Here is a 115,343-nt window from a genome sequence, read left to right as displayed (position 1 = left end):
AGAATAAGACCTATATTGAAGCGTTCGGCAACCCGGTAACCTTCTACCAGATGCAGGACAGCGGCAAACCGGTCAAAGGCCACGCGCAGAAAGTGCGTTACGACGTGGCGACCCAGCTGGTGACCCTGACGGGCAACGCCTATCTGGAGCAGCTCGACAGCAACGTGAAAGGCGATCGCATCACCTATCTGGTGCAACAGCAGCAAATGCAGGCGTTTAGCGACAAAGGCAAACGCGTGACAACGGTTCTGGTACCGTCGCAGTTGCAAGACAAAAACGGGCAAAAAAAGAGTAACTAATCACTTATGGCAACACTCATCGCAGAAAACCTGGCGAAAGCCTACAAGGGCCGTAAAGTTGTCGAAGACGTCAGCCTGAAAGTGAAATCCGGCGAGATCGTCGGCCTGCTCGGGCCGAACGGCGCCGGTAAAACCACCACCTTCTACATGGTGGTCGGCATCGTGCCGCGCGACGCCGGGCGCATCGTGATCGACGAAGAAGACATCAGCCTGCTGCCGCTGCACGCCCGCGCGCGCCGCGGCATCGGCTATCTGCCGCAGGAAGCGTCGATCTTCCGCCGTCTGAGCGTGTACGACAACCTGATGGCGGTGTTGGAGATCCGTCCCGATCTCACCAGCGAGCAGCGCGAGGACCGCGCCAAGGAGCTGATGGAAGAGTTCCATATCTCCCATCTGCGCGACAGCCTCGGCCAGGCGTTGTCCGGCGGTGAACGCCGCCGCGTCGAAATCGCCCGCGCGCTGGCGGCCAACCCGAAATTCATTCTGCTGGACGAACCCTTCGCCGGGGTGGATCCGATTTCCGTTATCGATATCAAGAAAATCATCGAGCACCTGCGTGACAGCGGCCTGGGCGTGCTGATCACCGACCACAACGTGCGCGAAACGCTGGACGTGTGTGAACGCGCCTATATCGTCAGCCAGGGCAAACTGATTGCCCACGGCACGCCGGATGCTATTCTGGCCGACGAGCAGGTAAAACGCGTTTATCTGGGCGAAGAATTCCGCCTCTGAGCGCCGGCGCGCCCTGCGGAGCGACACCGTTAACGGAAGTAGACAGAAGACTATGAAGCAAGGTTTGCAACTCAGGCTCAGCCAACAGCTGGCCATGACTCCTCAGCTCCAGCAGGCGATCCGCCTGCTGCAGTTGTCCACGCTTGAGCTTCAGCAAGAGATCCAGCTGGCGCTAGAGAGCAATCCGTTGCTTGAACAGACCGATCTGCACGACGAAATCGACGCCAAAGAAACCCAGGATACCGAGGGGCTCGATACCCGCGAGGCGTTGGAACAGAAAGACATGCCGGAAGAGCTGCCGCTGGACGCCACCTGGGATGAAATCTACACCGCCGGCACCCCGTCCGGCACCGGCACCGACTACAGCGACGACGAGCTGCCGGTCTATCAGGGCGAGACCACCCAAACGCTGCAGGATTACCTTATGTGGCAGGTGGATCTGACGCCGTTTTCCGATACCGACGCCGCCATCGCCACCTCCATCGTCGACGCGGTGGACGACACCGGCTACCTCACCGTCCCGCTGGAAGACATTCTGGAAAGCCTGGGCGACGAGAACGTGACCCTCGAGGAAGTCGAAGCGGTGTTGAAGCGCGTGCAGCGTTTCGATCCGATCGGCGTCGCCGCGCGCGATCTGCGCGATTGCCTGCTGGTGCAGCTCTCCCAATACGCCAAAGACACCCCTTATCTGGCCGAAGCCCGGCTCATCATCAGCGAGCATCTGGATCTGTTGGCCAACCACGACTTTCGCAGCCTGATGCGATCAACCCGGCTAAAAGAAGATACACTGAAAGAAGCGATGCTGCTGATTCAGTCGCTCGATCCGCGCCCGGGGCAGTCTATCAATACCGGCGAATCGGAATACGTGATTCCGGACGTGCTGGTGCGCAAGACGCAGAACAAGTGGACGGTGGAGCTCAACGGCGACAGCGTGCCACGTTTAAAGATCAATCAGCAGTACGCCGCGCTGGGCAACAGCGCGCGCAGCGAAGCCGACGGCCAGTTTATCCGCAGCAACCTGCAGGAAGCCAAGTGGCTGATTAAAAGCCTGGAGAGCCGCAACGAAACCTTGCTGAAGGTCACCCGCTGCATCGTCAGCCAGCAGCAGGCGTTCTTCGAGCAGGGCGAAGAGTTTATGAAACCCATGGTGCTGGCGGATATCGCCCAGGCCGTGGAGATGCATGAATCGACGATCTCGCGCGTCACCACGCAGAAGTTTCTGCACAGCCCGCGCGGCATTTTCGAATTGAAATATTTCTTCTCCAGCCACGTGAATACCGACAGCGGCGGCGAAGCCTCCTCGACGGCGATCCGCGCGTTGGTGAAGAAATTGATTGCGGCGGAAAACCCCGCCAAACCACTCAGCGACAGCAAGCTGGCCACCCTGCTCTCCGATCAGGGGATTATCGTGGCGCGGCGCACCGTCGCCAAGTACCGAGAGTCTTTGTCCATCCCGCCGTCGAACCAACGCAAACAGTTGGTTTGACCTCTATTGAGAAGGAAGACACTATGCAGCTCAACATTACCGGACACCACATCGAAATCACCGATCCGTTGCGCGAGTTCGTGAACAACAAGTTCGCCAAACTCGAACAGTATTTTGATCGCATCAATCAGGTGTATGTTGTATTAAGTGTGGAAAAAGTGCAGCAAATTGCGGAAGCAACGGTGCACGTGAATGGAGGCGAGTTGCACGCCACCTCGGAAGACGAGAATATGTATGCCGCAATTGATACGCTGATCGACAAATTGGCACGTCAATTGAACAAACATAAAGACAAATTGAAGCAACACTGACACCCTAACCCATTCCATGAGGTTGCATACGTCGCAGCCTCGCCGTTCGGCGCGTGACCCGCATGGGTGACGCGCCGAACGGTAATCAGGGTTAAAACCGACGAAAAACCGCCTTGCCGGGTCCGCCCAGCGGCGCGGTTTTAAGTGAAGATGAGATGAACAACGAATATATGCAATTAAGCTCGGTGTTAAACATCGAGTGCACCAAAAGCTCGGTACACTGCACCAGCAAGAAGCGGGCTTTGGAAATTATCAGCGAACTGGCCGCCAAACAGCTCAATCTGCCTTCGCAGGTGGTGTTTGACGCGGTTCTCACCCGGGAGCGCATGGGCAGCACCGGTATCGGCAACGGTATCGCCATTCCCCACGGCAAACTGGAAGAGGACACACTGCGGGCCGTTGGCGTGTTTATCCGTCTCGACCAACCCATCGCTTTCGACGCCATCGACAATCAGCCGGTCGATCTGCTGTTCGCGCTGCTGGTGCCTGCCGATCAGTGCAAAACCCATTTGCATACCCTGTCGCTGGTCGCCAAACGCCTGGCCGACAAAACCGTATGCCGCCGCCTGCGCGCCGCGCAGAGCGACGAAGAACTTTACCAAATCATCACCGAGTGATGCCCGGCCGGCGTGACTTCCAGCCCGGATAACGATACTGTTTCACGATGATGGATCCGGCTGTGGCCGGAATAACAAAGTTTCCAACGGTGGCGATGAACGCCGCCGCGATGCCAGGGGAGTTGCCACATGGTGCTGATGATTGTCAGCGGCCGTTCCGGTTCCGGAAAATCCGTCGCCTTGCGGGCGCTGGAAGACATGGGTTTTTACTGCGTTGACAACCTGCCGGTGGTCCTGCTGCCGCAGCTCGCCAATACGCTGGCGGAACGCAATATCTCCGCGGCGGTCAGCATCGACGTGCGCAACATGCCGGAATCGCCGGAAGTGTTTGAATACGCGATGACTCAGCTGCCGGACAGCTTCTCGCCGCAGCTGCTGTTCCTCGACGCCGATCGCAACACGCTGATCCGCCGTTACAGCGACACCCGCCGCCTGCACCCGCTCTCCAGCAAAAACCTGTCGCTGGAAAGCGCGATAGACGAAGAGAGCGACCTGCTCGAACCGCTGCGCTCGCGGGCCGATCTGATTATCGACACCTCGGAAATGTCGGTGCACGAGCTGGCCGAAATGCTGCGCACCCGCCTGCTGGGCAAGCGCGAGCGCGAGCTGACCATGGTGTTCGAATCCTTCGGCTTCAAGCACGGCATTCCGATCGACGCCGACTACGTGTTCGACGTGCGCTTCCTGCCCAACCCGCACTGGGATCCGAAGCTGCGGCCGATGACCGGTCTGGACAAGCCGGTCGCGTCGTTCCTCGATCGCCATACCGAAGTGCACAACTTCATCTACCAGACCCGCAGCTACCTGGAGCAATGGCTGCCAATGCTGGAAACCAACAACCGCAGCTACCTGACGGTCGCCATCGGCTGTACCGGCGGTAAACACCGCTCGGTGTACGTGGCGGAACAGCTGGCCGATTACTTCCGCTCGCGCGGCAAGAACGTGCAGTCGCGCCACCGCACGCTGGAAAAGCGCAAACAATGACGGTCAAACAGACGGTTGAAATCAAAAACAAGCTGGGCATGCACGCACGCCCGGCGATGAAACTGTTCGAACTGGTGCAAAGTTTCGACGCCGAAGTGATGCTGCGCAACGAAAGCGGCACCGAGGCCGAAGCCAGCAGCGTCATCGCGCTGCTGATGCTGGATTCCGCCCAGGGCCGGCACATCGAAGTCGAGGCGACCGGCCCCGACGAAGTCAACGCGCTGGCGGCGGTGGTCGAGCTGTTCAACTCCGGGTTTGATGAAGATTAGCCGCTGAGGGCGCACCTTTGCGCCCAATCCCCCCATATTATCTCCCACTCAGCTCCGGCTCAGGCAGTCCAGCGCCACCGCTTTGAAGCTGTCGAAGCTGTCGCTGCCCAGCAGGCGGCTCATTGAGCGCTCACGCACGAAGGTGACGAACAGCTCGTAGATCGCCATCGCCTCTTCGTAGTCGCTCTTGCTGATCGCCAGCAGGAAAATCACGTGCGCGACCTCGCCTTCGCCCCAGGCGACGCCCTGCGGCGCCAGCAGCGTCACCACCACGGTCTTCTTCGCCAGCAGCCCCAGCGAATGCGGCAGCGCGATGCCCTCGCCCAGCAGCGTGGAGACGATCGCCTCGCGCTCGACCACCGACGGATAAAAGTCCGCGCCGACGTACCCTTCTCGCTCCAACTGGCCGCACACCCGGCTGAACAGTTCCGCCTGCGTCAGCGGCTCGTTGAGCACCATGAAATGCTCGGCGTCGAAGAACTTCTCCAGCATGTACGGCCGGGTGCGATCCACCAGCACCAGCTTGCCCAGTTGCTCCAGCTGATAATCGGTCGGGAACGGCGACATCACCACCACCGGCTTGTTCTTCTCGCCGATGCGGGCGTTGGAAATCACGAAGTCGTCGTCGATATGCGCCAGCATCTCGTAATCGCGCAGCGAAACGATGCGCGTCATCACCAGCTGCGGATACTTGCGCGCAATCTGCGCCTGGATCATGCGCACCGTCGAGTTGCCGGTATCGCACACCAGCATCACCTGCGGGTGGCGTTCATAACCGATGTTGTAATGTCGCTCCAGCCCCACGCCGATATGCAGCACCAGATAGCCGATCTCGTTCTCGCTCAGGGTATAGGGGGTGTATTTGCCCCAGCTGGAGACCGCCGCCAGCGTCACGTCGTAAGCCATCGGATAGTGCTGCTTGATGTTGGCCAGCAGCGGATTGGGGATATTGATCTGGTACTTCACCCGCGTAATCATGGTTTTGATATGGGTGAGCAGATCGGCCCGCAGCTGCTCGTCGCCCTGCAGGTTGTAGTTATAGTGCGCGTTGATGTAGGACAGGATGTAGTCCACCAGCGCTTCTTCATCGTCGGCGTTGATCTCGGTCGGCTGCACGTCCTGCACGCGCCGCGCGGCGATGTTGACCCGCAAATAGGCCTCTTCGGCCATCGAGATCTCTTTGCCGGAGGCCGAACGCAGCTCTGCCGCCAGGCGGGTCGACACCTGGCGCACCGCCTCGTCGCCGTCCTCCACTTCGAAGTCCGGCAGCGGATAGCCGTCGCTGATGCGCCGCAGCGCCACCGCGCAGTAGAAGATCAGATACTGCTCGCCCTCGTCGGTCAGGCGAATGGCGTATTGCGACAGCAGCGGGTGCAACAACCCGGCGAACGCCGCCACCTGCGGCTGCAGCAGGATCTCGTTGTTGAGCAACGGGTTCTCGGCGTCAGCCAGCTGCAGCTGGAACAGCAGATCGGTCAGGCAGGCGCGGATCGCCATTTCCGCGCCGAACAGCTTCATGCCGTAGCGCGGCTTGGTTTCGATCGTCAATTGATAATGCGCCAGACGCTCTCTCACCTCAGCCATGTCGTTTTGCAGCGTGCCGCGGCTGACGAACCACTCGTCGGCCAGATCTTCCAGTTTGAGAGAGAAGGCTGAGGTCAAAAAACGCACCAGCAGATAATGCACCCGCTCCTGCGCGCTGCGCGGGGTAGCCTGCTTGCGGCGCTCCTGCTGCTGCAGGGCGCTGAACAGCGCAGCGTTATCGACCTGCAGACGATAGCCGGCCCCGCGATTATGCACGAAGCGCGCGCCGTATTTGTCCAGGATCTCGTTCAGCGCGGTGATATCCGCCCGCACCGTGCGGGTGGACACGGCGAAACGCTTCGCCAGCTCATCCTGCGGCAAAGTCTCGGTTTGCAAAGCATCGAACAAGTAAGCCAAACGCGGGTAAGGAAATCGCACCATTCTGTGTCCGTCAATCAGGCGGCCCGCCCGGCGAACCGGGCGGGCCACGGGTTACTTCGGCGGCGGCAGGAACGCCATTTGCGAAGGGCTGCCGATCGGCAGATAGCCGCCCGCAAAGCTGAGTTTGCCGTCCGTCGGGTTGACGCTGAAGCGGGTGACGTTATCGCTGCGCTGGTTAAGCGCATACAGATAGCGGCCATCCGGGCTCAGCGCCAGCGAACGCGGGTAATCACCGCGGGTCCAGGTTTCCGCCACCGGTTTCAACTCACCGCCGGCGCCCACGCTGAACTGGGCAATGCTGTTATGCAGCCGGTTGGCGACGTACAGCGTGCCGCCATTCTTGCTGAGCGCCAACCCCGAAGCGAAGCTGGTACCCTGATAGTCGGCGGGCAGCGCGGAAACCGCATGCAGTTGTTTCAGAGTACCTTTTTGGCGATCAAAACGGTAGCTGGTCAATGTCGAAGCCTCTTCGTTCACCAGCAGCACGGTGCCGCCGTCCGGATGGAACACAAAGTGGCGCGGACCGGCACCGGCGGACGAGGCGGCGATCCACGGCGGATCGTTCGGCGTCAGCCGGCCGCTCGCGGCGTCAAAGCGCCATTGGTAGATGCGATCCAAGCCCAGATCGGTGGAGAACACGAACTTGCCGCTCGGATCGCTGGCGATCATATGGGCATGCGGGCCGTTGTGATCGCTGATGGCGAAGCTGCCGTTCACTGCCGCCGCCGGTTTGTCCGCCCCCGCCGGGCCCTGCTGTTGCTGCACCGAGCTGGCGGCACCCAGGCTGCCGTCCGCTTCGATCGGGAAAGCCGCCACGCTGCCGCTGACGTAGTTGGCCACCAGCAGATGGCGCCCGTCTGGCGTCGATGAGAGATACACCGGCCCCGCTCCCTGCGAATCCACCTGGTTGAGCTGGGTCAGGCCGCCGTCGGCCGGATTGACCCGGTAAGCGGTGATACCGCCGTGTTTGCCGCCGTTGAAGTCGGCCACTTCACTGGCGACATACAGCGTCTTGCCGTCAACGCTCAGCGTCAGCTGCGCCGGATTCGGCACTTTGCTGACCAGCGTGGCGTGGCTCAGCGCGCCGCTGGCCGGATCGACCTGCACCCGGTAAACGCCTTCGCCGTTGGGATTGTAGGTGCCGATATAGGCGAAATGAGATGACGTGGAGTTCATTGCATCCTCAGCATGCAGCGCCGGGCCGGTCACGGCCAGCAGCGCCAGGAACAACGCGGTGCGTCGGGTTGGAGCCTGCCAGTTTCGCATAGTAATCCTCAGTATATATCCGTCATCTTTCAAGCCGCAGCGTTGTTGGCTGCCCGCACTCACCCCAGTCACTTACTTAAGTAAGCTCCTGGGGCTCCTGCGCTTGCCGCCTAGCTGCAACTTGAAAGCTATAGGCTATAGCTAACGGCGGCGCGGCATGCCGCGCCACGGGAAAACCTTCGCCTCCCAGCGTTTACCTCATCCCATTACGCGTTCAACCCACCAGCTTTTTGGTCATCGCCAGCAGGGTTTTCACGTCCTGCGGACGCGTGTCGCCGCTGGCGGCGTCGATGATCGAGCTGTAGATATGCGGGATCACGCGTTTCACACCGGCCGCCAGCGCGATCTCGACGATCGGCTCGTAGTTTTCCAGATCGATGCCGCCGGTCGGCTCCAGCATAAAGTCATGCTCGGCACAGGCCTTGGCTACGTACTGGTATTCGTCCTTGCACTTCAGGCCGCCCATCGGGAAATACTTGATGGAGCTGCCGCCCATGTCCTTCAGCAAGGCGATGGCGGTTTCCACCGGCACGATGCCGTCCGGAGCCTCGGCGCTCAATGGGCCGGTAGAGATCTTCACCCAGCCGACGCGGCCGGTCGGCGATACCAGGCCATTGACCACGCTGTCGTTCTGGCCCAGCAGCGCGCGGCTGGCGCCGACGCCGGTAAACACCTGGTTAACGTGCTGCGGCTGCACCTGCTGAGCGATCAGGCTGACCATCGCCGACTGCTTCGGATCGCCGGCGCCCAGGCCGACCGAGAGCGCGTTTTCAATCAGGCGCGCATAGCGCAGCATGTCGGTCACCGCGCTGTCGACGTCCGGGTAGTTCTTGGAGAGCACGCCCACCAGCACATGGCCTTCCGCCGCGGCATAGATGTCCTGCGCGTTGGCTTTGGAACCGGCCAGCACGTTCAGGCAGACGCGGTCGCGATAGTAGTTAGGCTGCAGCTTCATGCTTGTTTCTCCGTAAACAGGTTCTTGATACAGCTAAAGACGGTCATCAGCTGTTGCTCGTCGACGCTGCGCACGTCGACCTCAATCTTGCCCTCGTTGGCCTTGTAGCCGCGGAAGTAGATGGCAATATCGCCGGTTTTCAGCGCCTGGACGATGTCATAGGTCGACCGCCCCAGCACCGCTTCGTCGAAAGTGATCTCGGCGCGGGCGATATCGCGGCCGGCGCTGTCCCAGACGGTTTTGGCGCTGACGCCGGTCAGGGTGTTGAGGCTATCGAGGAACGGCGTCATCCGCTCCACCATCTGTTGCCCGGTGGTTTTCTCAAGCGTCAGATAGCTTTCAATTGCCTGCGTCAGGCCGAGGATGCCCTCTTTGCCGACCTTCATCGCCCGGCCGATGCCGCCGGACTGCAGCTTCACCCACTCGACGTACTGTTTCTTGCCGATAACCAGGCCGCTGGTCGGCCCCTCGATGGCTTTGGCGCCGCTGTAGATCACCAGATCGGCCCCCATCTGGTAGTAACACATCAGATCTTCTTCCGCCGCGGCGTCGACAATCAGCGGCAGGTTATGCTTGCGCGCCACCACCGCCGCCTGTTCGACGGACAGAATGCTTTTCTGCACGCAGTGGTGCGATTTGACGTACAGGATCGCCGCCGTCTGCGGCGTGATGCAGGCTTCAATCTGCTCCGGCGAACATTCGTTGGCGTAGCCCGCCTCCACCACCTTGCCGCCGCCCAGCGCCACCATGGTGTCCACCGGCGCGCCGAAGTTGACGTTGTGGCCGCGCGGCAACACGATCTCGCGCGGCACGGTGATCGGCGCCGAGTGCAAGTTCACCAGCAGATTGGCGTTATCTTTAACGATCGCTGCCGCCACCGACTGGGCGATGCCCGCCGAGGCGCAGGAAACGATCACCGCGTCCTCCACGTTGAGCAGGTCAGCGATGTAGGCGCCGGTCTTGTTGACCAGATCCTTGATTTCGAAGTAGTGATTCAGGCCGTAATCAACGGCGTCGATCACGTCCTGGCGCGGCGTGGAAACGCCGAGAATGGTCATGCGGCCGGAGGTGTTGATCACCTGCTTCAAACCGTATTTTTCATAAATCGAAGACATGGCTTGCCTCCCCTTGTTCGGTTAATAGGATTTCCCCGGCCACCACCGCGGCCAGTGGCACCAGCAGCTGTTCGCCTTCGGCGGTTTGCCCTTCGGCGTCGGCGAAGACCTGCGGTTCGCGGCGCAGTTCAAACAGCGTGAAATCGGCGTCATAGCCCGGCTCCAGCCGGCCCTTGCCGCTCAGCTGCAGCGCCGATGCGGCGTTCTCCGTGACGCAGGCGATCACCTGCGGCAGCGTCAGGCCGACGCTGAAGAATTTGGACATCACCGTCGCCAGGCTATGCACCGGCCCATTCATGCGGTTGCGGCAGTAAATATCGGAGCTGATGGTGTGCGGCAAAATCCCCAATTTGATCGCCTGGCGCGCCACCTCGAAACTGAAGCTGGCGGTGCCGTGCCCCACGTCGAGCAACACGCCGCGCCGCAGCGCGCGCTGGATAGACTCGCGCAATGTGCCCGCCGGCGTCAGAATGCGGTTTGGTTTGCCGTTGTAGCAGTGGGTGATGATGTCGCCGCGGGTCAGCAGATCGGCGATCTCGTCCAGATCCGGCGGGTTGTTGCCGATATGCACCATCAGCGGCAGCTGGCGGTTTTCCTGCTGGATCTCTTTGGCCAACACCAGCGGCCGGGTGCCGTTTTTCCCCACCACACTGCTGCTCATGCGCGCCTTGATGCCGATGATGAAACCGGGGTGGTTGGCGATGGCCTGGCCGGCCTCGCGCTTGTCGATGTCCGCCATATCCGCCAGCTCGTTCTGCCGCAGCAGGCCGATGCGCGAGATGTTGAGGAAGGCGAAAACGTTGGTTTTGGCGCTGCGCGTCAGCTGATAAAAAGCGTCGATATCGTCGGCACCGGTGCTGCCGGCGTCGACCACGCTGGTGACGCCGCTGGCGACGCCGACCCGATCCGGTTCGTCATGGTAAATCGGCGATTCGGGATAGCAGTGCACGTGCGCATCGATCCAACCGGCGCTCAGGCGGCAGTTACCCGCCAGATCCAGTTGGCGAACGGCGCTGACGTCCGCCGCCAGCCGCCCCACCGAGGCTATTTTGCCGTCCTTTACCGCCAGATCGATCAGCGTATCGTCCGCCAGTCTGGCGCCTCTAATTACTAAGTCATACATACCGCATTGCTCCTGTTAGCCCGGGCGCCGCCGCAGCATCGGGCGGCGCCTGGCGCAGGCCTCTTAAGAAATGGCTACCGGGAAGATCGCTCCCAGGATCATCGCGCCGAGGATCGCTCCGCCGGTGATCGGTTTGCCCCAGATATAGAACAGCAGCGCGCCGAGCAGCGAACCGATGCCGATCGGGATCGAAGCGGTCATCGCCGACAGGATGATCAACGGCCCGAGGAAACGGCCCGACGAGTTGCCCGCGCCCATCATCACGTCCGCGCCGTAGGTGGAGTTGCTCTGATTGATGGTGAATTTGCGCGCCAGGATGATCACGTAACCGATCGCCAGGCCGATGATCAGACCGGTGGCCAGCGACGCGGCGAAGTTGGCGACCGGGAACACGATGCCGGCCCCCAGCAGCAGCGCCGGTACGCCCAGCCCGACGCCGGTCTGGATCGCGCCGCCGATGTCCAGGATGCCCACCAGCGAGCCTTCGATGATGCGCGCGAACAGGAAGCTGGCGCCGAACGCCGCCACCGCGCCGTACACGCCGGTATCCATCCCTGCCCGCAGCATGGAGACGAACGCCACTTCGTTAAAGGCACCGATGCCGTACAGGTAGTACATGTGCGTCCCGGCGAACACGCCGGAGGACAGCAGGCCAACAAAAATCGGGAATGACCAGTCGGCGTACCAGAAGCCTTTTTGGGTTTGCTCTTCCATCATCCCGCTCCTTATTTACCGCTCAGGGTGTTGTGAATGGCGTCCAGCCAGCCCGGCACGCCGAGGCTGAAGGACTCGAGAACTTTCATGTCGAAGCCGCGGAAGAAGCCGCTCAGCACGAACAGCAGCACGATCACCGCCATCATGATCTTGGTGATCTTGTTCCAGCCGCTCTCTTCCACGCCTTTGCCGATCAGAATGCCCAGCACCAGGCCCGGTACGGCGTTGCCCATGATCAGCTGCGCCAGGCCGCCGAAGATGGTGCCCCAGAAGCCGGAACGGCGCCCGGCGTCGATCGCCGCCAGCCAGAAGATCACCGGCATCACGGTATTCACCAGCAGGTTGGCCGCCGGCACCAGCACCTTGATCGCGGTGACCTGCAGCGCGGCGGGCACGGCGGAAGCGGTGGTGTTGAGGAAGGCCACCACCAGCATGCCGATGATGCCGCAGGCGATAGCCATTTTTTTCGGATCGTGCAGCGTTTGCGCCAGGTTGCGGTTCTTGACCATCAAGGCCGCCGCGCCCCAGTGCGGAATGATGCGGTGGTCGACGTCCTGCGTGAAGGAACCCGCCGCCACGGAAGACGCCCAGGCGTTGAAGAAGAAGCCCAGACCGAATGAGAAATGGGAAGCCGGATCGCCCTCGCAGGAGTTCAGCTCGCCCAGGGTGCGAAACGCCCCCATGCCCTGTGTGGTCGGTGCGTGGAACATGCGCGCGGCGCCGGCCCCTACGCCGACCCCCACCAGTCCACCGATAATAATCGATTTAAATAAGATGATTAAAAACATCAGTATACCCTTTCATTTATGCTAACGTTTTTATTTCGTGACGAAGACAACCTTCTCGGTGTTGATAATGGTTACGTTCACGGTTATTTCCAGAGAAACGGCATAGCTTTTTCTTTCGCGCGGCAAAAAGAAGAAAAGAAATTTCTCTTTAGTTATTTTCTCTTCCGCTTTCAAGACGCTGACGTCCTGCGGCTCGATGCGCAGCAGAATATTATTGGTGGACTTTAATACCGCGCCCTGCACATTAGCCAAGGCGGAAGCAAAAGCTTTCGCCTTGCTGTCGCCTTTACCCTCCACCTTTACCGATGTGGTATATTGCTCTTTCATTATGGATTGCCATGTTTTTTGACGTAGGCTTCCACCAGTTTCTGGCCCAGCTCTTCTTTATCCATAAAGCCGAAGCCCAGCACGTTGTAGCCTTCGTTAATTGCCGTCACGCCCTCTTCCACCGAGCGCATGCCGTATTTTGCCTTGTAGCCGTGTTTGGTTTGCGCGGTAATCGCGCCGGCGCCGCCGCTGCCGCAAAAAGAGATGCCCAGCTGCGCGTTTTCCGCTTTCATCACGTCGCCCAGCTTCATATCCGCCGCCACGCCGGGGATGACTACCGCTTTTCCGCCTGCGCTTTCAACGCCTTGTCCGACTTTTTGCCCTTTACCCAAACGATCGCCGATCACTACGGTAATTTGACCCATGGTATATTCTCCTGATTGAAATCGATGCGTTAACCGCTATGCGTTATTATCTTTCGCCACTTCGAAGTGCACGGACAGCAAATAGGCTTCTTCGATAGGCAATGTGCCAAACTGATTCACCACGCGCTCCGCCATTTGCATGGATTCGGCAGAAATTTCGTCGAATAACGATTTATCCACCTCCGGCAATGGCTCACCTGTTATTGAACGCAGCACCATGGCGCGAATATGCGACTCCAGCATCTGTTGCTGCACCGCATTGGTATAAATATTGTCAGCATTCAGCATCGCGGTAATATCCGCCAATACCCGAGCGGTGATCGCCCCGGCTTCGCTGACATCGGATTGTTCAATTTCTTTTATCGAAGCAGATCCATCATTCACTTTTCAGTACCCCTAGATCCCACATTAATCAGTAAGCCGTAAAGCGCATCACCTGAATAACCCGCTTTCTGTGATGTCTTTACCCTACCCCCGCCAGGATTTTCTGTGTAGACCGGTTTTTTCCAGTTCGAAGTGGAAATCGAATGACGCGCGGAGATCCATTTCGCAAAACGGCGCGGCGGCGAAAAAGTAAATGAGATAACAAATACATAACCCGGCTAACCGTTTCTTTTGCCACGATTGACGATAAAAGCCTTCGTGATCGGGATCTCTTTCTTTTCTCGCCTCAACCGCCTACTATCAATAGGACAAACCGACATTACCCACACCCCCGCTCCTCTGGCGCGGGGGTGTTGCTTTGTGTTGTTTTTCCGAATTTATGGGTGCACAGACTGGCACCCTTTGATTTGACTGGAGAGTGGAATGACCAAACCCATCATTACTATTAATGAGCTGGATGCGGAACGCCTGGATGCGCTATTGGAACAACCGGCCTTTGCCAACACCGACGTCGCCGCCGCGCTGAACGACGAATTGGATCGCGCGGAGATCCTGCCGCCTGAGAAGATGCCGGCCAACGTGGTGACCATGAACAGCCGCGTGCGTTTTCGCGATCTGCACACCGATGAAGAGCACGTGCGCACGCTGGTCTATCCGGCATCGCTGAAAGACAGCCACGATCAGCTGTCGGTGATGGCGCCACTGGGCGCAGCGCTGCTCGGCATGCACGTCGGCAAGCAGATCTCCTGGCAATTGCCGAACGGTGAAGAAGCGCGGATTGAAGTGCTGGAATTGCTGTACCAGCCGGAAGCGGCGGGCGAATACCACCGTTAAGCGGTTATCAGGGCGGCATCTGGCCGCCCTTTCTGTCTCAGAGGCAGATGGCGATCAGCACGGCGATCAGCAGCAGTACGTAGATTTTGGCATGTAGCGCATCGCTCACCTTCGGCAAACAGCGCCTGGCAAACACGATCCCCGCAATCCCCGCCGCCACCAGCAGCCCCAGAATGTTCAGATTGACGTAGCCCAGATACTGCGGCCCGCTCATCTCGCGCCACCCCAACACGACATACATCAGCGCGCCGATCACCGCCACCGGGATCGACAACGGGTTGGCGGCGCTGACGCAATACTTCATGTCATAACCATGGCGGCGCAGCAGCGGCACGGTCATCACGCTGCCGCCCACCCCCAGCAGAGTGGCGATGCCACCGATCAGCGGCCCGCCGCCCCACAGCGTGGCGGTGGACAGTTCGGCGCGCGCCGGTTTGATCAGGAAGCCCCGGCGGAACAGACAGTCAGCGATGGTCACCGCCATATAGACCACGAACAGCCCGCGTATCACGCCGTCCGCCAACAGCGAGGAGGCGAACGCGCCCAGCGCCGCCCCGATGCCGATGAAAAAGATCAGCGGCACGATGGTTTCGCGCAGCAGGTTGCCGCTGCGCCAGTTGGTCAGGGTGGCGTAACTGGCGTTGAGGATCATCACCGCCGTCGAGGTCGCCACCGCAATATGCATCGCCTGACCGGGCTGCTCGCCCGACGCGGAGATCAAATGATAGACAAAGGGCACCACCACAAAACCGCCGCCGAAGCCGAACAGAATAGTGGTGATGCCGGTCAGAAAACCGGCACCCAGCACGATGAGCGTTTCAATCATGGCCGTGCGCCCGAACGAAGTCGTCGAACCCGGCGCAGAACTGCCCCGCCAGCGGGTGGAAACGATCGCCGACGAACAGCCCCAGATACTGCTCGCGCACGGCGTCATGGTCCACCAGCTCAATGCCCGCCTGTTCCGCCAGCGCCAGCGTCTGCGCGTCCGGGAAGCCCCAATAGCGCGAATCGCCCTGCTTCTCCGCCGCTATCGCTTCGCTGTGCTCCGCCCGCATCAGCTGGCGCGCCAGGAAGCCGCCGCTCTGCACGCCCAGCAGCATCATATTTTCCAGGAACGACAGGTCGTGACGCAGCTCGGCAGGCAAGCGGGCGAGCACCGGCCCCGCGTCCCAGTGCTCATCCATTTCATGCAGCGTCACCGCACAATCCTTGTCACCGTTCATCATCGCCCGGAACAGCGTCATCACCCCGCGATAGCGCGGCAAATCCCCCGGATGCAGGTTCCACAGCAGCTTGCCGCGTCGGCTGAAGGCTCGCACATAGTCAGCGGAAAATTTCTGATAACAACGCAGGGAGATCACCCCGTCCATATGCCCGAGGCTGCTGATAAACGTGGCGTCGTTGATGTCGAGAACGCGATGCGCTTTTACCCCGGCGGCGGCCAGGAACAGGGCCGGCGGCTGATAGGCGCCCTCGCAGGCGCCGGCGTTGCGGCCAACGAACGGAAACACGAAATCATTCAGCACTTCGCGCTCATACAACCCCAGTCGGCGAACCGCCGGCTCCTGTGTGCGTCCGGCGCTTTTCGCCAGGGGGAAATACACCGTAAAAGCACAGTCGTCCTTCAGGGCGGCGATCAGATCCTGGCACACCAGCCAGGAGAAAATGTCGTTGCCGACAAAGAGCGCTACGTTTTTCATACTTCAGCCTTCTTTGCATTGAAAATAGGGTTATTGAACACGATCTTGCTGATATCCCGCGTGATGGATTCCATCGCCGAGGTGTAGAAAAGGTCGCCCTTGGCGGGCGCGCCGAGCGAGTAAAGATGCTGCTCGCGACCGCGGCGGTCCGCGATTTTCAGCGTATGCGGGTCGCACTTCACGCCGCCGAACAGGTTCTCCTGCACCAGCCCATCCTCCAGCAGCTGATGGCTCAGGCGATTGGGCGGCAGTTGATAAGAGGGTGTGGTGCAGTTGAACAGGTATTGCGTATGCACCCGAGCATCATGGCAACGCAGGATAAACCCGTCCGCTCCCTTGCTGATATCCGCCAGGCCGCCACAGACGCGCAGACGCTGGCTCTCCAGGGCCGCCGCGATCTTGTTGGCGTTTTTGATCGGCATGGCGTGCCGATTGCGCATCCAGGAGGAGTTGTAAAAACGCATGAAGACCTGCCGGTTATGAGCATCCATCTTGACCCAGGCAGCGCAGACTGTCGGATGGATCGCCGCCAGATAGCTGCAGATATGTTCCCGGGCAAAGCGCGCCCGATCGAGGCTGTCCGCCAGATCGCGATAACAGTCGCGCCTTTCCCCCAGCGCCGAAAGCACCACCAACCGCTCCGGCCCCGGATAGTGACGCGCCAGCGCGGCGTTGATCGCATGCACCAGCTGATGCGCATCAATAAAATCATTGCCGGCGACAAAGCGCCGCAGCTCCGTCACAAACGCTTCCGGCGGCGGACGCATCAGCGCCGGCTGCACACTGGGGAACAGACCGGAACGCGACAGGGCACAGATATCGGTCGCCCCCAAACGCTCCATAAGTTCAACGATGGCGTCGATCGCCGTCAGGCTGCAGCCGATGACACCGATGGCCGAGTAAGGGTTGATCGGCGGCAGCTCCTGATGCGCCTGATAAGCGATCACCCCGTCCACCGGATAGAGACATTCCGGCGGGTTGTGCCCCGAACACAGCACCAGCGCGTTCATCTGTTCGACGGCGCCGCAGGCGGTGGTCAGCCGATAGCCCGCCTCGTGCGGCGCGATGGCGTTCACTTCGGCGGTCACGAAATTCAATGTCACGTTACTGTCCGCCGCCATATACATTGTCATGTCGCGAATAAAATCGAGATATTCCCGATATAGCCAGCGCGGCGGATAACGATCCTGACAAAATTGCGGAAAATGCATGGCGATCCAATCGACGAAATGCGCTTCGTCGAAAATATCCGCCGACATATTTTCCGGCGTCATATTTAATATATGGCTGTCAAAATCGCTGCTGTATGCCATCCCGCCCTTGAAGCCCTGCTTGTCGAAAACCGTCAGGGAAAGCGGTCTTTTGCAATGATTAACCGACTTATTTTTTATAAAGTTATAGGCAAAAGAGATCCCGGCGGCTCCGCCGCCAATCACACCGAACTTATACATGAAATATCACCTTATAGTCATTGAACTGCGCTAAGAACTATTGCTTCAGGTGTTGGAATAAAAAGACGCCTTATTCCTTATTAACTTCTTGTATTGCGAGAACGAGAACGCTCGTCCCACCCCGGTGTGAAAACTTGCACGGGCTTCCTGGCCGATAAAATAACGGCGCCCCGGACAAGCATTATTTTTCTGCCCCGATAGTAGAACCCGGGGAGCTGGCTTGCTTTATATGAAGGGCCAACTATCATTGCGTTTCGGCCAATCTGCTCGCCAAAGGGGATACATGCGCAATGTTCGCATTGATGACTTCGACCATGTAGCGCGCGCGGTGATCGCCATCGGGACCGACTATCCGCCGGGGCACCTGTTGCCGATGCACAGCCACCGGCGCGCGCAGTTGCTGTACGGCGCCACCGGCGTGATGCACGTTTTCACGCAGCAAGGCAATTGGGTGGTCCCGCCACAGCACGCGGTGTGGCTGCCGCCGCAGATGCCGCACGCGGCGAGGATGGTCGGCGTCACCACTCGCAGCCTGTACCTCGAACCCGGCGCCTTGTCCGCCGCACAGCCTCAGGTATGCCAGGTGGTCAGCGTCACCCCGCTGATGCGCCAGCTGTTGATGGCGGCGGTGGATATGCCGCTGGAGTATGAGCAAGCGGGACGCGACGGGGCATTGGCGACCCTGCTGCTGCACGAGCTGGCCCGGCTGCAGCCCTTGCCGCTGCATATCCCGCTGCCCGCCGATCCGCGGCTCGGCGAGCTGTGCCACGCCTTTTTGCAGCATCCCGACGCCCACGACTCCGCGCAGCAGTGGGCCCCGCGTCTGTACATGAGCATTCGCACCTTCAGCCGCTTCTTTCGCGCGCAGACCGGTATGCCGTTTTCGCAATGGCGCCAGCGCGCCTGCGTGGTGCTGGCGCTGGCGCTGCTGGCGGAAGGGTGCAGCGTGACGCAGGTGGCGATGGAGATGGGGTATGACAGCAGCGCGGCGTTTTCAACCATGTTTCGCCGCGTGCTGGGGCAGGCGCCCTCTGCCTATCTGACGGAGGACGGGCGCGAGGGTTGACGGATTAGCGGAATTTCTTGTGGTTGGCGTCGCGGGTCTGCTTGAAGCCCTGCGCCACTTGCTTCGCTTCGGCGACTTTGCCTTGATTGGCCAGCGCCAATGCCTGATCGATCTGGCCGATCAAGGTATCCAATCCGCGATGAAAATCTTGCATTTCCGGGCTGTCGGCGGCTTTGTCCTCCAGCTTCGGCGGGGTGCCTAGTTTGGCGTCCTGCGCCGCCGCGCGCATGTTCTGCAGGCTTTGCTTGAGGGTGGCGGCGGAGTCGGTATTCAGCACCGTTTTGTAGTTTTCCGCCAGGGTGTCCATATCGTCGCCGAGATCGGCGGCGACCGCCAGCGAACTGGCCGCTAGCAGCGCCAACGCCGCCAGCGCTTTCAGGGTATTCTGCATGTTTGCTCACCTTCCAGTTATTGTTTTAATTAACCCACCGTTACCATAGGCAAGGCCGGGCGAAATCGAAACCGGAGATTTGTAAGCAAGGTTGAGACAGGATAATGCGCAGCCGGCAGGCACCGGCTGCGCTGGGGATCACTGGCCGGCGATCTTCATTTCCGGCAACAGCACCGAACCGCACTGGATATTGCTGCGGGTTTCGATATCGCTGCCGACGCTGACGATGTTGCGCAGCATGTCTTTCAGGTTGCCGGCGATGGTGATCTCGCTGACCGGATATTGGATCTCGCCGTTTTCCACCCAGAAACCGGCGGCGCCGCGCGAGTAATCGCCGGTGACGCCGCTGACGCCCTGCCCCATCAACTCGGTGACCACCAGGCCGGTGCCAAGCTGTTTCAGCATGCCGGCAAAGTCGGCGCCCTGCCCGGCAATGCGCCAGTTATGGATGCCGCCGGCATGGCCGGTACTGTGCAGGCCCAGCTTGCGCGCCGAATAGCTGGTCATCAGCCAGGTCTGCAGCACGCCGTCCTTGACGATATCACGCCGTTGGGTGCGCACGCCTTCGCTGTCGAACGGCGTCGACGCCAGCCCTTTCAACAGATGCGGATGCTCCTCGACGGTCAGCCACGCCGGCAGGATCTGCTTGCCCAGCGAGTCCAGCAGGAAGGTGGATTTGCGATAAACGCTGCTGCCGCTGATGGCGCCCACCAGATGGCCGAACAGCCCGGTGGCTACCTCGGAAGCGAACAGCACCGGCGCCTTCATGGTCGACAGTTTGCGCGGCGCGAGACGCGCCAGCGTGCGGCGGGCGCACTCCTGCCCCACCCACTCAGGGCTTTGCAGATCGCCCATCGCCCGGCCGATGGTGTAAGCGTAATCCCGCTCCATGTCGCCGTCCTGCTCCGCGATGACGCAGCTGGACAGCGAGTGGCGGCTGGAACAGTAGCTTTGCAGCATGCCGTGGCTGTTGCCGAACACCTTGATGCCGTAGTGGCTATTGAAGCTGCCGCCTTCGGTGTTGGTGATGCGTTTGTCCGCCGCCAGCGAAGCCTGCTCGGCGCGCGCCGCCAGCTCGATGCCGCGTTCGGCGTCCAGCTCGATAGGGTGGAACAGATCGAGATCCGGCGCCTCAAACGCCAGCAACTCTTTCTCCGCCGGGCCGGCGCAAGGATCTTCCGAGGTGTAGCGCGCGATGTCCAACGCCGCCTGCACGGTGCGGGCGATGGCGTCCGGGCTGAGATCGGTGGATGAGGCGCTGCCTTTGCGTTGGCGGTGATACACGGTAATGCCCAGCGCGCCATCGCTGTTGAACTCGACGTTTTCCACTTCGCCGAAGCGAGTGCTGACGCTGATGCCGGTCGATTTGGTGACCGCGACTTCCGCCGCGTCGGAACCGGCGCGGGCCAGCTCCAGCGCCTGAGAAACGGCCTGTTCCAGCGCCTTGCGCTGTTCTGCAACTTGAGTGACTACTTTCATCAATCTGCCATAATTAATCAGAAAATCGTTGAGAAAAGTGCCGGAGCGGCGTAGTTGTGCACGCGAGGCGGCGCGCAAAAATCCTGAGATCTCTGCCGTTGAGTCTAACAGGAACCGCGTTGAATTTCGCATAAAGCCGAAAGGCAAAACCGGGATAACATGCAAAACTCCCCCGTCACTCGACGATCAGTTTTACCGACTTGCCGATATTCGCCATCATGTTGACCAACGCATCCAGCGTGAACTTCTCGGTTTTCTGATTCACTACGTCGGACACACGCGGCCGGGAAGTGTGCAGATAACGTGCCGCCTCCTCCTGACGATAACCTTCTTCCTCAATCCACGCGCTGATCTCTCCCATCAGCTGCTTTTTCAGTGCGATAAGCTGCGCAATTTCCGCATTGGACTGCGCTTGTAATTGCCGAGCCTCGTCGGCGGAAAACCCCAAGTCCGCAAACACATTGCCGCCTGTTGGCGTAACGTGGCGCGAACCGGTATCAATCGGCTTGGTCATGACCTTTACTCCGCTCATTAATGACCGCGTCATAACGCGCTTTGATTATCTGAATATCGTGGCGGCTGGTTTTCTCCGCCTTCTTTTGAAAGCTGTGCAGAACGTAGATCGCTTCGCTGAACTTTGCCATATAGACCACCCTGAACGCACCGCCGATGGCATATAAACGGATTTCGATAACGCCACTTCCGCAACTGGCCATCGGTTTCCAATTACCGGGCTCCAGACCTCTTTGCACTTTACTCAGTTCAAATCCTGCGGCTTTTCGCGCATCGATTGGGAAGGCCAACAAATCCTCTAACGATGAACCGCGCCAATCAATGGCTTTCTCGATGCCGTCATCCATGAATACCTCCTCCTTTTGTATAAAATTTTATACAAGCATGATGATAAAAACAACAGCATGAATTCAGAGGACAGGCGGCCAGGCATGATAATGCCCCAGTGTGGCAGCTATACTCAGTTTGCTCAGGGCACGCAATTGGCGGGTTGCCGGACAACCTGTTAGGATTAGCCTCTTTTTAACGGAGCCTACCATGAACAAACAGCCTGAAGACTGGCTCGACGATGTCCCGGAGAATGAAAACGAGGACGATGACGAGATTATCTGGGTCAGTAAAAGTGAAATTAAACGTGATGCCGAAGCGCTGAAAGACCTAGGGGCCGAAATGGTCGATCTGGGCAAAAACGCGCTGGACCGCATTCCGTTGGACGAAGATTTGCGTGCCGCCATCGAGCTGGCGCAAAAGATCAAGAAAGAAGGCCGTCGCCGTCAGCTGCAGCTGATCGGCAAGATGCTGCGCGCCCGCGATATCGAGCCGATCCAGACCGCTCTCGACAAGCTGAAAAACCGCCACAACCAGCAGGTTTCGCTGTTCCATAAGCTGGAAGCGCTGCGCGACCGCCTGGTGGAAGAAGGCGATGACGCTATCCCGTCGATCCTGGATCTGTACCCGGCCGCCGATCGCCAACAGCTGCGTTCACTGGTGCGCAACGCGCAGAAAGAGAAGGCCGCCAACAAGCCGCCTAAGGCTTACCGCCAGATCTTCCAATACCTGCGCGAACTGGCCGAAGCGGCCGACTAAGCGCCGCCGCCATCCCGGGATGAACCCGTTTCATCCCCGGTGATGCGCCGGTTCGCCGCTGCTTTCGCGGATATTGAAACGCAGGCTGCCTTCCAGCTCTTCTTCCGCCTCTTCAAACAGCAGAATGATCGCGCCGAAACGACGCTTGCTGCGGGCATTCAGGTGGGTGAACTCGATTTCCACCGGCAAACCGATATCGCCGGTCACCACGTCCCACAGCGCGTCGAGGTTGGCGCCAAACTCCTCGTTCAGCGCAAACTTGTGCGCGAAATCGCGGTAGAAGGCCGGCACATCCTGGATCTGCTCAAAATCAAACTCTACTTTTGCCATCAAACTCACTCCACACGAATGAAGTTTTTGTAATGGTCGCGCGTGACGAAGATCAGACCGTCGCTCGAATACAGCAGGCGATCGGCGCCGCGCCGGCCACACTGGTAATTGATGTCCGCTTCGCGCCAAACCCGGCCGCCGGCGGTCGGCAACTGCCCCTCACGGTTAGAGAATCGATCGCCGCCAATCGCCTTGCCCGGCAATACCGAACAGAGGTTGCCTGAACGCGGATCCCAACCCTGCTCGCGCGCCTGCTTCTTGGTGACGTAATAGTCCGGCAGGCGCTGATGCTGCTGCAGGTAACTCACCACCGTTTGCTGCTGCGTGAGTCGATCGATGCTCTGCGGCTGCCCCGCCGATGCCGGTGCCTGCGTTACCGCCGGGTTGCCGCCGATCGCTCGGTGCTCGTTGCCGCGCAAGGCGCTGAAAACGGCGATAACGACGGCGATGACGATCGCCAACAGAATCCGCTTGTTCATGACATTCCCTGAAATTATGCCGCGGGAGGCGCCGCAGCTCCCCCAGGCTAGTTAGGTATATAGCCGTTCTGGATGAAACTAAGATGACCGCCGCGTAACGTTTTCGCGGCGGCGAAGGTTTCATCCATTCATGGCAATGATGCCACTTTCCAGCCGTTCTGGCACTCGGAGTCTCTCTGAAAACGGGCCGTCTCACATGAGACGACCCGCCGTGCCAGGCATTGCTTTCAGTATAGTCAGGGAAGGCGCCGCATCGCGCGGCGCAACAGGTGGGAACGCATCAATCGATCAATGCGTGACGATAGCGATGCAGCATGTCGGCCAGGCGTTTCACCGGCCCGGTGACGCTGAGCGGTGCCTGATTGTCTACCAGCTTTTGCTGGTACTCGTTCATTTCACCCAGCAAGCGATCGTAGTAATAAGCGCGCTTGACGTCGTTCTTGGCGGAGACCACCCGATCGGCGGTGCTGCGGATCTGGCGGTGGAAGGCCGACAGCTCTTCGCTGATCGGGATTTCCGCCCGCTGCATGCGCTGATGGGCGATGATCAGGTTCAGCGCCAGACGATACTTGGCGATATCGTTCGGGAACATCATCAGCAGCTGGTTAAGCTGCTGATACAGCGCCGGCAGGTGGTTCTGCCGGCGGCGCGCCGCCTTGGTGGTCAGCGCCGACACCGCGCTGCTGACGAATTGGTTGAGCAACGTGCGGCCGGTGCGTTCGCGCGAATTGTCGCGGATCAGCAGCAGCACCATCAGCCCGACGCAGCTGCCGAGGAACTGGCCTAGCGCCCCGTCGAGAAACTGGGTCACGTTAAACTCCATCGGGTTGCTCAGCACCAGAATGTTGATGGTCCCCGCTAACAGCCCCAGCGAACCGAGCCGCCGCTTTTGCACCTCGATACCGATGAAAAACGCCAGCAGACCGAGGCTGAGACACAACAGCAGAATGCTCTGCTGCGTCGCCGGCAGGATCACCATGAAGAACAGGGAACCGACCGGGATCGCCGCCAGCATCCCCAGCACGAAATCCATCGCCACCATGCGTGGCGCCGGGGTACGCATCGCCAGCGAAGTGATCACCGCGATGATCACCATAAAACCGCTGCCGGATGTCCAACCGGTCCACAGCCACAGCAGGCTGCCGAAGGCCGTCGCCACGAAGGTGCGCAGGCCGTTGATCATCGCGTGGTGCCCTTCCGCCGAGGTCGGTTTGACCACGGTTTCTTTGCTCAACACGTCCTCTTCCACCGCGCTGATGCTGCCGTTGGTATGCACGCCCTTCGACAGCAGCAGGTAGCGCGTCGCCGCGCCGACCCAGCCGGTGATGGTCGGCAGCGTTTCATCGGAGCGATGGGTGGTCAGCACCTGGCGTAGCAGCTTCATGCGTTTGTGGATCTCCGGCGGGTTTTCCGCCGGCACCATCAGCTGCTCCCGCAGGCTCGCTTGCAACGAGTCCGGGTGATTCAGCAGGATCAGATAGGTTTCGCAGGCCTGAGTGATCAGCGTCAGCGACAGGGTATGCAACGCTTTTACCCGGCGATTGACCTTCTGCCAGCGCGAGGACTCCATCATCAGGTTGTTGCGCATGCCGTCCAGCGCCGTGGTGCTCTTCACCAGGTTGCTCCAGGCGCGGTCGATGTCCTCTTTATCGGCGTTGCTGATGCACATCTGCAGCAGGCGGTATTGATCCACCAGCAGTTGATCGACCGCCCGATCGATGTCCTGCTTGATCGAGCGCGGCGAAAACAGCAGATCCGCCAGCACGGCGCTGACGATCCCCAGCACGATCTCGCTGCAACGCTCAATAGCGAACTGCGGCGCTTCCAACAGATGGGCTTCGCTGGTGGCGACGGTGACGATGATGATCAGCGCGGTATAACCGGCCAACCCCCAGGCGTAAGAGTTTTCCACCTTGATCAGCGAAGAAATCCAGGTGCAGAACCCGGCCCAGATGCAGCACAGCAGCAGCATTACCACCGGCGCGCGGGCGGTGGTGATGATAATGATCAGGCCGACGAAGCAGCCGATAAAGGTGCCGATGATGCGCAGCCAACCGCGATGACGGATGGCGCCGGAGAAGGGTTCACCGCCGGCGGCAAAGGCCGGGCCGGCGGCGACGATGGCGGCGGTCATCGCCGACCACCGCGGGGTTTCCAGATTGAGGTGGAAGCCGACGAACAGCGCAAACACAATCGCGAAGCTGAGTTTGAAGGCAAATCTCAGCCGGATGAAGGTTGGGCTGTTCATCAGCCGAACTCACGCAGCCGGTGCATCAGGCGCACAAAAGGCGAGCCGCTGTCGGCATTGCGGTCGTTCTTGCCGACGATCACCACGGTCGCGGTAGTGCCGGCCGGGTACGGATGTTGCTGATCCTTGGCGTCCAGCAGGATCTTCACCGGCACGCGCTGCGCCAGGCGCACCCACTCCAGGTTGCTGTCGATCGACGCCAACCCTTTGCTGTTGACCGTGCTGCTGCTGTTGTTCACCGCCGCCGCCACGCTGTCGACGGTGCCATGCATGATGCGGTTGCTGCCCAGCGGGGTGATCTCCGCGCGGTCGCCCTTATTCAGGCCGCTCAGCTTGGTTTCCTCCAGGTAAGCCAGGATGTAGAAGGAGTCTTTCTTCACTAACGCCACCGCCACCGAGCCGCGAGTGATGTATTCGCCGGCGTGTACGTTGAGGTTGGTGATCCAGCCATCGGCCGGGGCGCGCACCGTGGTGCGTTCCAGATCCAGCTGCGCCAGCTCGCGCGCCGCTACGGCCTTCGCCAGCTGGTGCTGCACGGTCTGCAGCGAGTTGTTCGACTGGTCGATCTCTTCCTGCGACATCGCCTGCACGCCCAGCTTCACGCGGCGGCCGGCCTCACGCCGTTTTTCCGCCGCCAGCGTCTGGTAGTAGGCGACGTCGGCGCCGGCTTCCGCCAGGGCCTGCTCATAGCGCGGCCGATCGACCACGAACAGCACCTGCCCTTTTTTCACCAGCTGGTTGTCCACCACCGGCACGTCGGTCAGCAGGCCACTGACGTCCGGGGCGATCGCCACCACGTCGGCGGTGAACTTGGCGTCGCGCGTCCACGGCGACTCGGTGTAAAACACCCAGGCCTTGAACACCGCCACGATCCCCAGCAGCACAAGAATCAAAGTGATCGCGATCCGGGTTATTTTTATCGAAAAATTTTTCACAGCGACCTCAAACAAAAAGACATGAAATCAAATAAAACAGGCAGCAATACAGCGCGGTGTTAAACAGCGCCGGATGCCAGACAAAATCGTAAATCCCCGTCGGCTGCAGCAGGCGGCGCAGGAGAAAAAACAGCGCCAGCGACACCAACAGCTCGAAAAACACCGGCGGAAACGACAGTCCGAAGATGACCATAACCGGAAGCAAACTCATCACTTTTTCCTTATTGTTCACTGCGCCGGGGGACGACGGGCCTTGCCATTCACATTCTCTTTACATTTTAGCGTGCGCGCGCCACAAATCTTGACCGGACAGCTTGTCCAGGTCACGAACCCGAAAAAAGGTTAAACTTTGGGGCAGACATCCACGACAGGGATTGCGAGGGTGCCGGAGGAGCGGCAGGATTGCAGGGCCGCTCGCTCTCGCACGTTGGTAAGGTCTATTCACCCGACCACGTTATATTAGCCTGCTTACTATCAAGGCATCAACAATCTGTGATCTAAATCACTTTTAAGCCAGAGTGAATAATGGAAAGATTAAAACGGATGTCGGTATTCGCCAAAGTGGTTGAGTTCGGGTCGTTTACCGCGGCCGCGCGCCAACTCGACATGAGCGTTTCATCGATCAGCCAAACCGTCTCGAAACTGGAAAATGAGCTGCAGGTCAAGCTGCTGAACCGCAGCACGCGCAGCATCGGCCTGACCGAAGCCGGCAAAATCTACTATCAGGGCTGCCGGCGCATGCTGCAGGAAGTCAGTGAAGTGCATGAGCAGCTGTATGCGTTTAACAATACGCCCGCCGGCACGCTGCGCATCGGCAGCTCCTCCACCATGGCGCAAAACGTGCTGGCGAACATGACCGCCGAAATGATGAAAGAGTACCCGGGCCTGACGGTCAACCTGGTGACCGGCATACCGGCGCCGGATCTGATCGCCGACGGGCTGGATCTGGTGATCCGCACCGGGGCGCTGCAGGATTCCAGCCTATTCTCTCGCCGCCTGGGGCAGATGCCGATGGTGGTGTGCGCCGCCAAAAGCTACCTGAGCCAGCACGGCACGCCGCAGAAGCCGAGCGACATGGTTAACTTCTCTTGGCTGGAATACAGCGTGCGGCCCGACAGCGAATTTGAACTGATGTCGCCGGAAGGCATCACCACGCGCATTTCGCCGCAGGGGCGTTTCGTGACCAACGACTCCTCCACCATGATTCGCTGGTTGAAAAACGGCGCCGGCATCGCCTACGCCCCGCTGATGTGGGTGATCGAAGAGATCAAACGCGGCGAGATCGAGATCCTGTTCAAAAGCTACCATTCGGATCCGCGGCCGATCTACGCGCTCTATACCGAAAAGGACAAACTGCCGCTGAAGGTGCAGGTGTGCATCAACTATTTAACCGACTATTTCGAGCGCGTAGCGGCGGTCTATCAGGGCTATCGCTGAGCGGCGCTCAAATAGCGGCGCGCCAGCGCGCCCAGCAGCATCAGCGCCAACATGCCGAGGCCCCACAGCAGCCAAACGGCGTAACCCGCCCAGGTCAGCAACAGAGGAAAATAGCTCGCCAGCCCGCTGCCCAGCTGTTTCAGCCACGGCAGCCAGGCGTCCAGCATCGTCTGCGGCACCAGGCTCAGCGCGCCGTTTACCGGCAGGGATGCGTCGCCGGCCGCCTCCGCCAACGCCGGGAGCCAGGCCAGCATACCGGCAACGCCCCAGGCCAGCAGCGTCCACAGCACCATCGCGCCGAGCAACAGCGCGAGCGTCCAGCCGCCCCGGTTCACGGTACGCCGCCGCCGCACTGCGGGCAAAAGCGGCTGCCCGGCGGCAGCGGCGCGGCGCACTGCCCGCAGGTGGCGCTCACCGCGGCAAACGGCTGGCCGCAACGGTGACAGTAACGCGCGCCCGATTTATTCACCGCCTGGCATTCCGGACACTGCGGCCCCTGATCGCCATGCTGGCTATAGCGGTTGCCATGATGCCCGCCGCGGTGACCCGCGCGCTGATGACCGCCGTTAACACCACCTTGCCCCAACAACCTTTTCAGTAAGCTCATCACGCCTCTCCTCTGTGCATTAACGCTGAACCTCACTGTAAACCCTGGAGTAAACTCCAGGGTAAAGCCCGGCGAGCAGGATTTACGTTTCATTACATCGAATGATCGGCAAGGCTTTGATGTAGTTAACAAAATTCGCATCGGCATTCCCCCACCTCGCCGCACTGCGTTATGCTGCGGGAACCTCTCCCTGCATCAGGAATAACCATGAAAAAAATCATACTGGACTGTGACCCGGGGCATGACGACGCTATCGCCCTGCTGCTGGCCTGGGGCAATCCGCAGATCGACCTGCTGGCGGTCACCACCGTGGTGGGCAACCAAACGCTGGACAAAGTGACGCGCAACGCCCTGGCGGTGGCGCGCATCGCCAATATCACCGGCGTGCCTTTCGCCGCCGGCTGCCCGCGCCCGCTGGTGCGCAATATCGAAGTGGCGCCTGACATTCACGGCGATTCCGGCCTCGATGGCCCGGTATTGCCGGAGCCCCACCTGCAGTTGGATACGCGCCATGCGGTAGATCTGATCATCGATACGGTGATGGCTCATCCGCCCGGCAGCGTGACGCTGGTGCCGACCGGCGGCCTGACCAATATCGCCATGGCGGTGCGCAAAGAGCCGCGCATCGCCGAACGGGTCAAGGAAGTGGTGTTGATGGGCGGCGGCTATCATGTGGGCAACTGGAGCGCGGTGGCGGAATTCAATATCAAAATCGACCCCGAAGCGGCGCACATCGTGTTTAACGAAAAATGGCCGCTGACCATGGTCGGGCTGGATCTCACCCACCAGGCGCTGGCCACGCCAGCAATCTGCGAACGCATCGCCGCCCTCGGCACCCGGCCGGCCACGTTCGTCGGCGAACTGCTGGCATTCTTTGGCCGTATGTACCAACAGGCGCAGGGCTTTAGCGCCCCGCCGGTACACGACCCCTGCGCAGTCGCCTACGTGATCGATCCCAGCGTGATGACGGTGCGCAAGGCACCGGTGGATATCGAACTGACCGGCACCCTGACGCTAGGCATGACGGTGGCGGACTTCCGCGCGCCGCCGCCGCCGGATTGCCACACCCAGGTGGCGGTCAAACTGGATCAGGATAAATTCTGGGATCTGGTGGTGGATGCGCTGGAGCGGATCGGTGAGGTGGAGTAAGCGAATGAGAGACGAGATTAACGCGCTTTTACGGGCGCGTTAGTCTGCACCATATCGCGTCAAGCGTGAGGCTCAGGCCATGGCCTCTTTTATTTTCAAGACAGCAGAATATTCCTAACAATAGAGCATTAAATAAAAACCATGAAAAACACTCAAAGACGAGAAAAATCTTAATAAAAATAAAATCACAGCACTCAAATCAAATATGAAAAAAAGCGACAGATGAAGATAAAATAAATTGCGGTCGCTACACCGGTATTGGCAACATAAACTTAACAGAGGATTGACGCCTTTATTCTCCGTCTTGCCTGTCGATGCAACCCATCATCGTACTCACCCACTGCGCCAGCCCACACCAAAGATGAGTTCAATTGATTGATTTTAATTGAAAATTTAAATTACTTAATGAAGAATTGACTGAATCGCAATAGATTTGAGAAAATGACACCTCTATTTTTTACACACCGAAAATGCCTTTTACAGGTGAACCAATGCGGCTTAACCTTTCTTTATGCAAGCAGCACCCCGCATTCTCAGCGTGAAAATAAATTATCATTTAGACATGAATGATTTTAAATTTTCATAATATTTTTAGGAATTGAAGCATCAGCGAATTTAAACACCGTAATAAAAGACAGGGAATAATAAAAACATGCATTCAATAGACGATATCGAGACATGGCGGGTTTACCATGACCGATAAATCCCCCGTTAACATACCGACTGCCGCCGTGCTGCCCCTGCTGCTGATCTGGATGGCGGTGATTTTGCCGGTTTATCACCCCAACATGGGCGGCGGTGGCCTGGCGCTGCCGCAAAATATTCTGGCCTGGAGCGCCATGGCGCTCACTACGCTGATAGTGGCCTTCACCGTTTGCCTTGGCCGTACCCGTCTTTCGCTTACCCCTACCGCCCGGCTGTTGCTGCTCGGCATCGCCGTGCTGGCGCTGCCGCTGCTGTATACCCGCCCCGAGTGGCGCGAAGATGCCCTGTGGCGCTGCGCCGGTTTGCTCGGCGGTTGGCTGTTCTATGTCGCCTGCCTGCAGCTGCGCCCAACTCCCCGGCAGCGCAGCCTGCTGCTGTACGGCCTGCTGTTCGCCGTCGGCGTTCAGGCATTGCTGGCGGCTCTGCAGCTGTTCGCCCCTGCGCTGGCCTGGGTATCCCCTAACGGCAACCGGGTCTACGGCGTCTTTCAGCAGCCGAACGTGCTGGGCAGCTTTATCGCCACCGGGCTGGCTTTGGCACTCTGGCTGCTACTTGCCCCTCTCTCTGCGCCGGCACGGCGGCGACAACTTCCGCTGCTCGCGCTGCTGATCGTTTTCTCCGCCCTGCTGGTGCTGATTCAATCGCGCGCCGCCTGGCTGGGCGGGGCATTGGCGGCTGCGTTGCTGCTGTGGCGTTTTGCCCACCAGCATCCGGCCACAAGCCGCTGGGCCGGCGGCGCGCTGCTGTTGGGCATCGCGCTTGGCCTGATGTTTCTGTTCACCGGTCTTGGTCTTGATGGCCGCTCAAGTCTTATCGCACGCGAAGGCTCGAATTATTCACGTCTGACGATGCTGCTGGATACCCTAAGCATGATCCTGGCCAAACCATTGCTGGGCTGGGGCTACGGCGGCTTTGAATACAGCTTCGCGCATTTCCGTCTGCAGGAAATGCCCTGGCGAGAAGTGTTGGAAGTCGCCGGGCATCCACACAATGAAATCCTGCTGTGGTGGGTTGAGGGCGGCCTGCCGGCGCTGGCGGGTATCGTTATCCTCCTCGCCGCCGGCGCGCTGCTGCTGAAACGCGCCTGGCAACGGGATCGCGAGCAGCCGGCCGGCGCGCGCGTCGGGCTGTTTCTGGTGCTGCTGCCAATGCTGGTGCACACTCAGCTGGAATACCCTTTCTATCTGTCTGCGCCGCACTGGCTGGCGTTTCTATTGCTGCTGGCGTTGCTGGACGGCCAAACCGGCGAACCCCGCCCGCTGCCGTTCGCCAAAGCCCTGAGCCTGCCGGTGGCGATGGCGGCGATCGGCGTGCTGGTGATGGCGGTCTTCGCCTGGCAAGGGCGCATGGCGCTCACCCAGTCGGAACGCACCATGCTGACCACCATCGACAGCATCGAGCAGATGCCGCCGCCGGCCGCCTGGATCTACCGGGAGCGCAAAACCTTCGACGAGCAATCTCATTCGCTGCTGGTCTATAACCAGACGCGTGATGACGCCCTGTTGACCGGCTATCGACAGTGGGCCAATGCCTATCTGCTGCGCCGTATCGACGCCAACGTCTACGCCACGCTGATCATGATCTTGCGTTACCAGGGCGCTCAGGCGGAAGCCGATGCTCGCCAGCGGGAAGCCGCCTTCCTGTTTTCGCGGGATGCGCGGTTCAGATAGGGAAGAACGCCGCGATCAACGTGGCAAAATCGCGCACTCTTTATCCAGCAACGATTCTACCGACGCGCGATTGCCAACGTCCCAGCCACGTTTCGAGGCCAGCAAGATAAACCCTTGCCGGCCGGCAAATGTGGTCGGGACGACGGCCACGCCATATTCCGCCAGCTGCGACGGCGACAAATGGAAATATTGCGCGACGTCCTTAATCGGGTAAATGCCCATCGCGGTCGGCTGCATCACGCGGCGGGCATAGTAGGTGTGGCGCAACAGCTTATCCGGCAAAGGCCGCCATTGTTCCTGTATGTAGGGGCGCTCCGCCTGCAATTGACGCCGCACATCTTCGCGCAGGCAGGTCAGGTGAATATGCAATTGGTTCTGACTGCGGCCGTATGCGGAGTTGATCGCCATGCCCAACATATCATCCGGCACCGGCCCGCCATACTCGGCGGCCAACCGGTAACGCATCAGCCACGCATAGCCAAAATAATCCGTCCGTTCCCCAGCCAGCAGCTGCGGGCTTTCAATGCCGGAGAGCGGCGCCGTCGGCACCAGGATAAAGTGATAAGGGTAACGCGGGTTTTGCAGCACGCTAAAGCCCTGAGCTTTACCCTGCGGCATATAAATCTGCTCGCACGGGGCCGGATTGCGTTTTTGCTGATAGTTGGCCATGCAGAGCTTATCGACCACGCCCCACAGCGCATCTGAACGGGCGCAGCCCGTCAGGGACAGAACGCCCAGCACCAGCAGCCAACGCCGGGCGGATAATGCCAAACGCCTCATCCTCGAAGTGTTCTGTTTTTTCGCCACGTCAATTTCATTCCATCAATGGGCGCAGGCACGCCTGCCGGGATGCGACGTCCTGCCGCGCTTAACGTTATGAATGCGAGCAAGCCGCAACAGGGGGAATGATTAAGGGGCCACTGCATGGCCCCTTGAGGAAAGATTACGCCGTGCCGCCGACGGTGAGCGTATCCAGTTTCAGCGTCGGCTGGCCGACGCCCACCGGCACGCTCTGGCCTTCCTTGCCGCACACGCCCACGCCTTTATCGAGCGCCAGATCGTTGCCGACCATCGAGATCTGCTGCATCGCCTCAATGCCGGAGCCGATCAGCGTCGCCCCCTTCACCGGCTTAGTGATGCGGCCTTTCTCGATCAGATAGGCTTCGGTGGTGGAAAACACGAACTTGCCGGAGGTGATATCCACCTGGCCACCACCGAAGTTCGGCGCGTACAGACCGTATTCGACGCTGGCGATGATCTCTTCCGGCGTCGATTTACCCGCCAGCATGTAGGTGTTGGTCATGCGCGGCATCGGCAGATGCGCGTAGGACTCGCGGCGGCCGTTGCCGGTTGGGGCGACGCCCATCAGCCGCGCGTTGAGCTTGTCCTGCATGTAGCCTTTCAGCACGCCGTTTTCGATCAGCACGTTGTATTGGCCCGGCACGCCTTCGTCGTCGATCGCCAGCGAACCGCGGCGCCCTTGCAGGGTGCCGTCATCCACCACGGTGCACAGTTCGGAAGCCACCAGCTCGCCCATATGGCCGCTGAACACCGAAGTACCGCGCCGGTTGAAGTCGCCTTCCAGGCCGTGGCCTACCGCCTCGTGCAGCAGCACGCCCGGCCAGCCGGCCCCCAACACCACCGGCATATTGCCGGCCGGTGCCGCTACCGCGCCGAGATTGACCAACGCCATGCGCACCGCTTCTTTGGCATAGGCATCGGCGCGCACGTCGCCGTCGGCGATTTCCAGGAAGTAGTCGTAACCGAAACGGCCGCCGCCGCCGCTGGAGCCGCGCTCACGCTTGCCGTCCTGCTCCACCAGCACGCTGACGGAGAGACGCACCAGCGGGCGAACGTCCGCCGCCAGCGTGCCGTCAGTGGCGGCCACCAACACCTGCTCATAAACGCCGGTAATGCTGGCGTTCACTTCCTGCACCCGCGCATCGGCGGCGCGCGCCACTTTGTCGACACGGTGCAGCAGGGCGATTTTCTCTTCACGCGGCAGGCTTTGCAGCGGATCGAGCAGCGGATACAGCGCCCGATAGCCGATCTCGCCCAGGGTATGCGCCCGCCCGTCGCCCTGCTCGCGCACGATGCTGCGCGCCGCCTGGGCGCTCTGCTGCAGCGCATGCAGGGTGATCTGATCGGCATAAGCGAAGCCGGTCTTCTCGCCGCTGACGGCGCGCACGCCGACGCCCTGGTCGATGTTGTAAGAGCCATCCTTGATGATGCCGTCCTCAATCACCCAGGCTTCGTGATAGCTGGACTGGAAATAGAGATCGGCGTAGTCGATACGGCGTTCTGCCAGTTGACCCAGTACCTTGTACAGGTCTTGATGACTCAGCTTATTGGTAGCGAGTAACTGCTCACTGACAAACGTCAGGCTCATAATGGTTTCACTCTTGATTGGAGGATAGCTTGTCAGACGGCGCCGTCAGCGACGTCTGGAATCGATTATGCTGCAATACCGGCATCTGTTGCCGCAGCGTTTGCAGGCTTGCGGTGTCCACGCGCACCTTCAGCGCCGCCACGGCGTCCGCGTTCTCGGCCAGCACCTTACCCCAGCCGTCGACAGCCAGCGAGTGGCCCCAGGTGCGGCGGGTCGGCCCATGGCGCCCCACCTGCGCCGGCGCCAGGATCATGCACTGGTTCTCGATTGCCCGGGCGCGCAGCAGGATCTCCCAATGCGCCTCGCCGGTCACCCGGGTAAAGGCCGCCGGCACCGATATCAGTTCGGCGCCCTGCGCCCGCAGCGCCTGGAACAGCGCGGGGAAACGCAGATCGTAGCATATGGTCATGCCCAAACGCCCGACCGGCGTATCCACCACCGTCAGATGCTGCCCGTGCTGGTAGGTATCCGACTCGCGGTAGTGGCCGTGCGCATCGTTGATATCCACATCGAACATGTGCAGCTTGTCGTAGCGGGCGCGGATCTCGCCCTGATCGTCGAACAACAGGCTGCTGGTAGTGATAAGCTGCGGATCCTCCCGGCTGATCAAGGGCATCGAGCCTACCAATAACCATACGCCATAGCGGCGCGCCAGTTCGCGCACCGCGTTCTGCAGCGGTCCGTCGCCCTGTTTTTCCGCCTGTTGGCGATAGGCCGCGGAGTTGGCGAACAGCAGCGCGTTCTCCGGCGTCATGACCAGTTTTACCCCGGTATTGAGCTGCTTGATCTGCTGTTCAATCTGGGCCAGGTTATCGCGCACCTGATCGCCACTGCACAACTGCAACAACGCAACGTTAGCATTCCTCATGACGCCTTATCCTCCTTTGCCTTACGAAGTACCTCATTGATCTTCGGCTGGTCGAGATCGCCGCCGATATGGTAGCGAATCAGCGAAATCTTGCTCCACAGCGGCCCCAACACCTGCGAGGCGGCAAATACCGCCGCGCCGACGATCGGGTTGACGACAAACGCGGTCGCCACGCCGACGGTCGCCGAAATCGCCGGTGCCACCACCGCCTCCATATCGATGCGGCGGCGCGCCAGATCGATCTGACCGCTCATGGCGATATCCGCCGCCAGGCCGTCGATCAATAGATTATCCGTATGCATTATGCCATCTTTCAGCCAGGCGGTGCTGCGGATGGAATCAAAGTAGAAGCCTTTGCCAAAGGTATCGCTGAAATCGAACTGCAGCTTGCGCAGCAGGGCGTCAAAGCTGACCAATCGCAACAGCTGACCGGCGCGGCCGCCGCCCATGCTGTCGATCTCGCCCTTGCCCATCTTGACCTGCAGCGCGCCGCTCAGCGTATCGACCCGTGGCTGCCACGGCGTGCCATGCCAGTACAGATCGAAATCCACGTCGTAAGGCGCCCCCTCGAGCGGAATGGTGATGCCGAAGAAGGCGGCGGTTTCGTCGATCTTGCCGCCGAGCAGCTTGCCTTTCAGCGAGCTGCGCTCTTCCTGCGCATTTTGTTTCCACAGGCCGGTGGCGGTCATGCGCCCTTTGCCGGTATCGACCAGGCCGTGATCCAGCGTCAGGGTATCGCCCCGATTGGTCAGATCCGCCTCGACCCTGCCGAGGTTCTGTCCCAGCACCCAGCACGACTTGCAGCGCAGCATCAGCGAAGGCCAATCGCGGAAGGAAACTTTCTCGGTCGACGGCGGCGGCGTGCCCGCCGCGTTTTTCGTTTCGGCGAACTGCGGGTTGTAATACAGGTAATTGATATCGGCGCGCCACGGCCCGCGATCGGCCACCCGCAGGCTACCGTCCACTTCGTCGCTCTTGGCGCTCACGAGGGTAGCGCCAAGCTGTTTCTCGGCCGACAGCGTCAGCTTATGCCAGGCCTGGCCCCCCAACAGCAGCTGCGGCGTGGTCAGCGCTACGGTGGTGGGGAAACTGAAACCGCCTACCTGACCGCTGCCGCCACCCTGTTTCAGCGCCGGTGCCAGCAGCGCCAGCCACTGCTCGCCGTCCAACGCCGGCAGGTTCAGCGTCATCGATTTACCGGCCGGCAGCGGCGGCGTGCCGCCACCGTTGGTTTGCCAGGCGGCGCGCGCCAGATTCACCTGTTTCTTGTCGAAGCTCCATTCGCTGTTGAAGCGGTTCTGTTTGCCTGCGCTGCCCGTCAGCATGAAGCCGTTCAGACCGCCTTTAACCTTGACGTTCACCGGCAGCGCCTCACCCGGCGCCTTGTCCAGCGGCGAAGGTAAGTGACTGCTCACTTTCTTCAAATCCGCGTCAATGCCGATATCATAGCTGGCCGAGCCCTGATGCGGCAGCGTGATGGCCACCTGGCTCTGCCAGGACGCGCTGCCGCTGAGCGCATCAGCGGCATCTTTTGGCAGGCCGGGGAACTTGCCCGGCTGCCAGTCGCCCTTCAGGCCGACGTTGACCTTGTAGTCGCGATCGCCTTCCTGCGTGGTGAAGTTCACCGCCACCGGCTGCCCGAACCAGTTGGCCGACAGGGTGTCGCTCTCCAGATTGCCGTTATCGAAGCGGAATTTGCCGCTAAGCTTCTGCAGCTCGCTTTCCAGCGGCTTGATCAGCAACGAATTGTTGTTCAACGCCACTTCGCCGGTGGCTTTGACCTGCTCGCCGTCCAAGGGGATATCGAGATGTAAGCGCCCACTGACATCACCGCCGATCTGCAGCTGATCCAGCGCCGCCCCCAGCGAATCGTGCAACGGCGTCTGCATGAAGTAGTCATGCACATCGCTGCCCGCCCCCGCCACTTCGGCGTCGATCAGCAGCCGCTCTTTCAGATAATCCGGGATCACCGCGCTGATATTTTTGCCCGCCACCTTACCCAGCCGGGTTTGCGGCGCATGCATCCACAACCCCTCGTTGGCAAAATCGAGATCGATCGCCAAATCGGTCAGCGCCGGCCAGCCCGGTTGGAACTGGAAGGTGGCGTGGCGCAGAGGCACGAAGACCTCGAATTGCCCTTCGTTTTTACGGTACGGGAAGTGCTGCGGATCGCCGGAATAAATCAGCGTGGCGTTATCCACCTGGCCCCCCTGAATGGCGCCGCTCAGGTAATCCACCAGATGCTTGCCCATCAGCGGTTCCGGGAAATAGCGCCAGGCGTCGGCGCCGTCATACAGGCGGATACCCGCCAGGATGTTCAGCCACGGATCGCCCTTGGCCGGCTGCTGGTAGCGAAAATCGCCGTTGACCCACAGCGACTTCGCCTTGACGTCCAGCCCCTGGCTCGCCAGCTCCCAACCCTGCTGGTTATAGCGCCAGGTCAGCGCGCCGCGGGCGCTGCTGACTTCAAGCGGCGCACGGAACATATCGCCGTAAGGCAGGGTGCTGTCGGTAAGCCCCAGCGTCAGACGGCCGTTCTCCACCCCGCCGCTCAACGCGCCGGAGAAGTGGTTGACGCCCGGCAGCAGCTCCCAACGTTGCCAGCTGACATCGCGCCACAGCGCCTGGAACCGGCTCTTTTCCGGCTGCTTGAGCGGGATGTCCAGCGCCAAGGCTTCCAGCTTCCCCTGCGGCTGCAGATCGTTCCAGCGATCGAGCACATCCGGGCTGAGGAACGAGAAGGTCGGCAGCAGCGCCGACAGGCGCTCCAGCTGAATATTGGTCGCGCGCACCCGCAGCTCTTCATTCTGCGCCGGCCCCATGAACTCGGTGTTTTCCGGCAGCCACAGCGCGGAAAGCCTGCCCTGCGGCCAGGCCTGGCCGTCGGTGCTCAAACGCAGCTGCGGCACGTCGAGCTGCCAACCGGTGCCCTGGCGGCGCAGCGACAGCGCCAGATTGTCCACGTCCAGCCGGTGCTGAGCAGCGCCGGTATCCCAGTTGGCCGCCCCCTGCTTGAGCAACGCATGGCCGCCGGCGATCTCGCCGTTCTGCACCTGCAGCCAGGCCGCCAGACTGAAATCGGCGCTTTCCAGCCCGGTGTTGGCACGCAGCCAGCGGGTAAACCAGGGTTTCATGTCGATGTTGTCGGCCTGCAGGTAGACCGTACCGGTATCCAGCAGGCCTTGATTGTCACGCAGGTCCATGCGCAGCTGCACCACGCCATGTTGGCCATTCAACGTCGACAGGCTGATCTGCCCCTCGGCGCGGTGGCGATCGCGGCCGTTGAGCCAGGTCAACTGAGGAATGTCGAATTCGGCGCGCGCGCCGGCGGGCGTCAGGAATGAAATACGGCTGTCGCGCAGATCGAAATGGTCGAGCTGGCGCAGCATCAGATCGCTGATTTTGCCCGGCTCAAGGCCTTCGCCCTGCTGGTCGCCGCCCAGCGTGGCGTTCAGATCGAGCCGGAATTGGTAGAAGGTCAGATCGCGGAACTGCCAACGCCAGTGCAGCAGCGACTGCCACACGTCCAACGCCAGCGTTACGCGTTCGATATGCACATCGCTTTTGGGCAGCGTGGCGCTCAGGTTGCGCATTTCAAGCTGCGGGCCGAAGGTTTCCCAACTGCCCTGCACGAAATCCATTCGTACAGGCACGCCGGACAGCTTCTCCACCTGCGCCAACAGTTGGGGACGATAGTCGTTCAGCTTCGGCAGCATCAGGCGCAGCCCGCTGATCAGCAGCGCCACAATCACAATTAGGGTGGCGCCTGTTGCTAACAGAATCCCAGGCAGTCGCCTCACGCAGTTCTCCTTGCTCCGCTGCCTGGCAACGGGAATATCTATGCACTGACAGGCCCGGCGTGCCGGGCCCTTTCCGATGTCGGGCGGGCTACATCATGACGACGTCGAACTGCTCCTGGCTGTACAACGGTTCAATCTGCACCTTCACCTGTTTGCCGACGAAGATCTCCACTTCGGCCAGCGCATGCGACTCTTCGCTCTTCAGCGCTTCGCCGACCGCCGCGGAGGCGTACACCAGGAAGCGATCGGAATCGTAAGCGTGATGCACACGCACAATCTCGCGCAGGATCTCGTAGCACACGGTTTCCACCGTTTTCACGGTGCCGCGCCCATTACAAGTAGGACAATCGTGACAGAGCACATGTTCAATGCTTTCACGCGTTCGTTTACGCGTCATTTCAACTAAGCCTAGCTGAGAGAAGCCGTTGATCGTGGTTTTTACCCGATCTTTACTCAACGCCTGCTCCAGCGAGTGCAGCACCCGGCGGCGATGCTCTTCGTTGTTCATATCGATAAAGTCGATGATGATGATGCCGCCCAGATTGCGCAGCCGCAGCTGGCGGGCGATGGCCTGCGTCGCCTCGATGTTGGTATTGAAGATGGTTTCATCGAGGTTGCGATGGCCGACGAAGGCGCCGGTGTTGATGTCGACCGTGGTCATCGCCTCGGTCTGATCGATGATCAAATAGCCGCCGGACTTCAGCTCCACCTTGCGCTCCAGCGCGCGCTGGATCTCGTTTTCCACATCGTACAGATCGAAAATCGGCTGGCTGCCGGTGTACAGCTCCAGCTTGCGGGTGATGTCCGGGATGTACTCGCCGGTAAATTCCACCAGCAGATCGTGCGTCAACCGCGAATCGACGCGGATGCGATCCAGCGCCGCGCCGGCGAAGTCGCGCAAAATGCGCTGCGCCAGCGCCAGCTCGCCGTACAGTTTGTACTTGGTCTGGTTGCGCTTCTTGCGCTCCATCACCTTGGTCCACAGGCGCTTGAGGAACGCGGCGTCCTGCGCCAGCTCTTCCTCGCCGATGCCTTCCGCCGCGGTGCGGATGATAAAACCGCCCAGCTCGTCGCAGTGCGGCGCAACGATGGATTTCAAGCGTTCGCGCTCGGCTTCGCTTTCAATGCGCTGCGAAACGCCGACGTGCGCCGCGCCCGGCATGAAGACCAGATAGCGCGAAGGCAGCGTGATGTCGGTGGTCAGGCGCGCACCCTTGGTGCCGAGCGGATCTTTCACCACCTGCACCATCAGGTCTTGCCCCTGGCGCACCAGCTCGGCGATATCGCGCACGTGGAAGTTTTTCCGCTCGTCACCGGCGACGCATTCGGTATGCGGCATGATGTCGGAGGCGTGCAGGAAGGCGGCCTTATCGAGGCCGATGTCGACGAACGCCGCCTGCATCCCCGGCAAGACGCGGCTGACGCGCCCTTTATAGATATTGCCGACGATGCCGCGTTTGGATTCGCGTTCGATATGGATCTCTTGCAGAATGCCGCCGTCGATATAGGCGACCCGCGTTTCAGACGGTGTGATATTAACCAGTAGCTCAGCTGTCATGCCTTCTCCTCAGAGCCGGTCGATAATGGCAGCGCCCATCAACCGGTTCTTACATCACGTAATGCGACAAAATTACTGAGCAGCTCATGTGTTTCGACCAGCGGCAGACCGACCACCGCATGATAACTCCCGGTTATCGTTCTGACGAAACAACCACCCTTTCCTTGAATTCCGTAGGCGCCCGCTTTATCCATCGGTTCGCCCGTAGCAATATAGTCGCGGATATCCTGTTGCGACAGGCTGCGGAACGTCACGTCGGTCACCACCAATTGGCAACGCACGTCGTGGCGATCGGCGATCGCCACCGCCGTCATCACCTGATGCTGTTTGCCGGACAGGGCCGCCAGCATTTCCGCCGCATGGGCTTCGTCGCGCGGCTTCTCCAGCACCCGGCCGTTGAGCACCACGATGGTATCTGCACCCAGCACCGGCCGATCTTCCTGCGCCAGCGCCACGCCCGCTTTGGCCTTGTCCTGCGCCAGGCGGCGCACATAGGCTTCCGCGGCTTCGCCTTCCCGGCGCTGTTCTTCGGTATGCGTCAGCAGAATGTCGAACGGCACGCCCAGCAGGGTCAGCAGTTCACGTCGACGTGGGGAGCCGGAGGCCAGATAAAGCGAAGTCATTGATATACCCTTACTGTACGGCGAACTGACGGCGGATTTTGCGCATCAACAGGAATAACCACGGCCACAAAATGCCGTTTACCACACTACTCCAGAACACCTCTGGGCGGAAAGAGACGTTGATCACTAAAAACTCAGCCCAGAACACCACTACGTCCATCGACAGCGACAACAGCACGACGATCAGCGCCTGTTGCCACAGCGCCATATTGCGGAACAGTTGGAATTTGAACGCCACCAGGTAAGCGATGATACCCAGCGCCAGCGCGCGCACGCCCAGCGTGGAGCCGAGGATCAGATCCATGATCAGCCCCAGCACGAAGCCGGTGCCGACGTTGACCCGATGCGGCAAGGCCATCACCCAGTAGATCAGGATCAGCACCAGCCAGGACGGCCGGAACATGTAGATCTGCTCCGGCCACGGCATGATTTGCAGCACCAGCGCCACCAGGAACGACAGCCAGATTATCCAGCGCCCGTGGCTGCGGTAGCTGTTCATTGCACGACTCCCGCCGCTGCGGGCTGAACCTGAGGCTGAGCAGACGCCGGAGAGCCGGATTGCGGCGCCGCGCCGCCGGCCGGGGCTGGCAGCTGCGGCCCAACCGAACCGGCCGGCGGCAGCACCTGCGGCATCATCTGCATCAGGCGTTCATTGGCCACGCGGTGTACTTCGTCCGGCGGCAGCGGCATGTCGCCGTTGCGATCGGCGCCCCACAGCAGCAGCAGGTAGCGCAAACGCTGCAGACCGGCGGTTGGCCGCGCCTGAATCACGGTGTAAGCGCGCTGGTTGTCGACCTTGACCGAGGAGACCACCGCCACCGGATAACCTTCCGGGAAGCGGCCGCCGAGACCTGAGGTCACCAGCACGTCGCCAACGCGGATATCGGTGTTGTTCGGCAGGTGTTCCAGCTGCAGATCGTCGGCGCAGCCGCTGCCTGCGGCGATCACCCGAATATCGTTGCGCAGCACCTGAATCGGCAGCGCGTGGGAGGCATCGCAGATCAGCAGCACGCGGCTGGTGACCTTCGCCACCGCCACCACCTGGCCGACCACGCCCTTGTCGCTGATCACCGGCTGGCCTTCATAGACGCCGTTGTCCGACCCTTTGTCGATAACGACCTGGTCGCTGTAGGGATCGGAACCGGTGGAGATCACCTGGGTAACCATCTTGTGCTCGTCCTGGCGCAGCGGGGAACCCAGCAGTTCGCGCAAACGGGCGTTTTCCTGCTTGAATTGGCCAAGAAGAAGAATATCGCTGTTTTTCAGCAGCAGTTCCTGCCGCAGAGCTCGGTTTTCCAGCTCCAGCTGTTGGCGGGTAGCCAGCGTTTCTGACACGCTGTCCAGAACTTTACGCGGCCCGTTGGCCAGAAAATAGAAAGGGCTGACTGCGGTGTCCATGTAGTTGCGTATCTTCACGAACGTGCCGAGCCGGCTGTCGGCAACGATCAGGCCAATGGCCGCGATCACCGCCAAAAAAAGTCGCAGTTGCAGGGAAGGCCCCCTGCTAAAAATCGGCTTCATAAATTATGCGAGTTCCTCGACAACAGAAAGAGGAACCGTACCCGATTTTCGCTGTGCGCATTCATCCGATACGATTCCTCCTTCCAGGGGCTGACTATTCTTCGCTGAACAAATCGCCGCCGTGCATGTCGATCATTTCCAACGCCTTGCCGCCGCCGCGCGCCACGCAGGTCAACGGATCTTCCGCCACCACGACCGGGATGCCGGTTTCTTCCATCAGCAGGCGATCGAGGTTGCGCAGCAGCGCGCCGCCGCCGGTCAACACCATGCCGCGTTCGGAAATGTCGGAGGCCAATTCTGGCGGGCACTGTTCCAGCGCCACCATCACCGCGCTGACGATGCCGGTCAGCGGCTCTTGCAGGGCTTCGAGGATTTCATTGGAGTTCAGGGTAAAGCCGCGCGGTACGCCTTCGGCCAGGTTACGGCCGCGGACTTCGATTTCGCGCACTTCGTCGCCCGGGTAGGCAGAACCGATTTCGTGCTTGATGCGCTCCGCGGTGGCTTCGCCGATCAGCGAGCCATAGTTGCGGCGCACATAATTGATGATGGCTTCATCGAAGCGGTCACCGCCGATGCGCACGGAAGAGGAGTACACCACGCCGTTCAGCGAGATCACCGCCACTTCTGTGGTACCGCCGCCGATATCCACCACCATGGAGCCGGTCGCTTCGGAGACCGGCAGACCCGCGCCGATCGCCGCCGCCATCGGCTCTTCAATCAGGAACACTTCACGCGCGCCGGCCCCTTGGGCGGACTCGCGGATGGCGCGGCGTTCAACCTGGGTCGCGCCGACCGGCACACAGACCAGCACACGCGGGCTTGGGCGCATAAAGCTGTTGCTGTGAACCTGTTTGATGAAGTGCTGCAGCATTTTTTCGGTCACGAAGAAGTCGGCGATCACGCCGTCTTTCATCGGGCGAATAGCCGCGATGTTGCCGGGGGTGCGACCCAGCATCTGTTTGGCGTCATGACCGACGGCCGCTACGCTCTTTGGGGAGCCGGCACGATCCTGGCGAATGGCAACCACCGAAGGTTCATTCAGTACGATGCCTTGCCCTTTAACATAAATCAGGGTATTGGCGGTACCCAAGTCGATGGACAAGTCGTTGGAAAACATGCCACGAAATTTCTTAAACATAACGAAAGGATAATCCTGCAAGCTGGGGGCGGAAAATAAAATCCGCCTACTTTACCAACCACACGAAGCAGCGACAAGGCGCAAAAACGTTCTACTTCGGTGAAAAATAGTCTGTATTGTTTCTGCTCGAATGCACGGAAATTGGATGAGGCCTGAATTCCCTGAACAAAGGCTCAGTTTACCACCCTGTCAACGCACGAAACGGCGTAACACAGCTCATAAAATCTAACATATTCCCTGATTGCCGCCGGTGGTAAGCACCTACCAACGTCAGCCAGATAAAAGCTGACAAGAGCCTATCTCAAATAGGCGTCTTTGTCGCAGGCAGATTGGAGAAAACTCCAAAATGACAGGTGACATGGCCCAGATGGATCCGGCGCTCATTCTACGTCAATTTTTGTTCGGCAATCAGCTTAAACACGATAACGACGTGAATATTTTTTACGCCCCGGGTCGATCGGCTCCGGCGACGCGAAAAAGTCGCCCTGCCCGCCGCGGATCCCACGCTCTTTCAGCGTCTGCCACTCGTTGCGCGTACGCACGCTGGCGGCGAACACTTGAGCGTGCGTCCCCGCGCAGGCCCCGGTCAGGCTCTGCACGAACAGCTGATTTTCGTCCCGCTTATCGATACTCCGCACCAGCCCCGGATGGAGCTTGACGATCTCCACCTGCAGCGACTTGATATAGGACGTACTGACCACGGTTAAACCCGCTTTGGACACCGCGAGGCGACAGCCCAGCCCTGACAACAGCCTCAGCACCGGACGAAGACGGTCGATATGTTGACACACATCTGCCTCCGCAAGTTCAATCAGAATTCGCCGACGCTGACTTTTTTCGCACTGCAGCAGCGTATCGCGCAGCCAGCGCTGGAAAGAGCGCTGCAAAATCGAATCCACGCACAGCGGGAACGCCAGCGTTTCCTCAGGCCATTGCGTCAACAAGGGGATGATGCGACTCACCTGCTGGCGATCGTAGCTCTCCGCCAACCCCAACTGCTGAACCAGCGGCATATATTCCGCCGGCAGCAACTCCTGGGAGCCGTCATAGATCCGGCTCATGATCTCACGATGGTGCACTTCGCCTTCCACGGTGACCGCCGGTTTCTGATACAGCCGCGGGCCGCCGCGCGCCAGCACCTGTTCCAGCAGCGTGCGCCACTTGACGCTGCCGCGCCCCATTTCCGGCACCTGGCTGTCGTACACATACCAACCGTTTTCGCCCTGCAGCGTGGCATGGCGCGTCGCCTGCTCCGCATAGTCGATCACCTGCTCCGTGGTTTGGCCGCTGCGGTACGCCACGATGCCGATGTGAAGGAAGGCCTCACGGTCGATCAGCGCCGTGGAAGGCAAGGCATCGATGGCGTTGACCAGCTGTGACGCGATGCCGTCGGCCTCCTTCAGGGTGCGATGCGGCAACAGCACGGTAAAATCGCTGTGGAAATAGCGCGCCAGCAACGCCGACGGGTATCGCATCACGAAAGTCGACAGCAGATTGACCAGCGAATACATCAGCTCCTGCACCGCTACGCTGCCGTGCGTGTCGCGCAGGGTCTCGAAATCGGGCAGCCGCACCATCATCACGATGCCGTGCGAACCTTCGTCTTCCAGCTGAGTGGTCAATTGATTATCGAAGAACAGGCGATTGTTAAGCCCGGTTTTGGCGTCCTGTGCGGCGAAGGCGCGGATCAGCGTATCGACCCGGCTGCGCTCTTCCCGCGCTTCCGCCAGATCGGCCAGCAGGCGGTCGAGCGCGCCGCTGACGTTGGCCGGCCACTCACGCACATCGCCCTGCATGACGTTTTCGCGCTCGCCGTTCAGAATGCGCCGCGCGCGGCGTTCCAGGCGATCTTCACCGTCGGCCTGTTCACGCAGCCAGCGCAGGCTGAACAGCAAAACCACCACCATGACGACGATCGACAGCGTGACGGCGGCGGTGGACTGCAGCGTGCGCACATCGCTGGCGAAGGGATCGAGGTAAGTGATGTACAGCGTGCTGCCCGGGTGCTGCAACAGGGGGCGCGAGACCTGACGATAGCCGTTCAGCGCATCCCAGGGCTCTTTTTTCACCGTCGGCAATTTATAGTTGAGAAACTGGCTGGTACCGGCCTCTACGCGGATCGACACGATGCCGAGCGGGCGCATGACGATCGGCAACCATTTCTCCTGATCGCGCGGCGACTCGTGCAACATGGCCTGATCGAGCGAGGTGACCAGCGAATCAAAGCGACGCTCCTGGCGATCCTGGGTAACGTAAAAGAAGCTGTATGAGCATCCCATCAGCATCAAAAACATCGCCAGCGCGACCAACAGAGTGATCAATGCAGAGAGTTTGGTGGTAAATCGCATCCCTGTGCCTTGTCCGCTATGGTTAAGTGAGTGTTCACCCTTTAGTTAAAAGGGGGTTGTCCAACCCTAACAAGCCTTGCCGAGGAATAAAACCTGCAAGCGCCATTTTTGTCCTTTATCAGGGCCTGAGCCGCTTATTATGCATATAGTCAAAGAAATGTGATTCAGCCATTGATAGAAAAGTGTAAACAAGAGGAAGAGTGACATGCGTGCACTGCTATTGGAACAACAAGACGACCAAACTCTGGCTCATATCAAAGATATCGACAGCGGCCAATTGCCGGAGGGTGATGTTACCGTCGACATCAACTGGTCCAGCCTGAATTACAAGGATGCGCTGGCGATCACCGGCAAAGGCAAGATCGTGCGCAACTTCCCGATGGTGCCGGGCATCGACTTCGCCGGCACCGTGCGCCACAGCCGCGACGATCGTTTCAAAGAGGGCCAAAGCGTGGTGCTCACCGGCTGGGGCGTGGGTGAACACCACTGGGGCGGATTGGCCGAGCAGGCGCGCGTTTCCGGCGAGTGGCTGGTGCCGCTGCCGAACGGCCTCGATGAGCGCAAGGCGATGATCATCGGCACCGCCGGCTTTACCGCCATGCTGTGCGTAATGGCGCTGGAGGAAGGCGGCGTGCACCCGGACGACGGCGACATCCTGGTCACCGGCGCCAGCGGCGGCGTGGGCAGCACCGCCATCGCTCTGCTGGCGGCGCTGGGTTACCGGGTGACCGCCATCAGCGGCCGCGACAGCAATACCGAATACCTGAAGGCGCTCGGCGCCAAAGAGGTGATGTCCCGCGATGGCTATATCGACACGCCGCGTCCGTTGGAAAAACAGCTGTGGGCCGGCGCGGTGGACACCGTCGGCGACAAACTGCTGGCGCGGGTGCTGGCGCAGATGAATTATAACGGCACCGTCGCCGCCTGCGGCCTGGCGGGCGGCTATCAACTGCCGACCACCGTGATGCCGTTCATTCTGCGCAATGTGCGCCTACAGGGCGTGGACTCGGTGCATACGCCGCTGCATCGCCGCCAAACCGCCTGGGAACGGCTGGCCGGCATTCTGCCGGATAGTTTCTATCAGCAGGCCACGCACCAAATCCCTCTCGAACAGGCGCCGGCCACCGCCGCCGCGCTGCTGAACAACCAAATCACCGGCCGCACCCTGGTGAAGATCCGTTGACGCGCTCCCCCCGGCGACGGGGGGTCTCCGGCTTCTGCGAAATTTCATATTTTCCCGCGCCCCCTCGCTTCCGGCCGGCTTTAACGCCATGCTTATTTGATGGAGACCCGCCCGCCGCTCCCCGGCGGCGGGGATCAGTCGCGGAGAACATAAGCATGAACAAACACCCCAAATTGACCGAGGCCGACGTCACGCCGGAGAGCGTGTTCCACCAGCGGCGCAAAGTGCTGCAGGCGCTCGGCATCACCGCCGCTTCGCTGGCGCTGCCTACCGGCGCGCAGGCGGACCTGCTGTCGTGGTTTAAAGGCAACGATCGCCCCAAGGCGCCGCCGGGCAAAGCGCTGGCATTCAGCAAGCCGGCCGCCTGGCAGGCCCAGTTGGCGATGACGCCGGAAGACAAGGTCACCGGCTACAACAACTTCTATGAATTCGGTCTCGACAAGGCCGATCCGGCCGCCAACGCCAGCGGGCTGAAGACTGAAGGCTGGAAAGTGCGCATCGACGGCGAAGTGGCGAAGCCGATAACGCTGGATATCGACGATCTGATGAAGCGTTTCCCGCTGGAACAGCGCATTTACCGCATGCGCTGCGTCGAGGCCTGGTCGATGGTGGTGCCGTGGATCGGTTTCGAACTGGGCAAGCTTATCAAGCTGGCCGAACCGAACAGCAACGCGCGCTACGTGGCCTTCCAGACGCTGTACGATCCGGAACAGATGCCCGGCCAGAAAGATCGCTTTATCGGCGGCGGCCTGAAATACCCCTACGTCGAAGGGCTGCGGCTGGACGAGGCGATGCATCCGCTGGCGCTGCTGACCGTCGGCGTGTACGGCAAAACCCTGCCGCCGCAAAACGGCGCGCCGCTGCGGCTGATTACGCCGTGGAAATACGGCTTCAAAGGCATTAAATCGATCGTGCACATCCGTTTGGTGCGCGATCAGCCGCCGACCACCTGGAACCAATCCGCGCCGAACGAGTACGGTTTTTACGCCAACGTGAATCCGCACGTCGATCATCCGCGCTGGTCACAGGCTACCGAGCGCTTCATCGGCTCCGGCGGCATTCTCGATGTCAAACGCCAACCGACGCTGCTGTTTAACGGCTATGCCGATCAGGTGGCATCGCTGTATCGCGGCATGGATCTGCGGGAGAATTTCTAAGTGCGCCTGACGCCTGTTCATATCAAATGGCTGAAAGCCGCCCTGCATCTGGCGGCGTTTCTGCCCTTTCTCTGGCTGGTGTTGGCGGTGGACCAGGGCTGGTTCAGCGCCGATCCGTCCAAGGACATCCAGCATTTTACCGGCAGGATGACGCTGAAACTGCTGCTGGCCACGCTGATGATCGCCCCGCTGGCGCGCTACGCCCGTCAGCCGCTGCTGATCCGCTGCCGGCGCCTGGTGGGGCTGTGGTGCTTTGCCTGGGGCACGCTGCACCTGATAAGCTACTCCACGCTGGAGCTGGGGCTGAGCAATCTCGGCCTGCTGGGCAGCGAGCTGGTGAACCGGCCCTATCTGACGCTCGGCATCCTCACCTGGCTGATCCTGCTGGCGCTGGCGGCCACGTCGACGCTGTGGGCGATGCGCAAACTGGGCGCCAAATGGCAAACGTTGCACAACTTCGTCTATCTGGCGGCGATCCTCGCTCCCATCCACTACCTGTGGTCGGTCAAAACCTTTTCACCCCAGCCGTTCATTTACGCGTTGCTGGCGGTGGCACTGCTGGGATTGCGTTATAAGAAGTTCCGCGCCTGGTGGCGCTGAATCGCACGGCGGCGCGCGTTATCGCCGTAGAAAAACGCGCGCCGTCGGCGGGAACTTTTTCTGTGTTCCAGCGCTCATATTGCTGTCACGGATCCCCGAGTTCGTCGATTTGGGGTTGAATATCTTCGCTGATAAGACCAGTATTTAGCTGCGAATTGCTACGATATCGTTATAATGCCCGACCTTGTTTCTGTTCTCAGGGTGAATTTACCCCTTAACAGGTGACAAATCGGTAACATCGGGTTATTTTCTACGATGATGGTTTTATTGCCGGAGATACCAGCACAATGGCGGATAAGTTTCACATTTTGCTTCTGAACGGCCCCAATCTCAATCTGCTGGGGACGCGTGAGCCGGAGAAGTACGGCAGCACGACGCTGACAGAGATTGTTAACGGATTGGAAAACCAGGCATCCGCATTGGATATTACCCTGAGCCATCTGCAATCCAACGCCGAGCATCAGCTGATCGATCGCATCCATCAGGCGCGCGGCAACACCGATTTCATTCTGATAAACCCGGCGGCGTTCACGCACACCAGCGTGGCGCTGCGCGATGCGTTGTTGGCGGTGCAGATCCCGTTCATCGAGATCCACCTGTCCAACGTGCACGCCCGCGAACCTTTCCGCCATCACTCTTATCTCTCAGACGTAGCGGTAGGCGTGATTTGCGGCCTCGGCGCGGATGGCTACGCTTTCGCTTTACAGGCAGCGGTTAACCGTCTGTCGAAAACCCACTAATTGCTCCACAAAAAGAGTACGGAATCACACTCATGGATATTCGTAAAATCAAGAAACTGATCGAACTGGTTGAAGAATCAGGCATTTCTGAACTGGAAATCTCTGAAGGCGAAGAATCGGTTCGCATCAGCCGTGCCGCACCGGCGCAGGCTTATCCCGTCATGCAGCAGGCCTACGCGATGCCGGCACAGCAGCAGCCAGCTCTGGCTACCGCCGTCGCCACCGCACCTGCGGCAGAAACCCCTGCAGCACCGGCGGCCATGAGTGGCCACGTCGTTCGTTCTCCGATGGTAGGTACCTTCTACCGCACCCCAAGCCCGGACGCGAAAGCCTTCGTGGAAGTGGGCCAGAAAGTGAACGCTGGCGATACCCTGTGCATCGTTGAAGCCATGAAAATGATGAACCAGATCGAAGCGGACAAGTCCGGCGTCGTGAAAGCCATCCTGGTGGAAAACGGCCAGCCGGTCGAATATGACGAGCCGCTGGTCGTCATCGAATAACGAGGCGCCCCCATGCTTGATAAAATTGTTATCGCCAACCGCGGCGAGATCGCGCTTCGCATCCTGCGTGCCTGTAAAGAACTGGGCATCAAGACCGTTGCGGTTCACTCCGCAGCCGACCGCGATCTGAAACACGTACTGCTGGCCGACGAGACCGTCTGCATCGGTCCCGCGCCATCGGTAAAAAGCTATCTGAACATCCCGGCCATCATCTCGGCGGCGGAAATCACCGGCGCCGTGGCGATCCACCCGGGCTACGGCTTCCTGTCCGAGAACGCCGATTTCGCCGAGCAGGTTGAACGCTCCGGCTTCATCTTCATCGGCCCGAGAGCCGAAACCATCCGCCTGATGGGCGACAAGGTTTCCGCGATCAACGCCATGAAAAAAGCCGGCGTGCCTTGCGTGCCTGGCTCCGACGGCCCGCTGACCGACGACATGGATAAAAACCGTGCCTTCGCCAAGCGCATCGGTTATCCGGTGATCATCAAGGCCTCCGGCGGCGGCGGCGGTCGCGGCATGCGCGTCGTGCGCAGCGATAAAGACCTTGAGCAGTCCATCAACATGACGAAAGCGGAAGCCAAAGCGGCTTTCAACAACGACATGGTGTACATGGAAAAATACCTGGAGAATCCGCGTCACATCGAGATTCAGGTATTGGCCGACGGCCAGGGCAACGCCATCTATCTGGCCGAGCGTGACTGCTCCATGCAGCGCCGCCACCAGAAAGTGGTCGAAGAAGCGCCGGCGCCGGGCATCACCAGCGAAATGCGCCGCTACATCGGCGAGCGTTGCTCGAAAGCCTGTGTGGAAATCGGCTACCGCGGTGCGGGCACCTTCGAGTTCCTGTATGAAAACGGCGAGTTCTATTTCATCGAAATGAACACCCGTATTCAGGTAGAGCACCCGGTTACCGAAATGATCACCGGCGTGGATCTGATCAAAGAGCAGCTGCGCATCGCTGCCGGTCAGCCACTGTCGATCAAACAGGAAGAAGTGAAGATCCACGGCCATGCGGTAGAATGCCGTATCAACGCCGAAGATCCGAACACCTTCCTGCCGAGCCCGGGCAAGATCACCCGCTTCCACGCGCCAGGCGGTTTCGGCGTGCGTTGGGAATCTCATATCTACGCCGGTTATACTGTACCGCCGTACTATGACTCCATGATCGGCAAACTGATCACCTTCGGCGAAAACCGTGACGTGGCGATTGCCCGCATGAAAAACGCCCTGGCTGAACTGATCATCGACGGCATCAAAACCAACGTTGAGCTGCAGCAGAAGATCATGAACGACGAAAACTTCCAGCACGGTGGCACCAACATCCACTATCTGGAGAAGAAGCTGGGTCTGCAGGAAACCTAAGGCAGCCACGCAGCATCGTCTGACGAAAGGCCGGTTAATCACCGGCCTTTTTCTTTGGCACTACCGCCAGTAACGGCTTGGCAAAACGCCGTCATGCCGTAAAATTCCCTACCTTTGATGAATCCATCACCGTAAACCTATGGGAGACACGGATGGACAAACGCTTTATCCAGGCGCACCGCGAAGCGCGCTGGGCGCTGGGGCTGACGCTGCTCTACCTGCTGGCCTGGGGCCTGGCGGCCTATTTGCCGGACAGCGCCATCGGCGTCACCGGCCTGCCGCACTGGTTCGAAATGGCCTGTCTGCTGGTGCCGCTGCTGTTCATCGGCCTGTGCTGGCTGATGGTGCGCACGGTGTTCCGCGACATTTCGCTGGAGGACCGCGATGCAAACTGAAGTGATTCTGCCGCTGATCGCCTACCTGTTGCTGGTGTTCGGCCTGTCGGTGTACGCCTATCGCCGCCGCCAGAGCGGGAATTTCCTCAGCGAATACTTCCTCGGCAACCGCTCGATGGGCGGCTTTGTGCTGGCGATGACCCTGACCGCCACCTACATCAGCGCCAGTTCGTTTATCGGCGGCCCCGGCGCCGCTTACAAATACGGCCTGGGCTGGGTGCTGCTGGCGATGATCCAGCTGCCGGCAGTGTGGCTGTCGCTCGGCGTGCTGGGCAAGAAATTCGCCATCCTGGCGCGCCGCTACAACGCCATCACCCTCAATGACATGCTGTATGGCCGCTACCAAAGCCGCCTGCTGGTGTGGCTGGCCAGCCTCAGCCTGCTGGTGGCGTTCCTCGGCGCCATGACGGTGCAGTTTATCGGCGGTGCCCGGCTGCTGGAGACCGCCGCCGGCATTCCTTACGACACCGGCCTGTTGATCTTCGGCATCAGCATCGCACTTTACACCGCCTTTGGCGGCTTCCGCGCCAGCGTGCTGAACGACGCCATGCAGGGGCTGGTGATGCTGCTCGGCACCGTGTTGCTGCTGGTGGCGGTGATCCATGCCGCCGGCGGACTGGACAGCGCGGTGCACAAGCTGCAGCAGATCGATCCGGCGCTGGTCTCGCCGCAGGGCGGCGATCAGATCCTCAGCCTGCCGTTTATGGCGTCGTTCTGGATCCTGGTGTGCTTCGGGGTGATCGGCCTGCCCCACACCGCCGTGCGCTGCATCTCTTATAAGGACAGCAAAGCGGTCCATCGCGGCATTCTGCTCGGTACCGTGGTGGTGGCAGTGCTGATGTTCGGCATGCATCTGGCCGGCGCGCTCGGCCGCGCGGTGCTGCCGGATCTCAAGATCCCCGATCAGGTGATCCCGACGCTGATGATCACCGTGCTGCCGCCGTACGCCGCCGGGATCTTTTTGGCGGCGCCGATGGCGGCGATCATGTCGACCATCAACGCCCAACTGCTGCAATCCTCCGCCACCATCATCAAGGATCTCTATCTTGGCGTGCGGCCGCAGCAGATCCACAACGAGCGGTTGATCAAGCGCTTTTCCAGCCTGACTACGCTGGTCCTCGGCCTGCTGGTGCTGCTGGCGGCCTGGCGGCCGCCGGAGATGATCATCTGGCTCAACCTGCTGGCTTTCGGCGGGCTGGAGGCGGTCTTCCTGTGGCCGCTGGTGCTGGGCCTGTATTGGGAGCGTGCCAATGCTCAGGGAGCGCTTAGCTCAATGGTGTCGGGTGCGGTATGCTATACGCTATTGGCCAGCTTCAACCTGCAACCGGCGGGGCTGCATCCTATCGTGCCTTCGCTGTTGCTCAGCCTGTTGGCGTTTTATCTCGGTAACGTCGTCGGCGAAAAGCGCCGAGCGACGTCATCATTACCCTCTTGAAGAGAATTGCTATGCCTTGGATCCAACTCAAACTGAACACCACCGGCAGCCAGGCGGAAGACCTGAGCGACGCGCTGGTGGAAAGCGGCGCCGTGTCGGTGACCTTCCAGGACACCCACGACAACCCAGTGTTCGAACCCTTGCCGGGTGAAACCCTGCTGTGGGGCGATACCGACGTGATCGGCCTGTACGACGCCGAGACCGATATGGCCGAGGTGGTGGCGATGCTGGAACAGCACCCGCTGCTGGGCGCCGGTTTCCGCCACAAGATAGAACAGCTGGAGGATAAGGACTGGGAGCGCGAGTGGATGGACAACTTCCACCCGATGCGCTTCGGCGAGCGCTTGTGGATCTGCCCGAGCTGGCGTGACGTGCCGGATCCCGACGCGGTCAACGTCATGCTCGATCCGGGCCTGGCGTTCGGCACCGGCACTCACCCGACCACCGCGCTGTGCCTGCAGTGGCTGGACGGCCTCGATCTGGCCGGCAAAACCGTTATCGACTTCGGCTGTGGTTCCGGCATCCTGGCGATCGCCGCCCTGAAACTCGGTGCGGCGCGCGCTATCGGCATCGACATCGATCCCCAGGCCATTCAGGCCAGCCGCGACAACGCGCAGCGTAACGGCGTTTCAGAGCGTCTGGAGCTGTATCTGCCGAAAGACCAGCCGGCGGACCTGCTGGCGGACGTAGTGGTCGCCAACATCCTTGCCGGCCCGCTGCGCGAGCTGGCGCCGCTGATCGGCTGCCTGCCGAAGGCCGGCGGCCATCTGGGGCTGTCCGGCGTACTGGCCAGCCAGGCAAGCAGCGTAGCGGAAGCCTACAAAGAGAAGTTCGCACTCGACCCGGTCGCCGAGCGCGAAGAGTGGTGCCGCATCACCGGCCGCCGCAAATAAGCGACACGGCGCGTTGTTCTATCATCCACCGGCCCTGCGCCGGTGGATTTTTTTTGTCCGGCGATCGGCCCGCGAACGACACAAAATTTTATCCACTTTTTCGCCGTTCAACGACGGATCGCCCTGACAATGCGCCTTCTAGGCAGGCTATCCCGGCCAAAACAGCGGGTGAATGCAGATAATATCCTGCACAAAGGCGAATATTTTGCCGCACACAAAATAAGCACTTTTCGTCAACTTATTGTAAAATATATATAATATTTTTATGAATCACCGCGTAGCGCATTTTTCGCCCTAATATCGGGCCAATTGGTTAAAGTTTGGCCTTTCATCTCGGCGCAAAAATGCGTAATATACGCGCCCTTGCGGACACAGTATGGTCACTCTTTGTCTATGCGCATTGGACACCACCAGCTTACTAATTGCCTGATTGCGGCCCCGATGGCCGGTATTACAGATCGCCCGTTCAGAACCCTCTGTCATGCAATGGGTGCTGGGATGGCTGTATCCGAAATGCTCTCCTCCAACCCGGAGGTGTGGCGGACGGATAAGTCGCGTCTGCGTATGGTGCATAGCGATGAACCAGGGATCCGCTCCGTGCAGATTGCCGGATGCGATCCTGATGATATGGCCGCCGCCGCGCGTATTAACGTGGCCAGCGGCGCGCAGATCATCGACATCAATATGGGATGCCCTGCCAAAAAAGTGAACCGGAAGCTTGCCGGGTCCGCCTTGTTGCAGTACCCGGATCTGGTAAAACGGATCCTCCACGCGGTGGTTGACGCGGTGGATGTGCCGGTAACGCTGAAGATTCGCACCGGCTGGGCGCCAGAGCATCGTAACTGTGTAGAGATTGCCCAACTGGCCGAAGACTGTGGTATTCAGGCCCTGACGATTCACGGCCGAACCCGCGCCTGTCTGTTTAACGGCGACGCGGAATACGACAGCATTCGGGCAGTTAAGCAGAGTGTTTCCATTCCGATTATCGCGAATGGGGATATTACTGACCCGCATAAAGCCAGAGCAGTGCTCGACTACACCGGGGCCGACGCCCTGATGATAGGCCGCGCTGCTCAGGGGAGACCCTGGATCTTCCGGGAAATCCAGCATTATCTGGACACTGGGGAGTTGCTGCCGCCGCTGCCGCTTGGCGAGGTGAAGCGCTTGTTGATTGGGCACATTCGGGAATTGCACGGCTTCTATGGCCAAGGCAAGGGATTCCGGATTGCTCGTAAGCACGTGTCCTGGTATCTCCAGGAACACGCTCCGAATGACCAGTTTCGGCGCACATTCAACGCCATAGAGGATGCCAGCGAACAGCTGGAGGCGTTGGAGGCATATTTCGAAAATCTTAGCGTAAAAAAAGAGCTGACAGAACTATGTTCGAACAACGCGTAAATTCTGACGTACTGACCGTTTCTACCGTTAACTCACAAGATCAGGTGACTCAAAAGCCTCTGCGTGACTCGGTTAAACAAGCACTGAAGAACTATTTTGCTCAACTGAACGGTCAAGACGTAAATGACCTGTATGAGCTGGTACTGGCTGAAGTTGAACAGCCACTGTTGGACATGGTGATGCAATACACCCGTGGCAACCAGACCCGCGCAGCCCTGATGATGGGCATCAACCGCGGCACGCTGCGTAAGAAGCTGAAAAAATACGGCATGAACTGATACTAGTCAGTTAACGTGTTGAAAAGGCGCAACCTTGCAAGAGGCGGCGCCTTTTTCTTTGGGGCATTCCCGGTTTGCGAGCAATAAAAAAGGCCGCAGCGCGGCCCTTGGGGTAAAGCGGAGACCTTACTCGGTCACTTTGTTCTTGAGGCTTTCCGCCCCTTGCTTGGTCTTATCCCAAGCCTTCTCCGACCCCTGTTTGGTGGAGTGCCAGGCCTTTTGCGAGCCTTCGCTCACTTTACTGCCGACGCTATCGCTCTTGCCTTCGGCGGCGTGCTTGGCTTTCAGCTTCAGCTCTTCACCCTTGTCCTGAGACTGGTGCAGCTTTTCTTTGGCGGTATCCGCCCCTTTATGCGCTTCGGCAACGACCTCGTTGCTGGCGTGAGCGGCGGTGTCGGTCGCGGTATCGGCGGCGAACACCGGGGAAGCGAGCAGCAGTGCAGACAAGGCAATGATTGATTTCTTCATAAGTCCCTCTTTTCTCAGATACGTGCCATTCGTCATGAAACAAGATGGCATAAAATGCCCCTCGAACGATTTAAGAATAGGACTAAAACCAAAAAAATCGATATAAAATTTTATTTTTAATATATTTCTTGTTCTTTTATGCCACTTACGCGGATCCCGGTCAAAGAGCACGAAAACGTTAAATTTTTCCTGTCACAAAACTATAATTTGTACGAATTATTAACAAGCACTAACAGGGATGGATTCTATGGTTGCCGCGATCATTATCGGCATTTTCATCGTCAGCTTCCTCTACGCACACTCCCGCGGCAAAGAGAAACAAAAGGTTACCCGCCAACTGTTCGATCACTCCACGTTTATGGGGCCGATCAACATGTTTATGACCGGTTTCTCCCGTTTGCCCGCCAAACAGCCCTATTTCGACGAAAAAGGCTTCCCGGAGCTGCAAACGCTGACCGACAACTGGCAGGTGATCCGCGAGGAAGCGGTGCGTTTGCAGGATCACATCAAAAAGGCGCAGTCGCACAACGACGCCGGCTTCAACACCTTCTTCAAACGCGGCTGGAAACGTTTCTATCTGAAATGGTACAGCGACAGTCACCCTTCGGCGCAAACGCTGTGCCCGAAAACCGTCGAGCTGCTCAACCGCATCCCATCGGTCAAGGCGGCGATGTTCGCCGAGCTGCCGCCCGGCAGCCATTTGGGTAAACACCGCGATCCTTACGCCGGCTCGGTGCGCTACCACCTGGGGCTGATGACGCCCAACGACGATCGCTGCTTCATCGAGGTGGACGGCGAGCAGCACAGCTGGCGCGACGGCCAGGCGGTGATCTTCGACGAAACCTACGTGCACTGGGCGCAAAACGCCACCGACCAGACGCGCATCATTCTGTTTTGCGACGTCGAGCGGCCAATGAAATGGCGCTGGGCGCAGGCGGTCAACCACTGGGTCGGCGCTACGCTGATGTCGGCGGCCAGTTCGCCGAACGACGATCAGGACCGCACCGGCGGCATCAACCGCATCTTCAAATACGTCAACGCGGTGCGCGACGCCGGCCAGCGCCTGAAGGCGCGTAATCGCCGCGGTTACTACCTGCTGAAATGGCTGGTGATCGCCGCCATTTTCGCCGCCATCATCCTCCCCAGCCTGTAAACCGTCGCCAATCGTCAATCCAGAGGCAATGCGAATGAGAATATTCGCATGCCTCTCTTCCTCTGAACCCCGTACCCTGTGTTAACATACGCATTCCTAGAGCCGCCTCCGCTGGCCAACAGCTATCCCTCCGAAGCCTGATAGCAGCGCAAACCGCCCTTCGAATGTAAATGTTTAGTCAATTATGGAATTCTGACTAAACCCTGGCCGTCCCCGGGTGTCTGAGTCGTTGTATCGCTATCGAGTGGATCCTTTATGCGCTACAGGTTGCTACCCCCCTAACGCATAAACGAGCTGCTATGAAACGCCAAAAGAGATTTCAACTTTCCTTGCTGCACCCGCGCTACTGGCTGACCTGGTTCGGTCTGGCCCTGTTGTTCCTGCTGGTGCAACTCCCCTACCCGCTGCTTAACCGCCTTGGCGTATGGATGGGGCGCACCTCGATGCGCTTTCTTAAGCGTCGCGTCGCCATCACCCGCCGCAACCTCGAACTGTGCTTCCCCGAAATGGACGAAACACAGCGCGAGCGTAAAGTAGTGGGCAACTTTGAGTCCCTCGGCATGGGCCTGCTGGAAACCGGCATGGCCTGGTTCTGGTCGGATAAACGCGTTAAGCGCTGGTTTAACGTCTCCGGCATCAACCACCTCAAAATGGCGCAGCGTGACGACCGCGGCGTGCTGGTGATCGGCGTGCACTTTATGTCGCTTGAGCTGGGCGGCCGGGCAATGGGCCTGTGCCAACCGATGATGGCGATGTACCGCCCGCACAACAACAAGGCGATGGAGTGGGCGCAAACCAAGGGCCGCATGCGCTCCAACAAGGCGATGATCGATCGCAAGGATCTGCGCGGCATGGTGCACGCACTCAAGCGCGGTGAGGCGGTATGGTTCGCGCCGGATCAAGATTACGGCCCGCGCGGCAGCGTATTCGCGCCGCTGTTCGCCGTCGATCAGGCCGCCACCACCAGCGGCACCTTCATGCTGGCGCGCATGGCCAACCCGGCGCTGGTGCCGGTGGTGCTGATCCGCCGTGAAGGCGGCCGTGGCTACGACCTGCTGATCCAGCCGGCTCTGGAAGACTACCCGCTCAGCGACGAACAGGCGGCGGCGGCTTATATGAACAAAGTGATCGAGAAAGAGATCATGCGGGCGCCGGAGCAATATCTGTGGCTGCATCGCCGCTTCAAAACCCGGCCAGTCGGCGCGCCGTCGCTGTACTGAACCCCGTTTTCCAGCCCGGCCGACGCCGGGCTTTTTTGTGCGCCGCGTTTAAAAAATCTGCGGCTCAACATTTCGCTTTCCTGTAATCTCCCTCTTTACCCGCACAGGAAAGGAAATGATGAAAGCTCAAGTCCGCATTGCTCTGGTCGGTGATTACAATCCGCAAGCCGTCGCCCATCAGGCCATCCCCGTAGCGCTCCAGCTTACCGCCGCTCACCTCGACATCGACGTTCAGCCTCAATGGCTGCCGACCGAAACCCTGACCTCCCCCGAAGTCCTGCAAGATTTCGACGCCATTTGGGTGGTGCCGGGCAGCCCGTATCGTCACGACGACGGCGCCTTTATGGCGATCAGGCATGCGCGGGAAAACGACGTGCCATTCCTCGGCTCCTGCGGCGGTTTTCAATACGCTATCGTCGAGTACGCCCGCAACGTGATGGGCTGGCACGACGCCGGTCATGCCGAAACCGACAGCGGCGGCCGGCTGGTGATCGCCCCGCTGAGCTGCTCGCTGGTGGAAAAAACCGGCGACATCGTTTTTCAGTCGGGCAGCCGCGTCGCGCGGGCCTACGGTAGCCTGAACACCCATGAAGGCTACCACTGCAACTTCGGCGTCAATCCGGAATTCGTCGCCGATCTTGAGCGCTTCCCGCTGATCATCAGCGGCCACGACACCGAAGGCGACGTGCGCGCTATCGAGCTACCGGGCCGGCGCTTTTACGTCGCCACGCTGTTCCAGTCGGAACGCGCCGCGCTGCGCGGCGAGCTTTCACCGCTGGTGGTGGAGCTCGTCAAAACCGCCGCTAACGGATAAAAAAAAGCCCTCTTGCGAGGGCTTCACCTACAAGCAACGCGGTCAGCGTCGGGCGAGCGCATTCAGCACGGCGCTGATGCGTTCCCCTAACCCGCGCCGGTTCGCGGCTTCCGACATCATGGTGACATGATCGCCATCGACCAGGTTGACCGTCACCGCCGACGCCGGCAAATGCCCTTCCCAGCCAAGCGCCGAGCCGTCACGGCGGTTGTAACCCGCCGGCTTGATGCGCTGCCAGTAGGCCTCCAGATCGTCGTTCAACAAGCCGGGCATCTCCTCCACCGCTTTAAACAGGTGCAGATTAAGGCCGAGCGGCCGGATAACGCTGGCGCCGACCAGGGTCGCATAGTGATAACGCTTGCGCCACAAAGCGGCTTCCTTCTGCAGATCGTCGAGGAAAGTGCTGATGCCCTGGCCGTGCAGCACGGCCAGCGCCTCCTCCACCGACAGCGGCTGGAGGCGGGCGAACAGCGCCGTCTCCAGCGTCGGATGTTCCACCTCCAGCCAGCTGAGGAACAGCTGCGTCGCATCGCGCATCGCCTGCTGCGGCCGCATGGTGTCGAGCAGGCCCACCAGCGCCACCTCTTCCCCTTCCGCCTGCAGCCGCTCCGCCACCATGTAGGTCAAGATCCCGCCCGAAGAGTAACCGAACAGCTGATACGGCCCGTTGGCTTGCGCCTGTCGGATGACCCCGGCGACGATCTCCGCCATCGCCTCCATCGTTGCCGGCGGCGCGTCGGTCATCTCTGGCCATGGCACGGCATAAATCGGGAAGTCCGCATCGATCTCTTTGGCTATCTCATAAACATAGGAGTGATCGCCATAGCCGGTCGGCATGAAGAATACCGGCGGGCGCTGGCCGCTGCGGCGCGCCGGCAATGCCCTGAGCGGCTGTTCGCCCGTACGCTGCTCGACATGCGCCGCCAGATCCGCCAACACCGGGTGGTCAAAGATCGCCTGTACCTGCAGTGCGATCCCCCACTGCTGCACCAGACTCGCCTGGCGCACCGCCAGCAGCGAGTGGCCGCCCAGTTCGAAGAAGTTGTCGTGTCTGCCGATCTGCGGCAGCCCCAGCAACTCCGCCCATGCCTGCGCCAACAGCGTTTCAGTATCGCCGCGCGGCGCTTCGTAGGCTTCGCCAGCGGCGGCGGCCATCTCCGGCGCCGGCAGAGCCCGCCGGTCAATCTTGCCGTTTGGCGTCAGCGGCATCGCCGCCAGCCAGACAAAGGCCGCGGGCAGCATATAGTCCGGCAGCTGCGCCGCCAGGTGCTGGCGCAGCTCACCGGCCAACCCGTCGCTCGCCACGTCCTCACGCACGCTGATCCAGGCGATCAACCGCGTATCCGCACCGACGCAGTGGGCATCGACCACCGCTTCGTTCACCGCAGGGTGCGCCGCCAGGCGCGCCTCGATCTCTCCCATCTCGATGCGGAAGCCGCGAATTTTCACCTGACGATCGTTGCGTCGCTGATACTCGAGGTTGCCGTCCGCCCGATAGCGCACCAGGTCGCCGGTGCGATACATGCGTCCACCCGGATTGAATGGATCGTTCAGGAAGCGCTCTGCGGTCAGTTCCGGCCGGTTGAGGTACCCCAGCGCCACGCCCACGCCGCCGATATACAGCTCGCCGGTAACACCCAGCGGCGCCGGTCGGCCGCGCGCATCCAGCACATAGGCTCGGGTGTTGCCGATCGGTTTGCCGATCGGCAAGCGCGTTGCGCCTTGCACCTCGGCGATCGTCGCCGTCGTCGCGAAGGTCGTCGCCTCTGTCGGCCCATAGGCGTGGATCACCTGTACCGGCCCCGCTTCCTGCAGCAGACGTTCGAAGGCACCCGGCTCCTCTTTTTCCCCGCCGCAGATCAGGTAGCGCAGCTGGGCCAGCGTCGCGCCCATGCTGTACACATACTGATTGAACAGCGCGGTCGTCAGGAACAACGTCGTCACGCGATGCTGCGTCAATGCGGCGCTCAGGCGCGCCGCATCCATCACGGTTTCCGCCGGGATCACCACCAGTTCGCCGCCGTTCAACAGCGCCGCCCACACCTCCATCGTCGCGGCGTCGAAGGCCGGGTTAGCGGCGTAAGCCACTCGCTCCGTCGCATCGAACGCCGCATACCGGTTATTGATCACCAACCGGGTGATGCCCTGGTGCGGCGTCATCACGCCTTTCGGCAGCCCTGTGGAGCCGGACGTGTACATGATGTACGCCGCTTCGCCGCTCGACAGCGCCAACGCCGGGTCGCTCTCGTCACCGCCGGCGGCCTCCGGCCGCAGCAGCGGCAAGGTATCCCCGTCCGTCGCTTCACCGACGATAAGACGCGCGCCGCTGTCCTCCAGGATCCACTGCTGACGCGCCGCCGGCAGTTGCGGGTCGATCGGCACATACACCGCGCCGGCTTTGAAGATCGCCAACTGCGTCGCCACCAGATCGATGCTGCGCGTCAGGCGTGCCGCCACGCGCTCGCCCGGTTGGATGCCGCGCGCGATCAGGGCATGCGCCAACCGGTTAGCCTGGGCGTTCAACGCCGCATAGCCGATCCGACGATCGCCTTGCACGATCGCCACAGCCTGCGGCGCACGCTGCGCCTGACGCTCAAACAGCTGATGCACGCAAAGCTCTGCAGGATAAGGCTCCGCCGTCTGATTCCATTCCTCCAGCAGCAGCCGGCGCTCTGACGGCGGCAGGATCTCCAGTTCGCTCGCCGGCAGAGTCGGCTGGCTTTCCAGTGCCTGCGCCAATGAGGCCAGCGCCTGTTGCATATAGCCGCAGATCCTCGCCGCCGGCACCGGCTCGCTGACCTGCGCCGTCAGCCCCAGAGAATCACCGCCGTCTTCCACCGACAGGACGAACGGATAGTTGGTGCGCTCCTGCGCGCTCAACAGCGTCATGCCTTCCGGCAGCACCAGCTCGCTGCCGTTGTTGTGGCGATAGTTGAGCAACGCGCTGAACAGCGGCATCCCCGCCGCCACGCCGCTGCAACGTTGCGCCAGCGCCAGCGGCGCATGTTCATGATGCAGCAACCCGCTCAGCCGCGCATGGGCCTGGCGCGCCGCCGTCACCACATCGTCATCGCCGATGTCGAGGCGCAGTGGCAAGGTATTGATAAACAGCCCCATCGCGCGCTCGGCGCCTTCCCCCGCCTGCATCCGCCCCAGCAGCACGGTGCCGAACACCACGCGGTCGTGGCCGCTGGTGCGGGCCAGCACCTGCGCCCAGGCCAGATGGCACAGGCTGGCCAGGCTCACGCCCAGCCGCTTGGCCTGATGCCGCAGACGTTCGTTCAGCGCCTTGTCGATAGGCTGGTGCGCCGTGGTGACGCCTTTGCCGTCGCCGCGCACGTTGCCGAGCCCGAACGGCAGCACCGGCTCTTCGATGTCCGCCAGCTGGGTGCGGAAGAAGGTTTCATGCTCTTGCGCGCTGACGCTCAAGCGCGCCTGCGCCACCGCATTGCGGAACGGCGGTGCGGCCCCCAGTTCGGCGCCTTTGCCGGCGAGGATCGTGGCGATCTCTTCCTCGATCAATGCCGCCGTGGAATGATCCCCCACCAGATGGTGCCATTGCTGCAGCATCCACCAACCGCCATCGCTATCTTGCGCCACCACCACGTTCAGCAGCGGCGCACGGCTGAGATCCAGGCGCGCGTGCTGAGGATCGAAGCGCGCCAGCAGTTGATCGCCAATCGCCCCCTGCGCCGGATCGAGCGCCAGCTCAGTCCACGGCAGCGCAGCGGCGCGCCAAACGACCTGTACCGGCTCGCGGATCGCCTCGCTGATGAACGCCGTGCGCAGAATATCGTGACGATCGATCACCTGTTGCATCGCGGCCCGCCAACGATCCAGACGCTCGCGGTTCTCGAAGCGCAGCAGCGTTGACAACAGGTACGGATCGCCCCGCTCCGCCAACAGGTGGTGGAACAGAATCCCCTCCTGCAACGGCGACAGCGCATAGATATCCTGCACGTTGGCCACGCCGCCCGGCACGCGCGCCACGATGCTGTCGATCTCAGCCTGGTTCAGCGAGGCCAGCGGCAACAGCTCAGGCGTGATGCGTTCGCTATCCGGCCGCAGCAGGTTCTCAGGGATCTCGATTTCGCAGCGCGCCTCCAGCGCCTCCGCCAGCGAGGCCAGCGTCGGGGCCGTAAACAGCGTCTGCACGTTCGCCGTCAGGCCGCAGCGACGCAGCTCCGCGATCAGTTTCACCGCCAGCAGCGAATGCCCGCCCAGTTCGAAGAAATTGTCGTGTCGGCCGACATTCGGCAGACCGAGCAATTCGCCCCAGATCGCCGCCAACAGGGTTTCCGTCTCTCCCTGAGGCGCCTCATGGCCCACGCGCGCAAAGTCGTCGGCCTGCGGCGCCGGCAGCGCGCGGCGATCCACTTTGCCATTCGGGGTCAACGGCAAGTCGGCGAGCATCAGACAGGCCGACGGCACCATGTAGTCCGGCAGCTGCGCCGCCAAATGCCGCCGCAGCTCGTCTGTCAGATCGCGGCCTTCGGCCTCGGCTTGCGGAACGATCCAGGCGATCAACGCAGGATGCGCGCCGCGCACGTCAACCACCGCTTCGCGCACCGCCGGGTGCGTTTCCAGCAGGACTTCAATCTCGCTGCACTCGATGCGGAAGCCGCGGATCTTCACCTGCTGATCGTTGCGCCCGCAGTAATCGAGGTTGCCGTCCGACAGATAGCGCGCCAAATCGCCGGTGCGATACATGCGGCCCCCCTCGTTAAACGGATCCGCCAAGAAACGCTCGGCCGTGAGATCTTCGCGATTCAGGTAACCCAGCGCCACGCCCCCGCCGCCGATATACAGCTCGCCAATCGCGCCCAGCGGCACCGGCTGACGGTGTTCGTCCAGCAGATACACCCGCGTATTGCCAATCGGCCGGCCAATCGGCAGACGGTGCCGCCCCGCCGCCACGGTGATGTGCGCCGAGGTGGCGGCGGTGGTGGCTTCCGTCGGGCCGTAGCCATTGATCAGCTGCACCCGGCCGCCCTCCTTCAGCACCCGGGTATAGGCATGAGGATCCGCCGCTTCGCCGCCGCTGATCAGGTATTTCAGCCCCGCCAACGCCGCGGGGATGCTGTGCGCATGCTGATTGAACAGCGAGGTCGGCAGCACCAGCACCGTAATCGCCTGGCGCGTCAGCAGATCGGCGAACGCCGAGGCGTCCAGCAAGACCGCCGGCGGCACCACCACCAGCGCGGCGCCGTTCAGCAATGCGCCCCACACTTCCAGCGTCGCCGGATCGAACGCCGGGTTGATGGCGAAAGCGATGCGATCCGAGTCGCTGAACTCCGCATAGCCGTTATTGATCACCAGTCGGTTGATCCCCTGATGCGGCACCATCACGCCTTTCGGCTTACCGGTTGAACCGGAGGTGTACATGATGTAGGCCAGATCCAGACTGTTGCTCGCCAATATCGGCGCGCCGGCCGGCAGGTCCGCGTCGTCGCTTTGAGGCAGACGGGCGACGCCGACGCCAATCTGCGCGTCGTCCTCACCGCCGTTCAGCAGCAGCACCGCGCCGCTGTCGGCGATGATCCAGTTTTGCCGGCCGGCCGGCAGCTGCGGATCAACCGGCACATAGGCCGCGCCGGCTTTCAGGATCGCCAATTGGGCGATCACCAGGGCGGCGCAGCGCTCAAACCGGACCGCCACCCGCTGGCCGGGCTCCACGCCCGCCTCAATCAGACGCCAGGCCAGTCGATTGGCGCGTTCCGCCAACTGCTCGTAGCGGATAAGCTGCTCGCCATCGATCAACGCCGTCGCCTGCGGCGTGCGCCGCGCCTGCTCGTCGAACAGCTGATGCACGCACGCCTGCGCCGGATACGCCCGCTCGGTGCGGTTCCAATCGTGCAGCAGACGTTGGCGTTCGGCCGCAGGCAGCAGATCGACGCGCGTGGCCGGCTGAGCAAGATCCGCCACCATCGCTCGCAGCGCCTGCTGCAGATACGCGCCGTAGCGCACCGCCGTGTCGCGATCGAACAAGGCGCTGGCGTAATTCAACGAGCCGACAATACCGCTGCCGCTTTCCGCCAACTCAAGCGTCATGTCGAATTTCGCGACGTCATAGCTCAACCCCGCATCCGTCGTTTGCAGGCCCGGCAATGCGATATCGCGCACCGAGCCGTCCTGCCAGGCCAGCATCACCTGGAACAGCGGCGTCGCGTCCAGCTGGCGCGGCGGATTGACCACCTCCACCACCTGTTCGAACGGCAGATCGCCGTTTTCCCGCGCCGCCAACACCGTCTCGCGCACTCGCTCGAGCAAGACTTGCAGCGTCGGCTCACCGCGCAGATCGACATGCATCGCCAGCGTGCTGACGAAGAAGCCGGCCAGCGGTTCGATTTCCAGCCTGCCGCGGTTGGCTTCCGGCGTGCCGATCACCACTTGCTGTTGGCCGGCCATGCGGGACAGCACCAGACTCCAGGCGGCCAACACCGTCATGAACAGCGTGCCGCCGTATTGACGGCTCAACCGCCGCAGCGCGTCGGTGAGCGCCGCGTCGATGACCAGCGGCACCTCACCGCCGGCGAACGACTGCATCGCCGGGCGCGGCCGATCGGTCGGCAGCGTCAGCAGCGCCGGCGCATCGCCCAGCGTCCGGCGCCAGAACGTCGCCTGCTCGGCCAACCGCTCCTGCGTCAGCCACTGGCGCTGCCAAACGGCATAATCGACGTATTGCACCGCCAGCGGCGGCAGCGGCGACGGTTCACCGCGTTGGAAGGCGCCATACAACGCGCTCAACTCCCGCATCAGGATCCCGGTAGACCAGCCGTCGGAAACGATATGGTGGCAGGTCAGCAGGAACAGATGCAGCTGCTCGCTCACATGCAGCAAGCAGGCCCGCACCAGTGGCCCCCCTTCCAGATCGAACGGCGCTTTCATCGCCGATTCGGCCAGTGCTTGCAAACGTGGCTCCGCCTGACGCTCGCCGCGCAAGTCGTGATGCGTCAGCGGCATGGCCGCCTCCGGCAAGATACGTACCTGAGGTTGCCCATCCTGGCAGACAAACACGCTGCGCAAGGCCTCGTGGCGGGCATACAGCGCGTCGAGGCTGCTCTGGAACGCCGCTGCATCCAGTTCGCCGTCCAGGCGCAACGCCAGCGGGATATGGTAAGTCTCGCCGATCCCGCCCATTTGGCTCAGGAACCACAGCCGCTGCTGGGCAAACGACAACGGCAAGGCGCCGTGACGCGGCGTCGGCACGATGGCCGTCGGCTGCGCCGCTCCCTCCCGTTCAAGCAACTGCGCCAGCGCCTGCAACACCGGCGCGGCGAACAGCGCCGACAGCGGCAGCCGCCAGCCGGCCTGCTGCACCCGATTGGCCAGCTGTACCGCCAGCAGCGAATGCCCGCCCAGGGCAAAGAAGTCATCATGACGCCCGACGCGTTCCACGTTCAGCAACTGACGCCAGACGGACGCCAGCAGGCGCTCTCGCTCATCGGCCGGCGCTTCATAAACGGCGCGCGCGGCGGCGCCCAGCTCCGGCGCCGGCAGCGCGCGTTTGTCCAGTTTGCCGTTGGTGGTCAGCGGCAACGCCTCCAGCCACATGAAGGCCGTCGGCACCATATAATCCGGCAGACGACCGGCCAGATGCTGACGCAGCCGCAGCGCCAGCGTTTCCCGATCCGCCCCTTCGCCCGGCACCGCCCAGGCCACCAAACGTTTGTCGCCGCCGTTGTCCTGCCAGGCGTCAACCGCCACGCTGCGCACCTCAGGATGGCCCAGCAGCGCCGCCTCCACCTCACCGCACTCAATGCGGAAACCGCGAATTTTCACCTGCTGATCGTTGCGCCCCAGGTACTCCAGCTCACCGTTCGGCAAATAGCGCGCCAAATCGCCGGCGCGATACATCCGTTCTCCCGCCACGAAAGGATCGTCGAGGAAACGTTGCGCATTCAGCTCCGGCCGATTCAGGTAGCCGCGCGCCACCCCCAGCCCACCGACGTACAGCTCGCCCACTGCGCCCTGCGCTACCGGCTGAGCATGTTCGTCAAGCAGATACAAACGCAGATCCGGGATGCGGCGGCCGATCGGGCTGCCGCTGCCGGTGATGTCCGCCGGAGACATTTCCCGGTAGGTGACGTGCACCGTCGTTTCCGTTATGCCGTACATATTGATTAGCCGCGGCGCGTCCGGCCGATTACGCGCATACCACGGCGCCAGATCGGCCGGATTCAGCATTTCGCCGCCGAAGACGATGTAGCGTAGCCGATGCGGCGTGTCGTCCTGAGCCTGAATGAACGCCTTAAAGGCGCTTGGCGTCTGGTTCAGCACCGTCACGCCCTGACGGCACACCAGCTGATAGAACGCGGGAGCGGAGCGCGCCGTTTCCTGCGGCACGATCACCAGCCGGCCGCCGTGGCGCCACGCGCCCCAGATTTCCCATACCGAGAAATCGAAGGCGAACGAGTGGAACAGGCACCAGACATCCTCGGCGTCAAAGCCGAAGCCGTCATCGGTCGCGGTAAACAGGCGCTCAACCTGACGGTGTTCCACCATCACGCCTTTCGGTTTGCCGGTCGAGCCGGAGGTATAGATCACATAGGCCAGATTGGCCGCCGTCAGCCCCGCCACCTGCGGATTGGCGGCCTCGGCGCCCCAATCCTCCTCCAGCGCCATCGTCGGCACGTCGGCCCCGCTCAGCGCCGAGCGCCCTGCGGCGTCGGCCAGCAGCAACACCGGCCGGGCATCTTGCAAAATGTACTCCAGACGTTCGCCGGTATAAGCCGGATCGAGCGGCACATAGGCGCCGCCCGCTTTCAGGATCGCCAGCAATCCGACCAGCATCGGCGTGCCGCGCTCCGCACACAGGGCCACCAGGCGATCGGGCCCGACGCCGCGGGCGATCAACACCTGCGCCAACGCGTTGGCTTGCTCATTGAGCGCCCGATAGCTGAGGCGTTCTTCTCCGCACACCACGGCGACAGCCTCCGGCGTGCGCTGCGCCAGCCGCTCCAGATGATGGTGCGGGCAGAGGTCCGTCTGCGGTTCGGCCGGCGTCCGGTTCCAGCCATGCAGCAACCGCTGCCGCTCGTCCTGCGGCAACAGCGCAAGCTGCGAAACCGGCTGCGCCGCCGCCAAGGCGATGCCCTGCAGCACCTGGCGCAGATAGATCCCGTAGCGCTCGGCGGTTTCACGATCGAACAACGCCGTGGCGTAATACAGCGATCCGGCGATCTCTTCACCGATCTCGGTCAGATCCAAGGTCATGTCATATTTCGCCGCGGCATAGCCGGCATCGATCGCTTCCGCCTGCAGCCCCGGCAGACCGATGTCGTGCACCGAACCGTCCTGCCAGCTCAACATCACCTGGAACAGCGGAGTATGGCCGCGATGACGCGGCGGGTTCACCTGTTCAACCACCTGCTCGAAAGGCAGATCGCCATGATCGCGCGCCGCCAGCAGCGTATCGCGCACGCGCAGCGCCAACGTCGGCAAATCCGGATCGTCGGACAGATCGATGCGCAGCGCCAGGGTGCTGACGAAGAAGCCAATCATCGGTTCCGTTTCCAGCCGGCGACGGTTGGCCTCCGGCGTGCCGATCACCAGATCGCGCTGCCCCGACAAGCGGGACAGCACGACGCTCCACGCCGTCAGCAGCGTGATGAACAGCGTGCATCCCTGACGCAGGCTGAATTGCCTCAGCGCCGCGGTCAGCTCGGCATCGAGCGAGATCGCCACCCGATCCCCGGCGAATGACTGCACCGCCGGGCGCGGGCGGTCGGTCGGCAGCGTCAACAGCGCCGGCGCATCGCCCAGCGTCTGGCGCCAATAATCGGCCTGCTTCGACAACCGCGCCGGCTGCAACCATTGCCGCTGCCAGTGGGCGTAATCCGCGTACTGCAACGCCAGCGGCGGCAGCGGCGACGGTTCGTCGTGACACAAAGCGCCGTACAGCGCGCCCAGCTCCCGCAGCAGGATGCCGTTCGACCAACCATCGGAAATGATGTGGTGGCAGGTCAGCGCGAACAGCTGTTCATCGTCGCTCAGCCGGATGAGGCAGGCGCGCAGCAGCGGGCCGCCGGCCAGATCGAAGGGCGCCGTGACCTCTTCCCGCATCAACGCGGCGGCGCGCGCCTGCGCATCCGCGACGCCGCGCAGATCGTGGATCGTCAGCGGTAAACCGGCGACCGGCAAAATGAGCGCCTGCGGCTGGCCGTCGCGGCTGATGAAAACGGTGCGCAACGCGTCATGGCGCGCATAAAGCGCGTCGAGGCTGCTCTGCCAGGCGGCCAGATTCAGCGGCCCGCGCAGCCGCAGCGCCAGCGGCATGTGGTAAATTTCGCTCATGCCGTCCAGCTGGGTCAGGAACCACAGGCGCTGTTGAGCGAACGACAGCGGCAAGGCCGCATCGCGCGGCGCGGGCAGAACCGGCGGCAGGCTTTCTGCCTGCGTGATCTGGCGCGCCAGCGCCTGCAAGACCGGGTTGGTGAACAGCGCCTGCAGCGACAACGGCAACCCGCTTTGCTGCAGGCGGTTGGCCAAACGCACCGCCAACAGCGAATGGCCGCCCAAGGCGAAGAAACTGTCGTTGCGGCCAACCTGTTCCACGCCCAGCAGCTCTTCCCACAGCGCCGCCAGGCGCTGTTCTACGTCCCCCTGTGGCGCCTCGTAGGCTTCACGACGATAGGCCTCGCCCGACGGGTCGGGCAATGCGCGGCGATCGAGCTTGCCATTTGGCGACAGCGGCAGCGTCTCGAGCAGCACGCAGGCGGCCGGCACCATGTAATCCGGCAGTTTATCGGCCAAATGCCGGCGCAACGTCTCCGCCAGCGACGCCTCCTCGGCGCCCTGCTGCGGCACCACCCAGGCGATCAGGCGTTTTTCACCGCCGTCGCCGCCGCGCGCATCCACCACCGCTTCACGCACCTGCGGATGCGCGGCCAGCGCCGCCTCTATCTCTCCGCATTCGATACGGAAACCACGGATCTTCACCTGCTGATCGTTGCGCCCCAGATACTCGATATTGCCGTCCGGCAGGTAGCGGGCCACGTCGCCGGTACGGTACATGCGGCCGCCGTGGCCAGCATCGAACGGATCGGCCAGGAAGCGCTCCGCCGTCAGTTCAGGACGGTTGAAATAGCCGCGCGCCACCTGAATGCCGCCGATATACAGCTCGCCAACCGCTCCCAGCGGCACCGGTTGCCCTTGTTCATCAAGCAGATAGATCCGCGTGTTGGCCACCGGCCGCCCAATCGGCACCGACACCAGCCCGGGTTGGCGGGTGCAATGCCAGGCGGTCACGTCCACCGCCGCTTCGGTTGGTCCATAGAGGTTATGCAACTCGACATGCGGCATCTGGCGATAGAACTCCGCCACCAGCGAGGCGGGCAGCGCCTCGCCGCTGCACATGACGCGCACCACCTGCCCGCAGCGGCGGCTCGCGCCTTCATACAACAGGAAGCTTTGCAGCATCGACGGCACAAAGTGCAGCGTTGTCACGCCATACTGTTCGATGGCGCGGCTCAGGTACTCAGGATCCTTATGGCCTTCAGGGCGCGCCATCGCCAGGCGCGCGCCATACATTAACGGCCAGAAGAATTCCCACACCGAGACGTCGAAGCCGAACGGCGTTTTCTGCAGCACCGTATCCGCCGGCGTCAATCCATAAGCCTGCTGCATCCAGATCAGGCGGTTAACGATGCCGCGATGCTCATTCATCGCGCCTGTCGGTTTGCCGGTCGAGCCGGAGGTATAAATCACGTAGGCCAGATGATTGGGCTGCGCGCGCGATGCCGGGTTATCGGCATTCAGATCGTTCGGCAACGGTTCATCCAGCGCCAGCAGCGGCACCGCGTGTTCGCCCAGCGCCGCGCGACCGGCGGCATCCGCCAGCAGCAGCACCGGATCGGCGTCCTGCAGGATATACTGCAGACGCTCGCCCGGATAAGCCGGATCCAGCGGCACATAGGCGCCGCCGGCCTTGAGGATGCCGAACAATGCCGTCACCATCGCCAGACTGCGCTCGGCGCACACCGCCACGCGGCAATCCGGACCGACGCCGCGCTGCATCAGCGCGTGCGCCAGGCGATTGGCCTGCGCATTCAGCTGGGCGTAGCTCAGTTCGGCGTCGCCGCAGACCAGCGCCACGGCGTCCGGCGTGCGGCGCACCTGCGCTTCAAACAACGCATGCAGGCAGACATCCTGCGGGTAAGGCTGCGCCGTTGCGTTCCAGCCGTTGATCAGCAAGGCGTACTCGTCGTCCGGCAAAATCGACAGTTCACGCACCGGCATTTCCGGCGTGTGTTCCAGCGCATTCACCAGAGCGGTCAATGCCTGTTGCATATAGCGGCACACCCGCGCGGCTTCGATAGGCTCGATGACCTGCGCCGTCAACGCCAGCGAGTCCATGCCGTCGTCCACCGACAGCACAAACGGATAGTTGGTGCGTTCGTCCGCGCCGATCAGGCTGACCCCTTCCGGCAGCGCCAATTCTTCTCCGTCGTTGTGACGGTAGTTCAGCAGCGCACTGAACAGCGGCGCGCCGCTGTTCACGCCGCTGCAGCGCTGCGCCAACGCCAGCGAGGCGTGCTCATGCGCCAGCAAGCCGCTCAAGCGCGCATGCGCCTGCCGCACCGACGCCTCAACGCTGCGCCCGTCCATATCCAGCCGCAGCGGCAGCGTATTGATGAATAGCCCCAGCGCCCGCTCGGCGCCTTCGCCCGATTCCATGCGGCCCAGCAGCACCGTGCCGAACACCACGGCATCCCGCCCGCTGGTGCGCGCCAGCACCTGTGCCCAGGCCAGATGGCACAGGCTGGCCAGGCTGACGCCCAGCCGTTTCGCCTGTCGACGCAGGCCGGCATTCAGCGTCGGTGCCAGCGCCAGGCGGTCGGTATTGGCGCACTGACCGTCGCCGTGGACGTTGCCGAGCCCGAACGGCAGCACCGGTTCGTCGATGTCCGCCAACATGCCGCGGAAGAAACTCTCATGTTCCTGTTCGCTGAGCCCCAAACGCGCCTGCGCCACCGCATTGCGGAACGGCTGCGCACTGCCCAGCGTCTCGCCGCGTCCGGCCAGAATGGCGTTGACTTCTTCTCCCATCATCGCCAGCGTCGAGTGGTCGCCAATCAGGTGGTGCCACTGCTGCAAGACGTACCAGCTGCCGTCGCTCTCTTCGGCGATGACGTAATACAGCAGCGGCGCCCGCGTCAGATCCTGTCGGATCCGCCGGGGATCGAAACGCGCTTCCAGCTGACGGCCGATCGGCCCCTCGGCCGGATCCAGCGCCAGCTCGATCACCGCTAAACGCGCCCGACGCCAGACGACCTGTACCGGTTCGGACAACCCCGCACCGACAAAAGCCGTGCGCAAAATGTCATGACGATCCACCACCTGCTGCATCGCCGCCAGCCAGCGATCGAAACGCACCCGGCTGTCGAAACGCAGCAATGCCGATAACAGGTAGGGATCGCCCTCTTCCGCCAGCATATGGTGGAACAAGATGCCTTCCTGCAACGGGGAGAGGGCGTAGATATCCTGTACGTTGTCGATGCCGCCCTCCACGCCGTCGACGATCTGATCGATCTCCGCCTGAGTCAGATCGGCCAGCGGCAACATCTGCGGCGTGATTGCGCGGCAACCCGGCGCAATCCGATTTTCCGGCACCTTGATCCGCTGCTGCGACACCAGCGTTTGCGCCAGAGCCGACAGCGTTGGCGTGGAGAACAGCGCCTGAACGCTCGCCGACAGCCCGGCCTGGCGCAGCTGCGCCATCAGTTTCACCGCCAGCAGCGAATGGCCGCCCAACTCGAAGAAGTTGTCATGACGCCCCACGCGTTCAACGTTCAACAACCACTGCCAGATCTGAGCCAGCAGCGTTTCGGTTTCCCCCTGCGGCTCGACATAGTTTTCGCGCATGGCGGCATCCGGTGCCGGCGCCGGCAGCGCGCGCCGATCCAGTTTACCGTTCGGCGACAGCGGCAACGCCTCCAGCCACACAAAGGCCGTCGGCACCATATAATCCGGCAGCGCTGCAGCGAGCGCCCGGCGCAGCGTCTGCGCCAACGCCTCACGCTCCGCTTCCGGCTGCGGCACGACCCAGGCCACCAGACGTTTGTCGCCTTCGCCATCAGTGAGTGCATCCACCACCGCGTCGCGCACGGCGGCATGCATAGTCAGCTGCGACTCGATTTCACCGCATTCGATGCGGAAGCCGCGAATTTTGACCTGCAGATCGTTGCGGCCCAGATACTCCAGGCTGCCGTCCGGCATATAGCGCGCCAGATCGCCGGTGCGGTACATGCGGCCACCCGGCGCGAAAGGATCGGCCAGGAAACGCTCCGCCGTCAGCTCCGGCAGGTTCAGGTAGCCGCGCGCCACCTGCGCGCCGCCGATATACAGCTCACCCACGGCGCCCAGCGGCACCGGCTGGCCATATTCATCCAGCAAGTACGCCCGGCCGTTGGCGATAGGCCGGCCGATTGACGGCATCGCCGCACCGACCGCCGGCTCGCCCGACGTCGCTACCACGGTCGTCTCCGTCGGCCCATAGTTATTCACAATGGTTACGCCAGGCGGCGCCTGCAGCGGCCAGCGGCGAATGCTGTCGCCGCCGATCAGCAGCATCCGCAGATCGGCTGGCATTTCGCCCATCAGTGCGATCTCGGCCAGCGGCGTCACCATAAACCCGACCTGCACACCGCTGCCGCGCCACCATTGCAGCAGCGCTTCGCCATTGCCCGCCGCCTCTGCCGGCGGCAGCAGCAACATCGCCCCTTGCGTCAACGTCGGCCAGATTTCCCAAACGCTGGCGTCAAAACCCAGCCCCGCCATGCTGGTCGTTCGTTCACCAGCCTGCAAACCGGTCGCTGCGCAGTGCCACATGATCAGGTTGATCAGGTGCGCCTGCTCCACCATCACCCCTTTCGGTTTGCCGGTCGAGCCCGAGGTGTAAACCACATACGCCAGATTGTCGGGCTGCGCGCGCGGCGGCAGGTCGTGATCCTGCTCTGGCAGCGCGTCTTCCAGAGCCAACAGCGGCGCCGCCACCTCTCCCAGCGCGGCGCGGCCGGCGCTGTCCGCCAACAGCAGCGCCGGCGCACAGTCCTGCACGATATAGTGCAGCCGCTCAGCGGGATAAGCCGGATCCAGCGGCACATAGCCGCCGCCGGCTTTCAGGATCGCCAGCAGCGCGACGATCATATCCGGGCTGCGCGCAGCGCAAACCGCTACGCGGCTTTCCGGCCCTACGCCGCGTGCCGCCAGATGGTGCGCCAGCCGGTTGGCGCGCACGTTCAATTCCGCATAGCTCAGCGACACCTCGCCCTGAGACAACGCCGGCGCCGTTGGCGTACGCCGCGCCTGCGCTTCAAACAGGGCCGACACGCTCGCCGCCGGCGGGAAAGCCCGGTGGGTGCGGTTGCGCTGGTTGAGCAATAGCTCTCGCTCCGCCTGGCTCAGTAAACGTTCACCGCGCACCGGCGCATTCGGCGCCGCAGCGGCCTGCTGGAGCAGCAACAGCAGATGCTGCGCGGCGCGCAGCATCTGCTCGTCCCCCACCGCGGCACTGTCGTACACCCAACGGAAAGCGCCGTTGCTTTCACTGATTTGCAGCACTGCCCGGGCGCCGGAGCGTTTAACCGCCGCTGCGCCTTCCTGGGTTTCGTCGAACCCCGGCGCGGTATCGCGGCCCAATAGCGCCACAACGGTTGACCAGGCGCGCGAACGCGTGTCCAGGCCGAGCAACGCCGGATGGTAGGCCCGGCGCGCACGCGCCTGCTGCCATTCGCGTCGCATCTGCGCCTGCGCCTCGGCGAAGCCCAGCGTCGGATTCAGCGAGATCTGCAGCGGCAGCGTCCAGACCTGACCCGGCTCGCCGATGCCGTCATCCGTCGCGTTCAGCCAACCAAGTTGGAAATCACTTTCGCCGCCCATCAATCCCAGATACAACGCCAGCCCGGTTAACACCGATTCAACTTCGATCTTGCCCGCGTGTTGCCAGGCCGTAGCCTGCCATACCGGCCGGGTTTCGCGCTGCCAGGCTACCGGGAACGCCGCCGGGGCAAACTGCGCCAATCGCGGTTGCCAGAAGGCCGCATGGTGCCCACCGGCCGCCTGCATCTCCTCCAGCCGTTTCGCCTGTGAAGAGTCAAGCAACGGCAACCGCTCGCCCACCGTCAGGCCGCGCAGCTGCGCCAGCGCTTCCCCCGGCGCCAGCTCGCCTTCGGCGGTGAACCAGCCCCCGATCCGCACAGTCCCTTCCGCCGTGGCGATATTCCAGCCCGCATCGTCGACGCTGAGCAGCGTACCGGGCGCCGCATCGCCGGCGTCATACAGCATTTCCAGGCGCCCAACGCCCAGCGCCCGGTCGGCCAACAGGATTTTCAGCGCGCAATCGCCCGACGGATGGCCGAGTGACGTCGCGAGGCGCACCAGTTCAGCGGCAGGACGATCCCAGCGGATGATGCCGGCGGCCGGCGGCAGTCGGCGAAGATCGTAGAAACTGCCGCTGACGTCCGTTTCAGGCTGCGCATGAAGTTGTTGCATCACCTGAGCGATGCTGCCCTCAGGCTGCTCGCAAAGGCTCCGCAGAATAAACTGGAAACGCCGCTGCAAACTCTCAAGCTGGCTTAATGAATGGGCATGCGGCGCATCGGCAAACATGACGTCCAACTCCTGCGCCTGCTGATCTTCGTAAAACAGAATTTGCATATCGCTGACGGCAATGTTGCCGCCGTAGTACCAGCGCGTCTTACATCCCCAAAACGGATCGCCATGATCGAAGGAAACGATATTGATGGCGGGGCCAAACCAGGATGAACTCATGGTGCTGCGATCGCGACGAATGTCTTCACCGCGATATAATTGCCGACGAACCACTTTGGCTATTTCCGCCGCGACCTGTTGTGCGAAATCAGCCAGATGACTTTCAGGGTTAATGGCTAAAATCAGTGGTACCACATTCGCGGTCATGCCAATACTGTTTCGCTCTCGCGTACCGGTCACCGGCAGGCTGAAATTCAACAAGGTCTGACCAGTAATACTATGGAAACATAATGCGACGGCCGTCGCCAATATATGAGCGCGATGCACGCCGGCTTTTTCCGCCCCCCGATCAATCGCCGCTATCTCATTTATTGTTAGTGTGTGATTACTGATTTGCATGGACGAATAAGGGACGAGTTTCTCCTGACGCGTCAGGCTATGGGGCGCGGCGAGCGTGTAGCCTTGCCAGAACTGTTTATCGGTAGCGAAGCGGGAAGAGTCGCGGTACTGCAGATCGTGTTCATACAGCCGGGTAAAACTGCAATTGCTGAATTCAGGAATGGTTTTTTTCTCAGCCAATGCGTTGTAATACAGCGCGATACGGCGCATGAACTCTTCGGCGCTGCGGCCATCCACCAGCATGTGGTGAAAACGCCGGTAGAGGATATAGCTGCCCGGCGCCAACGTCAGTAAGGCAAAACCGAACAGGTCCTGATCCAGCGCGGAGATCACGCGATCGGCATCTTGCCGCATCCAGCGCTGCGCCGCTAATTCAGGATATTCGTGGCTGCTGAAATCCTGCACGGCAAGCGGATCATGACTGCGCGCCGCACGGTATTGATAAAGCTCGCCGTCTTGTTCGGTGAAACGGGCCTGCATCGCCGGCGTTTCTTCAACGATCGCGTCTATCGCCTGGCGCAGCAGGGCTATCTGCAACGGCCCTTCTATCGTGCCGTATCCCCACATATTGAACGGCAAGCCTTCAGACATGCTGGCGCTCAGCCAAAGCTCGCGCTGAGCGGTGGTAATTTCATGCAGTTCGACTTTCTCCACCGCAACATGAGCACCCGCACGGAATTCCCCACTCTTCACATCAGTTTGTTTGTTCATAATATTCTCTAGCACGTTTTCATTACGTTAATGAAAGGGACCGTCCGGATTTAGGCAAAGCCTGGCCGCCCGACAGTTCAAGTCAGAATAAAAAAACCGTAGAAAAGTTGGGTCTCCCCCCAACTAAGAAAGGATGTAATGCTTAATCCAGAGGTTCCCCCTGTGCCTCAATTTGCTGAGGTGTGAAGTATAGGAGAGGATATTTTTTTTGGCGAAATGTGCGAAAGGGAATAAATGACCATTTTATTTCCCCGATATTACTCAGGGATGACGAGCGTATTCCGCTTGTATTAATTCGAGATAATTAGGAAGGAACTCATATTACTTATTATTATTCACCATAGTTAATGTGCAACAATGCTTACGATAAGAGCCTCTCCATATCAATAAGTTATACTTTATTGTTTTAATGAAAATAATTTACTTTTTAATTAATTCATTGCCATTTAAAATGAGCGGCGATTTTGCCTGCAGCGCATCTATCGTTTTTTGTTATAACGATGGGAAAAATTATGCTGAAAAATTTCTTCGTTTTTTCGGGCGTCAATCAACGGCACCGTTCCCAACGACAGACGACGTAAAAGGGGCGGCATAGCCCGCCCCGAGAGGTCTTACCACATCAGCCGGCCGATCAACGGCGCGGCCACTACCGTGATAATTCCCGCCAGCATCATCACCAGGCTCGACACTACGCCCTCCTGCGGCCCCAGCTCATAGGCGCGGGCGGTGCCGGCGCCGTGCGACGAGGCGCCAAATCCGGCTCCCTTCGCCAGGCGGCTACGCACCGCCAGGCGCAGGAACAGAATATCGCCCACCGCCATGCCAAATACCCCAGTGATCACCACGAACAACGCCACCAGGTCCGGCTGGCCGCCCATCTGCTTGGCAGCCTCCAGCGCGAATGGCGTGGTGATCGAACGTACCGCCAGGCTGCGCTGCACCTCTTCCGGCAACGTCAGCAGTCGCGCCAGCCACACCGAGCTGTACACCGCCACCAGCACCGCCGTCGTTACGCCGGCGGTCAGCGACAGCCAGTGGCGGCGAATGATATGCAGGTTCTCGTACACCGGCACCGCGAAGGCGATGGTCGCCGGCCCCAACAGCCACAGCAGCCAGTGGGTTTCACCGATGTAGTCCTGATAGGAAATGTGGGTGACCACCAGCAGCAACACCAGAATCATCGGCGTCAGCACCAACGGCATCAGCAGCAGCGTGCGGCGGCGGCGATAGAGTTTCTTGTTGGCGAAGTACAGCGCCAGCGTCGCCAGAAAACAGGCCAGGCTAAGGATGAAATCATTCATGGCGCTGCTTCCGTCGCTGCAGCCAAATCTCCAGCCGATACACCCTGTCCACCACCAGCCCGGTGGCGCCCAGCGTCAGCATAGTGCTAACCGCGATCACCAGAAAGATCTTCCAGCCCTCGACCATCAGCAGCTGGGCATAGTTGACCACCGCCACCACCGCCGGCACGAAAAACAGCAGCATTTCCGCCAGCAGCCAGCGGGAACCGGCCTTGACCCAGCTCAGCGGCAGAATGCGCAGCAGGATCAGCGCCAACAGCATCAGCATGCCGACGATATTGGCGGGAAGCGGCAGGTGGAATTGTTGCACCAGACGATCGGCGATCAGGAACAGCGCCGCATACAACGCCACCTGAATCGGCACCTGCAAACGGGTCAGCAGGGAGGGGGCTACGCGGCGTAACGCCAGAGACATGAAAGATGACCTCAAACAATAAATTGACGGCCTACAGTATACGCAGCCGGGAAACCACGCCTGAAATGAATTAAAATTATCGACATCATGCCGTCTGGGAATAGTTTCCCACCGGTAGCGTCCCCAAGGAGAACCCTAACGTGGATGTCCGCACCCTGCGCTACTTCGTTGAAGTGGTGCGCCAGCAAAGCTTCACCCGCGCGGCGGAAAAACTGTTCGTCACCCAGCCCACCATCAGCAAGATGCTGCGGCATCTGGAGGAGGAGCTGGAGTGCACGCTGCTGATCCGCGAAGGCCGCAAGCTGCGTCTGACCGACAGCGGCCAGGCGGTGTATCAGCGCGGCCTGACGATCCTCGACGAATTCCGCCAGTTGGAGGCGGAGCTGGAAGACATCGGTTCAGTGAAAAAAGGGGTGCTGCGGCTCGGCATTCCGCCGATGGTCGGCAGGCAGATCGCCGATCTGATCCGCCGTTTTCGCCAGACCTACCCCGGCATCGAATTAAAAATTTCCGAACTGGGCGGGCTGTCGGTCGAGCAGGCGGTGATGTCCGGCGAGCTGGATCTGGCGATGACGGTGCTGCCCTTCGATTCGGAACAGCCGCTGACCTTTCTGCCGCTGCTGGGCCATCCGATGTGCGTGGTGGCGCCGCGCACGCCGCAGTGGCTCAATCGCACCCGCATCAATATCGCCGAATTGGCCGACAGCCCAATCCTGATTTATAACGAGGACTTCGCGCTGTACAAGATGCTGATGAAGGCGTTTAGCCAGGCCGGTTTTGAGCCGCAAATCGCGGTGCGCAGCGGCCAGTGGGACTTCCTCGCCTCGATGGTGCAGGCCGGCGTGGGCATCGCCATGCTGCCGGAACCGGTCTGCCGCTGGCTGGACAAGGAAAACCTGGTTTGGCTGCCGCTGGAGCCGCGCATGGAGTGGCGGGTCGGGCTGATCTGGCGGCAGGGCAGCTATCTGTCACACAGCGCGCAGGCCTGGATCGCCTGCTGCCGCGACTACTGGCCGCCGGTCAAGTAGCCAAAAAAACAAGGGCCGCACAGGCGGCCCTTCGGGGCGGAAATAAGAGGAAAAACGTTTATTCCTCGTCTGAAGTTTACCCTTCGCGCTCGATCAGCAGCGCTTCGAGCAAGTCGAGATCGTGCAGCAGTTTTTGCAGCGTCTCGTTGCTGATTTTCTGCGTGGCGCGCAGGTGGTACAGCTCGCCGCGCTCGGCGCGCAGCGCCGTCAGGCGGAAACGCCGCTCGAGGTTTTCCATCGCCAGCGCATTCTCGATGTCGTCTTTCGAGGCGATGCGCCGCCGCAGCATGCCCGTCACCCGCGAGCTGACCTCTTTCAATACCTGCGGATCGAGGTTCTCTTCGGTATCGGCAACCAGGCGCTCTTCCATTTTATTCACGCTCTCGATCGCCACTTCGGCCGCCATGGCGATCGCCATGCGCTCTTCCTGCTTGCTGGCGCTCTTGTCGGTCACCTGCACGCCGCGCAGCAGCAGCGGCAACGCCAGCACGCCGACGATCAACGACAGCAGGATCACCCCGGCGGCGATAAACACCAGTTGATAGCGCGCCGGGAAGGCGGTGCCGTCACTCAACAACAGCGGTATCGACAGCACACCGGCCAGGGTAATCGCCCCGCGCACCCCGGCGAACGACGCCACCCACAGCTCACGCGTGCTGTAATCGCCGAACTGCAGCGGGCGCTTTTTCATAAAGCGGTTGCTGGTTTTCTTCATTACCCACAGCCAGGTGAAGCGCAGCACCAGCAGCGCGGCGTAGATGGTGGCCACGTCGGCGAACAGGTACCAGGTCTGAATCGTCGGATCCAGCTCCGCCTGCAGGATAGAGGTCTCGAGAATACCCGGCAGCTGCAGGCCCAACATGATGAACACCATGCCGTTGAACACGAACTCCAGCATCGCCCATACGCTGTTGGCGCGCAGGCGCATCGCCAGCGGTGCGTTGCGGATCACGCCGGACTGGCTGATGGTCATCCCCGCCGCTACCGCCGCCAGGATGCCGGAGACGCCGATATGTTCGGCGATCAGATAAGAGGCGAACGGCAGCAGCAGCAGGAACACGATCTGGGTCGCCGGATCGTCGCCGCTCCAGCGGCTCATCACCCGCAGCGATTTACTGTAGGTCCAGGTGACCGCCACACCGGCCAGCAGGCCGCCGATCGCCACTTTGAGGAACTCGAGGGTTGCGCCGCCCACGGTGAACACCATGGTGCCCATCGCCACCGCGATGGCGAACTTGAGCGACACCAGGCCGGAGGCGTCGTTCATCAGCGCCTCGCCCTCGAGCACGCCCATGATCGGCTTGGGAATGCGCCCTTTACCGACGATGCCGGACAGCGCCACGGCGTCGGTCGGCGACAGCACCGCCGCCAGCGCGAAGGCCGCCACCAGCGGAATGCCCGGCACCATGGCGTAGATCAGATAGCCGACGCCGACCACGGTGATCAGCACCAGCACCAGCGCCAGGCCGAGAATTTCACGCCCGTGATGCAGGAACTCGCGCGTCGGCGTTTTCCAGCCGTCGGCGAACAGCAGCGGCGGGATGAACAGCACCAGGAACAGTTCGGGATCAAAGTCGACGTGCAGCCCGAAATGCGGCCAGGCCAACAGCGCCCCGATGGCGATTTGCATCAGCGGCAGCGGCACCTGGAACGGCAACATGCGCGTCACCACCCCGGACAGGGAGACCACCAGGATCAAAATGAGGATTGTAAAAAAGATTTCCATGCTTTCCTTAGACTCTACGATTCAGACGACATCGGCTCAGGGCCTGCGTTGGTCCCGATAGTAGATCACTTTTTTTACAGCGGTTAAAGCTTGTTGTGCCTTTCAAAACGCGGTGCAGAGCAGAAGAAGACTTATCTTAAGAAGGGAGATGCCGTGCATGCTTCCCCCGCCCGCCGGGCGAGGGAAACGAGGCGTGATTAAATCGCCCAGCCGCCGGCGTAAAACGCCACCAGCGCTACGGCGATCAGCACGGTGCCGATGTTCAGCTTGCGCCATTCGCCGGAGAAGATGCGGCCGATGACCAGCGAGCTGAAGCCCAGCATGATGCCGGTGACGATGTTGCAGGTCAGCACGATGAATACCGCGCACAGCAGGCCGGCCATCGCATCGACGAAGTCGTTGAAGTCCAGCTTGGTGACGTTGCTCAACATCAGCAGGCCGACGTACATCAACGCCGGTGCAGTGGCATAGACCGGTACCAGATAGGCCAGCGGCGACAGGAACAGGATCAGCAGGAACAGAATGCCGACCACGGTGGCGGTCAGGCCGGTCTTGCCGCCCGCGGCGGTGCCGGCGGCGGACTCGATGTAGACGGCGGCGGGTGCGGCGCCCACCAGGCCGGAGAAGATGCTGCTCAGGGAATCCGAGGTCAGCGCCTTGCCACCGCTGATGATCTGCCCGTCTTTATCCAGCAGGTTGGCCTGCCCGGCCACCGCGCGGATGGTGCCGGTGGCGTCGAACACCGCGGTCATCACCAGCGCCAGCACGCTCGGCAACACCACCGGCTGCAGCGCGCCCATGATATCCAGGCTGAAGATCAACGATTTGCCATCAGCGTCCGCCAAGCTCGGCATGGCGAACAGCCCCTGGTATTTCACCGCCGGATCGAAGATCAGACCGATGATGGAAATGGCGATGATCACCAGCAGAATGCCGCCGGGCACGCGCAGTTTCTCCAGCCCGAAGATCACCGCCAGACCGACCAACGTCATCACCACCGGGAAGGAGGTGAAGGCACCGAGCGCTACCGGCAGGCCATCCAGCGGGTTCTTCACCACCAGGCCGACGCCGTTGGCGGCGATCAGCAGCAGGAACAGGCCGATGCCGATGCCGGTGCCGTGCGCCACGCCCATCGGCAGGTTGCGCAGGATCCAGGCGCGAATGCCGGTCACCGAGATGACGGTAAACAGCACGCCCATCAGGAACACTGCGCCCAGCGCCACCGGGATGCTGATGTGTTGGCCCAGCACCAGGCTGAACGCGGTGAAAGCGGTCAACGAGATCGCACAGCCGATGGCCATCGGCAGATTAGCCCACAACCCCATCAACAGCGATCCCAGACCAGCCACCAGGCAGGTGGAGACGAACACCGCCGCCGGCGGGAAACCCGCCTTGCCCAGCATGCTCGGCACTACGATCACCGAGTACACCATCGCCAGGAAGGTGGTCAGCCCCGCCACCACTTCCTGGCGCACGCTGCTGCCGCGCGCGGAAATTTTAAAATAGCCATCAAGCCCGCCGGTTGGTTTTGCGGCGTGGTTCGCTTGAGAGTTCGACATAGGTTACTTCCCCTGTGTTTCATGAATCGGCCCGTCGCAGCAGGCCTGTAATCTCGCCCGCGCCTGATCGCCACGTAATCGTTTACGTCACGTTCCGCTTCCTTGCCCTTCCGTCGCACCGCCAACGGCGATGCGCACCAAGGCAAACGTTTAACTCGCAGCGCGCGGTACGGGTGATTTATGGTGGTTTATTCAAGGCAAACGATTATCCTGCCTTCCCTGGCGTCTAATCAACTAAAGATCGCGGCAAATTATGCAGAAAATGACGGGAATGGCTTCTGCACGAAAAGACGGGGCGACCGGACGCCCCGAGCGACATCTTCCACGACGACATTATTGCGTCTGCACCGCACTGGGATCCATGTACATCAGCTCCCAGATATGGCCGTCCAGATCCTGGAATCCGTGGCCGTACATCACGCCATAATCCCGCGGCTGGTGGTAGGTATTGCCGCCGCCGGCGATCGCCTTGCGCACCAGTTCGTCGACCGCCGCCCGGCTGGGTTGCGACAGACAAACCAGCACCTCGGTGGCCTGCCTGGCGTCGCCGATCGGATTTGGGGTAAACATGCTGAATTTGTCGTGGGTCAGCAGCATCACGTAAATCGTCTCGCTGACCACCATGCAGGCGGCGGTATCGTCGGTAAATTGCGGGTTGAAACTGAATCCCAACTGGGTGAAAAACGCCATCGAGGCGGGCAGATCGCGTACGGGCAGATTAACGAAGATTTGCGTAGCCATGGGCTACCTCCGATGAAGAATGACCTCATCGAGTATAGCCCATCGCTTTAACTCAGCAGATCGTAAGGGCCGCCCTGCTCCAGCGCCCGTTGATAGGCCGGCCGGGCATGAATGCGCTGCAGGAAGCCGCGCAGTTTCGGGCAATTGTCCAGCGCGCCGCGCGCCGCCATCGCCTCCAGCGGGAAACTCATCTGGATGTCCGCCGCACTGAAGTCGTTGCCGACGAACCAGCTGCCCTTGTTCAGGTGCTGCTCAAGGTACTCGCAGTGCGGCGCGATCTGCTTGTCGAGGTATTCGCGCTGCACGCCTTTGCCGATCGCGCCCGCCACCGGCCGCAGCAGCCACGGGATCGGCGGCTGGCCAAGACGGCTGAACACCAGCTTCATCACCAACAGAGGCATCAGCGATCCTTCCGCGTAGTGCAGCCAGTAGCGGTATTGCTGACGCGCGTGGAAATCGGTCGGCATGAACATGCCTTGCGCGTCATAGGCTTCCTGCAAATATTCGATAATGGCGCCGGATTCCGCCAGCGTCAGATCGCCGTCGACGATCACCGGCGATTTGCCCAGCGGGTGGATCTTTTTCAGCGCCGGCGGCGCCAGCATGGTGTTCGGATCGCGCTCGTAGCGTTGCACCTGATAGGGCACGCCCAGTTCTTCCAGAAACCACAGAATGCGCTGCGAACGCGAGTGATTGAGATGATGAACAATGATCATGACGAGGCTCCTGTCCGTTGCCACACCAGCTCGCCAACCTGCAAGCCGTTGCCGAGCTGCAGCGGAACCGTGCGCAACGTCAGCCGATCGCCGCTGAAAGCGTAAAAGCGTATCTGACGGCTGCCGATCCAGTTGGGGAACGAACAGCCTTCGACCTGATGCACCACCTGCAGCTCGCTTTCCTCCACCTGATAGCGGCCGAAGTAGCAAATCATATTGATGAAAGCGGTATGGATCTCGCGTTCGGACCCCTGCGCCAAATCAGCGGCGGCGAAACGCGGCCGCACGGCGCTGTAGAGCTGCGCCGCCATCGTGCCATTGGCCTCATAGTGGATGCGCCCCAACACCTGCTCACCCAGCGGATAATTCAACTCGCCATCCTGATTTTTAAACGCCGACGACACCAGCGCCCAGCTGCCGATAAACGCGTTTACCGTCATCAGTCTTCTCCGGTTAAGGATCGTCTGTAAAGGGTAGTGATGATTTTTACCGCGCGCCAGCGGGTGAAAAACAATCAATTTATTTGAATGAAATACTCAAAACTCTCCGATTTTTTATTCCGACCTGCCGCACTACTATTTAACACATCGAGAGACAACGAGCTCTCACCCAATCAATACGCTGAGGAATACATCATGAAAAACGTCAAAATTTTTGCTACCGCTGCACTGCTGGCTACCGCTTCTTTCGCTACCTTCGCCTCTGACCTGCCAACCAGCCAGCCTGCCGCAGACGCTCAGAAAATCGGCGTAGTCTCCGTGAGCGGCGCCGCCAACCTGAGCGCGCTGGAAAGCGAACTGGCCAGCAAAGCCGCCGCATCGGGCGCCAGCTCATACCGCATCGTCGCAGCCGGCGGTCAGAACAAACTGTACGGCACCGCAGAAATCTTCAACTGATCGTCGAACAGCTAACCGACGGAAGAAAGAAGCCCCGCAAGGGGCTTTTCTCGTTTTAGCGGGCGTCAAAGCGTGCCGCCAGCTTCTGCAGGCGAAACTGCTCGGTGATGTAATCGACGAATACCCGGGTTTTGGTCGGCAAAAATTTGGTGGTGGGAAAATAGAGGTAGACGCTGCCGCGATCGACATACCAGCCCGGCAGAACCCGCACCAGACGGCCGCTTTCCAGATAAGGCGCCGCATTCGGCATGCCGATCAGCGCGATGCCCCCCCCCATCTCCGCCGCCCGCGCGGCCGCTTCCGGTTCGTTGACCGTCATCGTGACCGACATCGCCGGCGCCCGCTGCTCATTGACCGCGTTGCGCAGCGGCTGATGGCGGATACGCCCGGTTTGCGGCGAGCGGATAAAGATGCCCGCATGTTCCGCCAACTGCTCCGGCTCCGTCAGCGGCGGCCGCTGCCGCAGATACTCCGGCGAGGCCACCAACACCCCATGAGCCGGCGCCAGCTCACGCGCGATGATGCCCTGCGCCAATTCGATGCCGCCGCCCAATGCCGCATCGAAGTGCTCACCGATCAGATCGACCTGGCGGTTGTCGAAATGCCAGTCCGGCACGATCGCCGGATAACGCGCCAGAAAGTCCGGCAGCATCGGCAAGACGAAATGCAGACCAAAGGCGGTGCCCATGCTGACCTTCAGCCCGCCGGCCGCCGCGCCGCCGCCGCTGCTCAGCCCTTTCAATGCGCACTGGATCGATTGTAATCCGCCGCTCACCTCGCTGAGAAAACGCTCCCCCGCCTCGGTGAGGATCAGCTTGCGGGTATTGCGCTGAAACAGCCGCACGCCAACCACCGCTTCCAGCCGGGTGACATTCTTGCTCACCGCTGCCGGGCTGATGCCCAGCTTGCGGCCGGCGGCGGAAAAGCTGCCGTTTTCCGCGCTGCTGACGAAGCACTCCAGATGTCCCAGCATGTTTTTCCTCTATGGATTTTAAACTTATGGTTTGAACTGATTATAGCTCTTTGTGGCTAGTTACCGCGCGGGCGATCCCAGATACTGACCGTAACGGTTTTCCCTTACCCACTCTGGAGACACAGCATGACCACAGCACAAACTCTGCAAGGTAAAGTCGCATTCGTTCAGGGCGGCTCGCGCGGCATCGGCGCCGCCATCGTGAAACGGCTGGCGAGCGAAGGCGCCGCCGTCGCCTTTACCTACGCCGCCTCGGCCGATCGCGCCGACGCGGTGGTGAACGCCATCACCGCCGCCGGCGGCAAAGCCCTCGCCATCAAGGCCGACAGCGCCGATGCGGCGGCGCTGCAGCAGGCGGTACGCCAGGCGGTGAACCTCTTCGGCAACCTGGATATTCTGGTGAATAACGCCGGGGTATTTACGCTGGGTGGCACCGAAGAGCTGGAGCTGGACGACCTGGACCGCATGCTGGCGGTCAACGTGCGCAGCGTGTTCGTCGCCAGCCAGGAAGCGGCGCGCCACATGAACGACGGCGGCCGCATCATCCACATCGGCAGCACCAACGCCGAGCGCGTGCCGTTCGGCGGCGCCGCGGTCTATGCGATGAGCAAATCGGCCCTGGTCGGTTTGACCAAAGGCATGGCGCGCGATCTCGGCCCGCGCGGTATCACCGTCAATAACGTGCAGCCCGGCCCGGTGGACACCGAGATGAACCCGGACGCCGGCGAGTTCGCCGATCAACTCAAGCAGTTGATGGCGATCGGCCGCTACGGCAAAGATGAAGAGATCGCCGGCTTCGTCGCCTACCTGGCCGGCCCGCAGGCGGGTTATATCACCGGCGCCAGCCTGAGCATCGACGGTGGCTTCTCGGCATAACCATCTCTGAAATGCAAACAGCCCCGTGAAGGGGCTTTTTTATAGAAAAAATATCATTAAATAAGGAAGCATTATTTGGCTTAATCACATTAATGCCACACTCGATACCTTTTTTGAATCGACAACTTTGAAATTCTCTTGTCATTACAGCCAATGCCATACTGCCCAGTCACCCTATGGAGAAGTTAATATGAAAGAAAGAACGCTAGGCAATGGTTTAACCGTATCGGCTATGGGTTTTGGCGCGATGGGATTGAGTGAGTTCTATGGCGACACCGATGATAATACATCGCTGACGGTATTAAAAACGGTGATTGACACTGGCGTCAATTTTATTGACACCGCCAACTTATATGGTCGTGGACATAACGAAAGGTTATTAGGCCATTTCCTTGCCACGCTGGGCCATGCACAGCGCAACAAAATAAAAATTGCCACAAAATGCGGTATCGATCGCTCCGATGACAATGCCTACGCGCGCCGCATCAATAATCAACCTGATTATATTCGCCGTTGCTGTCATGAGTCACTGCAGCGGTTGGGAGTCGAGCGTATCGATCTCTATTACCTGCACCGCGTCGATCCCCAAGCGGATATTGAGGAGAGCATGAGCTGTCTGTCACAGCTGGTGAAAGAAGGCAAGATTGCGCAGGTGGGCTTATGCGAAGTCTCTGCTGCCACATTGGAAAAAGCGCACCATGTTCATCCGATCAGCGCCTTGCAAACCGAATATTCACTCTGGACACGCGATATCGAAGAAAACGTGCTGCCGACAGCCATGCGTTTGGGCGTCGGCGTTGTTCCTTACTCTCCGTTAGGCCGGGGATTCCTGACCGGGAAATATCTCAGCAATCAGGCCTTCGCCGATAATGATTTCCGCAAAAACAATGAACGATTCATTCAGAGTAATATCGAGCATAATGCTAAAATCCTGCAGGCGATCGCCCCGCTGGCGGAAAAGCATCAATGCACGCCTGGACAAATTTCGTTAGCCTGGTTACTGGCTAAATATGAGAAAATCGTCCCCATTCCTGGCACCAAAAACAGTCATTACGCTATCGAAAATGCCCAAGCGGAGAACATCAGACTGACTGAAGAAGATTTAACCTTGCTTAATACATTAAAGGAAAAAATAACAATTATGGGAGAGCGTTATAGCCCAGAGGGAATGAAAGGCGTGAACGCCTGATAATATCAATAAAAAGAGGGCTGAAATATCAGCCCTCTTTTTTATGCTTAATTTATTTTCTCATTACGCTGAGGGCTACCCCCTCACCGCCCCCCACGCACAAAGCGGCAATACCTTTATTCAACCGGTTACGCTGCATATGATGAATCAGCGTAACCAGAATGCGGCAACCGGAAGCGCCGATTGCGTGCCCCAACGCGATCGCGCCGCCATGCGGATTGACCCGTTGCGGATCGATGCCAGATGCCGACATCACCGCCAGCGCCTGGGCAGCGAAAGCCTCGTTGGACTCGAGCGCCTCCACCTCGTCCGCATGCCAGTTTTGTTTATTCATGCACTGACGAATCGCCTCGATCGGCGCCGCCCCCATGATTTCCGGTTCGATGCCGGAGTTGCTGAAATGCCCCAGTACCGCCAGCGGCTCCAGCCCGAGGCTCTCCGCTTTCTCCCGGCTACACAGCAGCACCGCCGCAGCACCGTCATTGAGCGATGAAGCATTGCCCGCCGTTACCGTACCCGCTTTTTGAAACACCGGCTTCAGCAACGACAGTTTTTCGTAACTCGTCTCCCGCGGCCCTTCATCCTGCTCGAAACGCGTTACCTCACCTTTGCGACTCACCGACTCAATCGCCACGATCTCATCGCGGAACAGGCCATTCTGCTGCGCTGCCAGAGCGCGCTGATGCGACAGAGCGGCATACTCGTCCTGCTGCGCCCGCGAGATATTGAATTGCCTGGCCACGTTCTCCGCCGTCACACCCATATGGAAATCGTGGAAAGCATCCCATAAACCGTCATGCACCAACGAATCCTTCAGTTCGCCGTGCCCTAAACGCTGACCTTTACGCGAATTGCCGATAAGGTGCGGCGCCAACGACATATTTTCCTGCCCCCCGGCGATCACCATCTCCGCTTCTCCGCTTTGGATAGCCTGCATCGCCAGATGCACCGCCTTAAGCCCCGAGCCACAGACCTTATTGATCGTCAGCGTCTGGGTCGTCACCGGCAATCCCGCCAAAAGCGCCGTTTGTCGGGCGGGGTTCTGGCCGCACCCGGCGGTCAGCACCTGCCCTATGATCACCTGCTCAACCTCTTGTGCCGCCACCCCGCTTTCGGCCAACAGCGCCTTCACCACAGCGCTCCCCAGCGCCGTCGCCGGCTTGTCGGATAGCGCCCCTTGAAAACTGCCTGTCGCCGTACGCTTTGCCGCCACCACCACCACATCTCTCATCACGATTGTCCTTAATCTTCTGGTTGCGCGGCGTGCTGAGCGACGGCAGCGCGATAAACGGTAAGCGCATTCATGCAGGCGGGAACCCCGGCATAGATCGCCATTTGAATCACAATTTCCAGCAGTTCCCGTTGCGTCACCCCCACGTTCAGCGCCGCACGCATATGGAGTTCCAACTGGGCGGATGCATTACCCAAAGTGATAAGCGAAGCAACGGTGATCATCTCCCGGCTCTTGAGATCCAATCCTTCACGCCCTACCACCGCGCCAAAAGCATAATCGGTGATCAAACGCGGCAGGTCGTCGTCCAACTCCCGCAGACGGCCGGTCACCTTATCGGCCAAGCCCGTTTCAAGCCGATCCATAATCGCGCGCCCGTGCTGCGTCAACGCATCCCCGCTTCTCATGGCGCTTCTCCCACCAGCGCCGCTGCTTGTTCGGCTTTTACCGGAATCATCGCGATCAGCAGCAACGAGAGCGCAATGGCGATACCCGCGATCATCAATAACGCAGGAATGCTGTACAACGACACCAGCCATGCGCCTGCCAACGCGCCGCAGCCGATGGCACCATTAAAGAAGGAGACGTAAATCGCTGAAGCGGGGAACGCATTTTCACCGGCCAGGCGCAGCACCCAGGTTTGGAAACCGACGAAGATGCCGGAAACGGCCAGGCCCCAGACGATCACCAACGCCAGAATTTCCGCACTCGTCAGGCTGTTGCCCATCTGGCCAAGGGTCAGCAGCGTTGCGGCGATCAGCACGACAGACAGCACCACCATCGGTTTCAACCATTTGTCGATAAACACGCCGGTGACAAAGTTGCCCGCCAGGCCGGCAATACCGAAAACGAAAAGCATCACCGGGATCATGCTGGAAGTGACTGCCCCAACGCTGTGCAACCAGGGTTCAATAAAGGTGAATGCAGCGAAATGCGCCGTGATGGCCAGCAAAGTCGCACCGTAGATGCGCCACAGCGCGCCTGAACGCAATACGCGAGCCAATGCCTCGAAGCCGAGGGCGCTACTGGCCTTCACCTTCGGCACGACCAAAGCAATTCCCACCAATGCAATCACACTCAGCAGAGACATCAACCAAAAAGCAGGCCGCCAGCCGACGTTCAGCCCGATATAATTCGACAGCGGCACACCGAATACGCTGGCCGCAGAGACGCCACCGAAAACGATGGACGTGGCCAGCCCGATGAATCTTGTCGGCACCAGCGATACCGCCGTTGCACCGATCATCGCCCAGAATGCGCCGTGCGCCAAAGCGCCGATCACGCGGGCAGCCAGTAACCAGTGGTAATTTTCAACCATGGCGCACAGACTGTTGGAGACCAGGATGATCAGCGTCAACGTCAGCAACAGCAGCTTTTTAGGCAAGTTGCCCAGAAACAGCGAAGACAACAGTGCGCTGATCGCGCCAACCCACGCATAGAGCGTGACTGTCAGGCCGATCATCGACTCTGACTGGTGCAGGCCTTCGGCCATCGGCGTCAACAGGCCGATAGGCGCTAATTCAGTGGTAACAATGGTGAACGTGGACAGGGCCAAGATCACCAATGCCAACCAGGTTTTAATGCTCAATGGCTGATTGTCACTTGATAAATTTTTCATCGTATCCTCAATTAATTGGGAGCATTTTCCGCCAGCATGTTCCAATTATTCCGGCGCGCATATTCCGCCAGGTTTGAATGTTCGCCTACACAAACGGGGTTGCCCGTCGCTGACAGCATCGGAATATCAGAGAGATCGTCGCCATAGGCGAAACTTTTTCTCAAATCGATATTATGGCTTTGGCTAAATGACAATAGCGCCCGCTGCTTGCCCTGCCCGATCGTTTGCGGCTCACCGATTTCCCCGGTCAGTTTCCCTTTCGCATCCAACAGCAATTGAGTGCAAAGAATGGCATCGGCGCCGAGCCTCAACCCTAACGGTTTCAATAACGGCAACATGGAGCCTGAAATAAAAACGGTGAGATGCCCGCTGATTTTATGGCGCTGAAAACGATCGACGGCAGAGGCGATATAAGCATCCTGTTCCTGCAGATATTCATGAAACCAGTCCTCCGCTACCTGATAAACATCATCGATATCTATGCCGGAAAACTGCCTGTAATACATACGATTGAGCACCTCTCGCGGCACGCCTTCTGCAACCGCCTGTTGAAAGCGTTTAATAAATTCCTCATAAGCTTTCTGAGTGCCGCGAACATTGCTCCAATAATGATAAAAATGGAACATGCTCTTCATTTTAATCAAGGTTTCATCTACATCGAAAAATGCCGCAGCAGACGTCACGCTTCCTCCTCATAAGTCTTGCGGCGGCTTTTCACCGGAAAAGCGGTATCGTTACCCAATACACCGGCATCCGCCCAACGCGATGGCGAAATTTCGCTGATGACAACGGAAATCTTGTCTAACGGCGCCCCACAATGTAAATGGACCGAGTGCGTAATTTCTTCGATGAGTTTTTTCACTTTAGTCTCATCATTCATTTTCCAGGTAGTAACTTGAACAACTGGCATAGGAAACCTTATTCCACAGTGGTAAATTCGCTAAAAGATAATGCAGGCAATTTCAGATGCGCATGAATATCGCCCCCCAATCCATAAATGCCTATCGCGCCGCCAAAGCTCTGGCGACAGCTCATAAATAAAACCACGACATTAATCACCCGGTTGCTATTTTCGCTCGCGGCCGGGAAAGGGTTGGGCAATTCAGCCCAAAATTCGGCGTGGCCCTGCGCGTCTGTCACGAACACGTTGGGGATCCCCAGTGGTCCCGGCCGGGTTGGCGCAAGCGGCGACAGGTCACGCTCTCGCAAGCTCATCACGGTATAAACGCTATTCGGCACCAGATAATGAAAGCGGAAATCGAAACGGGCCGAGCGGCGATCTTCACTGAGGCTAACGACGAGTTCGCCTTGCGCCGTCATCCAATCGGCCAAAGTAATCGCCGGCAGCCGGCGCGGGCCGTCGGTGGTTCGCATGTCGGCGATGTAGCCTTCATGCAGCGGCACGCTTGGCCTGCGATCGTTAGCGGCCTCCGGCCGTTGCTCCGGTGCAAACGTCATCGGGTAGTTATTCAGCGGCAACGGCAGCGGCAGCGTGTACAGGGTGATATCCGCCAACTGTTCGGCCGTCAATGTCTGCAGTTCGTCGATGACGGTATAGGGTAAAGCCTGGCCAAACGCGGGTAATGGGCTGTTTTTATCTACAATTGCGCCCCCCCACTCAATGCCGTTTTGGCGCGGGATCTGCCCGATGACCACAAAGTTTCCCTTGGCATCCACAACCTCCGCAGGGGGGTAAAGCGGCCCCTGCGTGGTCACGGCCAGAGAGTAGCGCTGGCCGTTAGTCTCAGGCATGCACGCCCCCTCTTTCACTCGGGACGCCGAGACCGGCATTCTGCAAAAGGGTATGCGTCATCTCTGTCGCCAACACCGCTTCTTTTTCACCGATAACCGAAGCCGGATAAACGGTAAACGATACCGACATGCTCGCGCACAGCGTAGTGTGCTGAGAGATGCGGATCTCCGCTTTGAAGCGCGCGCGGCGTTCATTCACGTTCTGCTCCACCAACTCATAGTGGACAATCGCCGGCAACGGGAACAGGAAGTTTTCAAACTTGATGTTCATATCATTGATGACATAGTAGGATTTTCCTGCGCTGTCAGGCAGGTAGAATTCTTCGGTGACAGCAATAAAGGTTTGGCGACACGCCTCAACCAAAATCATCCCCTGAATATGTTGTCCCGTCTGGTGGTCGGCCATCAGTTCACAACGTTCATCAATCAGTAAAGGCAGAGTAAACAAGTTATCCTCAACTTTCTCTGCGGCGCCAATCAATGTGTTGTGATTTATTTTTTTATGCGAATAGGCGTTTCTTGCTGTCGCCGTCAGCTTTTCCAACTCGGTCAGATCTAATTTATTGTCATGACTTCTGTTGCGATGCTGGTTCTCCAGCACTTTCCCGGCATAATCATCGCGCACACCCTGGCCAACAATAAATTGGCTGTTAGTATCTATAATATGAGCAGGGATTTGAGTGATAAGTTCTAACTGGCTAATGGTTACAACGTCTTTACCGTTAGAGAACTCGCTAAACTTATCACCGACGACCACGATTTTCTTCGACATTGCTTGATTTTTCATTACAACCTCAAGTTATCAACAACAAGAAACTGAACGATAAATACGGGTATAAAGACCTTCATTTCCGCCGGTAATATAGCTATCTCCGGCTTGTTGAATAATGGTCTGATAACGGGCATTGGTGAAAGCTTCTTTATAGGCCTCTTTATTTCCATTGAAAGCCGAGATAAACATAACGCCTGGTTGGCCGCTGATCAGTGAGTGATATGCGCCGAAGCTGGTGATTTTATCTTTGTTATCACGAACGACATTGAAAATAGTTTCTTCACGCCAGTGACGATATTGACTGTAATTTTCTGCAGGAACCTCCACATGACGCAGTTGGACATACTCAGTGGCGGGAATATCGTCAACGGTGTCAATAGGCGCTTCAACGAACTTGACCAGCTCACGGCGAACGTCACCGGCAAGCACGGCAGAAAACGAATGGAATGCAGACTCCAACTCACTTTCCTGAGCGGCAATTTCCTCGATGGAGGAAAATGCGCGTAATTCGAGCAATTCGTTAATATTTTGCTCATCCGAGACAAAGTATTTTCCAGCATGGCTATTCGCCAGCGATTTGAATTGTGACTTATCGGTATTGTCTTTCAGTGGGAAGCGAGTAATGAGTACGTATTTTGCCGACATAAATAAACCTCTGTAGATGTGTGTGTTCAGAGGCTTCACAATAACAAGTCCATAACATTAGAGAATTGTTAGTTTTGTAATATAACTTTTGTATCAATAATGTTATGGAAATATAACAACCGTTCAGGTAATCTGATACAAAAAATAGAATACCGCTGTACCCGACGTGTTGATTCTGGATTTTATTTGCTATCGCCCACCTTTCGCCAATCAGCGTCAGGTCGAATGACGTCGGAGCCCGTAATTGACGATTTTCAATGAAAAACTACCCACAATTAAGCAGTTGCAGTGCTTTCTCGCCGTCGCACACGAGCTGAATTTTCGCCGGGCAGCCGAAAGAATGCGAATGACGCAACCGCCGTTGACCCGGCAAATCCAGTGCCTCGAGGACGTGATTGGTTGCCCGCTGTTTACCCGCGATACCCATCAGGTGCATTTAACTGAGGCGGGAATCAAACTGGAGGAGCAAGCCAAACAACTCATTAATCAGCTTTCTCATTTGGTTCAACGACTCAATGTCGAGAGCGACACGGTGAAAATCGGCGTCACGCGTACGCTGGATTTCAGTCTGATCCCCACCATCAATGCCCATTTGGAAAAGCTCATCGATGCCGATGAGATCTCCGCTCATCAACTGACGTCAAAACAGTTACTGCAGATCTTGGCTCGGGGGAATCTGGATATCGCGCTTGTCGGCGAGAAAGCGCCTAACGGCGAAGAAGCCTTTGAATTTCGTTGGTTGTATCGAGAACCGCTCATGTTGGCGCTGCCTTCGTCTCATCCCGCCAGCATTCAAGATACCGTATCGCTGCGCGACGTTGTCGATCTGCCGCTCTACTGGTTCTCCCGCAGTGCAAACCCGGGTTTTTATGATAAGTGCGAAAATGTCCTTCAATCACTGCCTTTTGTACTGAAGCGCAAAGCGGAACCCGACGATTCACTGATCATGCTGGCCAGCATCGCCCGGGGAAAAGGCATGGCACTGATGCCACAATCGATGTGCGTATCCACCCGGGCGGGCTTGTGCTATCGCCACCTGGATGCACAAATGAATGAAAGATTGCATATCGACGTTTATCTGGTGATGCAAAAAAACGAAAAACGGGTCAACGTATTGAACGCAGCCCGACAATTATTGGCCTCATCGCCAGAGCGCTGAGGCTGCAAAAACAAAAAAGCCCCTTGCGGGGCTTTTTTGTTGGCTGTAAACGGCCGGATATCAGAACGGAATATCGTCGTCGAAATCCATTGGCGGTTCGTTGCTGGTCGCCGGTGCGCTGTTCTGCGCCGGACGAGACTGCTGCTGGCCGCCGCTGAACTGGTTGCCGCCCTGTGGCTGCTGAGGCTGGCCCCAACCGCCCTGGCCGCCGGCAGACTGACCGGCCGGTGCGCCGCCGCCCTGGCGGCCGCCCAACATCTGCATGGTGCCGCCGACGTTAACCACGATCTCGGTGGTGTAACGATCCTGGCCGCTCTGATCCTGCCATTTACGCGTCTGCAGGGAGCCTTCGATGTAAACCTGAGAGCCTTTGCGCAGGTATTCGCCCGCCACTTCGGCCAGTTTGCCGAACAGCACGACGCGGTGCCACTCGGTCTTCTCTTTCTGTTCGCCGGTCGCTTTGTCACGCCAGCTTTCGGAGGTCGCCAGGGTAATGTTGGCCACTGCGCCGCCGTTCGGCATGTAACGGACTTCTGGATCCTGACCCAGATTCCCGACCAGAATTACTTTGTTTACGCCTCTGCTGGCCATGAGCACTTCTCCCGATGATTGATTTCTACACAGTATAAACGCGTCAGTTTACCACGCTGAGTACGAAACCACACCCGTGTTGATAAGTGCGAATTGCATTCCAGAATTGTCTTTTCGATCGGCCTTGTTGCATTCGCATACTGGATATTCATTCAGGTTTTTTTGTGTCATAATTATGCGTTTCGACCAGGCTGTGCCGGTTTTTTGCGAGATCCATCACAAAATCCCCCGCAAAAATCGCGACAGGCGCGGTGTATCATCAAGACGGGAAGTGTAAATGGACAATATCGAAGTTCGTGGTGCTCGAACCCATAATCTGAAAAACATCAACCTGATTATCCCGCGTGACAAACTGATCGTCGTCACCGGCCTGTCCGGTTCCGGCAAGTCATCGCTGGCTTTCGATACGCTGTATGCCGAAGGGCAGCGGCGCTATGTCGAATCGCTCTCCGCCTATGCGCGCCAATTCCTGTCGTTGATGGAAAAGCCGGACGTCGATCATATCGAAGGCCTGTCGCCGGCGATCTCCATCGAACAGAAATCCACCTCGCACAACCCGCGCTCCACGGTCGGCACCATCACCGAGATCCACGACTACCTGCGCCTGCTGTTCGCCCGCGTCGGTGAGCCGCGCTGCCCGGATCACCATGTACCGCTGGCGGCGCAAACCGTCAGCCAGATGGTCGACAATGTGCTGAGCCAGCCGGAAGGCAAACGCCTGATGCTGCTGGCGCCGGTGGTGAAAGACCGTAAGGGCGAGCACACCAAAACGCTGGAAAACCTGGCCGCCCAGGGCTATATCCGCGCTCGCATCGACGGTGAAGTGTGCGATCTGTCCGATCCACCGAAGCTGGAGCTGCAGAAGAAACACACTATCGAAGTGGTGGTCGACCGTTTCAAGGTGCGCGACGACATGGCGCAGCGCCTGGCCGAATCGTTCGAAACCGCGCTGGAGCTGTCCGGCGGCACCGCGGTAGTGGCGGATATGGACGACGAAAAAGCGGACGAGCTGCTGTTCTCCGCCAACTTTGCCTGCCCGATCTGCGGCTACAGCATGCGCGAGCTGGAACCGCGCCTGTTCTCCTTCAACAACCCGGCCGGCGCCTGCCCGACCTGCGACGGCCTGGGCGTGCAGCAGTTCTTCGATCCGGATCGCGTGGTGCAGAACCCCGAGCTGTCGCTGGCCGGCGGCGCGATCCGCGGCTGGGATCGCCGCAACTTCTACTACTTCCAGATGCTGCGCTCGCTGGCGGAGCACTATGAGTTCGACGTGGAAGCGCCGTTCAACACCCTGAGCGCCAACGTGCAGAAGGCGGTGCTGAGCGGTTCCGGCAAAGAGTCGATCGAATTCAAATACATCAACGATCGCGGTGACACCACCGTGCGCCGCCATCCGTTCGAAGGCGTGCTGCACAACATGGAGCGCCGCTATAAAGAGACCGAGTCCAGTGCGGTGCGCGAAGAGCTGGCGAAGTTCATCAGCAACCGACCGTGCGCCTCATGCCACGGCACCCGCCTGCGCGAAGAAGCCCGCAACGTGTTCGTCGAAGACACTACGCTGCCGGAGATCTCCGATCTGAGCATCGGCCACGCGATGACCTTCTTCCAGAACATGAAGCTCAGCGGCCAGCGCGCCAAGATCGCCGAAAAAGTGCTGAAAGAGATCGGCGATCGCCTGAAATTCCTGGTGAACGTCGGCCTGAACTACCTGTCGCTGTCCCGTTCGGCGGAAACGCTCTCCGGCGGCGAAGCGCAGCGTATCCGCCTCGCTAGCCAGATCGGCGCCGGCCTGGTGGGCGTGATGTACGTGCTGGATGAGCCGTCGATCGGCCTGCACCAACGCGACAACGAGCGCCTGCTGGAAACGCTGATCCACCTGCGCAACCTCGGCAACACGGTGATCGTGGTGGAGCATGACGAAGACGCCATCCGCGCCGCCGACCATGTGATCGACATCGGCCCCGGCGCCGGCGTGCACGGCGGCCAGGTGGTGGCGGAAGGCACCGTCGACGACATCATGGCGCAGCCGGAGTCGCTGACCGGCCAGTTCCTCAGCGGTAAACGCGAGATCGCCATTCCGGCGCAGCGCGTGCAGGCCGATCCGACCAAGGTGCTGAAGCTGAGCGGCGCGCGCGGCAACAACCTGAAAGACGTGACGCTGACGCTGCCGGTCGGTCTGTTTACCTGCATCACCGGCGTGTCCGGCTCCGGCAAATCGACGCTGATCAACGATACGCTGTTCCCGATCGCCCAGCGCCAGCTCAACGGCGCCACCATCGCCGAACCGGCGCCGTTCCGCGAAGTGACCGGCCTGGAGCATTTCGACAAGGTGATCGACATCGATCAGAGCCCGATCGGCCGCACGCCGCGCTCCAACCCGGCCACCTACACCGGTATCTTCACTCCGGTGCGCGAGCTGTTCGCCGGCGTGCCGGAATCACGCAGCCGCGGTTACACGCCGGGCCGTTTCAGCTTCAACGTCAAGGGCGGGCGCTGTGAAGCCTGCCAGGGCGACGGGGTGATCAAGGTCGAGATGCACTTCCTGCCGGACATCTACGTGCCGTGCGACCAGTGCAAGGGCAAACGCTATAACCGCGAAACGCTGGAAGTGAAGTACAAAGGCAAGAGCATCCACGAAGTGCTGGAGATGACCATCGAAGAAGCGCGTGATTTCTTCGACGCGGTGCCGGCGCTGGCGCGCAAGCTGCAGACCCTGATGGATGTCGGCCTGTCCTACATCCGCCTCGGCCAGTCGGCCACCACGCTCTCCGGCGGTGAGGCGCAGCGCGTGAAGCTGGCGCGCGAGCTGTCGAAACGCGGCACCGGCCAGACGCTGTATATCCTCGACGAACCGACCACCGGTCTGCACTTCGCCGATATCCAACAGCTGTTGGCGGTGCTGCATCAGCTGCGCGATCAGGGCAACACCATCGTGGTCATCGAGCATAACCTGGACGTGATCAAAACCGCCGACTGGATCGTCGATCTGGGGCCGGAAGGCGGCAGCGGCGGCGGCGAGATCCTGGTCGCCGGCACGCCGGAAACGGTCGCCGATTGTGAAAAATCGCACACCGCGCGCTTCCTGAAACCGCTGCTGGCAAAATAACGGCGGGTTATTCTCTCAACGAGGCGGAATCGTCCGCCTCATTTTTTTAATATTCCGCACTTTTCGCCGAGAAACACCTATCGCTTTAGTGATTGGCATAATATGCCGATTTTTTGCTTCTTCTGAATCATGCCTTTAAAAACAGGCAGTTTCTTCACCTCGAAAAATAAAATCCCTCCTGAATGCCGCCTGTTTGCCTTTTGTTTATTCCCCATGCGCTTCACTATTCCGATGAAATAACGCCGCGCCTGTGCACCGCGCGCATATTAATCAATATAAACATAGCGTTTATAAATAGCCTTCAATAAATGAATGGGCCTATTGGCTCGTACTTTCAATGGGATGATATAAAAGGTGTTTAACGTGGATAATAAATTGGGAACCTCTGCCGCCGCGCTGTTATTGTTTTTCCCCCTCGCCGGTCAGGCGCAAGACGGCGAAGCGTCTTTGACGCTCGCCGGCGGTCTCGCCGTCGCCCCCGCCTATGAAGGCTCTTCTTTTTACAGTATTGAACCTCTGTATCAGGTGAATGCCGGCTATCAAAACGCCAACTGGGGAGAGTTCAGCGCGGGCAGCGAAGGGGCGCGCTGGCAATTTCCGCTGGCCGGGCCCATCGGCATCGCGCTGTTGCTTAACTATGACGCCGGTCGTGACGAAGAAATCAGAACCTTGCGCGGCCGCAACACCCGGCTCAAAGGCATGGGAAAACTGGGTGGCGCACTGGAGGCCGGCGCCGAGCTAAGCTACCAATTCGATCCCTTCCGCGCCTATGTCAAAGGGATGCAGGCGACGCGCAAACGCAGCTACGGCGGGGAAGAACTGGGCCACACCGCCTATGTGGAAACCGGGCTCACCGGGCAATATCCGCTCAGCGAACAGCTGACGTTGATCGGCAACCTCTCCACCACCTGGGCCAACAGCGGCTATCAACGCGGCTATTTCGGCGTAACGTCGCAGCAGGCTCAACGCAGCGCCTTTAGCGCTTATCGGCCGGGCAGCGGATTTAAGGACGCCACGCTCACCGCCGCCCTCAATTATCAGTGGCGGCCGAACGTCGCTTTCCAGGCCGGGGTCGGCGTGACCCGTCTGCTGGGCGATGCGGCCGACAGCCCTATCGTCGAGAAAACCACCTCGGGCATGGCCTTCACCAGCGCCAGTTACAGCTTCTGAGGTTGTTGCCCAGGGTCTGTGCAGGCAGGGAAAACGTCGCGGTTAAAAAATGAACTATAGTTTAGCTGATTGTTAGGTAAACGGATGGATAATTAAGCATTGATTATTTACCTGACAATGTCAGGCGTGACTCCCTCTTATTAAGGATATTTTATGTGTCAACATCATGCGACAGAGAGCCGCAATTTCACCGCATTTCGGCATCGATGGGAAATGCCCATGATCTGGCTGTCGGCGATAATTACGTTGCTCGGTTTTTTATTTGGTATCGCCGCCGTCGTGGTAAATACGGATGGCACTGCACTTGGATTGGGAGACGACGCCAAGGAAACATTGGATACCCTCAGCCTGCTTGCGTTATTACCGCTGATCCCGATCGCTTTCTATATTTATCGTTTCTATCTCGCCGCACAGGCGAAATCCAACGCCTTGCGCATCGGGCCGGCGCAATTTCCGGAATTATTTGCGCTGTATCAGGATATCGGCCGGCGGCTGGAACTCAAGACGCTGCCCAAGCTTTATCTGACCAACGGCAACGGCGTGGTCAACGCCTTCGCGCTGGAGTGCAATCGCCGCCAGCGCTACGTGGTGATCCATTCTGAAATCGCCATGCTGATGCCTACCGCGCCGGAGATCGTGGAGTTCGTGCTGGCGCATGAGCTGGCCCACCACAAACTGCGCCATGTGTCGCTGTGGCGTCTGGCGATCGGCGTCGTGCCGCAGTCGCTGCTGCTGCCCGGCCTGGCGACGACTCGCGCACAGGAGTATTCCGCCGATCGCGTGGCGCTCGCGGTGTGCCCGAACTACGCCAACACGGTGCGGTTGCTGGCCGTCGGCCCCTGGATGCAACATGGCGTGAACCCGCAGGCCTGGCTGGAACAGTGTGAAGACGAGAATAAAGAGCTGTTTGTCCGCATCAGCAATCTGCTGTCTGACCATGCGGTGATGGTTAAACGCTTCAAGGCGCTCAAAGACATTGAGATGCACGGCTTCGAGCGCCACGGCAGCATGTTTTAACCTACTCCGGCGCGCCTACAGCGTTTTCAGCACGCGCGCCGGATTACCGCCCACCACGCAGTTGGCCGGCACGTCTTTGGTGACCACGGCGCCGGACGCCACGACCGCATTATCGCCGATGGTTACGCCCGGATTGATCACCGCACGCCCGCCGATCCACACGTTGTCGCCAATCTTGACCGGCTTGCCGAACTCCGCCCCGCCGACGCGAGTCTCGGCATCCAGCGGATGAGTGGCGGTGTAGATATGCACGCCCGGCGCCAGCAGGCAGTTGTCGCCGATATGCACCTCGCATACGTCGAGGATCACGCAGTCGAAGTTGGCGTAGAAATTCTTGCCGAGATAGATGTTATAGCCGTAGTCGCAACGGAACGTCGGCTCGATGGTGCCGCCCTGATAGCGGCCCAGCAGCTCATCCAGCCACTGCTTGCGCAGCTCGCCCTCTTCCGGCGACGAATGGTTGTAGCGATGCGTCAGTTGGCGTGCGCGCCGGCGTTCGCTGCGCAGCAGTTCATCGCCGGCGTCGTACAGCTCTCCGGCGATCATCTTGCGCTTTTCTTCGCTGATGGCCATATCGGCCTCCTTAATCCGCGTTGCTTGAAGGCTCAAGCGTAGTCGCTTTAGCCAGGCGATAAAAAGGGAACGTTCCCAAATCAGGACCGCGATCACGCTTTAAGACGAAAGAACGGGAAAAAACGGGCGGCGCCGCCGCCCGGCAATCAGGCGCGCAGTTCCTGGCGCACGTGTTCGGGCAGGCCTTCCACCACCAGCTGATAAGAGCTGTCGATCAGCGTGTAAAACTGCGAGTTCGGCAGGTTGCCGTCGAGGAACACCGTATTCCAGTGCGCCTTGTTCAGACCGTCGCAGGCGACGATCTCCGGATGGTGTTCGCGCAGGCTTTCCGCCAGCTCCGGGCTGGACTTGACCGCCAGCGCCGGCCGCCCTTCCACCTCGCACACCATGGCGAACATCACGTCGCCCACCTTGATCTGGCTGGCCTGCCACTGGTTTTGGTCGCTTTGTTCCGCGCCCGGCTTCGCCATGCAGTACTCCAGCAATGCGCTGTTATTCATTGGGTTACTCCCCCTGTAATGTGGCCACAATACGGCGTGCTCCGCCGTGGATGCGGTGCTCCCCCAGCCAGATGCCCTGCCATGTGCCCAGCATCAGCCGCCCGTGCCTGACGGGCAGTGTCAAGGAAGCGCCCAGCAGCGAGGATTTGATGTGCGCCGGCATGTCGTCCGGCCCTTCGTAGTCATGCTGATAGGGTGCGTTTTCCGGCACCTGACGCAGGAAATGCTGCTCCATATCGGCTCGCACCGTGGGATCGCAGTTCTCGTTGAGCGTCAGCGAGGCCGAGGTATGCTGCAGCAACAGATGCAGCAGGCCGGTTTGCAGGCGGTGTAAGTGGGTTAACTGGTTGGCGATCTCGTCGGTAACCAGATGAAAGCCACGCGCTTTTGCGCTGAGGATTAGCGTTTGCTGATGCCACATGAGTGAGCGCCCCTCAATCAGTATATTCTCTCTCCGGTTTGCGGCAACTTCGGCGGCGCGCCGGCAATAAAAAAGGAGCGATATCGCTATCGCTCCTCGATCAACGTCCGTTCAGACTAACAGGCGTTACTGCACCGCGGCAAACGCCTCGGCCACCTGACGCACGTTGTTGTGGTTCAAACCGGCCACGCACATGCGCCCGCTGTGGATCAGGTAGACGCCAAACTCTTCACGCAGACGATCGACCTGCGCCGCGCTGAAGCCGGTGTAACTGAACATGCCGCGCTGCGCCAGCAGGTAATCGAAGTTGCGCTGCGGCAGCGCGCTCTTCAGGGTGTCCACCAGCGCATGACGCATCTCGAGAATGCGGGTGCGCATGCTCTCCACTTCGTCCAGCCATTGGGTTTTCAGCTGGGCGTCGTTCAACACTTTGGCCACCAGCTGCGCGCCGAAGTTCGGCGGGCTCGAGTAGTTGCGGCGCACGGTGGCCTTCAGCTGGCCCAGCACGCGCCCGGCCGCTTCTTCGCTTTCGCACACCACCGACAGGCCGCCGACGCGCTCGCCGTACAGCGAGAAGATCTTCGAGAACGAGTTGCTCACCAGGCACGGTAAACCGGCCGCCGCGATGGCGCGAATGGCGTAAGCATCCTGCTCCATGCCGCCGCCGAAGCCCTGATAGGCGATGTCGAGGAACGGAATGATTTCACGTTCGGCGATCACCTTGACCACTTCATCCCACTGGGCGGGGGTCAGGTCGGAACCGGTCGGGTTGTGGCAGCATGGGTGCAGCAGCGCGATGCTGTGCTTCGGCAGCTGTTTCAGCGCGGCGAGCATGGCGTCGAACTTCACGCCCAGGCTTTCGCTGTCGAAATACGGATAGGTATTCACTTTGAAACCGGCGCCGCTGAAGATGGCGACGTGGTTTTCCCAGGTAGGATCGCTGACCCACACCTGCGAATCCGGGAAGTAGCTTTTCAGGAAATCGGCACCCACTTTCAGCGCGCCGGAACCGCCGACGGTCTGAATGGTGGCGATGCGCCCCTGCTGCAGCATCGGGTGCTGCGCGCCGAACAGCAGTTGCTGAATGGCGGAACGGTAAGACTGCAGCCCTTCCATCGGCAGGTATACCGAGGCGCCATGTTCGACGCTGTTCAACTGCGCTTGCGCCGCGGCGACCGCCCGCATCTGCGGGATGATGCCCTGCGCATCGTAGTACAGGCCGATGCTCAGGTTCACCTTGTGCGCGCGCGGGTCTTGTTTGAATTTTTCCATCAGCGACAGAATGGGATCGCCGGCATAGGCGTCAACGTTCTGGAACACGGGTTTTTTCTCCTGGTTTATTGTGGTTTTGGGCACAGCGTTACGTTCCTAATATAGACGGAAAACCGCGTTCGGTTTTAGCTTTATCTCGCCACCGGCAATAAACCGTTTTCCTTGATGCGATTGAGCACCACCGCCGTTTTGATATGCGCCACGCTTTTGTGCGGCGACAGCGTCTGGCTGATGAATTCGCTCAGCGCCGGCAGGTCCGCCACCGCCACTTTCAGCAGGTAATCAGCGTCGCCGGTGGTCTTGTAAGCGTCAAGGATCGCGTCCACTTCCTCCAGCATCTGATGAAAGCTGTCGATCTGCTCCTGCGCGTGCGTGATCAGACTGACTTCGATCAGCCCCACCAGCCCCAGGCCGACCGCCTCCGGCGCCAGCCGCGCGTGGTAGCCGCGGATCAGCTGCGCCTGCTCCAGGCTGATGCGCCGCCGCGAACATTGGGAGGCGGAGAGCCCCACCAGCTCGCTCAGCTCCTGATTGGTCAGACGGCCGTTGGCCTGTAACAGCGTCAGGATTTTCATATCAAAATCGTCAATGTTGTACATAGCCACCTGTAAACTGTGTTAATAAATGTTGACGTTACAGCCTACCAGTTTTTTTACCGTTGCCGACGTCACACCCTGGCGCTTAAATCGCGTACAGCAGCAACGCCCGGCGTTTTCGCCGGTAAGCGGCATAAAAAACGGCTAACTCATGCAGGCAAACGACAATTAACGGCGAAGTAACGCATAAAACCACGAATGTATAAAAAGGACGCCAGATGAAAAAGCTACTCCCCCTCGCGCTGCTGCTCGCCGCCGGCAGCGCCGGCGCGCAATCCCACCTGGACAAAGTGCTGCAGCAAAAGACCCTGGAGGTCTGCACCACCGGCGACTACAAGCCCTATACCTTCCTCAAGGAAGACGGCGGCTATGAAGGCATCGACATCGACATGGCGGAATCGCTGGCCAAGAGCCTGGGCGCCAAAGTGAAGTGGGTGAAAACCAGCTGGAAAACCCTGACGCCGGACTTCGCCTCCGGCAAGTGCGATATCGCCATGGGCGGCATCTCCGTCACGCTGGAGCGGCAAAAACAGGTGTTCTTCGCCGACAAACTGGATACCGACGGCAAAATCCCGCTGGTGCGCTGCACCGACGTGAAGAAATACCGCACTCTCGAACAGATCAACAAACCGTCGGTGCGCCTGCTGGAGCCGGCGGGCGGCACCAACGAAGCCTTCGTTCACGCCTATCTGCCAAAAGCCAAGCTGACGCTGACGCACGATAACATGAGCATTTTCCAGCAGCTGGTGGATCGCAAGGCGGACGTAATGATCACCGACGCCTCCGAGGCGCTGTATCAGCAGAAGCGTTATCCGAAGCTGTGCGCAGTGAATCCGACCAAGCCGATGCAGTACGGCGAGAAGGCTTACATGCTGCCGCGCGACGATTTGAGCTGGAAACTGTATGTGGATCAGTGGCTGCACCTGGCCAAGGCGACCGGCGAGTATCAGAAGATTATCGACAAATGGTTGGCGGTAAAGAAGTAACGCGTTGAGGAACGGGGCCGACGCACGTCGGCCCCTGCGGCGCATCAGTCGCCGATGTATTCCATCGCCACGCGCTGCGTGAGCTTGGTGATCAGTTCATAAGCGCTGATGCCGGTACAGACGGCGATACGCTCGACCGGCAACGCCGGCCCCCACAGCACCGCTTCATCTCCCACCTTATCGGCGGCGTCCGGCCCGAGATCGACCGAAATCATGTCCATCGACACCCGGCCGACGATCGGCACTTCGCGGCCGTTGATCAGGATTGGCGTACCGGTCGGCGCGCTGCGCGGATAGCCGTCGCCGTACCCCATCGCCACCACCCCCAGCCGGGTATCGCGCGGACTTACCCAGGTGCCGCCGTAGCCGACCGCTTCACCGGCCTTGTGTTCGCGCACCGCGATCAGGCTGGATTTCAGGGTCATCGCCGGCTGCAGCCCATGCTCGGCGCCGCTGCCGTTATCCAGCGGCGATACGCCGTACAGAATGATGCCAGGTCGTACCCACTCGTTGTGGGCGTCCGGCCACAGCAACGTGCCGCCGGAAGCGGCGACCGAGCGCTGGCCCGGTTTGCCGCGCGCGAACTGCTCAAAGCAGGCGATCTGTTTCAACGTGGTGTCGGATTCCGGCTCGTCGGCGCGACTGAAGTGACTCATGATATTGACCGGCTGCGCCACGTTGCGGCAGGCGCACAGGCGCTGATAAAACGCCTCCGCCTGCTCGGGGCGCACCCCCAGCCGATGCATGCCGGTATCGAGCTTCATCCACACCGGCACCGGACGCGCCAGCTCGGCCTGCTCCAGCGCTTCGAGCTGTTCGATGCTGTGCACCGCGGTTTCGATGTTGTTCGCCACCAGCACCGGCAGGTCTTCGGCGCTGAAGAAGCCTTCCAGCAGCAGGATCGGTTTGACGATGCCGCCGGAGCGCAGCATCAGCGCTTCGCCGATGCGCGCCACGCCGTAGCAGTCGGCGTCTTGCAGGGTGTGTGCTGTTTCCAGCAGGCCATGTCCATAAGCGTTTGCTTTCACAACGGCAATCAGGCGGCTTTGCGGCGCCTGGCGGCGCACCTGTTGCAGATTATGTCGCAGAGCGCGGCGGTCGATTACAGCGGTTGCCGCTTTCATTTCAGTTCCTTAGCTGATTATTCGTCATCGTATTGTGGCCCCGCGTAGTTGTCGAAACGCGACCACTGGCCGTTAAAGGTAAGGCGCACGGTACCGATCGGGCCGTTACGCTGCTTACCGATAATAATTTCCGCGATCCCTTTCAGATCGCTGTTCTCGTGATACACCTCATCACGATAGATGAACATAATCAGGTCGGCGTCCTGCTCGATAGAGCCAGATTCACGCAGGTCGGAGTTGACCGGGCGTTTGTCGGCGCGCTGCTCCAGGCTACGGTTCAGCTGCGACAGCGCCACCACCGGCACCTGCAGCTCTTTCGCCAGCGCCTTCAGCGAGCGCGAAATCTCGGCGATTTCCAGCGTACGGTTATCGGACAAGGCCGGCACGCGCATCAGCTGCAGGTAGTCGATCATGATCAGGCTAAGCCCGTCGTGCTCGCGGAAAATGCGCCGCGCGCGCGAGCGCACTTCGGTCGGCGTCAGGCCTGAGGAGTCGTCGATGTACATGTTGCGCTTCTCCAGCAGGATGCCCATGGTGCTGGAAATGCGCGCCCAGTCCTCGTCGTCGAGCTGGCCGGTACGGATGCGCGTCTGATCCACGCGTGACAGCGACGCCAGCATACGCATCATGATCTGCTCGCCGGGCATCTCCAGGCTGAAGATCAGCACCGGTTTTTCCTGGGTCATCGCGGCGTTTTCGCACAGGTTCATGGCGAAGGTGGTTTTCCCCATCGATGGACGGGCGGCGACGATGATCAGATCGGACTTTTGCATGCCCGCGGTTTTCTTGTTGAGGTCCTGATAGCCGGTATCGACCCCGGTCACGCCGTCGTGCGGCTGCTGATACAGCTGCTCGATACGCGACACGGTATCTTCCAGGATGCGTTCGATGCCCTTCGGGCCCTCGTCTTTGCTGGCGCGGTTCTCGGCGATTTGGAAGACGCGGGACTCCGCCAGATCGAGCAGATCTTCACTGCTGCGCCCTTGCGGATCGTAGCCGGCGTCGGCGATCTCGTTAGCGACCGAGATCATCTCGCGCACCACCGCGCGCTCGCGCACGATGTCGGCGTAAGCGCCGATGTTGGCGGCGCTCGGGGTGTTCTTCGACAGCTCGGCCAGGTAGGCGAAGCCGCCGACCGAGTCCAGCTCGCCCTTCTGCTCGAGCGATTCGGACAGGGTGATGAGGTCGATAGGCTTGCTCATCTCCAGCAGACGCTGCATCTCGGTAAAGATCAGGCGGTGCGGACGGCTGAAGAAATCGTTGGCGACCACGCGCTCCGCCACGTTGTCCCAGCGCTCGTTATCCAGCATCAAACCGCCCAACACCGACTGCTCGGCCTCCAGCGAGTGCGGCGGCATCTTCAGCCCTTCCATCTGACGATCTCTGGAACGCTCTCTGGTTTCGTCCGCGTTTGTTTTGTTGGTTGGTTTTTTTCCTGCCATGAAACGTAGTCTTTATCCGGTTGCGAATGAAGGATCCTGACGCGAGAGTATACGTGATTTTTGCGTCATAACCGATGCAAAAAAGGTATTGGCCCCCGCACGGGCGAACTGGATCTCCGCGACTAAAAAGAATAGGGTGAAATCAGACACTCCAACGAGGTAACGACATGGCCAAGCGCATTCAATTCTCCGCCACCGGCGGGCCGGAAGTCTTGCAATACGTTGATTTTACACCGCTCGATCCGGCCGCCGGCGAAGTGCAGATCGAGAACAAGGCGATCGGCATCAACTACATCGACACCTATGTGCGCAGCGGGCTATACGCGCCGGCCAGTCTGCCGAGCGGCCTCGGCACCGAGGCGGCCGGTGTGGTGGTCAAGGTCGGCGCCGGGGTCAGCGCGATCAAACCGGGCGACCGGGTGGTGTATGCGCAGTCGTCGCTCGGCGCTTACAGCGAAATCCACAACGTGCCGGAAGAAAAAGTGGCGCTGCTGCCGCACAACCTGAGCTTTGAACAGGGTGCCGCCTCTTTCTTGAAAGGGTTGACGGTGCACTATCTGCTGCGCCAGACCCACGAAGTGCAGCCGGGTGAAGTGTTCCTGTTCCATGCCGCCGCAGGCGGGGTTGGGCTTATCGCCTGCCAATGGGCCAAAGCGCTGGGCGCGCGCCTGATCGGCAGCGTCGGGTCCGATGAAAAAGCCGCGCTGGCCAAGCAGGCCGGCGCCTGGGCCACCATCAACTACCACAAAGAGGATATCGCCCAGCGAGTAGCCGAGCTGACGCATGGCGAGAAGGTTGGCGTGGTTTACGATTCGGTGGGGCAAAGCACCTGGCAGGCCTCGCTCAACAGCCTGAAGCGGCGCGGTCTGATGGTCAGCTTCGGCAACGCCTCCGGCCCGGTGACCGGGGTCGATCTGGCGCTGCTCAATCAGAAAGGTTCGCTGTATGTCACCCGCCCTTCCCTTAACGGCTACGTGACCAACCGCGCCGAGCTGCAGTACGCCAGCAACGAGCTGTTCTCGCTGATCGGCAGCGGCGCTATTCGGGTGGAAGTGAAAGACGAGCAGAAATTCGCGCTGGCCGACGCCCAACGCGCGCACCAGGTGCTGGAAAGCCGCAGCACCAGCGGTTCCAGCCTATTGATCCCCTGATAACGGCCAAAGAAAAGGGCTCCTTGCGGAGCCCTTTCTGTTACTGCGTTTTGTAGGGGTAGAGCAGAGTCCGCCAGAGACAGGGGTTGCTTCAGCAACACGAATTTTAGTTGTCTCTCACGGTGATGAAATTGGTCGCATCACTGCATCGATAAATATCCTAACAGCCCCGTCCGGCAAAAAACACGCTTTATGTGCCACATCGCGCGGGAAAACTGCCAAGCTGTGATCGCTGCCGCATTAGCGGTGCGGGCGATTGCGCAAGTTTCAGCGTGACTGACTGATTATTCAGCAAAAAATCAGTAGCGTTTGATCTGAGGTTTCTGCATCGAGCGGTAAATCCACACCCCGACCACCGCCAAAATCAGCCACGGCAGCAGCTTAAACACCACCGCGAACAATCCGCCCAACAACATGAACGCCGCCGCCACCAACAGCGCGGCGAAGATCCCCAGCAGCGAGATGCCGGTCACCATCAGCATCACCACAAAGCCAATGAGAAAGAAGATTTCCAACATGATTGCTCCTTTGCAATACAACGTATCTGCAGAGTGAATTACAAGAAGCGTGCCAGAACGGCGAAAGCGCTAACGCATTGAAATGATTAGACAGGCATCCAGTGATACGCTGAATGCCTGGCGAAAAAGACTAACTATTGGTGAAGTTTTTTGTTAATTACGCCATTTCGACCCGCGGTTGGCGCACCAGCGCCAGCGCCTGCTCCACCACCCGCGCATCGGCGCCCGGTTTATGGGCGTTCTCGCTCAGATGGCGGCGCCACTGACGCGCACCCGGCACGCCCTGGAACAAACCGAGGATGTGGCGAGTGATGTGGCCGAGGTAGGTGCCGTTGGACAGCTCGCGCTCGATATACGGATACAGCGCTTCGACGATCGCCACGCTGTCCGGCACCGCGGTTTGCGCGCCAAACAGTTCGCTGTCGACCCGCGCCAGAATCCCCGGATTCTGGTACGCCTCGCGCCCCATCATCACGCCGTCCAGATGCTGCAGGTGCTGCTGCGCCTCTTCCAGCGTTTTCACCCCGCCGTTGATAGCGATGGTCAGCGCCGGGAAATCCCGCTTCAGCTGATAGACGCGCGGGTAGTCCAGCGGCGGCACTTCGCGGTTTTCTTTTGGGCTGAGGCCGGAGAGCCAGGCTTTGCGGGCGTGAATGGTGAACATGTCGCACTCGCCGCGCCCGGCGACGGTCTGAATAAAGTCGCACAGGAAGGCATAGCTGTCCTGATCGTCGATGCCGATGCGGGTCTTCACCGTCACCGGGATCGACACCACGTCGCGCATCGCCTTGATGCAGTCGGCGACCAGCGTCGCCTGGCCCATTAAACAGGCGCCAAACATGCCGTTTTGCACGCGATCGGACGGACAGCCGACGTTGAGGTTAATTTCATCGTAACCGCGCTGCTCCGCCAGTTTGGCGCAGTGCGCCAGCGCGGCCGGATCGCTGCCGCCCAGTTGCAGCGCCACCGGATGTTCTTCTTCGCTGTAGGCCAGATAGTCGCCCTTGCCGTGGATGATCGCGCCGGTGGTCACCATCTCGGTGTACAGCAGCGTTTCCTTGGTCAGCAGGCGGTGGAAGTAACGGCAATGACGATCGGTCCAGTCGAGCATTGGCGCGATGGAGAAACGATTGGCGGCGTAGGTTGGGGCGTGGTTGTCTTTCGTCATGCTGAGTTACTGGCTACCTGATGTCTGTCTGAATTCAACGAACGGCGCGCGGCCGCAAACGGCTATTATAACGACAATCGGCGCCGTTGGGAAAACCGCCTTGTCGCCGACAAAAATTAAGTGGGGGATAAAGCGAATAAACCCACTCGCTCAGGTGTTATCTCATTACGGGCGCGCACGGCGCCTCTGCCTTGAGGACACAACCATGAACAGCTTCATTAAACGCCTGCTGGCATCGGCCATTGCCGGCTGCCTGCTGTTTTCCGGCGGGGCGCTGGCGATGGGCGGCGACGGTAGCGGCCAAACCCCGCCAACCTGTCCGAAAGGCCAGGTCTACGACAGTAAAACCCAGACCTGCACGGTGGATAAAAGCAGCAAAGTCGACGACGCCGACCGCACTAACTATGCCTATGCACTGGCGAAAAGCGGCCGCTATCAGGAAGCGATCGATATGCTCAACACGCTGAAAAATCCCAACACCGCCATAGCGCTGAATTATCGCGGCTACGCCACGCGCAAACTTGGCCGCACCGATGAGGGTATCGGCTATTATTTAAAATCAGTGGCCCTCGATCCGAAATACCCCAAAGTGCGCGAGTACCTGGGTGAAGCCTATATGCTGAAAGGGCGGCCCGACCTGGCGCGCCAACAGCTGCAGGTGATCCAGTCGCTTTGCGGCACCGGGTGCGAGGAGTACCGAGATTTGGCGGCAGCCATCGACCGCCATCCGGAATCTTGATCCGACGCGCCTGCGGAGGTGACTATCAGCGGCGATGCGATACGCGATGAACTCGGCCACTATCTCTCCCGCCTGTGGCGCTATGCGCTGGTGCTTTCGCACCGGCGGGATGTCGCCGACGACCTGGTGCAGGCGACCTGCGTGCGTGCGCTGGAGCGCGCCGCGCAATTCACCCCCGGTTCACATCTGGATCGCTGGCTGTTTGCCATCTTGCACTCTATTTGGCTCAATGAAGTTCGCGCCCAGCTCCTTCGCCAGGGGCAAGGCTGCATGGTGGCGGAAGAGCTGGGCGATGCGGACACCGGTGAACAACCGGTCTTGCTCAATGAAGTGATGCGGCGCGTAAACCGGTTGCCGGCGGCCCAGCGCAACGCGCTGTTTCTGGTGTATGTCGAAGGGCTGTCCTACCGGGAAGCGGCGAAAGTGCTGACGGTGCCGATCGGCACCGTCATGAGCCGCCTGGCGGCCGCACGCCAAGCATTGGCCGATGACCGACAACGGCAACACCGTAAGGAAAGCCATTCGCCCCCCTTACCCCACTCCCGCCGATAAACCGTCGGCCAGCGACCGTACTTATTCCAACGCGCGGATAACCCGGCACGGCTGCCCCAGCGCCAGCACGTTGGCCGGGATGTCGCCGGTCACTACGCTGCCCGCACCGATGGTGGTGCCGTCACCGATGGTCACCCCCGGCAGGATCACCACGTTGCCGCCGATCCATACGTTGTTGCCGATGGACACCGGCTGCGCCGAGGTGCGGAAAGGAAAATCCGGATCGCCGGTGAAGCGTTCATCGGCCTTCAGCGGATGACTCGGCGTGTAGATTTGCACGTTAGGGCCGACCAGCGTGTTATCGCCGATGGTGATGGTATTGCAGTCGAGGAACACCGCATTGACGTTGATAAAACAGTTCTTTCCGATGCGGACATGTTGACCATAGTCGCACCAGAATGGCGTTTCAATCCAGCTTGCTTCTCCCCAGGCGCCGAACAGCTCGCCGAGCAGGCGGTTTTTTTCGTCCGCCTGATGCGAATCCAGCGCACCCAGGCATTTAGTCAACGCCCTCGCCCGGTGGTACATGGCGATCAGTTCTTCATCGCGGCTGTTGTACACCTGGCCGTTTAACAATTTCTCTCTTTCCGTCATCACGCGGGGCTCCAGCTTTTAACGCGGGTGAGGCGCGTTATACCGCTCTCACCGCCCGCTCTCCAGCGCTAAAATCGGCAATGTTGATTTGCCGCCCGCCTGCGGGAAAAAGTTGTGATACACCTCTCGTTTAACGCGGCCAACGCGCCTTTCTCTGCACTATCCTCAGGGGAAAAGGGGCAACTCTCGGCGATTCGCCGTAATCATGGTAAAATCGGCTTTTTTACGTACCGGGATATTTGCGATGAACTCAACCACCCAGGAAAAGCTGTTGGCGCAGGCGGAACGCCTCTGCCAGCAACGCAATGTGCGATTGACGCCGCAACGGCTGGAAGTGCTGCGTCTGATGACTCAGCAACCCGGTGCAATCAGCGCTTACGACCTGCTCGATCTGCTGCGCGTCGCCGAACCGCAGGCCAAGCCGCCGACGGTTTACCGCGCGCTGGATTTTCTGCTGGAGCAAGGTTTTATCCATAGGGTAGAGTCCGCCAACAGCTACGTGCTGTGCCATCACTTCGAACAGCCGATGCATACGTCCGCGCTGTTTATCTGCGATCGCTGCGGCCAGGTGACTGAACGCACTACCGAGGGCGTAGAAGAAACGCTGCAGAAGCTGGCGCAGGAGGCCGGATTTGCGCTGCGGCACAGCGTGGTGGAGGCGCACGGTCTGTGTGCCGGCTGCGTGGAGGTTGAGGCTTGCGACAGCAAGCATGACTGCGCCGAACACGATCACAGCATCGCCATCAAGAAGAAGTAAGCAATACGAAGTCAGGTACTTCCTTGTACCTGCGGCCGGGACGCCAGAGGATGGGGCGACGCCGGCCTGCGCTGTGCGTGCCGCCTTCAATGGCGGCCCTGCAAATTACCAGCGGTGTTTGGTGTGATCTTCCCAGGCTTTCACCTCTTTCTCGGCCGCCTCTTTCTGATAACCGTAGCGTTCCTGAATTTTACCGACCAGCTGTTCGCGTTTCCCTTCGATGACCGTCAGATCGTCATCGGTCAGCTTGCCCCATTTTTCCTTCACTTTGCCTTTAAGCTGCTTCCAGTTACCGTCGGCTTGATCTTTATTCATAGTCTCTCCGTTAACCTGTGGTGAATCAGCGATCCCTGTAACCGGCCGGGGTTAACCAGAAACATTTCTGGCTGATTACGCCCTCACCTTAAGGGTAATCACGCCCATTCATTCGCCAGCCACAAGACTAATTCTAGTCAAACAAAGAAATTAAAATAAAAAAAACCAGTATAAAAAACCATTAATAAATAAAATAAAAACAAAACACGCCAACAAACAAGAAGCTAACGTGAACAGGCCCGGACCGAAAACATGTAAGTAAACATGAATAAAAGCATAAAAAAATCTAATTTATTACCTGACAAAGTTTCTGGACTAGCGTGCAGTAAACCAACTGCCACGCAGCTGGTGACGGTGCCAGATCCAGCCCAACGCCAGGCCGCGCAGCGCCAAAAACACCGCCAACGCCAGCCAGAGCCCATGGTTACCGAGCAGCGGCACGCTGAACAGCGCAATACCATATCCCGCCGCGGCCACCGCCATGCTGTTGCGCATCTCGGCGCCGCGCGTGGCGCCGATAAACATGCCGTCCAGCAAATAACACCACACGCCGACCAGCGGCAGGATGACCTGCCAAGGTAAATAGTGGGCGGCTAACGCACGCAGCTCCGGCAAAGAGGTCAACGCCGCCACGATCTGCTGGCCGATGACGGCATAGGTCAGGCCAAAGGCCAACGCGACCAGCCCCGCCTGCCGACAGGCCGCGTGCC

Annotated in this window: 105 protein-coding genes (2 of these 105 cut by a window edge); 40 read left to right on the top strand and 65 right to left on the bottom strand. The window is 60.2% G+C overall.

Annotated features, from left to right (window positions below; translation table 11 throughout):
• The 7 genes from lptA to npr form a co-directional block, all read left to right on the top strand.
• Positions 1-299, top strand: the 3' portion of a protein-coding gene (gene lptA / locus GKN89_RS15100) for a lipopolysaccharide ABC transporter substrate-binding protein LptA (RefSeq protein WP_025160121.1). Its footprint begins 241 nt before the window's first position; only the last 299 of its 540 coding nucleotides appear in the window; its start codon lies off the left edge, out of view; it ends in the stop codon at positions 297-299.
• 6 nt (positions 300-305) lie between these two features.
• Positions 306-1,031 carry an LPS export ABC transporter ATP-binding protein gene (gene lptB / locus GKN89_RS15095; protein ID WP_004937040.1) on the top strand — a complete coding sequence of 242 codons (726 nt, stop codon included), beginning with the start codon at positions 306-308 and terminating at the stop codon, positions 1,029-1,031.
• Positions 1,032-1,083: 52 nt separating this feature from the next.
• Complete coding sequence (rpoN, locus tag GKN89_RS15090) at positions 1,084-2,517, top strand: RNA polymerase factor sigma-54 (protein WP_019453141.1); 1,434 nt, start codon at positions 1,084-1,086, stop codon at positions 2,515-2,517.
• A 23-nt stretch (positions 2,518-2,540) separates the two neighbouring features.
• Positions 2,541-2,828 carry a ribosome hibernation promoting factor gene (hpf, locus tag GKN89_RS15085; RefSeq protein WP_004937038.1) on the top strand — a complete coding sequence of 96 codons (288 nt, stop codon included), beginning with the start codon at positions 2,541-2,543 and terminating at the stop codon, positions 2,826-2,828.
• A 155-nt stretch (positions 2,829-2,983) separates the two neighbouring features.
• On the top strand, positions 2,984-3,445 hold the full coding sequence (ptsN, locus tag GKN89_RS15080) for a PTS IIA-like nitrogen regulatory protein PtsN (RefSeq protein ID WP_016930212.1): 462 nt from the start codon (positions 2,984-2,986) through the stop codon (positions 3,443-3,445).
• Positions 3,446-3,574: 129 nt separating this feature from the next.
• Entirely contained in the window at positions 3,575-4,429 is an 855-nt protein-coding gene (gene rapZ / locus GKN89_RS15075; RefSeq protein WP_015379177.1) for an RNase adapter RapZ, read from the top strand.
• On the top strand, positions 4,426-4,698 hold the full coding sequence (gene npr, locus GKN89_RS15070) for a PTS phosphocarrier protein NPr (RefSeq protein ID WP_004937034.1): 273 nt from the start codon (positions 4,426-4,428) through the stop codon (positions 4,696-4,698). Before rapZ ends, npr begins: the two co-directional genes overlap by 4 nt.
• 48 nt (positions 4,699-4,746) lie before the next feature.
• Here the strand turns inward: npr and GKN89_RS15065 are convergent, their stop codons facing one another.
• The 10 genes from GKN89_RS15065 to GKN89_RS15020 form a co-directional block, all read right to left on the bottom strand.
• Complete coding sequence (locus GKN89_RS15065) at positions 4,747-6,663, bottom strand: transcription antiterminator (protein ID WP_019453142.1); 1,917 nt, start codon at positions 6,661-6,663, stop codon at positions 4,747-4,749.
• A 51-nt stretch (positions 6,664-6,714) separates the two neighbouring features.
• A complete protein-coding gene (locus GKN89_RS15060) occupies positions 6,715-7,929 on the bottom strand; it encodes a lactonase family protein (RefSeq protein WP_154747282.1) in 1,215 nt (404 codons plus the stop codon).
• A gap of 214 nt (positions 7,930-8,143) precedes the next feature.
• Positions 8,144-8,884, bottom strand: coding sequence for a KDGP aldolase family protein (locus tag GKN89_RS15055; RefSeq protein WP_019453144.1), 741 nt, complete (start codon positions 8,882-8,884; stop codon positions 8,144-8,146).
• Positions 8,881-9,999: a DgaE family pyridoxal phosphate-dependent ammonia lyase gene (locus GKN89_RS15050; protein ID WP_019453145.1), complete on the bottom strand. Its 1,119-nt coding sequence runs from the start codon at positions 9,997-9,999 to the stop codon at positions 8,881-8,883. The genes GKN89_RS15055 and GKN89_RS15050 overlap by 4 nt, the downstream gene beginning before the upstream one ends.
• Complete coding sequence (locus GKN89_RS15045; protein WP_074054998.1) at positions 9,983-11,122, bottom strand: amidohydrolase/deacetylase family metallohydrolase; 1,140 nt, start codon at positions 11,120-11,122, stop codon at positions 9,983-9,985. Before GKN89_RS15045 ends, GKN89_RS15050 begins: the two co-directional genes overlap by 17 nt.
• Before the next feature lie 63 nt (positions 11,123-11,185).
• The gene (locus GKN89_RS15040; RefSeq protein ID WP_004937013.1) at positions 11,186-11,836 is read right to left on the bottom strand and encodes a DUF4310 family protein; all 651 of its coding nucleotides are present in this window, start codon (positions 11,834-11,836) and stop codon (positions 11,186-11,188) included.
• An 11-nt stretch (positions 11,837-11,847) separates the two neighbouring features.
• On the bottom strand, positions 11,848-12,624 hold the full coding sequence (locus tag GKN89_RS15035; protein ID WP_004937006.1) for a DUF4311 domain-containing protein: 777 nt from the start codon (positions 12,622-12,624) through the stop codon (positions 11,848-11,850).
• A 30-nt stretch (positions 12,625-12,654) separates the two neighbouring features.
• Entirely contained in the window at positions 12,655-12,951 is a 297-nt protein-coding gene (locus GKN89_RS15030) for a DUF4312 family protein (protein WP_019453147.1), read from the bottom strand.
• Positions 12,951-13,316 (bottom strand): glycine-rich SFCGS family protein, encoded by a 366-nt coding sequence (locus tag GKN89_RS15025; protein WP_019453148.1) that lies wholly within the window; start codon positions 13,314-13,316, stop codon positions 12,951-12,953. Before GKN89_RS15025 ends, GKN89_RS15030 begins: the two co-directional genes overlap by 1 nt.
• Before the next feature lie 36 nt (positions 13,317-13,352).
• Positions 13,353-13,679, bottom strand: coding sequence for a glycine dehydrogenase (locus tag GKN89_RS15020; RefSeq protein ID WP_086012753.1), 327 nt, complete (start codon positions 13,677-13,679; stop codon positions 13,353-13,355).
• A gap of 444 nt (positions 13,680-14,123) precedes the next feature.
• Here GKN89_RS15020 and rnk point away from each other — a divergent pair, with 444 nt between their 5' ends.
• Positions 14,124-14,534, top strand: coding sequence for a nucleoside diphosphate kinase regulator (gene rnk, locus GKN89_RS15015; RefSeq protein WP_004936993.1), 411 nt, complete (start codon positions 14,124-14,126; stop codon positions 14,532-14,534).
• A 37-nt stretch (positions 14,535-14,571) separates the two neighbouring features.
• Here the strand turns inward: rnk and GKN89_RS15010 are convergent, their stop codons facing one another.
• From GKN89_RS15010 to GKN89_RS15000, 3 genes are read right to left on the bottom strand one after another with little or no spacing between them, the layout of a single operon-like run.
• Positions 14,572-15,360, bottom strand: coding sequence for a sulfite exporter TauE/SafE family protein (locus GKN89_RS15010; protein ID WP_019453150.1), 789 nt, complete (start codon positions 15,358-15,360; stop codon positions 14,572-14,574).
• On the bottom strand, positions 15,353-16,234 hold the full coding sequence (locus GKN89_RS15005; protein WP_019453151.1) for a formyltransferase family protein: 882 nt from the start codon (positions 16,232-16,234) through the stop codon (positions 15,353-15,355). Before GKN89_RS15005 ends, GKN89_RS15010 begins: the two co-directional genes overlap by 8 nt.
• A complete protein-coding gene (locus GKN89_RS15000) occupies positions 16,231-17,685 on the bottom strand; it encodes an FAD/NAD(P)-binding protein (RefSeq protein WP_019453152.1) in 1,455 nt (484 codons plus the stop codon). Before GKN89_RS15000 ends, GKN89_RS15005 begins: the two co-directional genes overlap by 4 nt.
• Positions 17,686-17,968: 283 nt before the next feature.
• Between GKN89_RS15000 and GKN89_RS14995 the strand changes: the two genes are divergently transcribed.
• The gene (locus tag GKN89_RS14995) at positions 17,969-18,751 is read left to right on the top strand and encodes a helix-turn-helix domain-containing protein (protein WP_154747281.1); all 783 of its coding nucleotides are present in this window, start codon (positions 17,969-17,971) and stop codon (positions 18,749-18,751) included.
• A 4-nt stretch (positions 18,752-18,755) separates the two neighbouring features.
• On the opposite strand, the gene cybC is transcribed toward GKN89_RS14995, so the two are convergent.
• The 4 genes from cybC to GKN89_RS14975 form a co-directional block, all read right to left on the bottom strand.
• A complete protein-coding gene (cybC, locus tag GKN89_RS14990; RefSeq protein WP_019453154.1) occupies positions 18,756-19,142 on the bottom strand; it encodes a cytochrome b562 in 387 nt (128 codons plus the stop codon).
• A 138-nt stretch (positions 19,143-19,280) separates the two neighbouring features.
• The gene (gene pmbA, locus GKN89_RS14985) at positions 19,281-20,621 is read right to left on the bottom strand and encodes a metalloprotease PmbA (protein WP_154747280.1); all 1,341 of its coding nucleotides are present in this window, start codon (positions 20,619-20,621) and stop codon (positions 19,281-19,283) included.
• Positions 20,622-20,796: 175 nt separating this feature from the next.
• Complete coding sequence (locus GKN89_RS14980; RefSeq protein WP_154747279.1) at positions 20,797-21,135, bottom strand: helix-turn-helix domain-containing protein; 339 nt, start codon at positions 21,133-21,135, stop codon at positions 20,797-20,799.
• On the bottom strand, positions 21,119-21,481 hold the full coding sequence (locus tag GKN89_RS14975; protein ID WP_154747278.1) for a type II toxin-antitoxin system RelE/ParE family toxin: 363 nt from the start codon (positions 21,479-21,481) through the stop codon (positions 21,119-21,121). The genes GKN89_RS14980 and GKN89_RS14975 overlap by 17 nt, the downstream gene beginning before the upstream one ends.
• A gap of 190 nt (positions 21,482-21,671) precedes the next feature.
• Between GKN89_RS14975 and yjgA the strand changes: the two genes are divergently transcribed.
• Positions 21,672-22,220, top strand: coding sequence for a ribosome biogenesis factor YjgA (gene yjgA, locus GKN89_RS14970; RefSeq protein WP_019453156.1), 549 nt, complete (start codon positions 21,672-21,674; stop codon positions 22,218-22,220).
• A gap of 30 nt (positions 22,221-22,250) precedes the next feature.
• Here yjgA and GKN89_RS14965 read toward each other — a convergent pair whose 3' ends face one another.
• From GKN89_RS14965 to aaeX, 5 genes are all read right to left on the bottom strand, one after another.
• Positions 22,251-22,550 (bottom strand): barstar family protein, encoded by a 300-nt coding sequence (locus tag GKN89_RS14965; RefSeq protein ID WP_019453157.1) that lies wholly within the window; start codon positions 22,548-22,550, stop codon positions 22,251-22,253.
• Between the two features lie 5 nt (positions 22,551-22,555).
• Complete coding sequence (locus GKN89_RS14960) at positions 22,556-23,029, bottom strand: ribonuclease (RefSeq protein WP_019453158.1); 474 nt, start codon at positions 23,027-23,029, stop codon at positions 22,556-22,558.
• Positions 23,030-23,309: 280 nt separating this feature from the next.
• On the bottom strand, positions 23,310-25,277 hold the full coding sequence (gene aaeB, locus GKN89_RS14955; RefSeq protein WP_154747277.1) for a p-hydroxybenzoic acid efflux pump subunit AaeB: 1,968 nt from the start codon (positions 25,275-25,277) through the stop codon (positions 23,310-23,312).
• Positions 25,277-26,212, bottom strand: coding sequence for a p-hydroxybenzoic acid efflux pump subunit AaeA (gene aaeA / locus GKN89_RS14950; protein WP_025160123.1), 936 nt, complete (start codon positions 26,210-26,212; stop codon positions 25,277-25,279). Before aaeA ends, aaeB begins: the two co-directional genes overlap by 1 nt.
• A 7-nt stretch (positions 26,213-26,219) precedes the next feature.
• Complete coding sequence (aaeX, locus tag GKN89_RS14945; RefSeq protein ID WP_004936952.1) at positions 26,220-26,423, bottom strand: p-hydroxybenzoic acid efflux pump operon protein AaeX; 204 nt, start codon at positions 26,421-26,423, stop codon at positions 26,220-26,222.
• Positions 26,424-26,737: 314 nt separating this feature from the next.
• Here aaeX and aaeR point away from each other — a divergent pair, with 314 nt between their 5' ends.
• A complete protein-coding gene (gene aaeR, locus GKN89_RS14940; RefSeq protein ID WP_025160124.1) occupies positions 26,738-27,649 on the top strand; it encodes an HTH-type transcriptional activator AaeR in 912 nt (303 codons plus the stop codon).
• Here the strand turns inward: aaeR and GKN89_RS14935 are convergent.
• Together GKN89_RS14935 and GKN89_RS14930 are read right to left on the bottom strand one after the other, a co-directional pair.
• Positions 27,640-27,984, bottom strand: coding sequence for a hypothetical protein (locus GKN89_RS14935; RefSeq protein WP_063918689.1), 345 nt, complete (start codon positions 27,982-27,984; stop codon positions 27,640-27,642). The genes aaeR and GKN89_RS14935 overlap by 10 nt on opposite strands.
• Positions 27,981-28,256: a zinc ribbon domain-containing protein gene (locus GKN89_RS14930; protein WP_019453163.1), complete on the bottom strand. Its 276-nt coding sequence runs from the start codon at positions 28,254-28,256 to the stop codon at positions 27,981-27,983. Before GKN89_RS14930 ends, GKN89_RS14935 begins: the two co-directional genes overlap by 4 nt.
• A gap of 207 nt (positions 28,257-28,463) precedes the next feature.
• Here GKN89_RS14930 and GKN89_RS14925 point away from each other — a divergent pair, with 207 nt between their 5' ends.
• On the top strand, positions 28,464-29,405 hold the full coding sequence (locus tag GKN89_RS14925; protein WP_019453164.1) for a nucleoside hydrolase: 942 nt from the start codon (positions 28,464-28,466) through the stop codon (positions 29,403-29,405).
• A 692-nt stretch (positions 29,406-30,097) separates the two neighbouring features.
• Positions 30,098-31,780, top strand: a complete 1,683-nt coding sequence (locus tag GKN89_RS14920; RefSeq protein WP_154747275.1) for a PglL family O-oligosaccharyltransferase — start codon at positions 30,098-30,100, stop codon at positions 31,778-31,780.
• A 15-nt stretch (positions 31,781-31,795) separates the two neighbouring features.
• Here the strand turns inward: GKN89_RS14920 and GKN89_RS14915 are convergent, their stop codons facing one another.
• The 10 genes from GKN89_RS14915 to csrD form a co-directional block, all read right to left on the bottom strand.
• Positions 31,796-32,560: a CDP-diacylglycerol diphosphatase gene (locus GKN89_RS14915; protein ID WP_025160125.1), complete on the bottom strand. Its 765-nt coding sequence runs from the start codon at positions 32,558-32,560 to the stop codon at positions 31,796-31,798.
• A gap of 163 nt (positions 32,561-32,723) precedes the next feature.
• Positions 32,724-34,169: a metalloprotease TldD gene (tldD, locus tag GKN89_RS14910; protein WP_154747274.1), complete on the bottom strand. Its 1,446-nt coding sequence runs from the start codon at positions 34,167-34,169 to the stop codon at positions 32,724-32,726.
• Between the two features lie 7 nt (positions 34,170-34,176).
• On the bottom strand, positions 34,177-35,037 hold the full coding sequence (gene nit1 / locus GKN89_RS14905) for a deaminated glutathione amidase (protein WP_025160126.1): 861 nt from the start codon (positions 35,035-35,037) through the stop codon (positions 34,177-34,179).
• On the bottom strand, positions 35,034-38,837 hold the full coding sequence (yhdP, locus tag GKN89_RS14900) for an AsmA2 domain-containing protein YhdP (protein ID WP_370520210.1): 3,804 nt from the start codon (positions 38,835-38,837) through the stop codon (positions 35,034-35,036). The genes nit1 and yhdP overlap by 4 nt, the downstream gene beginning before the upstream one ends.
• Before the next feature lie 88 nt (positions 38,838-38,925).
• The gene (gene rng / locus GKN89_RS14895) at positions 38,926-40,395 is read right to left on the bottom strand and encodes a ribonuclease G (protein WP_019453170.1); all 1,470 of its coding nucleotides are present in this window, start codon (positions 40,393-40,395) and stop codon (positions 38,926-38,928) included.
• Between the two features lie 38 nt (positions 40,396-40,433).
• Positions 40,434-41,018, bottom strand: coding sequence for a nucleoside triphosphate pyrophosphatase (locus GKN89_RS14890; protein ID WP_019453171.1), 585 nt, complete (start codon positions 41,016-41,018; stop codon positions 40,434-40,436).
• A gap of 10 nt (positions 41,019-41,028) precedes the next feature.
• Complete coding sequence (gene mreD / locus GKN89_RS14885) at positions 41,029-41,517, bottom strand: rod shape-determining protein MreD (RefSeq protein WP_004936918.1); 489 nt, start codon at positions 41,515-41,517, stop codon at positions 41,029-41,031.
• On the bottom strand, positions 41,514-42,539 hold the full coding sequence (gene mreC / locus GKN89_RS14880; RefSeq protein WP_154747273.1) for a rod shape-determining protein MreC: 1,026 nt from the start codon (positions 42,537-42,539) through the stop codon (positions 41,514-41,516). Before mreC ends, mreD begins: the two co-directional genes overlap by 4 nt.
• A gap of 94 nt (positions 42,540-42,633) precedes the next feature.
• Positions 42,634-43,677, bottom strand: a complete 1,044-nt coding sequence (mreB, locus tag GKN89_RS14875; protein WP_003855260.1) for a rod shape-determining protein MreB — start codon at positions 43,675-43,677, stop codon at positions 42,634-42,636.
• A 413-nt stretch (positions 43,678-44,090) separates the two neighbouring features.
• Entirely contained in the window at positions 44,091-46,025 is a 1,935-nt protein-coding gene (csrD, locus tag GKN89_RS14870) for an RNase E specificity factor CsrD (protein ID WP_019453173.1), read from the bottom strand.
• Between the two features lie 205 nt (positions 46,026-46,230).
• Between csrD and GKN89_RS14865 the strand changes: the two genes are divergently transcribed.
• The 11 genes from GKN89_RS14865 to fis all read left to right on the top strand — a co-directional run bounded on the left by GKN89_RS14865 (position 46,231) and on the right by fis (position 55,966).
• The gene (locus tag GKN89_RS14865) at positions 46,231-47,208 is read left to right on the top strand and encodes an MDR family oxidoreductase (protein ID WP_019453174.1); all 978 of its coding nucleotides are present in this window, start codon (positions 46,231-46,233) and stop codon (positions 47,206-47,208) included.
• A gap of 155 nt (positions 47,209-47,363) precedes the next feature.
• Positions 47,364-48,365, top strand: a complete 1,002-nt coding sequence (msrP, locus tag GKN89_RS14860; protein WP_154747272.1) for a protein-methionine-sulfoxide reductase catalytic subunit MsrP — start codon at positions 47,364-47,366, stop codon at positions 48,363-48,365.
• Complete coding sequence (gene msrQ / locus GKN89_RS14855) at positions 48,366-48,965, top strand: protein-methionine-sulfoxide reductase heme-binding subunit MsrQ (protein WP_004936895.1); 600 nt, start codon at positions 48,366-48,368, stop codon at positions 48,963-48,965.
• A 287-nt stretch (positions 48,966-49,252) separates the two neighbouring features.
• Complete coding sequence (gene aroQ / locus GKN89_RS14850) at positions 49,253-49,705, top strand: type II 3-dehydroquinate dehydratase (protein ID WP_004936891.1); 453 nt, start codon at positions 49,253-49,255, stop codon at positions 49,703-49,705.
• Positions 49,706-49,737: 32 nt separating this feature from the next.
• Positions 49,738-50,205 carry an acetyl-CoA carboxylase biotin carboxyl carrier protein gene (gene accB, locus GKN89_RS14845; RefSeq protein WP_019453176.1) on the top strand — a complete coding sequence of 156 codons (468 nt, stop codon included), beginning with the start codon at positions 49,738-49,740 and terminating at the stop codon, positions 50,203-50,205.
• 12 nt (positions 50,206-50,217) lie between these two features.
• Complete coding sequence (gene accC / locus GKN89_RS14840) at positions 50,218-51,567, top strand: acetyl-CoA carboxylase biotin carboxylase subunit (RefSeq protein WP_019453177.1); 1,350 nt, start codon at positions 50,218-50,220, stop codon at positions 51,565-51,567.
• 152 nt (positions 51,568-51,719) lie between these two features.
• Positions 51,720-51,962: a YhdT family protein gene (locus GKN89_RS14835; RefSeq protein WP_004936865.1), complete on the top strand. Its 243-nt coding sequence runs from the start codon at positions 51,720-51,722 to the stop codon at positions 51,960-51,962.
• Positions 51,952-53,397 carry a sodium/pantothenate symporter gene (panF, locus tag GKN89_RS14830; protein WP_154747271.1) on the top strand — a complete coding sequence of 482 codons (1,446 nt, stop codon included), beginning with the start codon at positions 51,952-51,954 and terminating at the stop codon, positions 53,395-53,397. The genes GKN89_RS14835 and panF overlap by 11 nt, the downstream gene beginning before the upstream one ends.
• An 11-nt stretch (positions 53,398-53,408) precedes the next feature.
• Positions 53,409-54,290, top strand: coding sequence for a 50S ribosomal protein L11 methyltransferase (gene prmA / locus GKN89_RS14825; protein WP_063918682.1), 882 nt, complete (start codon positions 53,409-53,411; stop codon positions 54,288-54,290).
• Between the two features lie 393 nt (positions 54,291-54,683).
• A complete protein-coding gene (gene dusB, locus GKN89_RS14820) occupies positions 54,684-55,688 on the top strand; it encodes a tRNA dihydrouridine synthase DusB (RefSeq protein WP_004936856.1) in 1,005 nt (334 codons plus the stop codon).
• Complete coding sequence (fis, locus tag GKN89_RS14815; RefSeq protein ID WP_000462905.1) at positions 55,670-55,966, top strand: DNA-binding transcriptional regulator Fis; 297 nt, start codon at positions 55,670-55,672, stop codon at positions 55,964-55,966. The genes dusB and fis overlap by 19 nt, the downstream gene beginning before the upstream one ends.
• A 126-nt stretch (positions 55,967-56,092) precedes the next feature.
• Here fis and GKN89_RS14810 read toward each other — a convergent pair whose 3' ends face one another.
• Positions 56,093-56,434: a hypothetical protein gene (locus tag GKN89_RS14810; protein ID WP_019453181.1), complete on the bottom strand. Its 342-nt coding sequence runs from the start codon at positions 56,432-56,434 to the stop codon at positions 56,093-56,095.
• Between the two features lie 247 nt (positions 56,435-56,681).
• On the opposite strand from GKN89_RS14810, the gene lpxO reads away from it, so the two are divergent.
• The 3 genes from lpxO to GKN89_RS14795 all read left to right on the top strand — a co-directional run bounded on the left by lpxO (position 56,682) and on the right by GKN89_RS14795 (position 59,621).
• Positions 56,682-57,587, top strand: coding sequence for a lipid A hydroxylase LpxO (gene lpxO, locus GKN89_RS14805; RefSeq protein ID WP_154747270.1), 906 nt, complete (start codon positions 56,682-56,684; stop codon positions 57,585-57,587).
• Between the two features lie 299 nt (positions 57,588-57,886).
• Entirely contained in the window at positions 57,887-58,807 is a 921-nt protein-coding gene (gene lpxP / locus GKN89_RS14800; protein ID WP_044030347.1) for a kdo(2)-lipid IV(A) palmitoleoyltransferase, read from the top strand.
• A gap of 115 nt (positions 58,808-58,922) precedes the next feature.
• Positions 58,923-59,621: a CTP synthase gene (locus GKN89_RS14795; RefSeq protein WP_230328998.1), complete on the top strand. Its 699-nt coding sequence runs from the start codon at positions 58,923-58,925 to the stop codon at positions 59,619-59,621.
• 42 nt (positions 59,622-59,663) lie between these two features.
• Here GKN89_RS14795 and GKN89_RS14790 read toward each other — a convergent pair whose 3' ends face one another.
• The 3 genes from GKN89_RS14790 to GKN89_RS14780 all read right to left on the bottom strand — a co-directional run bounded on the left by GKN89_RS14790 (position 59,664) and on the right by GKN89_RS14780 (position 79,160).
• Entirely contained in the window at positions 59,664-77,444 is a 17,781-nt protein-coding gene (locus GKN89_RS14790) for a non-ribosomal peptide synthetase (protein WP_154747269.1), read from the bottom strand.
• A 611-nt stretch (positions 77,445-78,055) separates the two neighbouring features.
• On the bottom strand, positions 78,056-78,745 hold the full coding sequence (locus GKN89_RS14785; RefSeq protein WP_004936833.1) for an LrgB family protein: 690 nt from the start codon (positions 78,743-78,745) through the stop codon (positions 78,056-78,058).
• Positions 78,738-79,160: a CidA/LrgA family protein gene (locus GKN89_RS14780; RefSeq protein WP_004936830.1), complete on the bottom strand. Its 423-nt coding sequence runs from the start codon at positions 79,158-79,160 to the stop codon at positions 78,738-78,740. Before GKN89_RS14780 ends, GKN89_RS14785 begins: the two co-directional genes overlap by 8 nt.
• Positions 79,161-79,300: 140 nt before the next feature.
• Between GKN89_RS14780 and GKN89_RS14775 the strand changes: the two genes are divergently transcribed.
• The gene (locus tag GKN89_RS14775) at positions 79,301-80,188 is read left to right on the top strand and encodes a LysR family transcriptional regulator (protein WP_019453187.1); all 888 of its coding nucleotides are present in this window, start codon (positions 79,301-79,303) and stop codon (positions 80,186-80,188) included.
• Between the two features lie 76 nt (positions 80,189-80,264).
• Here GKN89_RS14775 and GKN89_RS14770 read toward each other — a convergent pair whose 3' ends face one another.
• The 5 genes from GKN89_RS14770 to GKN89_RS14750 form a co-directional block, all read right to left on the bottom strand.
• On the bottom strand, positions 80,265-81,914 hold the full coding sequence (locus tag GKN89_RS14770) for a Na+/H+ antiporter (protein WP_019453188.1): 1,650 nt from the start codon (positions 81,912-81,914) through the stop codon (positions 80,265-80,267).
• A gap of 197 nt (positions 81,915-82,111) precedes the next feature.
• Entirely contained in the window at positions 82,112-83,473 is a 1,362-nt protein-coding gene (locus GKN89_RS14765; RefSeq protein WP_063918680.1) for an NCS2 family permease, read from the bottom strand.
• Between the two features lie 333 nt (positions 83,474-83,806).
• Complete coding sequence (locus tag GKN89_RS14760) at positions 83,807-84,214, bottom strand: VOC family protein (protein WP_063918679.1); 408 nt, start codon at positions 84,212-84,214, stop codon at positions 83,807-83,809.
• A gap of 47 nt (positions 84,215-84,261) precedes the next feature.
• On the bottom strand, positions 84,262-84,930 hold the full coding sequence (locus GKN89_RS14755; protein WP_019453191.1) for a glutathione S-transferase family protein: 669 nt from the start codon (positions 84,928-84,930) through the stop codon (positions 84,262-84,264).
• Entirely contained in the window at positions 84,927-85,370 is a 444-nt protein-coding gene (locus tag GKN89_RS14750; protein WP_019453192.1) for a lipocalin-like domain-containing protein, read from the bottom strand. Before GKN89_RS14750 ends, GKN89_RS14755 begins: the two co-directional genes overlap by 4 nt.
• Positions 85,371-85,565: 195 nt before the next feature.
• Here GKN89_RS14750 and GKN89_RS14745 point away from each other — a divergent pair, with 195 nt between their 5' ends.
• On the top strand, positions 85,566-85,826 hold the full coding sequence (locus GKN89_RS14745; protein ID WP_154747268.1) for a YdgH/BhsA/McbA-like domain containing protein: 261 nt from the start codon (positions 85,566-85,568) through the stop codon (positions 85,824-85,826).
• A 55-nt stretch (positions 85,827-85,881) separates the two neighbouring features.
• Here GKN89_RS14745 and GKN89_RS14740 read toward each other — a convergent pair whose 3' ends face one another.
• On the bottom strand, positions 85,882-86,799 hold the full coding sequence (locus GKN89_RS14740) for a LysR family transcriptional regulator (RefSeq protein ID WP_154747267.1): 918 nt from the start codon (positions 86,797-86,799) through the stop codon (positions 85,882-85,884).
• Between the two features lie 126 nt (positions 86,800-86,925).
• Here GKN89_RS14740 and GKN89_RS14735 point away from each other — a divergent pair, with 126 nt between their 5' ends.
• A complete protein-coding gene (locus GKN89_RS14735; protein WP_154747266.1) occupies positions 86,926-87,675 on the top strand; it encodes a 3-oxoacyl-ACP reductase family protein in 750 nt (249 codons plus the stop codon).
• Positions 87,676-87,865: 190 nt separating this feature from the next.
• On the top strand, positions 87,866-88,864 hold the full coding sequence (locus GKN89_RS14730) for an aldo/keto reductase (RefSeq protein ID WP_019453196.1): 999 nt from the start codon (positions 87,866-87,868) through the stop codon (positions 88,862-88,864).
• A 52-nt stretch (positions 88,865-88,916) separates the two neighbouring features.
• Here GKN89_RS14730 and GKN89_RS14725 read toward each other — a convergent pair whose 3' ends face one another.
• Genes GKN89_RS14725 through GKN89_RS14690 form a run of 8 tightly spaced genes read right to left on the bottom strand, consistent with a single transcriptional unit; the run spans position 88,917 to position 94,882 of the window.
• Positions 88,917-90,095 (bottom strand): acetyl-CoA C-acetyltransferase, encoded by a 1,179-nt coding sequence (locus GKN89_RS14725; protein ID WP_025160131.1) that lies wholly within the window; start codon positions 90,093-90,095, stop codon positions 88,917-88,919.
• A gap of 11 nt (positions 90,096-90,106) precedes the next feature.
• A complete protein-coding gene (locus tag GKN89_RS14720) occupies positions 90,107-90,502 on the bottom strand; it encodes a carboxymuconolactone decarboxylase family protein (protein WP_019453198.1) in 396 nt (131 codons plus the stop codon).
• Positions 90,499-91,713, bottom strand: a complete 1,215-nt coding sequence (locus tag GKN89_RS14715; RefSeq protein WP_019453199.1) for an MFS transporter — start codon at positions 91,711-91,713, stop codon at positions 90,499-90,501. The genes GKN89_RS14720 and GKN89_RS14715 overlap by 4 nt, the downstream gene beginning before the upstream one ends.
• An 11-nt stretch (positions 91,714-91,724) precedes the next feature.
• On the bottom strand, positions 91,725-92,396 hold the full coding sequence (locus GKN89_RS14710; RefSeq protein ID WP_019453200.1) for an HAD family phosphatase: 672 nt from the start codon (positions 92,394-92,396) through the stop codon (positions 91,725-91,727).
• Positions 92,393-92,623 (bottom strand): tautomerase family protein, encoded by a 231-nt coding sequence (locus GKN89_RS14705; RefSeq protein ID WP_025160132.1) that lies wholly within the window; start codon positions 92,621-92,623, stop codon positions 92,393-92,395. The genes GKN89_RS14710 and GKN89_RS14705 overlap by 4 nt, the downstream gene beginning before the upstream one ends.
• An 8-nt stretch (positions 92,624-92,631) precedes the next feature.
• Positions 92,632-93,465 (bottom strand): hypothetical protein, encoded by an 834-nt coding sequence (locus GKN89_RS14700; RefSeq protein WP_019453202.1) that lies wholly within the window; start codon positions 93,463-93,465, stop codon positions 92,632-92,634.
• The gene (locus GKN89_RS14695) at positions 93,458-94,252 is read right to left on the bottom strand and encodes an AfsA-related hotdog domain-containing protein (RefSeq protein WP_154747265.1); all 795 of its coding nucleotides are present in this window, start codon (positions 94,250-94,252) and stop codon (positions 93,458-93,460) included. The genes GKN89_RS14700 and GKN89_RS14695 overlap by 8 nt, the downstream gene beginning before the upstream one ends.
• Before the next feature lie 15 nt (positions 94,253-94,267).
• The gene (locus GKN89_RS14690) at positions 94,268-94,882 is read right to left on the bottom strand and encodes a hypothetical protein (RefSeq protein ID WP_019453204.1); all 615 of its coding nucleotides are present in this window, start codon (positions 94,880-94,882) and stop codon (positions 94,268-94,270) included.
• Between the two features lie 244 nt (positions 94,883-95,126).
• On the opposite strand from GKN89_RS14690, the gene GKN89_RS14685 reads away from it, so the two are divergent.
• Complete coding sequence (locus tag GKN89_RS14685; protein WP_025921000.1) at positions 95,127-96,041, top strand: LysR family transcriptional regulator; 915 nt, start codon at positions 95,127-95,129, stop codon at positions 96,039-96,041.
• A 60-nt stretch (positions 96,042-96,101) separates the two neighbouring features.
• Here the strand turns inward: GKN89_RS14685 and ssb1 are convergent, their stop codons facing one another.
• Positions 96,102-96,632 carry a single-stranded DNA-binding protein SSB1 gene (ssb1, locus tag GKN89_RS14680; protein WP_004936793.1) on the bottom strand — a complete coding sequence of 177 codons (531 nt, stop codon included), beginning with the start codon at positions 96,630-96,632 and terminating at the stop codon, positions 96,102-96,104.
• A gap of 277 nt (positions 96,633-96,909) precedes the next feature.
• Between ssb1 and uvrA the strand changes: the two genes are divergently transcribed.
• The 3 genes from uvrA to GKN89_RS14665 all read left to right on the top strand — a co-directional run bounded on the left by uvrA (position 96,910) and on the right by GKN89_RS14665 (position 101,925).
• A complete protein-coding gene (gene uvrA, locus GKN89_RS14675; RefSeq protein ID WP_019453206.1) occupies positions 96,910-99,738 on the top strand; it encodes an excinuclease ABC subunit UvrA in 2,829 nt (942 codons plus the stop codon).
• 363 nt (positions 99,739-100,101) lie between these two features.
• Positions 100,102-100,908, top strand: coding sequence for a MipA/OmpV family protein (locus GKN89_RS14670; protein ID WP_074055131.1), 807 nt, complete (start codon positions 100,102-100,104; stop codon positions 100,906-100,908).
• A 219-nt stretch (positions 100,909-101,127) separates the two neighbouring features.
• Positions 101,128-101,925, top strand: coding sequence for a M48 family metallopeptidase (locus tag GKN89_RS14665; RefSeq protein WP_157783364.1), 798 nt, complete (start codon positions 101,128-101,130; stop codon positions 101,923-101,925).
• A gap of 15 nt (positions 101,926-101,940) precedes the next feature.
• Here the strand turns inward: GKN89_RS14665 and maa are convergent, their stop codons facing one another.
• The 5 genes from maa to GKN89_RS14640 all read right to left on the bottom strand — a co-directional run bounded on the left by maa (position 101,941) and on the right by GKN89_RS14640 (position 105,290).
• On the bottom strand, positions 101,941-102,498 hold the full coding sequence (maa, locus tag GKN89_RS14660; protein ID WP_063918673.1) for a maltose O-acetyltransferase: 558 nt from the start codon (positions 102,496-102,498) through the stop codon (positions 101,941-101,943).
• A 146-nt stretch (positions 102,499-102,644) separates the two neighbouring features.
• Positions 102,645-102,998 carry an MmcQ/YjbR family DNA-binding protein gene (locus GKN89_RS14655; RefSeq protein WP_019453210.1) on the bottom strand — a complete coding sequence of 118 codons (354 nt, stop codon included), beginning with the start codon at positions 102,996-102,998 and terminating at the stop codon, positions 102,645-102,647.
• A 4-nt stretch (positions 102,999-103,002) separates the two neighbouring features.
• Positions 103,003-103,419, bottom strand: coding sequence for a secondary thiamine-phosphate synthase enzyme YjbQ (locus tag GKN89_RS14650; RefSeq protein WP_063918672.1), 417 nt, complete (start codon positions 103,417-103,419; stop codon positions 103,003-103,005).
• Positions 103,420-103,545: 126 nt separating this feature from the next.
• Positions 103,546-104,739 (bottom strand): amino acid aminotransferase, encoded by a 1,194-nt coding sequence (locus GKN89_RS14645; protein WP_041922290.1) that lies wholly within the window; start codon positions 104,737-104,739, stop codon positions 103,546-103,548.
• 83 nt (positions 104,740-104,822) lie between these two features.
• Entirely contained in the window at positions 104,823-105,290 is a 468-nt protein-coding gene (locus GKN89_RS14640; protein WP_004936775.1) for an Lrp/AsnC family transcriptional regulator, read from the bottom strand.
• A 215-nt stretch (positions 105,291-105,505) separates the two neighbouring features.
• Here GKN89_RS14640 and GKN89_RS14635 point away from each other — a divergent pair, with 215 nt between their 5' ends.
• Complete coding sequence (locus GKN89_RS14635) at positions 105,506-106,273, top strand: transporter substrate-binding domain-containing protein (RefSeq protein ID WP_154747264.1); 768 nt, start codon at positions 105,506-105,508, stop codon at positions 106,271-106,273.
• 44 nt (positions 106,274-106,317) lie between these two features.
• Here GKN89_RS14635 and alr read toward each other — a convergent pair whose 3' ends face one another.
• Both alr and dnaB read right to left on the bottom strand, forming a co-directional pair.
• Positions 106,318-107,397 carry an alanine racemase gene (gene alr / locus GKN89_RS14630; RefSeq protein ID WP_019453214.1) on the bottom strand — a complete coding sequence of 360 codons (1,080 nt, stop codon included), beginning with the start codon at positions 107,395-107,397 and terminating at the stop codon, positions 106,318-106,320.
• Between the two features lie 17 nt (positions 107,398-107,414).
• The gene (gene dnaB, locus GKN89_RS14625) at positions 107,415-108,839 is read right to left on the bottom strand and encodes a replicative DNA helicase (RefSeq protein WP_025160134.1); all 1,425 of its coding nucleotides are present in this window, start codon (positions 108,837-108,839) and stop codon (positions 107,415-107,417) included.
• Between the two features lie 167 nt (positions 108,840-109,006).
• Between dnaB and GKN89_RS14620 the strand changes: the two genes are divergently transcribed.
• Positions 109,007-109,990 (top strand): quinone oxidoreductase, encoded by a 984-nt coding sequence (locus GKN89_RS14620; protein WP_019453215.1) that lies wholly within the window; start codon positions 109,007-109,009, stop codon positions 109,988-109,990.
• A gap of 299 nt (positions 109,991-110,289) precedes the next feature.
• On the opposite strand, the gene pspG is transcribed toward GKN89_RS14620, so the two are convergent.
• Both pspG and dusA read right to left on the bottom strand, forming a co-directional pair.
• A complete protein-coding gene (pspG, locus tag GKN89_RS14615; RefSeq protein WP_154747263.1) occupies positions 110,290-110,508 on the bottom strand; it encodes an envelope stress response protein PspG in 219 nt (72 codons plus the stop codon).
• 157 nt (positions 110,509-110,665) lie between these two features.
• A complete protein-coding gene (gene dusA, locus GKN89_RS14610) occupies positions 110,666-111,676 on the bottom strand; it encodes a tRNA dihydrouridine(20/20a) synthase DusA (protein WP_019453217.1) in 1,011 nt (336 codons plus the stop codon).
• 205 nt (positions 111,677-111,881) lie between these two features.
• Between dusA and GKN89_RS14605 the strand changes: the two genes are divergently transcribed.
• Both GKN89_RS14605 and GKN89_RS14600 read left to right on the top strand, forming a co-directional pair.
• Positions 111,882-112,415 carry a tetratricopeptide repeat protein gene (locus tag GKN89_RS14605; protein WP_063918670.1) on the top strand — a complete coding sequence of 178 codons (534 nt, stop codon included), beginning with the start codon at positions 111,882-111,884 and terminating at the stop codon, positions 112,413-112,415.
• Between the two features lie 18 nt (positions 112,416-112,433).
• Positions 112,434-112,967 (top strand): RNA polymerase sigma factor, encoded by a 534-nt coding sequence (locus GKN89_RS14600; RefSeq protein ID WP_084799185.1) that lies wholly within the window; start codon positions 112,434-112,436, stop codon positions 112,965-112,967.
• Positions 112,968-112,988: 21 nt separating this feature from the next.
• Here the strand turns inward: GKN89_RS14600 and GKN89_RS14595 are convergent, their stop codons facing one another.
• Entirely contained in the window at positions 112,989-113,561 is a 573-nt protein-coding gene (locus GKN89_RS14595) for a sugar O-acetyltransferase (RefSeq protein ID WP_063918669.1), read from the bottom strand.
• Positions 113,562-113,805: 244 nt separating this feature from the next.
• Between GKN89_RS14595 and zur the strand changes: the two genes are divergently transcribed.
• Positions 113,806-114,318, top strand: coding sequence for a zinc uptake transcriptional repressor Zur (gene zur, locus GKN89_RS14590; RefSeq protein ID WP_015379223.1), 513 nt, complete (start codon positions 113,806-113,808; stop codon positions 114,316-114,318).
• Between the two features lie 105 nt (positions 114,319-114,423).
• Here zur and GKN89_RS14585 read toward each other — a convergent pair whose 3' ends face one another.
• Positions 114,424-114,633, bottom strand: a complete 210-nt coding sequence (locus GKN89_RS14585) for a CsbD family protein (protein WP_004936743.1) — start codon at positions 114,631-114,633, stop codon at positions 114,424-114,426.
• 315 nt (positions 114,634-114,948) lie between these two features.
• Positions 114,949-115,343, bottom strand: partial view of an MATE family efflux transporter DinF gene (gene dinF, locus GKN89_RS14580; RefSeq protein ID WP_019453221.1) — the 3' end only. It continues 943 nt past the right edge of the window; the window shows 395 of its 1,338 coding nt (coding positions 944-1,338); its start codon lies off the right edge, out of view — the gene reads right to left on this strand; its stop codon occupies positions 114,949-114,951.

The sequence above is a fragment of the Serratia sp. YC16 genome (assembly GCF_009707615.1).
Lineage (GTDB): Bacteria > Pseudomonadota > Gammaproteobacteria > Enterobacterales > Enterobacteriaceae > Serratia > Serratia surfactantfaciens.
Note: the sequence above shows the minus strand (reverse complement) of the source record. Positions and strands in the feature narration are given on the sequence as shown.

Coding starts and splice junctions, on each gene's coding strand:
- lptB (WP_004937040.1), top strand. CDS start 306: ATGGCAACACTCATCGCAGAAAACCTGGCGAAAGCCTACAAGGGCCGT.
- rpoN (WP_019453141.1), top strand. CDS start 1,084: ATGAAGCAAGGTTTGCAACTCAGGCTCAGCCAACAGCTGGCCATGACT.
- hpf (WP_004937038.1), top strand. CDS start 2,541: ATGCAGCTCAACATTACCGGACACCACATCGAAATCACCGATCCGTTG.
- ptsN (WP_016930212.1), top strand. CDS start 2,984: ATGAACAACGAATATATGCAATTAAGCTCGGTGTTAAACATCGAGTGC.
- rapZ (WP_015379177.1), top strand. CDS start 3,575: ATGGTGCTGATGATTGTCAGCGGCCGTTCCGGTTCCGGAAAATCCGTC.
- npr (WP_004937034.1), top strand. CDS start 4,426: ATGACGGTCAAACAGACGGTTGAAATCAAAAACAAGCTGGGCATGCAC.
- GKN89_RS15065 (WP_019453142.1), bottom strand. CDS start 6,663: ATGGTGCGATTTCCTTACCCGCGTTTGGCTTACTTGTTCGATGCTTTG.
- GKN89_RS15060 (WP_154747282.1), bottom strand. CDS start 7,929: ATGCGAAACTGGCAGGCTCCAACCCGACGCACCGCGTTGTTCCTGGCG.
- GKN89_RS15055 (WP_019453144.1), bottom strand. CDS start 8,884: ATGAAGCTGCAGCCTAACTACTATCGCGACCGCGTCTGCCTGAACGTG.
- GKN89_RS15050 (WP_019453145.1), bottom strand. CDS start 9,999: ATGTCTTCGATTTATGAAAAATACGGTTTGAAGCAGGTGATCAACACC.
- GKN89_RS15045 (WP_074054998.1), bottom strand. CDS start 11,122: ATGTATGACTTAGTAATTAGAGGCGCCAGACTGGCGGACGATACGCTG.
- GKN89_RS15040 (WP_004937013.1), bottom strand. CDS start 11,836: ATGGAAGAGCAAACCCAAAAAGGCTTCTGGTACGCCGACTGGTCATTC.
- GKN89_RS15035 (WP_004937006.1), bottom strand. CDS start 12,624: ATGTTTTTAATCATCTTATTTAAATCGATTATTATCGGTGGACTGGTG.
- GKN89_RS15030 (WP_019453147.1), bottom strand. CDS start 12,951: ATGAAAGAGCAATATACCACATCGGTAAAGGTGGAGGGTAAAGGCGAC.
- GKN89_RS15025 (WP_019453148.1), bottom strand. CDS start 13,316: ATGGGTCAAATTACCGTAGTGATCGGCGATCGTTTGGGTAAAGGGCAA.
- rnk (WP_004936993.1), top strand. CDS start 14,124: ATGACCAAACCCATCATTACTATTAATGAGCTGGATGCGGAACGCCTG.
- GKN89_RS15010 (WP_019453150.1), bottom strand. CDS start 15,360: ATGATTGAAACGCTCATCGTGCTGGGTGCCGGTTTTCTGACCGGCATC.
- GKN89_RS15005 (WP_019453151.1), bottom strand. CDS start 16,234: ATGAAAAACGTAGCGCTCTTTGTCGGCAACGACATTTTCTCCTGGCTG.
- GKN89_RS15000 (WP_019453152.1), bottom strand. CDS start 17,685: ATGTATAAGTTCGGTGTGATTGGCGGCGGAGCCGCCGGGATCTCTTTT.
- GKN89_RS14995 (WP_154747281.1), top strand. CDS start 17,969: ATGCGCAATGTTCGCATTGATGACTTCGACCATGTAGCGCGCGCGGTG.
- cybC (WP_019453154.1), bottom strand. CDS start 19,142: ATGCAGAATACCCTGAAAGCGCTGGCGGCGTTGGCGCTGCTAGCGGCC.
- pmbA (WP_154747280.1), bottom strand. CDS start 20,621: ATGAAAGTAGTCACTCAAGTTGCAGAACAGCGCAAGGCGCTGGAACAG.
- GKN89_RS14980 (WP_154747279.1), bottom strand. CDS start 21,135: ATGACCAAGCCGATTGATACCGGTTCGCGCCACGTTACGCCAACAGGC.
- GKN89_RS14975 (WP_154747278.1), bottom strand. CDS start 21,481: ATGGATGACGGCATCGAGAAAGCCATTGATTGGCGCGGTTCATCGTTA.
- yjgA (WP_019453156.1), top strand. CDS start 21,672: ATGAACAAACAGCCTGAAGACTGGCTCGACGATGTCCCGGAGAATGAA.
- GKN89_RS14965 (WP_019453157.1), bottom strand. CDS start 22,550: ATGGCAAAAGTAGAGTTTGATTTTGAGCAGATCCAGGATGTGCCGGCC.
- GKN89_RS14960 (WP_019453158.1), bottom strand. CDS start 23,029: ATGAACAAGCGGATTCTGTTGGCGATCGTCATCGCCGTCGTTATCGCC.
- aaeB (WP_154747277.1), bottom strand. CDS start 25,277: ATGAACAGCCCAACCTTCATCCGGCTGAGATTTGCCTTCAAACTCAGC.
- aaeX (WP_004936952.1), bottom strand. CDS start 26,423: ATGAGTTTGCTTCCGGTTATGGTCATCTTCGGACTGTCGTTTCCGCCG.
- aaeR (WP_025160124.1), top strand. CDS start 26,738: ATGGAAAGATTAAAACGGATGTCGGTATTCGCCAAAGTGGTTGAGTTC.
- GKN89_RS14930 (WP_019453163.1), bottom strand. CDS start 28,256: ATGAGCTTACTGAAAAGGTTGTTGGGGCAAGGTGGTGTTAACGGCGGT.
- GKN89_RS14925 (WP_019453164.1), top strand. CDS start 28,464: ATGAAAAAAATCATACTGGACTGTGACCCGGGGCATGACGACGCTATC.
- GKN89_RS14920 (WP_154747275.1), top strand. CDS start 30,098: ATGACCGATAAATCCCCCGTTAACATACCGACTGCCGCCGTGCTGCCC.
- GKN89_RS14915 (WP_025160125.1), bottom strand. CDS start 32,560: ATGAGGCGTTTGGCATTATCCGCCCGGCGTTGGCTGCTGGTGCTGGGC.
- tldD (WP_154747274.1), bottom strand. CDS start 34,169: ATGAGCCTGACGTTTGTCAGTGAGCAGTTACTCGCTACCAATAAGCTG.
- nit1 (WP_025160126.1), bottom strand. CDS start 35,037: ATGAGGAATGCTAACGTTGCGTTGTTGCAGTTGTGCAGTGGCGATCAG.
- rng (WP_019453170.1), bottom strand. CDS start 40,395: ATGACAGCTGAGCTACTGGTTAATATCACACCGTCTGAAACGCGGGTC.
- GKN89_RS14890 (WP_019453171.1), bottom strand. CDS start 41,018: ATGACTTCGCTTTATCTGGCCTCCGGCTCCCCACGTCGACGTGAACTG.
- mreD (WP_004936918.1), bottom strand. CDS start 41,517: ATGAACAGCTACCGCAGCCACGGGCGCTGGATAATCTGGCTGTCGTTC.
- mreC (WP_154747273.1), bottom strand. CDS start 42,539: ATGAAGCCGATTTTTAGCAGGGGGCCTTCCCTGCAACTGCGACTTTTT.
- mreB (WP_003855260.1), bottom strand. CDS start 43,677: ATGTTTAAGAAATTTCGTGGCATGTTTTCCAACGACTTGTCCATCGAC.
- csrD (WP_019453173.1), bottom strand. CDS start 46,025: ATGCGATTTACCACCAAACTCTCTGCATTGATCACTCTGTTGGTCGCG.
- GKN89_RS14865 (WP_019453174.1), top strand. CDS start 46,231: ATGCGTGCACTGCTATTGGAACAACAAGACGACCAAACTCTGGCTCAT.
- msrP (WP_154747272.1), top strand. CDS start 47,364: ATGAACAAACACCCCAAATTGACCGAGGCCGACGTCACGCCGGAGAGC.
- aroQ (WP_004936891.1), top strand. CDS start 49,253: ATGGCGGATAAGTTTCACATTTTGCTTCTGAACGGCCCCAATCTCAAT.
- accB (WP_019453176.1), top strand. CDS start 49,738: ATGGATATTCGTAAAATCAAGAAACTGATCGAACTGGTTGAAGAATCA.
- accC (WP_019453177.1), top strand. CDS start 50,218: ATGCTTGATAAAATTGTTATCGCCAACCGCGGCGAGATCGCGCTTCGC.
- GKN89_RS14835 (WP_004936865.1), top strand. CDS start 51,720: ATGGACAAACGCTTTATCCAGGCGCACCGCGAAGCGCGCTGGGCGCTG.
- panF (WP_154747271.1), top strand. CDS start 51,952: ATGCAAACTGAAGTGATTCTGCCGCTGATCGCCTACCTGTTGCTGGTG.
- prmA (WP_063918682.1), top strand. CDS start 53,409: ATGCCTTGGATCCAACTCAAACTGAACACCACCGGCAGCCAGGCGGAA.
- dusB (WP_004936856.1), top strand. CDS start 54,684: ATGCGCATTGGACACCACCAGCTTACTAATTGCCTGATTGCGGCCCCG.
- fis (WP_000462905.1), top strand. CDS start 55,670: ATGTTCGAACAACGCGTAAATTCTGACGTACTGACCGTTTCTACCGTT.
- GKN89_RS14810 (WP_019453181.1), bottom strand. CDS start 56,434: ATGAAGAAATCAATCATTGCCTTGTCTGCACTGCTGCTCGCTTCCCCG.
- lpxO (WP_154747270.1), top strand. CDS start 56,682: ATGGTTGCCGCGATCATTATCGGCATTTTCATCGTCAGCTTCCTCTAC.
- lpxP (WP_044030347.1), top strand. CDS start 57,887: ATGAAACGCCAAAAGAGATTTCAACTTTCCTTGCTGCACCCGCGCTAC.
- GKN89_RS14795 (WP_230328998.1), top strand. CDS start 58,923: ATGATGAAAGCTCAAGTCCGCATTGCTCTGGTCGGTGATTACAATCCG.
- GKN89_RS14790 (WP_154747269.1), bottom strand. CDS start 77,444: ATGAACAAACAAACTGATGTGAAGAGTGGGGAATTCCGTGCGGGTGCT.
- GKN89_RS14785 (WP_004936833.1), bottom strand. CDS start 78,745: ATGAATGATTTCATCCTTAGCCTGGCCTGTTTTCTGGCGACGCTGGCG.
- GKN89_RS14780 (WP_004936830.1), bottom strand. CDS start 79,160: ATGTCTCTGGCGTTACGCCGCGTAGCCCCCTCCCTGCTGACCCGTTTG.
- GKN89_RS14770 (WP_019453188.1), bottom strand. CDS start 81,914: ATGGAAATCTTTTTTACAATCCTCATTTTGATCCTGGTGGTCTCCCTG.
- GKN89_RS14765 (WP_063918680.1), bottom strand. CDS start 83,473: ATGTCGAACTCTCAAGCGAACCACGCCGCAAAACCAACCGGCGGGCTT.
- GKN89_RS14760 (WP_063918679.1), bottom strand. CDS start 84,214: ATGGCTACGCAAATCTTCGTTAATCTGCCCGTACGCGATCTGCCCGCC.
- GKN89_RS14755 (WP_019453191.1), bottom strand. CDS start 84,930: ATGATCATTGTTCATCATCTCAATCACTCGCGTTCGCAGCGCATTCTG.
- GKN89_RS14750 (WP_019453192.1), bottom strand. CDS start 85,370: ATGACGGTAAACGCGTTTATCGGCAGCTGGGCGCTGGTGTCGTCGGCG.
- GKN89_RS14745 (WP_154747268.1), top strand. CDS start 85,566: ATGAAAAACGTCAAAATTTTTGCTACCGCTGCACTGCTGGCTACCGCT.
- GKN89_RS14740 (WP_154747267.1), bottom strand. CDS start 86,799: ATGCTGGGACATCTGGAGTGCTTCGTCAGCAGCGCGGAAAACGGCAGC.
- GKN89_RS14735 (WP_154747266.1), top strand. CDS start 86,926: ATGACCACAGCACAAACTCTGCAAGGTAAAGTCGCATTCGTTCAGGGC.
- GKN89_RS14730 (WP_019453196.1), top strand. CDS start 87,866: ATGAAAGAAAGAACGCTAGGCAATGGTTTAACCGTATCGGCTATGGGT.
- GKN89_RS14725 (WP_025160131.1), bottom strand. CDS start 90,095: ATGAGAGATGTGGTGGTGGTGGCGGCAAAGCGTACGGCGACAGGCAGT.
- GKN89_RS14720 (WP_019453198.1), bottom strand. CDS start 90,502: ATGAGAAGCGGGGATGCGTTGACGCAGCACGGGCGCGCGATTATGGAT.
- GKN89_RS14715 (WP_019453199.1), bottom strand. CDS start 91,713: ATGAAAAATTTATCAAGTGACAATCAGCCATTGAGCATTAAAACCTGG.
- GKN89_RS14705 (WP_025160132.1), bottom strand. CDS start 92,623: ATGCCAGTTGTTCAAGTTACTACCTGGAAAATGAATGATGAGACTAAA.
- GKN89_RS14700 (WP_019453202.1), bottom strand. CDS start 93,465: ATGCCTGAGACTAACGGCCAGCGCTACTCTCTGGCCGTGACCACGCAG.
- GKN89_RS14695 (WP_154747265.1), bottom strand. CDS start 94,252: ATGAAAAATCAAGCAATGTCGAAGAAAATCGTGGTCGTCGGTGATAAG.
- GKN89_RS14690 (WP_019453204.1), bottom strand. CDS start 94,882: ATGTCGGCAAAATACGTACTCATTACTCGCTTCCCACTGAAAGACAAT.
- ssb1 (WP_004936793.1), bottom strand. CDS start 96,632: ATGGCCAGCAGAGGCGTAAACAAAGTAATTCTGGTCGGGAATCTGGGT.
- uvrA (WP_019453206.1), top strand. CDS start 96,910: ATGGACAATATCGAAGTTCGTGGTGCTCGAACCCATAATCTGAAAAAC.
- GKN89_RS14665 (WP_157783364.1), top strand. CDS start 101,128: ATGATCTGGCTGTCGGCGATAATTACGTTGCTCGGTTTTTTATTTGGT.
- maa (WP_063918673.1), bottom strand. CDS start 102,498: ATGGCCATCAGCGAAGAAAAGCGCAAGATGATCGCCGGAGAGCTGTAC.
- GKN89_RS14655 (WP_019453210.1), bottom strand. CDS start 102,998: ATGAATAACAGCGCATTGCTGGAGTACTGCATGGCGAAGCCGGGCGCG.
- GKN89_RS14650 (WP_063918672.1), bottom strand. CDS start 103,419: ATGTGGCATCAGCAAACGCTAATCCTCAGCGCAAAAGCGCGTGGCTTT.
- GKN89_RS14640 (WP_004936775.1), bottom strand. CDS start 105,290: ATGTACAACATTGACGATTTTGATATGAAAATCCTGACGCTGTTACAG.
- GKN89_RS14635 (WP_154747264.1), top strand. CDS start 105,506: ATGAAAAAGCTACTCCCCCTCGCGCTGCTGCTCGCCGCCGGCAGCGCC.
- alr (WP_019453214.1), bottom strand. CDS start 107,397: ATGAAAGCGGCAACCGCTGTAATCGACCGCCGCGCTCTGCGACATAAT.
- dnaB (WP_025160134.1), bottom strand. CDS start 108,839: ATGGCAGGAAAAAAACCAACCAACAAAACAAACGCGGACGAAACCAGA.
- GKN89_RS14620 (WP_019453215.1), top strand. CDS start 109,007: ATGGCCAAGCGCATTCAATTCTCCGCCACCGGCGGGCCGGAAGTCTTG.
- pspG (WP_154747263.1), bottom strand. CDS start 110,508: ATGTTGGAAATCTTCTTTCTCATTGGCTTTGTGGTGATGCTGATGGTG.
- dusA (WP_019453217.1), bottom strand. CDS start 111,676: ATGACGAAAGACAACCACGCCCCAACCTACGCCGCCAATCGTTTCTCC.
- GKN89_RS14605 (WP_063918670.1), top strand. CDS start 111,882: ATGAACAGCTTCATTAAACGCCTGCTGGCATCGGCCATTGCCGGCTGC.
- GKN89_RS14595 (WP_063918669.1), bottom strand. CDS start 113,561: ATGACGGAAAGAGAGAAATTGTTAAACGGCCAGGTGTACAACAGCCGC.
- zur (WP_015379223.1), top strand. CDS start 113,806: ATGAACTCAACCACCCAGGAAAAGCTGTTGGCGCAGGCGGAACGCCTC.
- GKN89_RS14585 (WP_004936743.1), bottom strand. CDS start 114,633: ATGAATAAAGATCAAGCCGACGGTAACTGGAAGCAGCTTAAAGGCAAA.